This is a genomic window from Shinella sp. BE166 (assembly GCF_051201095.1).
In the GTDB taxonomy this organism is placed as follows: Bacteria; Pseudomonadota; Alphaproteobacteria; order Rhizobiales; family Rhizobiaceae; genus Shinella; species Shinella lacus.
In genome coordinates, this window is sequence record NZ_JBPEHL010000005.1 from 1 (window position 1) to 108,419 (window position 108,419).

Annotated in this window: 117 protein-coding genes, 2 tRNA genes, 1 pseudogene and 1 riboswitch (1 of these 121 running past the window's edge); of the genes and pseudogenes, 57 read left to right on the plus strand and 63 right to left on the minus strand. The window is 63.0% G+C overall.

Translation table 11 applies throughout. The features are described from left to right. Positions 1–92: 92 nt before the first annotated feature. Both J2Y63_RS13935 and J2Y63_RS13940 read right to left on the minus strand, forming a co-directional pair. Positions 93–305, minus strand: a complete 213-nt coding sequence (locus J2Y63_RS13935) for a hypothetical protein (RefSeq protein ID WP_435266574.1) — start codon at positions 303–305, stop codon at positions 93–95. Beyond that, positions 305–1,882, minus strand: coding sequence for a recombinase family protein (locus J2Y63_RS13940; protein ID WP_435266575.1), 1,578 nt, complete (start codon positions 1,880–1,882; stop codon positions 305–307). The genes J2Y63_RS13935 and J2Y63_RS13940 overlap by 1 nt, the downstream gene beginning before the upstream one ends. Positions 1,883–1,948: 66 nt before the next feature. Between J2Y63_RS13940 and J2Y63_RS13945 the strand changes: the two genes are divergently transcribed. Then, entirely contained in the window at positions 1,949–2,296 is a 348-nt protein-coding gene (locus tag J2Y63_RS13945; protein ID WP_435266576.1) for a hypothetical protein, read from the plus strand. Between the two features lie 406 nt (positions 2,297–2,702). Next, positions 2,703–2,966: a hypothetical protein gene (locus tag J2Y63_RS13950; RefSeq protein ID WP_319323828.1), complete on the plus strand. Its 264-nt coding sequence runs from the start codon at positions 2,703–2,705 to the stop codon at positions 2,964–2,966. Positions 2,967–2,971: 5 nt separating this feature from the next. On the opposite strand, the gene J2Y63_RS13955 is transcribed toward J2Y63_RS13950, so the two are convergent. Beyond that, positions 2,972–3,874 (minus strand): LysR family transcriptional regulator, encoded by a 903-nt coding sequence (locus tag J2Y63_RS13955; RefSeq protein WP_435266577.1) that lies wholly within the window; start codon positions 3,872–3,874, stop codon positions 2,972–2,974. 154 nt (positions 3,875–4,028) lie between these two features. Here J2Y63_RS13955 and J2Y63_RS13960 point away from each other — a divergent pair, with 154 nt between their 5' ends. Both J2Y63_RS13960 and J2Y63_RS13965 read left to right on the plus strand, forming a co-directional pair. Next, on the plus strand, positions 4,029–4,259 hold the full coding sequence (locus tag J2Y63_RS13960) for a hypothetical protein (protein ID WP_435266578.1): 231 nt from the start codon (positions 4,029–4,031) through the stop codon (positions 4,257–4,259). A gap of 78 nt (positions 4,260–4,337) precedes the next feature. Then, complete coding sequence (locus tag J2Y63_RS13965; protein WP_435266579.1) at positions 4,338–5,504, plus strand: pyridoxal phosphate-dependent aminotransferase; 1,167 nt, start codon at positions 4,338–4,340, stop codon at positions 5,502–5,504. 3 nt (positions 5,505–5,507) lie between these two features. Here the strand turns inward: J2Y63_RS13965 and J2Y63_RS13970 are convergent, their stop codons facing one another. After that, complete coding sequence (locus J2Y63_RS13970) at positions 5,508–6,038, minus strand: AAA family ATPase (protein ID WP_435266580.1); 531 nt, start codon at positions 6,036–6,038, stop codon at positions 5,508–5,510. Positions 6,039–6,133: 95 nt separating this feature from the next. Here J2Y63_RS13970 and galE point away from each other — a divergent pair, with 95 nt between their 5' ends. Beyond that, positions 6,134–7,126 carry a UDP-glucose 4-epimerase GalE gene (galE, locus tag J2Y63_RS13975; protein ID WP_435266581.1) on the plus strand — a complete coding sequence of 331 codons (993 nt, stop codon included), beginning with the start codon at positions 6,134–6,136 and terminating at the stop codon, positions 7,124–7,126. A gap of 3 nt (positions 7,127–7,129) precedes the next feature. Here galE and J2Y63_RS13980 read toward each other — a convergent pair whose 3' ends face one another. The 10 genes from J2Y63_RS13980 to J2Y63_RS14025 form a co-directional block, all read right to left on the minus strand. Continuing rightward, positions 7,130–7,429 carry a chorismate mutase family protein gene (locus J2Y63_RS13980; RefSeq protein ID WP_435266582.1) on the minus strand — a complete coding sequence of 100 codons (300 nt, stop codon included), beginning with the start codon at positions 7,427–7,429 and terminating at the stop codon, positions 7,130–7,132. 324 nt (positions 7,430–7,753) lie between these two features. Continuing rightward, positions 7,754–8,758, minus strand: coding sequence for a cytochrome d ubiquinol oxidase subunit II (gene cydB, locus J2Y63_RS13985; protein WP_319323835.1), 1,005 nt, complete (start codon positions 8,756–8,758; stop codon positions 7,754–7,756). Further along, positions 8,748–10,160 carry a cytochrome ubiquinol oxidase subunit I gene (locus tag J2Y63_RS13990; protein WP_435266583.1) on the minus strand — a complete coding sequence of 471 codons (1,413 nt, stop codon included), beginning with the start codon at positions 10,158–10,160 and terminating at the stop codon, positions 8,748–8,750. Before J2Y63_RS13990 ends, cydB begins: the two co-directional genes overlap by 11 nt. A 224-nt stretch (positions 10,161–10,384) precedes the next feature. Further along, positions 10,385–10,648 (minus strand): hypothetical protein, encoded by a 264-nt coding sequence (locus J2Y63_RS13995; RefSeq protein ID WP_435266584.1) that lies wholly within the window; start codon positions 10,646–10,648, stop codon positions 10,385–10,387. A gap of 51 nt (positions 10,649–10,699) precedes the next feature. Next, positions 10,700–10,957, minus strand: a complete 258-nt coding sequence (locus J2Y63_RS14000; RefSeq protein ID WP_435266585.1) for a hypothetical protein — start codon at positions 10,955–10,957, stop codon at positions 10,700–10,702. A 583-nt stretch (positions 10,958–11,540) separates the two neighbouring features. After that, positions 11,541–12,710, minus strand: a complete 1,170-nt coding sequence (locus J2Y63_RS14005) for a M20 aminoacylase family protein (RefSeq protein ID WP_435266586.1) — start codon at positions 12,708–12,710, stop codon at positions 11,541–11,543. A gap of 1 nt (position 12,711) precedes the next feature. After that, positions 12,712–13,530: an ABC transporter permease subunit gene (locus J2Y63_RS14010; RefSeq protein ID WP_435266587.1), complete on the minus strand. Its 819-nt coding sequence runs from the start codon at positions 13,528–13,530 to the stop codon at positions 12,712–12,714. Then, positions 13,530–14,258, minus strand: coding sequence for an ABC transporter permease (locus tag J2Y63_RS14015; protein ID WP_435266588.1), 729 nt, complete (start codon positions 14,256–14,258; stop codon positions 13,530–13,532). The genes J2Y63_RS14010 and J2Y63_RS14015 overlap by 1 nt, the downstream gene beginning before the upstream one ends. 70 nt (positions 14,259–14,328) lie before the next feature. Then, complete coding sequence (locus J2Y63_RS14020) at positions 14,329–15,108, minus strand: transporter substrate-binding domain-containing protein (protein WP_435266589.1); 780 nt, start codon at positions 15,106–15,108, stop codon at positions 14,329–14,331. Positions 15,109–15,137: 29 nt separating this feature from the next. Continuing rightward, a complete protein-coding gene (locus J2Y63_RS14025) occupies positions 15,138–15,911 on the minus strand; it encodes an ABC transporter ATP-binding protein (protein WP_256117914.1) in 774 nt (257 codons plus the stop codon). Positions 15,912–15,946: 35 nt separating this feature from the next. Here J2Y63_RS14025 and J2Y63_RS14030 point away from each other — a divergent pair, with 35 nt between their 5' ends. From J2Y63_RS14030 to J2Y63_RS14055, 6 genes are all read left to right on the plus strand, one after another. Then, on the plus strand, positions 15,947–16,129 hold the full coding sequence (locus J2Y63_RS14030; RefSeq protein ID WP_256117915.1) for a hypothetical protein: 183 nt from the start codon (positions 15,947–15,949) through the stop codon (positions 16,127–16,129). Continuing rightward, positions 16,126–17,004: a dimethylarginine dimethylaminohydrolase family protein gene (locus tag J2Y63_RS14035; protein WP_435266590.1), complete on the plus strand. Its 879-nt coding sequence runs from the start codon at positions 16,126–16,128 to the stop codon at positions 17,002–17,004. Before J2Y63_RS14030 ends, J2Y63_RS14035 begins: the two co-directional genes overlap by 4 nt. Before the next feature lie 10 nt (positions 17,005–17,014). Beyond that, the gene (locus tag J2Y63_RS14040) at positions 17,015–17,653 is read left to right on the plus strand and encodes a TetR family transcriptional regulator C-terminal domain-containing protein (RefSeq protein ID WP_435266591.1); all 639 of its coding nucleotides are present in this window, start codon (positions 17,015–17,017) and stop codon (positions 17,651–17,653) included. Positions 17,654–17,683: 30 nt separating this feature from the next. Next, positions 17,684–18,874, plus strand: a complete 1,191-nt coding sequence (locus J2Y63_RS14045; RefSeq protein ID WP_435266592.1) for a pyridoxal phosphate-dependent aminotransferase — start codon at positions 17,684–17,686, stop codon at positions 18,872–18,874. Then, positions 18,871–20,478 carry a 5-guanidino-2-oxopentanoate decarboxylase gene (locus J2Y63_RS14050; protein WP_435266593.1) on the plus strand — a complete coding sequence of 536 codons (1,608 nt, stop codon included), beginning with the start codon at positions 18,871–18,873 and terminating at the stop codon, positions 20,476–20,478. The genes J2Y63_RS14045 and J2Y63_RS14050 overlap by 4 nt, the downstream gene beginning before the upstream one ends. A 211-nt stretch (positions 20,479–20,689) precedes the next feature. After that, positions 20,690–21,577, plus strand: coding sequence for a hypothetical protein (locus tag J2Y63_RS14055; protein ID WP_435266594.1), 888 nt, complete (start codon positions 20,690–20,692; stop codon positions 21,575–21,577). Between the two features lie 48 nt (positions 21,578–21,625). Here J2Y63_RS14055 and mscL read toward each other — a convergent pair whose 3' ends face one another. After that, the gene (gene mscL / locus J2Y63_RS14060; protein WP_435266595.1) at positions 21,626–22,066 is read right to left on the minus strand and encodes a large conductance mechanosensitive channel protein MscL; all 441 of its coding nucleotides are present in this window, start codon (positions 22,064–22,066) and stop codon (positions 21,626–21,628) included. Between the two features lie 186 nt (positions 22,067–22,252). Here mscL and J2Y63_RS14065 point away from each other — a divergent pair, with 186 nt between their 5' ends. Further along, complete coding sequence (locus tag J2Y63_RS14065; protein WP_435266596.1) at positions 22,253–25,753, plus strand: hybrid sensor histidine kinase/response regulator; 3,501 nt, start codon at positions 22,253–22,255, stop codon at positions 25,751–25,753. Between the two features lie 2 nt (positions 25,754–25,755). Here the strand turns inward: J2Y63_RS14065 and J2Y63_RS14070 are convergent, their stop codons facing one another. Continuing rightward, on the minus strand, positions 25,756–26,409 hold the full coding sequence (locus J2Y63_RS14070; RefSeq protein ID WP_256117925.1) for a response regulator: 654 nt from the start codon (positions 26,407–26,409) through the stop codon (positions 25,756–25,758). 81 nt (positions 26,410–26,490) lie between these two features. Then, positions 26,491–26,919 (minus strand): hypothetical protein, encoded by a 429-nt coding sequence (locus tag J2Y63_RS14075; protein WP_435266597.1) that lies wholly within the window; start codon positions 26,917–26,919, stop codon positions 26,491–26,493. Between the two features lie 108 nt (positions 26,920–27,027). Here J2Y63_RS14075 and J2Y63_RS14080 point away from each other — a divergent pair, with 108 nt between their 5' ends. The 3 genes from J2Y63_RS14080 (at position 27,028) to J2Y63_RS14090 (ending at position 28,901) form a co-directional block, all read left to right on the plus strand. Further along, positions 27,028–27,375: a DUF952 domain-containing protein gene (locus tag J2Y63_RS14080; protein ID WP_435266598.1), complete on the plus strand. Its 348-nt coding sequence runs from the start codon at positions 27,028–27,030 to the stop codon at positions 27,373–27,375. Next, entirely contained in the window at positions 27,375–28,460 is a 1,086-nt protein-coding gene (locus tag J2Y63_RS14085) for a quinone-dependent dihydroorotate dehydrogenase (protein ID WP_435266599.1), read from the plus strand. The genes J2Y63_RS14080 and J2Y63_RS14085 overlap by 1 nt, the downstream gene beginning before the upstream one ends. A 138-nt stretch (positions 28,461–28,598) precedes the next feature. Beyond that, positions 28,599–28,901 carry a DUF2934 domain-containing protein gene (locus tag J2Y63_RS14090; RefSeq protein WP_435266600.1) on the plus strand — a complete coding sequence of 101 codons (303 nt, stop codon included), beginning with the start codon at positions 28,599–28,601 and terminating at the stop codon, positions 28,899–28,901. 134 nt (positions 28,902–29,035) lie between these two features. Here the strand turns inward: J2Y63_RS14090 and J2Y63_RS14095 are convergent, their stop codons facing one another. Genes J2Y63_RS14095 through J2Y63_RS14105 form a run of 3 tightly spaced genes read right to left on the minus strand, consistent with a single transcriptional unit; the run spans position 29,036 to position 31,166 of the window. Further along, the gene (locus J2Y63_RS14095) at positions 29,036–30,382 is read right to left on the minus strand and encodes an MATE family efflux transporter (RefSeq protein ID WP_435266601.1); all 1,347 of its coding nucleotides are present in this window, start codon (positions 30,380–30,382) and stop codon (positions 29,036–29,038) included. Between the two features lie 26 nt (positions 30,383–30,408). After that, positions 30,409–30,897 (minus strand): CAP domain-containing protein, encoded by a 489-nt coding sequence (locus J2Y63_RS14100; protein WP_435266602.1) that lies wholly within the window; start codon positions 30,895–30,897, stop codon positions 30,409–30,411. A 2-nt stretch (positions 30,898–30,899) separates the two neighbouring features. Further along, entirely contained in the window at positions 30,900–31,166 is a 267-nt protein-coding gene (locus tag J2Y63_RS14105; RefSeq protein WP_256117942.1) for a DUF6460 domain-containing protein, read from the minus strand. 146 nt (positions 31,167–31,312) lie between these two features. On the opposite strand from J2Y63_RS14105, the gene J2Y63_RS14110 reads away from it, so the two are divergent. The 4 genes from J2Y63_RS14110 to pdeM all read left to right on the plus strand — a co-directional run bounded on the left by J2Y63_RS14110 (position 31,313) and on the right by pdeM (position 36,283). Then, positions 31,313–32,254 carry a methyltransferase domain-containing protein gene (locus J2Y63_RS14110; RefSeq protein ID WP_435266603.1) on the plus strand — a complete coding sequence of 314 codons (942 nt, stop codon included), beginning with the start codon at positions 31,313–31,315 and terminating at the stop codon, positions 32,252–32,254. Positions 32,255–32,309: 55 nt separating this feature from the next. Then, positions 32,310–32,945, plus strand: coding sequence for a YitT family protein (locus J2Y63_RS14115; RefSeq protein WP_435266604.1), 636 nt, complete (start codon positions 32,310–32,312; stop codon positions 32,943–32,945). A 75-nt stretch (positions 32,946–33,020) separates the two neighbouring features. Next, complete coding sequence (locus J2Y63_RS14120) at positions 33,021–35,543, plus strand: ligase-associated DNA damage response DEXH box helicase (protein ID WP_435266936.1); 2,523 nt, start codon at positions 33,021–33,023, stop codon at positions 35,541–35,543. Between the two features lie 14 nt (positions 35,544–35,557). Next, positions 35,558–36,283, plus strand: a complete 726-nt coding sequence (gene pdeM / locus J2Y63_RS14125) for a ligase-associated DNA damage response endonuclease PdeM (RefSeq protein ID WP_435266605.1) — start codon at positions 35,558–35,560, stop codon at positions 36,281–36,283. Here pdeM and J2Y63_RS14130 read toward each other — a convergent pair. Together J2Y63_RS14130 and J2Y63_RS14135 are read right to left on the minus strand one after the other, a co-directional pair. Beyond that, positions 36,280–37,491, minus strand: a complete 1,212-nt coding sequence (locus J2Y63_RS14130) for a PQQ-dependent sugar dehydrogenase (protein WP_435266606.1) — start codon at positions 37,489–37,491, stop codon at positions 36,280–36,282. The two genes, pdeM and J2Y63_RS14130, sit on opposite strands and share 4 nt — an antisense overlap. Before the next feature lie 127 nt (positions 37,492–37,618). After that, positions 37,619–38,173 carry a dihydrofolate reductase family protein gene (locus J2Y63_RS14135; RefSeq protein ID WP_435266607.1) on the minus strand — a complete coding sequence of 185 codons (555 nt, stop codon included), beginning with the start codon at positions 38,171–38,173 and terminating at the stop codon, positions 37,619–37,621. Positions 38,174–38,287: 114 nt separating this feature from the next. On the opposite strand from J2Y63_RS14135, the gene J2Y63_RS14140 reads away from it, so the two are divergent. After that, positions 38,288–38,794: a winged helix-turn-helix transcriptional regulator gene (locus J2Y63_RS14140; RefSeq protein WP_435266608.1), complete on the plus strand. Its 507-nt coding sequence runs from the start codon at positions 38,288–38,290 to the stop codon at positions 38,792–38,794. Here J2Y63_RS14140 and J2Y63_RS14145 read toward each other — a convergent pair whose 3' ends face one another. The 3 genes from J2Y63_RS14145 to J2Y63_RS14155 form a co-directional block, all read right to left on the minus strand. Further along, positions 38,795–39,589: a TIGR02186 family protein gene (locus J2Y63_RS14145; RefSeq protein WP_435266609.1), complete on the minus strand. Its 795-nt coding sequence runs from the start codon at positions 39,587–39,589 to the stop codon at positions 38,795–38,797. Next, a complete protein-coding gene (locus J2Y63_RS14150) occupies positions 39,586–40,512 on the minus strand; it encodes a sulfite exporter TauE/SafE family protein (RefSeq protein WP_256117953.1) in 927 nt (308 codons plus the stop codon). The genes J2Y63_RS14145 and J2Y63_RS14150 overlap by 4 nt, the downstream gene beginning before the upstream one ends. A 421-nt stretch (positions 40,513–40,933) precedes the next feature. After that, complete coding sequence (locus tag J2Y63_RS14155; protein WP_435266610.1) at positions 40,934–44,875, minus strand: peptidoglycan-binding protein; 3,942 nt, start codon at positions 44,873–44,875, stop codon at positions 40,934–40,936. Positions 44,876–45,357: 482 nt separating this feature from the next. Here J2Y63_RS14155 and J2Y63_RS14160 point away from each other — a divergent pair, with 482 nt between their 5' ends. The 3 genes from J2Y63_RS14160 (at position 45,358) to J2Y63_RS14170 (ending at position 50,788) form a co-directional block, all read left to right on the plus strand. Beyond that, entirely contained in the window at positions 45,358–47,154 is a 1,797-nt protein-coding gene (locus tag J2Y63_RS14160) for an acyl-CoA dehydrogenase C-terminal domain-containing protein (RefSeq protein WP_435266611.1), read from the plus strand. Positions 47,155–47,220: 66 nt separating this feature from the next. Further along, positions 47,221–48,429, plus strand: a complete 1,209-nt coding sequence (locus tag J2Y63_RS14165) for an acetyl-CoA C-acetyltransferase (RefSeq protein WP_435266612.1) — start codon at positions 47,221–47,223, stop codon at positions 48,427–48,429. Positions 48,430–48,577: 148 nt separating this feature from the next. Further along, on the plus strand, positions 48,578–50,788 hold the full coding sequence (locus J2Y63_RS14170; protein ID WP_435266937.1) for an FAD-dependent oxidoreductase: 2,211 nt from the start codon (positions 48,578–48,580) through the stop codon (positions 50,786–50,788). A gap of 56 nt (positions 50,789–50,844) precedes the next feature. On the opposite strand, the gene J2Y63_RS14175 is transcribed toward J2Y63_RS14170, so the two are convergent. Next, positions 50,845–51,273 (minus strand): VOC family protein, encoded by a 429-nt coding sequence (locus J2Y63_RS14175; RefSeq protein ID WP_435266613.1) that lies wholly within the window; start codon positions 51,271–51,273, stop codon positions 50,845–50,847. Positions 51,274–51,439: 166 nt separating this feature from the next. Here J2Y63_RS14175 and J2Y63_RS14180 point away from each other — a divergent pair, with 166 nt between their 5' ends. Further along, positions 51,440–51,616 (plus strand): hypothetical protein, encoded by a 177-nt coding sequence (locus J2Y63_RS14180; protein ID WP_256117961.1) that lies wholly within the window; start codon positions 51,440–51,442, stop codon positions 51,614–51,616. Between the two features lie 66 nt (positions 51,617–51,682). On the opposite strand, the gene J2Y63_RS14185 is transcribed toward J2Y63_RS14180, so the two are convergent. The 4 genes from J2Y63_RS14185 to J2Y63_RS14200 form a co-directional block, all read right to left on the minus strand. After that, on the minus strand, positions 51,683–52,738 hold the full coding sequence (locus J2Y63_RS14185) for a sensor histidine kinase (protein WP_435266614.1): 1,056 nt from the start codon (positions 52,736–52,738) through the stop codon (positions 51,683–51,685). Beyond that, the gene (locus J2Y63_RS14190; RefSeq protein WP_435266615.1) at positions 52,739–53,185 is read right to left on the minus strand and encodes a response regulator; all 447 of its coding nucleotides are present in this window, start codon (positions 53,183–53,185) and stop codon (positions 52,739–52,741) included. It abuts the gene before it with no gap. Then, positions 53,182–54,678 (minus strand): sensor histidine kinase, encoded by a 1,497-nt coding sequence (locus tag J2Y63_RS14195; protein WP_435266616.1) that lies wholly within the window; start codon positions 54,676–54,678, stop codon positions 53,182–53,184. The genes J2Y63_RS14190 and J2Y63_RS14195 overlap by 4 nt, the downstream gene beginning before the upstream one ends. Positions 54,679–54,795: 117 nt before the next feature. Beyond that, positions 54,796–55,677: a DMT family transporter gene (locus J2Y63_RS14200; RefSeq protein WP_435266617.1), complete on the minus strand. Its 882-nt coding sequence runs from the start codon at positions 55,675–55,677 to the stop codon at positions 54,796–54,798. Between the two features lie 198 nt (positions 55,678–55,875). Here J2Y63_RS14200 and J2Y63_RS14205 point away from each other — a divergent pair, with 198 nt between their 5' ends. Further along, positions 55,876–56,781 carry a DMT family transporter gene (locus J2Y63_RS14205; protein ID WP_435266618.1) on the plus strand — a complete coding sequence of 302 codons (906 nt, stop codon included), beginning with the start codon at positions 55,876–55,878 and terminating at the stop codon, positions 56,779–56,781. A 94-nt stretch (positions 56,782–56,875) separates the two neighbouring features. Beyond that, complete coding sequence (locus J2Y63_RS14210) at positions 56,876–57,538, plus strand: S24 family peptidase (RefSeq protein WP_256117968.1); 663 nt, start codon at positions 56,876–56,878, stop codon at positions 57,536–57,538. Between the two features lie 70 nt (positions 57,539–57,608). Here J2Y63_RS14210 and J2Y63_RS14215 read toward each other — a convergent pair whose 3' ends face one another. Beyond that, positions 57,609–58,490 (minus strand): transporter substrate-binding domain-containing protein, encoded by an 882-nt coding sequence (locus J2Y63_RS14215; protein WP_435266619.1) that lies wholly within the window; start codon positions 58,488–58,490, stop codon positions 57,609–57,611. A 56-nt stretch (positions 58,491–58,546) separates the two neighbouring features. Between J2Y63_RS14215 and J2Y63_RS14220 the strand changes: the two genes are divergently transcribed. Continuing rightward, complete coding sequence (locus J2Y63_RS14220; RefSeq protein ID WP_435266620.1) at positions 58,547–60,478, plus strand: glycosyltransferase family 2 protein; 1,932 nt, start codon at positions 58,547–58,549, stop codon at positions 60,476–60,478. Between the two features lie 12 nt (positions 60,479–60,490). Here J2Y63_RS14220 and J2Y63_RS14225 read toward each other — a convergent pair whose 3' ends face one another. The 5 genes from J2Y63_RS14225 to J2Y63_RS14245 form a co-directional block, all read right to left on the minus strand. Then, complete coding sequence (locus J2Y63_RS14225) at positions 60,491–62,506, minus strand: beta-galactosidase (RefSeq protein ID WP_435266621.1); 2,016 nt, start codon at positions 62,504–62,506, stop codon at positions 60,491–60,493. Between the two features lie 66 nt (positions 62,507–62,572). Further along, complete coding sequence (locus tag J2Y63_RS14230) at positions 62,573–63,220, minus strand: SDR family oxidoreductase (protein ID WP_369431671.1); 648 nt, start codon at positions 63,218–63,220, stop codon at positions 62,573–62,575. 10 nt (positions 63,221–63,230) lie between these two features. Further along, positions 63,231–64,886 (minus strand): amino acid ABC transporter permease, encoded by a 1,656-nt coding sequence (locus J2Y63_RS14235; RefSeq protein WP_256117972.1) that lies wholly within the window; start codon positions 64,884–64,886, stop codon positions 63,231–63,233. Between the two features lie 66 nt (positions 64,887–64,952). Continuing rightward, positions 64,953–65,699 carry a transporter substrate-binding domain-containing protein gene (locus tag J2Y63_RS14240; RefSeq protein WP_435266622.1) on the minus strand — a complete coding sequence of 249 codons (747 nt, stop codon included), beginning with the start codon at positions 65,697–65,699 and terminating at the stop codon, positions 64,953–64,955. Between the two features lie 238 nt (positions 65,700–65,937). Then, positions 65,938–66,011: transfer RNA gene (locus J2Y63_RS14245), tRNA-Gly, on the minus strand. A gap of 123 nt (positions 66,012–66,134) precedes the next feature. Between J2Y63_RS14245 and J2Y63_RS14250 the strand changes: the two genes are divergently transcribed. After that, a complete protein-coding gene (locus J2Y63_RS14250) occupies positions 66,135–67,604 on the plus strand; it encodes an MJ1477/TM1410 family putative glycoside hydrolase (RefSeq protein WP_435266623.1) in 1,470 nt (489 codons plus the stop codon). A 5-nt stretch (positions 67,605–67,609) separates the two neighbouring features. Here the strand turns inward: J2Y63_RS14250 and J2Y63_RS14255 are convergent, their stop codons facing one another. Beyond that, complete coding sequence (locus J2Y63_RS14255; RefSeq protein WP_435266624.1) at positions 67,610–68,641, minus strand: LacI family DNA-binding transcriptional regulator; 1,032 nt, start codon at positions 68,639–68,641, stop codon at positions 67,610–67,612. 104 nt (positions 68,642–68,745) lie between these two features. Beyond that, positions 68,746–69,855, minus strand: coding sequence for a 2'-deoxycytidine 5'-triphosphate deaminase (locus tag J2Y63_RS14260; protein ID WP_435266938.1), 1,110 nt, complete (start codon positions 69,853–69,855; stop codon positions 68,746–68,748). A gap of 78 nt (positions 69,856–69,933) precedes the next feature. Next, positions 69,934–70,012: riboswitch (SAM riboswitch) on the plus strand. A 43-nt stretch (positions 70,013–70,055) separates the two neighbouring features. On the opposite strand from J2Y63_RS14260, the gene J2Y63_RS14265 reads away from it, so the two are divergent. After that, positions 70,056–71,240: an O-succinylhomoserine sulfhydrylase gene (locus tag J2Y63_RS14265; RefSeq protein WP_435266625.1), complete on the plus strand. Its 1,185-nt coding sequence runs from the start codon at positions 70,056–70,058 to the stop codon at positions 71,238–71,240. Positions 71,241–71,366: 126 nt separating this feature from the next. After that, positions 71,367–71,759, plus strand: a complete 393-nt coding sequence (gene apaG / locus J2Y63_RS14270) for a Co2+/Mg2+ efflux protein ApaG (protein WP_256117977.1) — start codon at positions 71,367–71,369, stop codon at positions 71,757–71,759. 15 nt (positions 71,760–71,774) lie between these two features. On the opposite strand, the gene J2Y63_RS14275 is transcribed toward apaG, so the two are convergent. The 3 genes from J2Y63_RS14275 to J2Y63_RS14285 form a co-directional block, all read right to left on the minus strand. Continuing rightward, positions 71,775–72,767: an Hsp33 family molecular chaperone gene (locus tag J2Y63_RS14275; protein WP_435266626.1), complete on the minus strand. Its 993-nt coding sequence runs from the start codon at positions 72,765–72,767 to the stop codon at positions 71,775–71,777. A 196-nt stretch (positions 72,768–72,963) separates the two neighbouring features. Further along, positions 72,964–73,875, minus strand: a complete 912-nt coding sequence (argF, locus tag J2Y63_RS14280; RefSeq protein WP_435266627.1) for an ornithine carbamoyltransferase — start codon at positions 73,873–73,875, stop codon at positions 72,964–72,966. 77 nt (positions 73,876–73,952) lie between these two features. Next, positions 73,953–75,143, minus strand: coding sequence for an aspartate aminotransferase family protein (locus J2Y63_RS14285; RefSeq protein ID WP_435266628.1), 1,191 nt, complete (start codon positions 75,141–75,143; stop codon positions 73,953–73,955). 424 nt (positions 75,144–75,567) lie between these two features. On the opposite strand from J2Y63_RS14285, the gene J2Y63_RS14290 reads away from it, so the two are divergent. Next, positions 75,568–76,107 (plus strand): GcrA family cell cycle regulator, encoded by a 540-nt coding sequence (locus J2Y63_RS14290; protein WP_435266629.1) that lies wholly within the window; start codon positions 75,568–75,570, stop codon positions 76,105–76,107. 134 nt (positions 76,108–76,241) lie between these two features. Here J2Y63_RS14290 and phoB read toward each other — a convergent pair whose 3' ends face one another. From phoB to phoR, 7 genes are all read right to left on the minus strand, one after another. Then, positions 76,242–76,925 (minus strand): phosphate regulon transcriptional regulator PhoB, encoded by a 684-nt coding sequence (gene phoB / locus J2Y63_RS14295; protein ID WP_256117983.1) that lies wholly within the window; start codon positions 76,923–76,925, stop codon positions 76,242–76,244. A gap of 14 nt (positions 76,926–76,939) precedes the next feature. Further along, on the minus strand, positions 76,940–77,668 hold the full coding sequence (gene phoU / locus J2Y63_RS14300; protein ID WP_256117985.1) for a phosphate signaling complex protein PhoU: 729 nt from the start codon (positions 77,666–77,668) through the stop codon (positions 76,940–76,942). A gap of 51 nt (positions 77,669–77,719) precedes the next feature. Then, positions 77,720–78,535 (minus strand): phosphate ABC transporter ATP-binding protein PstB, encoded by an 816-nt coding sequence (gene pstB, locus J2Y63_RS14305; protein WP_256117986.1) that lies wholly within the window; start codon positions 78,533–78,535, stop codon positions 77,720–77,722. Positions 78,536–78,548: 13 nt separating this feature from the next. Then, positions 78,549–79,877 (minus strand): phosphate ABC transporter permease PstA, encoded by a 1,329-nt coding sequence (gene pstA / locus J2Y63_RS14310; protein WP_435266630.1) that lies wholly within the window; start codon positions 79,875–79,877, stop codon positions 78,549–78,551. Continuing rightward, the gene (pstC, locus tag J2Y63_RS14315; RefSeq protein ID WP_435266631.1) at positions 79,874–81,358 is read right to left on the minus strand and encodes a phosphate ABC transporter permease subunit PstC; all 1,485 of its coding nucleotides are present in this window, start codon (positions 81,356–81,358) and stop codon (positions 79,874–79,876) included. The genes pstA and pstC overlap by 4 nt, the downstream gene beginning before the upstream one ends. A gap of 143 nt (positions 81,359–81,501) precedes the next feature. Next, positions 81,502–82,536 (minus strand): substrate-binding domain-containing protein, encoded by a 1,035-nt coding sequence (locus J2Y63_RS14320; protein WP_435266632.1) that lies wholly within the window; start codon positions 82,534–82,536, stop codon positions 81,502–81,504. A gap of 189 nt (positions 82,537–82,725) precedes the next feature. Continuing rightward, entirely contained in the window at positions 82,726–84,021 is a 1,296-nt protein-coding gene (gene phoR / locus J2Y63_RS14325) for a phosphate regulon sensor histidine kinase PhoR (RefSeq protein ID WP_435266633.1), read from the minus strand. 145 nt (positions 84,022–84,166) lie between these two features. On the opposite strand from phoR, the gene ppk2 reads away from it, so the two are divergent. After that, positions 84,167–85,048: a polyphosphate kinase 2 gene (ppk2, locus tag J2Y63_RS14330; protein ID WP_256117991.1), complete on the plus strand. Its 882-nt coding sequence runs from the start codon at positions 84,167–84,169 to the stop codon at positions 85,046–85,048. 3 nt (positions 85,049–85,051) lie between these two features. On the opposite strand, the gene J2Y63_RS14335 is transcribed toward ppk2, so the two are convergent. After that, positions 85,052–86,197 (minus strand): biotin transporter BioY, encoded by a 1,146-nt coding sequence (locus tag J2Y63_RS14335; protein WP_435266634.1) that lies wholly within the window; start codon positions 86,195–86,197, stop codon positions 85,052–85,054. A 339-nt stretch (positions 86,198–86,536) separates the two neighbouring features. On the opposite strand from J2Y63_RS14335, the gene J2Y63_RS14340 reads away from it, so the two are divergent. Continuing rightward, positions 86,537–87,499, plus strand: a complete 963-nt coding sequence (locus tag J2Y63_RS14340) for an NAD(P)H-dependent flavin oxidoreductase (RefSeq protein WP_435266635.1) — start codon at positions 86,537–86,539, stop codon at positions 87,497–87,499. Between the two features lie 125 nt (positions 87,500–87,624). After that, positions 87,625–87,700 (plus strand) — tRNA-Thr (locus J2Y63_RS14345). 163 nt (positions 87,701–87,863) lie between these two features. Here the strand turns inward: J2Y63_RS14345 and J2Y63_RS14350 are convergent. Then, the gene (locus J2Y63_RS14350; protein WP_435266636.1) at positions 87,864–88,094 is read right to left on the minus strand and encodes a hypothetical protein; all 231 of its coding nucleotides are present in this window, start codon (positions 88,092–88,094) and stop codon (positions 87,864–87,866) included. A 98-nt stretch (positions 88,095–88,192) separates the two neighbouring features. Continuing rightward, complete coding sequence (locus J2Y63_RS14355) at positions 88,193–88,363, minus strand: hypothetical protein (protein ID WP_435266637.1); 171 nt, start codon at positions 88,361–88,363, stop codon at positions 88,193–88,195. Here J2Y63_RS14355 and ligD point away from each other — a divergent pair. Further along, on the plus strand, positions 88,362–89,426 hold the full coding sequence (ligD, locus tag J2Y63_RS14360) for a non-homologous end-joining DNA ligase (RefSeq protein WP_435266638.1): 1,065 nt from the start codon (positions 88,362–88,364) through the stop codon (positions 89,424–89,426). The two genes, J2Y63_RS14355 and ligD, sit on opposite strands and share 2 nt — an antisense overlap. Before the next feature lie 383 nt (positions 89,427–89,809). Beyond that, complete coding sequence (locus tag J2Y63_RS14365; protein WP_435266639.1) at positions 89,810–89,950, plus strand: hypothetical protein; 141 nt, start codon at positions 89,810–89,812, stop codon at positions 89,948–89,950. A gap of 469 nt (positions 89,951–90,419) precedes the next feature. Here J2Y63_RS14365 and J2Y63_RS14370 read toward each other — a convergent pair whose 3' ends face one another. Beyond that, a complete protein-coding gene (locus J2Y63_RS14370) occupies positions 90,420–90,845 on the minus strand; it encodes a hypothetical protein (RefSeq protein WP_435266640.1) in 426 nt (141 codons plus the stop codon). Between the two features lie 484 nt (positions 90,846–91,329). On the opposite strand from J2Y63_RS14370, the gene J2Y63_RS14375 reads away from it, so the two are divergent. The 8 genes from J2Y63_RS14375 (at position 91,330) to J2Y63_RS14410 (ending at position 95,498) form a co-directional block, all read left to right on the plus strand. After that, positions 91,330–92,058 (plus strand): ImuA family protein, encoded by a 729-nt coding sequence (locus tag J2Y63_RS14375; RefSeq protein ID WP_435266641.1) that lies wholly within the window; start codon positions 91,330–91,332, stop codon positions 92,056–92,058. Next, positions 92,055–92,297, plus strand: a complete 243-nt coding sequence (locus J2Y63_RS14380) for a hypothetical protein (protein WP_435266642.1) — start codon at positions 92,055–92,057, stop codon at positions 92,295–92,297. Before J2Y63_RS14375 ends, J2Y63_RS14380 begins: the two co-directional genes overlap by 4 nt. Before the next feature lie 70 nt (positions 92,298–92,367). Next, on the plus strand, positions 92,368–92,733 hold the full coding sequence (locus tag J2Y63_RS14385; RefSeq protein WP_435266643.1) for a hypothetical protein: 366 nt from the start codon (positions 92,368–92,370) through the stop codon (positions 92,731–92,733). A gap of 10 nt (positions 92,734–92,743) precedes the next feature. Then, complete coding sequence (locus J2Y63_RS14390) at positions 92,744–93,415, plus strand: SOS response-associated peptidase (protein ID WP_435266644.1); 672 nt, start codon at positions 92,744–92,746, stop codon at positions 93,413–93,415. A gap of 42 nt (positions 93,416–93,457) precedes the next feature. Continuing rightward, positions 93,458–93,817, plus strand: coding sequence for a dATP/dGTP pyrophosphohydrolase domain-containing protein (locus J2Y63_RS14395; RefSeq protein WP_435266645.1), 360 nt, complete (start codon positions 93,458–93,460; stop codon positions 93,815–93,817). A gap of 94 nt (positions 93,818–93,911) precedes the next feature. Continuing rightward, positions 93,912–94,223 carry a hypothetical protein gene (locus J2Y63_RS14400; protein WP_435266646.1) on the plus strand — a complete coding sequence of 104 codons (312 nt, stop codon included), beginning with the start codon at positions 93,912–93,914 and terminating at the stop codon, positions 94,221–94,223. A gap of 255 nt (positions 94,224–94,478) precedes the next feature. Further along, on the plus strand, positions 94,479–95,195 hold the full coding sequence (locus tag J2Y63_RS14405; protein ID WP_435266647.1) for a Crp/Fnr family transcriptional regulator: 717 nt from the start codon (positions 94,479–94,481) through the stop codon (positions 95,193–95,195). A 57-nt stretch (positions 95,196–95,252) separates the two neighbouring features. Next, entirely contained in the window at positions 95,253–95,498 is a 246-nt protein-coding gene (locus J2Y63_RS14410) for a DUF6894 family protein (protein ID WP_435266648.1), read from the plus strand. 3 nt (positions 95,499–95,501) lie between these two features. Here J2Y63_RS14410 and J2Y63_RS14415 read toward each other — a convergent pair whose 3' ends face one another. Beyond that, positions 95,502–96,215, minus strand: coding sequence for a Crp/Fnr family transcriptional regulator (locus tag J2Y63_RS14415; protein WP_435266649.1), 714 nt, complete (start codon positions 96,213–96,215; stop codon positions 95,502–95,504). A gap of 173 nt (positions 96,216–96,388) precedes the next feature. Here J2Y63_RS14415 and J2Y63_RS14420 point away from each other — a divergent pair, with 173 nt between their 5' ends. Both J2Y63_RS14420 and J2Y63_RS14425 read left to right on the plus strand, forming a co-directional pair. Continuing rightward, complete coding sequence (locus tag J2Y63_RS14420) at positions 96,389–96,718, plus strand: hypothetical protein (protein WP_435266650.1); 330 nt, start codon at positions 96,389–96,391, stop codon at positions 96,716–96,718. A gap of 90 nt (positions 96,719–96,808) precedes the next feature. Then, positions 96,809–97,048: a hypothetical protein gene (locus tag J2Y63_RS14425; RefSeq protein ID WP_435266651.1), complete on the plus strand. Its 240-nt coding sequence runs from the start codon at positions 96,809–96,811 to the stop codon at positions 97,046–97,048. A 236-nt stretch (positions 97,049–97,284) separates the two neighbouring features. On the opposite strand, the gene J2Y63_RS14430 is transcribed toward J2Y63_RS14425, so the two are convergent. Beyond that, entirely contained in the window at positions 97,285–97,503 is a 219-nt protein-coding gene (locus tag J2Y63_RS14430) for a hypothetical protein (protein ID WP_435266652.1), read from the minus strand. Positions 97,504–98,077: 574 nt separating this feature from the next. On the opposite strand from J2Y63_RS14430, the gene J2Y63_RS14435 reads away from it, so the two are divergent. The 3 genes from J2Y63_RS14435 to J2Y63_RS14445 all read left to right on the plus strand — a co-directional run bounded on the left by J2Y63_RS14435 (position 98,078) and on the right by J2Y63_RS14445 (position 99,845). Beyond that, the gene (locus J2Y63_RS14435; protein ID WP_435266653.1) at positions 98,078–98,839 is read left to right on the plus strand and encodes a M10 family metallopeptidase C-terminal domain-containing protein; all 762 of its coding nucleotides are present in this window, start codon (positions 98,078–98,080) and stop codon (positions 98,837–98,839) included. Between the two features lie 67 nt (positions 98,840–98,906). Further along, positions 98,907–99,356 (plus strand): hypothetical protein, encoded by a 450-nt coding sequence (locus tag J2Y63_RS14440; protein WP_435266654.1) that lies wholly within the window; start codon positions 98,907–98,909, stop codon positions 99,354–99,356. 9 nt (positions 99,357–99,365) lie between these two features. Continuing rightward, positions 99,366–99,845: a hypothetical protein gene (locus J2Y63_RS14445; RefSeq protein WP_435266655.1), complete on the plus strand. Its 480-nt coding sequence runs from the start codon at positions 99,366–99,368 to the stop codon at positions 99,843–99,845. Between the two features lie 42 nt (positions 99,846–99,887). Here J2Y63_RS14445 and J2Y63_RS14450 read toward each other — a convergent pair whose 3' ends face one another. Both J2Y63_RS14450 and J2Y63_RS14455 read right to left on the minus strand, forming a co-directional pair. Continuing rightward, positions 99,888–100,184 (minus strand): thermonuclease family protein, encoded by a 297-nt coding sequence (locus J2Y63_RS14450; protein ID WP_435266656.1) that lies wholly within the window; start codon positions 100,182–100,184, stop codon positions 99,888–99,890. After that, entirely contained in the window at positions 100,181–100,429 is a 249-nt protein-coding gene (locus J2Y63_RS14455; RefSeq protein ID WP_435266657.1) for a hypothetical protein, read from the minus strand. Before J2Y63_RS14455 ends, J2Y63_RS14450 begins: the two co-directional genes overlap by 4 nt. A 476-nt stretch (positions 100,430–100,905) precedes the next feature. Here J2Y63_RS14455 and J2Y63_RS14460 point away from each other — a divergent pair, with 476 nt between their 5' ends. From J2Y63_RS14460 to J2Y63_RS14475, 4 genes are all read left to right on the plus strand, one after another. Continuing rightward, positions 100,906–101,490 (plus strand): hypothetical protein, encoded by a 585-nt coding sequence (locus J2Y63_RS14460; protein WP_435266658.1) that lies wholly within the window; start codon positions 100,906–100,908, stop codon positions 101,488–101,490. Between the two features lie 83 nt (positions 101,491–101,573). Beyond that, positions 101,574–101,831: a DUF6074 family protein gene (locus tag J2Y63_RS14465; protein WP_435266659.1), complete on the plus strand. Its 258-nt coding sequence runs from the start codon at positions 101,574–101,576 to the stop codon at positions 101,829–101,831. Between the two features lie 196 nt (positions 101,832–102,027). Continuing rightward, entirely contained in the window at positions 102,028–102,273 is a 246-nt protein-coding gene (locus J2Y63_RS14470; RefSeq protein WP_435266660.1) for a hypothetical protein, read from the plus strand. A gap of 131 nt (positions 102,274–102,404) precedes the next feature. Next, entirely contained in the window at positions 102,405–102,590 is a 186-nt protein-coding gene (locus tag J2Y63_RS14475) for a hypothetical protein (protein ID WP_435266661.1), read from the plus strand. Between the two features lie 165 nt (positions 102,591–102,755). Here the strand turns inward: J2Y63_RS14475 and J2Y63_RS14480 are convergent, their stop codons facing one another. Next, positions 102,756–102,992 carry a DUF4189 domain-containing protein gene (locus J2Y63_RS14480; RefSeq protein ID WP_435266662.1) on the minus strand — a complete coding sequence of 79 codons (237 nt, stop codon included), beginning with the start codon at positions 102,990–102,992 and terminating at the stop codon, positions 102,756–102,758. Positions 102,993–103,380: 388 nt separating this feature from the next. Between J2Y63_RS14480 and J2Y63_RS14485 the strand changes: the two genes are divergently transcribed. Then, a complete protein-coding gene (locus J2Y63_RS14485; RefSeq protein ID WP_435266663.1) occupies positions 103,381–103,623 on the plus strand; it encodes a hypothetical protein in 243 nt (80 codons plus the stop codon). Positions 103,624–103,702: 79 nt separating this feature from the next. Here the strand turns inward: J2Y63_RS14485 and J2Y63_RS14490 are convergent, their stop codons facing one another. Continuing rightward, entirely contained in the window at positions 103,703–104,005 is a 303-nt protein-coding gene (locus J2Y63_RS14490; RefSeq protein WP_435266664.1) for a DUF982 domain-containing protein, read from the minus strand. Positions 104,006–104,540: 535 nt separating this feature from the next. Beyond that, positions 104,541–104,807, minus strand: a complete 267-nt coding sequence (locus J2Y63_RS14495) for a hypothetical protein (RefSeq protein ID WP_435266665.1) — start codon at positions 104,805–104,807, stop codon at positions 104,541–104,543. Positions 104,808–104,919: 112 nt separating this feature from the next. Here J2Y63_RS14495 and J2Y63_RS14500 point away from each other — a divergent pair, with 112 nt between their 5' ends. The 3 genes from J2Y63_RS14500 (at position 104,920) to J2Y63_RS14510 (ending at position 106,234) form a co-directional block, all read left to right on the plus strand. Then, positions 104,920–105,243: a hypothetical protein gene (locus tag J2Y63_RS14500; RefSeq protein WP_435266666.1), complete on the plus strand. Its 324-nt coding sequence runs from the start codon at positions 104,920–104,922 to the stop codon at positions 105,241–105,243. A gap of 98 nt (positions 105,244–105,341) precedes the next feature. Further along, the gene (locus J2Y63_RS14505; RefSeq protein ID WP_435266667.1) at positions 105,342–105,890 is read left to right on the plus strand and encodes a hypothetical protein; all 549 of its coding nucleotides are present in this window, start codon (positions 105,342–105,344) and stop codon (positions 105,888–105,890) included. A 98-nt stretch (positions 105,891–105,988) separates the two neighbouring features. Continuing rightward, positions 105,989–106,234, plus strand: coding sequence for a hypothetical protein (locus J2Y63_RS14510; RefSeq protein ID WP_435266668.1), 246 nt, complete (start codon positions 105,989–105,991; stop codon positions 106,232–106,234). 21 nt (positions 106,235–106,255) lie between these two features. Here J2Y63_RS14510 and J2Y63_RS14515 read toward each other — a convergent pair whose 3' ends face one another. The 4 genes and pseudogenes from J2Y63_RS14515 to J2Y63_RS14530 form a co-directional block, all read right to left on the minus strand. Next, a complete protein-coding gene (locus J2Y63_RS14515; RefSeq protein ID WP_435266669.1) occupies positions 106,256–106,648 on the minus strand; it encodes a hypothetical protein in 393 nt (130 codons plus the stop codon). Positions 106,649–106,667: 19 nt separating this feature from the next. Continuing rightward, positions 106,668–107,606 (minus strand): hypothetical protein, encoded by a 939-nt coding sequence (locus J2Y63_RS14520; protein WP_435266670.1) that lies wholly within the window; start codon positions 107,604–107,606, stop codon positions 106,668–106,670. Positions 107,607–107,728: 122 nt separating this feature from the next. Next, a pseudogene (locus J2Y63_RS14525) lies at positions 107,729–107,890 on the minus strand (YfjI family protein); the annotation flags it as partial. A gap of 89 nt (positions 107,891–107,979) precedes the next feature. Beyond that, positions 107,980–108,419, minus strand: the 3' portion of a protein-coding gene (locus tag J2Y63_RS14530; RefSeq protein WP_435266671.1) for a DUF7146 domain-containing protein. Its footprint extends 439 nt past the window's final position; only the last 440 of its 879 coding nucleotides appear in the window; its start codon lies off the right edge, out of view — the gene reads right to left on this strand; it ends in the stop codon at positions 107,980–107,982.

A 108,419-nucleotide genomic window follows, 5' to 3' on the forward strand; every position in this document is an offset into this window, starting at 1 on the left:
ACGCTTAAAATCTTCGCTGAAATTCGATTTGCTCATGATGCTCTTCCTGCCTCAAAATTAGGAAAGAAGGCGTCTACAAATCTAGGGGCTATTCAGGCCTCTACACGACCCTGGCCACAAACAAGATCATAGAATGGTCCGTCAGCTTCCATTCGTCGGGTGACGGTAATTGGGCGTTTCAGTCCAATCTGCCCGATGTTTGCGACAATCTCCTTGAAAAGTTTCTTGTTACGATCCCGAGGATTTACGATGACGATCTTATCCAGCGGGATCATTTCAACTTTTTGAGCAGGAACCGCAGGCATTACGCTACCTCCTTCAACAATCGACGAGCCGCCATGGCGTAGAATTGTGAGAGCGTGTCAAAGCGGTACGCGTCGAGGGAAAGCCCGTTGAGCTCGAATAGCCTGACCACTGCGTTTTGCATGTCGAGCAGTGGCAAAAGATAATAGTCATAAACCTGCTGGTTCGATGGGGCCATTCTTACAACAACCGTCAGGTCAGGCTTCAAGGGAGTATCGAGCCGAACTTTCCAACGGAGAGTGCCCGATGCTGTCTCAATACACCTGACAATAACTATTGCGGCAGTGAACTCATCATTAACCGATAGGAGATCGCTGGCCGGATCTTGATGGGCCGACCCGCCAGCCGCCGTCAAGCCCGCTAGTATCTCCGTTACCAAGTCAGGGTACATTCGCCGCAACGCGCGGTTCACCTCCAGGTATCGATAGTCGCGATCAGGTACGAACCCGACGAGAGCGTAGGCCCGCAGAAGGCCTCCAAATCTTGTTCCGAAAGAGCTGCTTGATGGGCACGCTTCAGTCTCGTCGATTATCATCGCGGTCAGGTAGCCGTTGCGCTCGAAGATTTCCGCCAGCTTTTTAAGCATCTCGTCGTCGGTGAAGCGGTCGGAACGGGCATCAATGATCGCCCGTGCAACATCGAAAAGGTCTTGAGAAACGATCGGGGTGAAAGCTCCTTCAGCACGTACCCATTCCTCTTGCGGATTTTTGACATGAACCTGCTTGAGCTTGAAGGACGTCCGACCCCAAACGTTATTCCCGACGTATTTTTCGTTTATTAGGATTTGATGCACGGTGCCCCGGCTCCAAGGCCGGTCCAAATCCGTTCGCAAGCCGTCCCGGTTCAGGATTTCGGCAATTTCAGCTTCGACGGTTGCTTGCCTTACGAACAGATCGTAAATCCGCTGAACGACCAAAATCTCTTCGGTCGGACCCGGTACCAGAATAACTCGGTCGGTCGCGATGCTTTTTTGCTCGCCGCGTTGCAACTCACCTTTTGACATGCCGGTCTGATCCACAAGCATCCGGCGGAGACCGTAGCCGGGGGCGCCTCCCTGCCGATAACCCAGTCGAATAAGGTTAGCCTGCCCAGCCCGAACCTTAACTGACAGTTCCCGACTGTATTCGCCGGCCATCGCGCGCTTCACGGTCTTGATAATCGACGACCCAATGCTACCGTCATTTTCGAACTGCTCGGCGCAATAATGCACTTTGATACCGTGCCGTTTGCAACGTAGCTCGATCTCCGCGGCTTCGTCAGGGTCTTGAAACCGCCCCCACCGACTTACGTCGTAAACAAGGATCGCCTTGAACTTTACGCTTCGGCTTTCGACGTCCGAGATAAGTGTTTGTAAGGCATCTCGGCCGATTAATCGAAGACCGCTTTTTCCTTCGTCTGCATACTGCTGTATGATCTCGAAGTTGTTGCGTTCCGCATATTTCATGATGATGTCGAGCTGATTGTCAGTCGAGTACTTTTGGTGCTCAGTGGACATACGGACGTAAGCCGCTGCTGGAGTGAGCTCTCCCGGTTCAGTGCCTTGTCCGGCGGTCTTTTTCTGGATCCAGTCGATTACCACGCACACCACCATCGGCCAGGACACAACTAGCGGCAAAGCAGAACTATATCAGTTGCGGGAGGAACAATGGTTCCGAAGAGAGGCACAAATGTTCTGCCGGTGGAGTATGGCGCGGCCATTGCCGTTGCCTTGCGCGAAGAGCTCGGCGGCAGCACTAGGGCGATCAAGACGATTGCCAGATGGACGGGAGCGAGTGATAGAGCTGCGAAGTACTGGCTAGCGGGCGAGCGGTGCCCCAACGGTCGGCAATTGATAATCCTTGCTCGTCATTCTGACGCAGTTCTGAAGACGTTCTTGGCACTTGCTGAGCGAGACCTGTTTACGATTTCAGTTGAACTAACTGCGGCGGAAAATGCTCTCACGCGCGCTGCGAAAATCATTGCTGAATTAAAACGGCCCCCGGCTCAAAACTAGCGCATTTCTAGCGCACAAAGAGCTTGACGCCAGTCGATACAAAGGGATATCGACTGCTTCAGCCAATTGAAAATCCGCGTGTCGGTGGTTCAAATCCGCCTCCGGGCACCACTCTAAGCCATTAAAATCATTGAAATTTTAAAAAATTTGAGTCTGTTTGCGCTGACAGACGTTGTTTTACTACGCGTCCTCTGCGCCCTCCACGCACAAGGGTGGACGAAATGCTTTGCGTCTGCCACAACCAGTTTGGACGCGACTGCCGATAGTTTTAGATCGGGGTCGGGCGACCGATTGACGTCACGTTGCTGCCGCGAGATCACGCTGGCCGTCCTGTTCTGTCGCATTCCCTGATAAGGGCACCAAGGGTGCCCTGATCGGGAGACGCGCTTTTCGAGGATCTTCTGCCGTGGCCAAACAACCGAAACTGGAACATTCCGAACTCTCCGGGGAATATACCGAGGAGGACATTACCGTGCTCGTCGATATCTACAGGCCGGCCGGCACCCAGAACGACTGGAAGCTGGAGGTCGTCACGCAGAACGAGGACCTGTTTGAATGGGACGAACCATTCGCCACGGACCGTGAGGCCTTCGATGAATTCCTGGCCACCGTGGCGCGGGATGGCATTCGTTCGTTCTTGGAAGAAGATGACGTGCCGACGACGCACTAGGCGTTCTACTCCGCCGCTCGCGAAACGACCCGCGCGGCGGGGAACCTCGGCTGATTTCCGGAAAACAGCGCTTCGTTGCGCTTCAGCAGCGCGGCCAGGCGGTCGAGGGTGGTGCGGACTTCGGGGCGTTGGCGGTCGTCGTCGTTGACGGCGAGCCAGATGGGGTGGGTTAGGTCTTCGATGAGCTCGCCTTCCCGCATCAGGGCGGGCATGCTGTCTCCGAGATAGGCGGGCAGCACGCCGCGGCCGGCGCCGCCGGCGATCAGCTTCGGCAGGAGTTCGGGGGCGTTGGTCCAGGTGTGGATCTGGCCTTCGCGATGGCGGAACACCCATTTTTCGACTTCTGACAGGGCGACTTCGGTGCCGATGGAAATCCAGGGCAGGTCGTCGCTGGTGTTGGCCGCGACCGCGCGGTAGGCGCAATAGGCGACATCGACCGTGCGCCGCACCGCGAAATTGCCGCTCTTCGGCGCGGCGGCGAAAAGCGCCACAGTGCCGCGACGGAAGGTCAGGTCGTCCTCCGGCAGCCAGCGTTTGCAGCAGAGACGGAAAGCGTCACCCGCATGGCGGAGCGCTGCTGTGTTTTCCGCGACGAAGCCGGAAAGCCAGATATCGCCGGCGATGGAGACGATCGGCAGGGTGAAGGCATCGCCGTGCCATTGGGTGATGTCTGCGACGGTCTTGCGCAGCGTCTGCACGTGTTCCATCAGGATCTGGCCGTCCGGCGCAAGCCGGTAGCCCTGCTGGCTGCGGATGAACAGGGTGCGGCCCATGGTGCGTTCCAGCGCCAGCATGCGGCGGCCGATCGTCGGCGGGCTGATGCCTGTCAGCATGGAAGCGCCGGCGAGGCCGCCCTCCGCGGCCACATGATAGAAGAGCTTCAGATCGTCCCAGTCGACTTCGTTCACGTTCGTCTCCACGCCATGGGTCGGACTATAGCGAAAAGTCCGCCCACCTGCATCGAACGCGGCTGAAACGGCCGTTTCATGCTTGCGTCTACGATCCCCCGGCGCACCCGCCTATCTCTCCTGCAACACGAAACAACGTTTTAAGGAGCAGATCATGAGCCCGGAATGGATGATGGCATTCGATACCGCCGCGAGGCGGAACGCTGAACGCAGGAAGACGCTTGCCGATCCGCTGGAGCGGCCGGAATGGCAGGGGCTCGATGCCCTGTCGCGCCTCTTTTCGCGCTTGCTTTCGCGGCGCGTGGCGGAACGGCGACACCAGCCGATGCGGCCTCTCAAATATGCAAGCGCTTCCATCAATGAATTCAATGGGAGCGTCAGATAAACTGGCGTGAACCGGCGCACGAAACCGGCTAGAGCTTGTCCGCCCCTGCGCGGGCGAGATCTTGCCGGAGTGATTTGCATGACCCTTATCGAAAGCCTCAGCCCGCGATCGCTCCAGGCGCCGGAAAGCGGGATCGTCGAGGTGGTGAATTATGCGCGCGGGCGCGAGGGGCTGATCCCGCTGTGGGTCGGCGAGGGGGATTTGCCGACGCCGGAGTTCATTTCCCGCGCCGCCTCCGATGCGCTTCTGCGCGGCGAGACTTTCTATACGTGGCAGCGGGGCATTCCGGAATTGCGCTCGGCGCTTTCGCGCTACTATGCCCGTCGCTTCGGAGCGGCGCTGCCGGCGGAGCATTTTTACGTCGTCGGCTCCGGCATGCAGGCGATCAAGCTTGCCATCGAGGCGCTCGTTTCGCCGGGCGACGATGTCGTCTACCTGACGCCGGCCTGGCCGAATTTCGCGGCGGCGGCAGAGCTTTCCGGCGCCAATCCCATCGCGGTGACGCTCGATTTTGCCGGCGGGCGCTGGCAGGTGGATCTCGACCGGGTGGAAGCGGCGATCACGCCGAAGACGCGTGTGCTCTTCGTCAACACGCCCTCCAACCCGACCGGCTGGACGGCGACGCGGGAGGACCTTGCCAATCTGCTGGCGATCGCAAGGCGGCATGACCTCTGGATCATGGCCGACGAGATCTATGCGCTTTATCACTATGCGGGAGGGCGGGCGCCGTCCTTCCTCGACGTGATGGCAGAGGGGGACCGGGTCGTCTTCGTCAATTCCTTCTCGAAGAACTGGTCGATGACGGGCTGGCGCGTCGGGTGGATCGTCGCGCCGCCGGAAATCGGCCAGGTGCTGGAAAACCTCATTCAATATTCCACCTCCGGCGTGCCGCAGTTCCTGCAGCAGGGTGCGATCGTGGCGCTCGACGAGGGCGACGCCTTCGTGCAGGGGAATATCGACAAGGCGGCGAAGAACCGCGACGTCTTCTGCGATGCGCTGATCGCCACCAACCGGGTGGAAACGCTGAAGCCGGATGGGGCTCTCTATGCGTTCCTGAAGATCGATGGCGTCACGGATTCGCGGCTCACGGCACTCGACATCGTCGATCGCACCAATGTGGGCCTGGCACCGGGAACGGCCTTCGGCCCGGGCGGCGGGCTCTTCATGCGCGCCTGCTTCCTGCGCGATCCGAAGGACGTTGCGGAAGCCGCCGATCGCCTCGCCCGCTATATCGCGGCGCGCTGACCGTCAGGACAGGCGGCGGAGCACGAAATCGGCGCGTTCGGCGACCGTCACTTTCGGCAGGATGATCGCCTCGTAACCGAGCGACGGGTAGACGCTTTTCAGGCGCTCGTATTCGGCGACTGCGGCGTCGAAGCCGTGCCGGCGTTCCGGGTCGCCGGCATAGATTTCCGGCCATGGCGGGGTGAGGAAAACCAATCGGTTGTAGCGATGTTCAGCTGCGAGCGAGGCCAGAGCGGGTTCGCCGCTATGCGCCTCAAGTGCCGATGCGGCATCGATCAGGCCGCGGTCGAAGAAGACGAGGCCGGGATGGTCCTGCATTGTCCCTCTATCAGCGAGCGCCATGTCGATCGCGCGGCGGGCGAAGGCCGCGAGGTCCTGCCAGGGCAAGGCGCTGCCGCCGGTTGCAAGTTCCTGCTGCACGATGCGGCGGCCGGGCTCCTCGACGACGGCATGGCCGCGCTGGCGGAGCGCTTCGAGCAGGGTGGATTTTCCGCCGCCGGAGCAGCCGGAGAGCACGATGAAACGGTCGGACATTTCGTCTATCCTTTGAAGCGAGGGGCGTGCGCGGGGTTGCGTCCGGCCGGTGTGCGGGGTGATATGCCTGCCATTCGGACGATTCGGAGGTTGGCATGGCGGTTCTGGTTACGGGTGGCGCGGGTTATATCGGCAGCCACATGGTCTGGGCGCTGGTCGATGCCGGGGAAGAGGTCGTCGTGCTCGACCGGCTTTCCACCGGCTTCCGCTGGGCCGTGGCGCCGGAAGCGCGGTTCTACGAGGGCGACATCGCCGATCCCGCTGTGCTTTCGACGATCTTTGCGGAAAACAGCATCGATGCGATCATCCATTTCGCGGGGTCGATCATCGTGCCGGAATCGGTCGCCGATCCCCTCTCCTATTACGAGAACAACACGGTCAAGTCACGGGCGCTGATCGCGGCCGCCGTCGCGGCGAAAGTGCCACATTTCGTGTTCTCCTCCACCGCCGCCGTCTACGGCACGCCGGATGGCACCGAGCCGGTGCTGGAAAGCGCAGCCCTTCGGCCGGAATCGCCCTATGGCTCCTCCAAGCTGATGACCGAGATCATGCTGCGCGATACCGCCGCCGCGCACGACTTCACCTATACGGCACTGCGCTATTTCAACGTCGCGGGCGCCGATCCGCGCGGGCGCACCGGCCAGTCGACGGCGGGCGCCACACATCTCATCAAGGTCGCGAGCGAAGCCGCACTCGGCAAGCGCAACGGCATGGACGTCTACGGCACGGATTATCCCACGCCGGACGGCACCTGCGTGCGCGACTATATTCATGTCACCGACCTTGCCAATGCGCATCTCAAGGCCTTGCAGCGCATGCGGGCCGGTGGCGGCTCGATCGTCGCGAATTGCGGCTATGGCCGCGGCTTCTCGGTGCTGGAGGTGCTGGAGCAGGTGAAGGCGGTGTCCGGAGTGGAATTCCCGGTGCGTTTTGCCGCCCGCCGGCCGGGCGATGCGGTGCTCATCGTCGCCAATCCGTCGGTCGCCATGCAGGAACTCGACTGGAAGCCCGAGCATGACAACCTCGCCTTCATCGTGCGTACGGCGCTCGATTGGGAAGATCATCTCGGCAAGCGCAATCAGCTCTGAGGTTTATCCCTCGCCGAGCAGCTTCTTTTCGTGCTCGATGGCGTGCTGGATAAGCTGAGCCCAGATGCCTTCGTAGAAATCGCCGTCGAGGCCGTGCTCCGTCGCGTTGCGGTGGGCGTTGTCGCGCACTTCCTTCACGCGTTCCGGCACGTCGGCGGGGATGCCGAGGCCGACCTTGATCTCGGCAGCGCGGTTGATGAAGCTCCAGCGTTCGGCGAAGAGCGCCATCAGCGCTTGGTCGACCCGGTCGATGTTTTCCCGGATGTCCGTCATCGTCGTGCAGTCTGCCGCGGTCTTCGCCATGCCGGTCTCCTTCATGGGGAACCGGATAGCAGAGGAATGTTTGGGGGGAAAGGTATCTCTCTGTCGCGAGACACTAGGCCACATGCAGGCCCGGGGGTTAAGCGAAAGGAGGGTGCGGTCCTGTCTTCCACTTGCGGGCCTGCATGCTGGCCGAGGCGGAACCTAGGCATATAAGCTGGCGCGAAGCTGGCTATTTTAACGTTACGTTAGGTTACGTGCCGATGGCGAGCTTGATGGCGAAACCGAGGATCGTCACCGCCAGCACGCCACCCGCCCAGAGCCCCACGAACCACAGAAGTTTTCGCGCGGTGGAATTCTCCGTCATCAGTGATAGCCCTCCTCCGGATCGACCTTGCCGCGGAAAACCCAGTAGGCATAGGCCGTGTAGCCGAGGATCATGGGCACCAGCACGACCGCGCCGACCAGCAGGAAGGCAAGGCTTTCATGCGGCGCGGCTGCCTCCCAGATCGTCAGCGAGGTCGGCACGATATAGGGATAGAAGCTGATGCCGATGCCGGCGAAACCCAGCACGAAGAGGCCGAGCGCGGCGAGGAACGGCCGGGAATCATGCTCCGTGCGCAGGCCGTGGATCAGCAGCGCGAAGCAGCCGAGCACGAGCAGCGGCACCAGCAGGCTGAAGATGACGGTCGGCCAGCCGAACCAGCGTTCGAAGTAGAGCGGTTCGAGGAAGGGCGTCCACAGGCTAACGATGCCCATGGCCAGAAGCATGCCGATGCCGGCCCTCAGCGCATAACGCCGCGCGCGTTCGGCAAGCGGGCCGCTCGTCTTCATCACCAGCCAGGTGGCGCCGAGCAGGGCATAGCCGATCAAGAGTGCCAAGCCGGTCGCGATGGAGAACGGCGTCAGCCAGTCCCACCAGCCGCCGGTATAGGCGCGGTTGGCGACCGGAATGCCCTGCACCAGGGCGCCTAGCGCCACGCCTTGCGAGAAGGCGGCGACCATCGAGCCGCCGGCAAAGGCGATGTCCCAGAGGAATTCGCCGCGCTTTGTGCGCCAGCGATATTCGAAGGCGACGCCGCGGAAGATGAGGCCGAGCAGCATCAGCACGAGCGGCATGTAGAGCGCCGGCAGGATCGTCGCATAGGCGAGCGGGAAGACCGCCATCAACCCGCCGCCGCCAAGCACCAGCCAGGTCTCGTTGCCGTCCCAGACGGGGGCGACGGAGTTCATCATCACGTCGCGGTCGTGTTTCTCCTTGAAGAAGGGAAAGAGGATGCCGACACCGAGATCGAAGCCGTCGAGGATGACATAGGCGAGCACCGCAAAGGCGATGATGGCCGCCCAGATGAAGGGAAGGTCAAGCGCCATGGTGGTGGCTCCCGGTTTTGGTGGCGATGGCGGGCGTGATGCCGGCGGTGCGGAGCGGACCGTCCTGCAAATCCGGCATGGGATCGCGCGGCAGGCGGCCCATCAGGCGCAGGATGTAGAAGGTGCCGGCGCCGAAGACGAGGAAGTAGACCACGATGAAGGCGATGAGCGAGGTGGCGACGGCGGGCGCATCGATGGGTGCCACGGAATTCGCCGTCAGCAGGTGGCCGTAGACCGTATAGGGCTGGCGGCCGACCTCCGTCGTCACCCAGCCGGCAAGCACGGCGACGAAGCCCGCGGGCCCCATCAGGACGGCGGCGCGGTGCAGCCAGCGGTTCTCGCCGAGCGTGCCCCGCCACCGACACCACAGCGACCAGAGCCCGATGCTCAACATCGCGAAACCGATGCCGACCATGATGCGGAACGCCCAGAAGACGATGCCGACCGGCGGATGCAACTCCTTCGGCACGGAATCGAGGCCGGCGAGCGGAGCGTTCAGCTCATGTTTCAGGATGAGGCTCGAAAGCTTCGGGATCTCGATTGCGTAATCGACGCGCTGCTCGGCCGAATTCGGGATGCCGAACAGGATGAGCGGCGCGCCGTCCGGATGGCTCTGGTAGTGCCCCTCCATCGCCATCACCTTGACGGGCTGGTGCTCCAGCGTGTTGAGGCCGTGCATGTCGCCGGCGAAAATCTGGATGGGCGCGACGATCGCCGCCATCCACATGGCCATGGAGAACATCTTTTTCGCGCGCTTCGGCGCGTCGCCGCGCAAGAGGTGGTAGGCGCCGACGCCGCCGACCACGAAGGCGGTCGTGAGATAGGCGGCAAGCACCATGTGCACCAGCCGATAGGGGAAGGACGGGTTGAAGATCACCGCCCACCAGTCGACCGGCACGAACTGGCCGACATCGTTCACCGCAAAGCCGGCTGGCGTCTGCATCCAGGAATTGGCGGCGAGGATCCAGGTGGCGGAGATCAGCGTGCCGACGGCGACCATGAGTGTGGCGAAGAAGTGCAGCTTCGGGCCGACGCGGTTGAGGCCGAACAGCATGACGCCGAGGAAGCCCGCCTCCAGGAAGAAGGCCGTCAGCACCTCGTAGCCCATCAGCGGCCCGATGACCGGCCCGGCCTTGTCGGAGAAGACGCTCCAGTTCGTGCCGAACTGGTAGGACATGACGATGCCCGAGACGACGCCCATGCCGAAGGCGAGCGCAAAGATCGTCTTCCAGAAATTGAACAGGGCGAAATAGACCTCGTCCTTCGTCCAGAGCCACAGGCCTTCCAGCACGGCGAGGTAGCTCGCAAGGCCGATCGAGAAGGCCGGGAAGACGATGTGGAACGACACCGTGAAGGCGAACTGGAACCGGGCGAGCAGCGTTGCGTCCAGCGATTCGAACATGGACCGCGTCCTTTCATGAGGCTGCCGCAGGTGACTGCACGTTGCGGCTGCATGAAAGAATGCGGCGCAAAACAGGCAAAGGTCAATTCGGCGGCGCGGCCCACGTTGCCGCACCGCGACAATCGCCCGCGTGCGGCATTTCGGCCGCCGCCGGGCTTAAACGCGAGAAGCTCCCGGTTCGCACCGGGAGCTTCGAGAGTGGAATGACGAAAGGGCTTTGCCGCTTAGCGATCGGCCAGCGTGGAGCTGTCGAGGCCCGGATAATAGTCGCCATCGGCGGGGCCGACGCGCTTCGCGCGGACGTCCTGCCTGGTATATTCCGAATAGGCGCGCGGGTTGCTCTGGCGCTTTTCCTCGATCATCCGGTCCTGCTTCGCGCTGGGCCAGATGCCGTCGTAGTAGCTGCCGCCGGCCAGTGCGGCGGAACCGCCGAAGAGCGTGGCGGCCACCAGCGTGGTGGTAAAGGCTAGGTTGAGGGTCTTGGTCATTGTCATGGTCCTGGTTCAGTCCTGGGAGGAGTATTGGGTAGAAATGCCGGGTCAGCGGTCGTTGCGGTCGACGCCGCGGTAATAGTCGCCGTTGGCCGGGCCGATGTTTTCCGTGCTCCGGGTGCTGGTCACCGCATGGCCGTTGCGAATGCTCTGCGTGGTGAAGCGGTCGATCTTCTGGCTTTGGGTCGGCTCGCGGGAAACACCCGAATAGTAGTCGCCGTCACCGCCGGCGAACGCTGCGGTGCCGCCAAAGACGGAGGCGGCGACAAGGGCGGCGACAAAGGTCGTGTTAAGGGTCTTGGTCATTGTGGTGGTCCTTCTCTATGCGCTTTTGATATGTCTCTGTTTCAAAACTGGCGGGTGAATTTCACCGCGGCCGCGTGACATCGCGCGCTGGTGGCGGGGTCGGTGCGGAGCGCTTTTCTGGGGCGTCCAGGGCGGTCTTTCGGTCGGCGCGCTTCGACATCGTCGTTTCCCATCAGTCCTTCCGGGAGCGTTATGTCGCTCTCGTGAAATAAAGATGGTCCCTCAAATTGAAGGATGGAAGGGTCTTAAATTGGAAACAGGCGTCAACGTTTATTGAACGATGAAAACCGGGCTCGCGGAGCACAACCGAAGGCGCATGAAAACAAACAAACCGTCCGGATGGACGGTTTTTTTGTAAAACTGGCACGTCAGCAATGTTCTGATTTCAAACGGGAAATCTTAACGCTCCTCGCACGATCGAAGGTCGTGCGAGGAAAAGGTGCAGCGAGACGCTGCGCCGTTAACGATTGTGGCGGTAAAAATCCGTCGTGCCGATTTCAAGGGCTTCACGAATGTGTGACGCCCCAAAAATCGGCAGAAAGACCCGCTTTGGCGAGCCTTAATTGTGTTCGAATTGTGGCGATCAGCCGGCCCGAAGGTAGTGTTCGGCAAGCTCCGTCCAGAATGCGGCGCCGATGGGCAGCAGGTCGTCGTTGAAATTGTAACCCGGATGGTGGAGCGACTTGTCGTTCTCGCCGCCCTTGCCGCCGAGGAAGAAATAGGTGCCCGGCCGTTCCTTCAGCATATAGGCGAAATCCTCGCTGCCCATGAAGGGCCGCTCCAGGTCGACGACCTTGTCGGCGCCGGCAAAGCGGGTGGCGAGTTGGCGCACCAGGTCCGTCTCGGCCGTGTGGTTGACCGTCGCGTCGTAGAAGCGCTGGTAATCCACCGTCGCCGTCATGCCGTAGCTTTCGGCCTGGCGCTCGGCGATGAGGCGGATGCGGCGCTCCAGCTCGTCGCGCACCGCGGGATCGAACGAGCGGATGCCGACGACGATTTCGGCCCGGCTCGGGATGATGTTGCTGGCAGAGCCCGAATGGAAGGAGCCGACCGTCACCACCGTCGGATCGAGCGGGTGGATGTTGCGCGAGACGATGGTCTGGAGCGCCATGACGATGGAGGCGCCGCCGACGATCGGGTCAAGCGTCTCCTGCGGCTCCGCGCCGTGGCCGCCCACGCCGTTCACCGTGATGCGCGCCTCGTCGACTGCCGCCATGATCGGGCCGTCGCGCAGCGCAAACTGGCCGAAGGGCAGGCCCGGCTCGTTATGCAGCGCGAAGACGGCGTCGCAGGGGAATTTGTCGAACAGCCCCTCCTCCACCATGATCTTGGCGCCACCGAAATTCTCTTCGGCCGGCTGGAAGATCAGGTGCACGGTGCCGTCGAAATTGCGCCGCTCGGCAATCGCCTTCGCAGCCCCCAGCAGCATGGTCGTGTGCCCGTCATGGCCGCAGGCATGCATTTTTCCCGGCGTCTTGCTGGCATAGGGAAGGCCGGTCTCCTCGAAGATCGGCAGGGCATCGATATCGGCGCGGATGCCAATCGACTTGCGGCTGGTGCCGTTCGTCAGCGTCGCGACCAGGCCAGTCTTGGCGAGGCCGCGCGTGACCTTGTAGCCGTAGCTTTCCAGATGGCGCGCGATGACATCGGAGGTGCGCACCTCCTCCAGGCCCAGTTCCGGGTGCTCGTGCAGGTCGCGGCGGATCGCCACCATTTCGGGCATGGAATTTTGCAGCGTCGTATGGATCGTCATTTCAGGCACCACGCGTGGGAATTTTGCTCTCGAAGTAGCGGAAGGTGACCACCAGGATGGCGGTCAGGCAGAGATAGATGAGCGCCAGCAGCAGGAGCGGCTCATAGGTAATGTAGGTCTCCTGCCGCACCTTGGAGATGACGGCATAGAGGTCGATGACGGTGATGGTCGCCACAAGCGGTGTCGCCTTCAGCTGCAGCACGGTCTCGCCGTTCAGCGTCGGCAGGGCGCGGTGCACGGCACGCGGCAGCCAGATGCGGCGGAAGACGGTGAAGGGGCTCATGCCATAGGCGCGCGCGGCCTCCAGCTCGCCCGGCGGTACGCCGGCAAAGGCGCCGCGCATCACCTCACCCTCATAGGCGGCAAAGGAGAGCGTCAGCGCCGCCACGCCATAGGGCCAGGCCTCGCGCAGATAGGGCCAGAGGAAGGAATTGCGGATTTCCGGGAACTGCGGGAAGAGCGAACCGAGGCCGTAATAGAGCAGCCAGAGCTGCAACAGCAGCGGCGTGCCGCGGATGACCGTGCAGAAGATCCGCGCCAGCACCTTGAGCGGCCACGGCCCCGTCACCTGCACCAGGCCGATGGGCACGGCGAGGATGAAGCCGAGGATCGCCGTCGAGAACAGCATCAGCAGCGTCACGCCGGCGCCATAGGCAAGGCGGCCCGAATATTTCGGCACCCAGTCCCAGCGCATGAACCAGACGATGCAGAAGACGAGGATCGCGGCGATCGCCATCAGCACGATGCGATGCGGCTTGAACATGCTCGCCTTCGTCGGCAATTCGGTCAGCGCGAGGGCGGCAATTGTCGGATCGCTCATCAGGCGGTCCTCGCCATGCCGCGCCGATAATGGCGCTCGATGAAGCCGATCAGCACATTGGAGACCAGCGTGATCATCAGGTAGAGCACGCCGGCCGCGCAGAAGAACAGCAGGTAGGCCTTGGTGCTGCCCGCCGCCTGGCGGGTGACCAGCGTCAGCTCGCTGAAGCCGACGACGGCGAGGAGCGCCGTATCCTTGGTGGCGATCAGCCAGAGATTGGAAAGGCCGGGAATGGCATGCGGCAGCATGGCCGGCAGGGTGATGCGGCGCATGACCTGGAACGGCGACATGCCATAGGCGCGCGCCGCCTCCATCTGCCCCGCCGGCACCGCCTTGATCGCGCCGCGCAGAACCTCGGTGGAATAGGCGCCCTGCACGACGCCGATGACGAAGATGCCGGCCGCAAGGCCGCTGATATCGACGGGGCCGAAGCCGACGAGCGCGGACAACTGGTTCAGCACATCCGTGCCGGCATAGTAGAGAATGAGGATCAGCACGAGCTCCGGCACCGCGCGCACCAGCGTGGTGTAGACCTCCAAGAGGTCCTTAGTGACCGGGCCGCCATAGAGCTTGCCCATGGCGCCGCCGGTGCCGAGGATCAGGCCGAGCGCATAACCGCCGACGGCAATCTGGAGGGACTGCCAGAGCCCCGCCAGCATCACCCCGCCCCAGCCGGGCGGTTCAAGCGCAAGCAGGCTCCAGTTGATCAGCGATCCGGCATCGGCCATGGGGTCTCGTGTCCATTCGAGGAGAAAGGCCGGCGGCAAGTGCCGCCGGCATCAGGGACAGGGCAGACTATCAGCCGCCGTAGACGTCGAAGTCGAAATACTTCTTCGAGAATTCGTCATAAGTGCCGTTGGCGCGGATCGCCTTGATGGCGGCGTTGATCTTGTCCTTCAGCTCCGTTTCGCCCTTGCGCAGGCCGACGCCGACGCCCAGCCCGAGGATTTCCGGATCGTCCTTCACGGTGCCCTTCATGTCGCAGCAGGCGCCCTGCTCGGTCTTCAGGAAGTCGGTAAGCGCGATGGAATCGGCCTGCACCGCATCGATGCGACCGGCGGCGAGGTCGTTGTTGGCCTCATCCTGCGTCTGGTATTCCTTGACCGTGGCACCCGCCTCGCCGAAATACTTGTTGGCATAGACCTGGTGGATGGTCGCGACCTGTACGCCGAGCGTCTTGCCGGAGAGGCCTTCCGGCGTCGCGTCGAACTTCACGTCCTTGGCGCCGATGATGCCCGGAGGCGAGTTATAATATTTGTCGGAGAAGTCGATCGTCTGGAGGCGCTCTGCCGTGATCGACATGGAGCCGATGATCATGTCGATCTTGTTGGTGGTCAGCGCCGGGATGATGCCATCCCAGGCGACCGGCGTGATGACGCAGTCGAGCTTCGCTTCGGCGCAGATCGCCTTCATGAAGTCCACTTCCCAGCCCTGCCAGTTGCCGGAGGCATCCGGCGAGGTGAAGGGCGGATAGGGCTCGGCGGCAAAACCGACGCGGACCTGCTGGGCGGCCGCGCCCGAAATGGCTGCAAGGCCGATCGCGGCAGCAAGGGCGATTGTCTTCAAGGCACTCTTCATGATTTTCCCTCTGTTGGTTTTTTTGGTTCTCAGTGGATGGAGCTGATGAATTTCTTCAGCCGCTCCGATTTCGGCGATCCGAACAGTTCGTCCGGCGGGCCTTGTTCCTCGATGACCCCGTTTGCCAGGAAGACGACGTGGCTCGCGACGTTGCGCGCGAACTTCATCTCGTGGGTGACGAGGATCATCGTGCGCTTCTCCTTGGCGAGGTCGCCGATGACGGAGAGCACCTCGCCCACCAGTTCGGGATCGAGCGCGGATGTCGGTTCGTCGAAGAGCATGACATGGGGCTGGATGGCGAGTGCGCGCGCGATGGCGGCACGCTGCTGCTGGCCGCCGGAGAGGAAGGCGGGATAGGCGTCGCGCTTCTCATAGAGACCGACGCGGCGCAGCAGCGCCTCGGCGCGGCTGATCGCCTCGTCCTTCTTGACGCCCAGCACATGCACGGGCGCCTCGATGACGTTTTCGAGGATGGTCATGTGCTGCCAGAGATTGAAGCTCTGGAACACCATGCCGAGGCGGGAGCGCAGGCGCTGCACCTGCTTGCGGTCCGATGGCGTCATGCCACCATGGCCGTCTTTCTTCATGGCGATCGTCTCGCCATGGATCGTCACCGATCCGGCGCTCGGCAGCTCCAGCATGTTGATACAGCGAAGGAAGGTGGACTTGCCGGAACCCGAACCGCCGATGATGGCGATGACGTCGCCCTCATGCGCGGTGAGTGATACGCCCTTGAGAACTTCAAGCGGCCCGAAGCGCTTGTGCAGGTCCCTGACCGCGATAGCCTCGGCGCGTTCCGTCATCGTGGAGAGGTCTCCAGCGCACGGAAAATCGATGCATGGATCATGCCAAACTTCCCCTGTTTTTCAGCGTTCCCGCGGGCATCTTCGGCCCGTCGTGGCGTCTTGTGGAAAGCATCGTGGCACTTGTTAAGAAATTATTCAAGCGTATAATAGGTCAAACGCTGACTTTTCTGGCAGCGCCCACCCATGATCAAATTTCCAGCAGGAGCATTGAATGACCGCCTACGGTTCGCAGGAAATGTCGGCCCCCCTGATGCGCGTTCTGATGCGCCGCCCCGGCGAGAGCCTGAAGGGGGCTGACGCCGCCAAGTGGCATTACGGCCCGACCTTCGACGGCGCGCGCGCCGTGCACCAGTACAAGGCCTTCGCCGAGCTGGTCGAAAAATCCGGCACCGAGATCATCTGGCTGGAAGACGAGGGCGATGGTCTTGCCGACGCCATGTTCACCCATGACCCGTCGCTGATGTCCGACCATGGCGCGATCCTGCTGCGAATGGGCAAGCCGTTGCGTGTCGCCGAAACGGCGCTGCACGAAAAAGCCTATGCCGAGCGGCAGATTCCGATCCTCGGCCGCATCCAGGGCGAAGGCACCGTCGAGGGCGGCGATTGCATCTGGCTTGACGCCAAGACGCTGGTCATCGGCCGCGGCGTGCGCACCAACCAGGAAGGCATCGACCAGATTTCCGCCATCCTCGCGCCGCACGGCATCACCGTGCTCGCCTATGACCTGCCGCTCTGGCATGGCGAGGAGGCCTGCCTGCACCTGATGAGCGTGATGAGCCCGCTTGCCGAAGACCTGGCGCTCGTCTTCGCGCCGCTGCTGCCGGCAGCCTTCTACCAACTCCTCAAGAAGCGCGGCATCCGCCTTATCGAGGCGCCGGCCGACGAGTTCCACGCCAGCAACGGCCTGTCGCTCAACGTGCTGCCAACCAAGCCCTACGAGGTCATCATGGTGGAAGGGTTCCCGGCCACCAAGGCGGCGATGGAAGCGGCCGGCTGCACCGTCGAGACCTTCGAGGCGGATGCGCTGTGCATCGCCTGCGAGGGCGGCCCGACCTGCCTGACGCGGCCGGTGCTGCGCCGCGCGGCCTAACGGAGGAAAAATGGCCCGCCGGACCTTCCATCGCGCCCCAGAAGCCGAACGCCGCCACGACCTGATCGAGGCGACGCTCGACTGCATTGCCGAATACGGCCTGGAGGGTGCGACGGTCCGGCAGATCGCCATCAAGGCGGGGGTGACGGCAGGCCTCATCCGGCACTATTTCCAGTCGAAGGAGCATATCCTTCAGGAGGCCTATCGCATCGTCATCGGCCGGCTCACCGAAAAGGCCGAGCGGGTGACGGGCGATCCGGAAACGCGGCTGCGCGACTTCATCGTCATCAACCTGACGGAGCCGGTCGCCAACAGCCGCAGCCTCTCGCTTTGGGCCTCGTTCATCAGCCGGGTCAGCGTCGATCCCGAACTCGCCGCCATCCACCGCGAAGGCTATCTGAGCTTTCGCAACGCGCTGGAAAGCCTGCTTGCCGATTTCCTGACGGAGCGCGGCCAGGATGCCTCGCCGGAGCGCTGCCGAACGCTGGCCATCGCCATCAACGGCCTGCTCGACGGACTGTGGCTGGAAGGCTGCCTTGCCGGCGAACTTTTCGGCGAGAGCGAGCTGGTCGAAATCGCGCTCAACTCGATCGAGACGCTGCTGGGACTACGCCTGAGGCCGGTCGACGCGACGAGCGCCGGCAACTAAACGACATCAATCGAAATGCGGAGAACGGCCATGCGCTATGCATCCATCACAGACCGGCTTCAGAATCTCGGCTCGGAAAAATGGGCCATCCATGCCGAAGCGCGGCGCATGAAGGCCGAGGGCAAACCGATCATCGAGCTCACCATCGGCGAACCGGACGTGCCGCCGGACCCGGTGCTGCTGGCCGAGGCCGTGCGGGCCATGCATGCCGGCCGCTACCGGTACTCCAACGGCCGCGGCGAGCCCTCAATCGTCGATGCCCTGGTGCGCAAGTACCGCAAGCGCCGCAGCGACGTCACCGCCGCCAACGTGCTCTGCTTCCCCGGCACCCAGACCGCCCTCTTCGCCGTCATGCTCGGCCTTGTGGAGGCGGGCGATGCCGTGCTCGTCGGCGACCCGCTCTATGCGACCTATGAGGGCGTCATCCGCTCGACGGGGGCCGAGCGCATCGCCGTGCCGTTGCGCCCGGAAAACGGTTTCCACATGAAGGCGGCCGATCTCGAAGCGGCGATCACGCCGGAATGCCGCGTGCTGCTGCTCAACACGCCGCACAACCCGACCGGCGCGGTGCTGAGCGCGCAGGAAATCGCCGAAATCGGCGCGGTCTGCCGCAAGCATGACCTGTGGATCGTCTGTGACGAAGTCTACGAACAACTGGTGTTCGGCGCGACCTTCGCCTCGCCCTTCGACAATGCGGACCTTGCCGAGCGCACCATCGTCGTCTCCTCCATCTCCAAGTCGCACGCTGCGCCGGGCTTTCGCAGCGGCTGGGCGATCGGGCCGGCGGATTTCTGCACGCGGCTGCTCTCGGTGTCCGAAACCATGCTGTTCGGCGGCCAGCCCTTCATCGCCGACATGACGGCCTATGCGCTCGACAACCCGATCGCCACCGCCGCCACGATGCGCGAGACCTACAAGGCGCGCGCCGCCCGCTTCGTCGCCGCCCTTTCGCGTGCGCCCGGCCTTGTGCCGCTGCCGCCGGAGGCCGGCATGTTCATCGTCGTCGACGTCGCCGAAACCGGCATGAGCGGCGAGGACTTCGCCTGGGCGCTGTTGCGCGAGGAGCTGGTCGCCGTGATGCCGGGTTCGTCCTTCGGCGACGAGGCGGAGGACTATATCCGCCTCAGTTTGACCGTACCCGATGCCCATATCGACGAGGCCTGCCGGCGCATCACCGCGCTTGCCGCCCGATCCGCAAGCCCCAAGGAGCGCCGCGCATGACCACCAAAACCGTAGGCGAAGTTCTCGTCGACCTCCTGGAGGCCAATGGCGTCGACGTCGTGTTCGGCATTCCGGGCGTGCACACGGTCGAGCTCTATCGCGGCCTCGCCGCCTCGAAGATCCGCCACATCACGCCGCGTCACGAACAGGGCGCCGGCTTCATGGCGGATGGGTATGCGCGTGTTTCCGGCAAGCCCGGCGTGGCGCTCGTGATCACCGGTCCGGGCCTCACCAACACGATCACGGCGATGGCGCAGGCGCGGCAGGATTCCGTGCCGATGCTGGTCATCTCCGGCGTCAACCGGCGCGATTCGCTCGGCCATGGCCGCGGCCTCCTGCATGAACTGCCGGACCAGCAGGGCATGATGAAGACGCTGGCGCTCTATTCGCACACGCTGCTCAACCCCGCCGACCTGCCGCTCGTCGTCGAGCGTGCCTTTGCCGTCCTGCTCTCCGGCCGTCCCGGCCCGGTGCATATCGAAATCCCGACCGACGTGATGGCCAAGCCCATCGAGACCGGCAGTTTCCCACGCGCCGTCGCGACCCGTCCGCGTGCCGATGCGGAAACCCTGCAGCGCGCGGCGATCCTCTGCACCAATGCGACGCGCCCCGTCATCCTCGCCGGCGGCGGCGCGGTGACGGCGGAAGACGAAATCCGTGAGCTTGCGGAGCGCATCGGCGCCCCGGTCGTCACCACGGTCAATGCCCGCGGCATGCTCGCCGGCAATGCGCTCTGCGTGCCGGCAAGCCCGAGCCTCAAGGCCGTGCGCCGGCTGCTTGCCGATGCCGACCTCGTCGTCGCCTTCGGCACGGAGTTCGGGCCGACCGACTACGACATCAATGTCGACGGCGGTTTTCCGCGGCTGAAAACGCTGATCCGAATCGATATCGATGCCGCACAGCTCGCCCGCACGCCGCAATCCGGCCTGTCGATCTTTTCCAGCGCCAAGACGGCGGCGGCCGGCATGCTCGGCTTCCTCGAAGGCCACAAGCCGATCGACAATGGCGCTGCCCGCGCCGAAACCGCGCGCAAGAACGCCTGGAAAGAACTGACGCCGAAGATGCAGGTGGAAGTCGGCGTCATCGACGCGGTCTACCGTGCGCTGCCGAAGGCGATCATCGTCGGGGATTCCACCCAGGCCGTCTATGCCGGCAACTACTATTGCGATGCACCGCGCGCGCGCAGCTGGTTCAATGCGGCGACCGGTTATGGCGCGCTCGGTTACGCCCCGCCGGCGGCGATCGGCGCCGCCCTTGCCGAACCCGATGCGCCGATCGTCTGCCTCGTCGGCGATGGCGGCCTGCAATTCTCGCTGTCGGAAATCGGCTCGGCGGCGGATGCGGAGGCGCGCGTGATCTTCCTCGTCTGGAACAATGACGGTTACCAGGAGATCGAGAACTACATGGTGGGTGCCGGCATCACGCCGGAAGGGGTCAAACCCTCTGCACCGGATTTCATCGCCATCGGCACCGCCTACGGCGTGCCCTCCGAACGGCTCGCGGACGTGCGCGACCTGCCGGCGGCGCTGGAGCGGGCGGGCGGGCGCAACGGCCCGAGCCTCATCGAAATCCACCAGACGAAGACGGCCGGCGCGACGGCCTGATTCGCAGGCATGGCACGCCGGGCGACAAAAAGGCTCTGGCCGGGGCGGATGATCCCGCTCCGGCAAAGCCTGAAATCTCGGGGGTTTCGGCCGGGCGGAAGCCTCGTTCGGCCGCCTTACTTTGCAAAACCGTCGTTTATTTGTCATGGATGACCGCGCTGTTTGCCGCCCACCCGCGTCGACGGCTATGGGCAACGGGCTCGGGCAAAGGTTGACGGACCAGCAGAAACTTCCACGACCGGTCTATCAAAGGGTGCCGCCCGGTGCGCGGCCGCCCGCGCCGTCCTTTGTCCAGAAGGTGCTCGACTGGGTGCCGATGCGCGATTTTCTGGCGGCCCACGCGGGCTTTACCGGACGGTTCAACCGCGCGGTCAAGCGGCTCGATCGCGAGGGCGGCCCGGCGATCCCGGCGGCACAAAGCCACTTCCATTTCGGCGAACAGCTCGTCATCCCCGTCGCCGCAAGGAGCCTCACGACGCGGCTTCGCGACAATATTTCCGATCGCAGTCGGCTGCGCTGGATCGGCACGCATTTTCTCGACGGCAGCGACTGGAGCCGGATCGTCGAACCGCTTGAAAACTCCTCCTCGCACGCCGAGATCCTGGAGCTCATCAATACGCGGCAGGATTTTCGCGAGGGCAAGCGCTATCGCGGCTATGCAAAACGCATCCATGACGGCGGCGTCGTCAAGCGCAACCGCATCGTGATCGACACGATCGACAAGCTCGACAACTATTTCGAATATTACCTGGCGCTGATCGCCGACATCGAGACGAACGGCATCGTGCCGCATTCCGATCTCGGCCTGCTCGGCCAGACCGGCCGGCGCCACCGCTGGACGCGCACGCTCTGGCAGGACCTCGCCGAACGCGACATCGGGGTGGCGATCGATGCGGAAGGCCGTCTCGTCCGCCACACCAACGGCAAGCACCGCATGGCAGCGGCGCTGGCGCTCGGCATCGAGCGCATCCCGGTCGAAATCCGCCTCGTGCATGCCGGCTGGCTCCGGCAGCAGGCCGACCGGCTCGGGCTTTCCCCGGCCGATGCCCTGCTCGCGACGCTCGAACAGGCCCGCGCGACGGGCTGGCCCGCAATGTAAAAAGGCCCGGCGAACCGGGCCTTCCATTCGCATTATAGGGGCGAAACCTCAGAGGGCCGGACGGCTCTTCAGGAGGTCGCGGATTTCGGTGAGAAGCAGCACGTCTTCCGGCGGGGGCGCGGGTTCGGCGGCACCGGCGGCCTTTTCCTTCTCCAGCGATGCGCGCATGCGGTTTACGCCCTTGATCATCAGGAAGATGATCCAGGCGAGGATCAGGAAGTTGATGAGGACGGTGATAAAGCTGCCATAGGCGAAGACGGCGCCCTGCTCGCGGGCGGCAGCGAGCGACGTTGCCGTCACATTGCCGGAGAGCGCGATGAAGTAGTTGGAAAAGTCGAAACCACCCCCGGTCAAAGCACCGACGATGGGCATGACGAGGTCGTTGACGATGGATTCGACGATCTTGTTGAAGGCTGCACCAATGATGACACCCACGGCGAGGTCCATAACATTGCCGCGGGCGATGAACGCCTTGAACTCATTGAGCATGCGGGTCTCCTTTTGCTGCGACGCAAGGGCAACCTAGTGTAGTTTTTCACGGGAGGAAACTGGGGCCTATCAATATCTAGGGGTTTACACACCGTCCATGTCCACCCCCAACCTTAGACGCAATTTCCTTCCCGGCATCTTTGGCCTATTCTGCGCGAAGAAGGCCGAAGGACTGCGGGAGGAAGCATGCCGGGCTCGCTGATATTCGCCTTGGCGCTCGCCTATCTGCTGCTGCTCTTCGCGGTCGCAAGTTACGGCGACCGCAAGGCCAAGCGCTCCGGCCGTACATCCAAGGGCCGGCCGCTGGTCTATGCGCTGAGCCTGGCGATCTACTGCACGTCCTGGACCTATTTCGGCGGCGTCGGCCTCGCGACCACGCACGGCCTGGAATTCGCCGGCATCTATATCGGCCCGATCCTGATGTTCACGCTCGGCATGCCGCTGGTGCGCCGCATCGTGACGCTGGCGAAATCCGAGCGCCTCACCTCGATCGCCGATTTCGTCGCCGCCCGCTACGGCAAGAATCCGGGTGTTGCCGCCGTCGTCGCGCTGATCTCGCTGATCGGCTACATTCCCTATATCGCGCTCCAGCTGAAGGCGGTGTCGAGCTCCGTCTCGGCCATGGTCGATACGACAGGCTTCGGCATCGCGTCCTCAGGCGGCCTCGTCGACCTGCCGCTGGTCGTGACGCTCTTCCTCGCCTGCTTCGCCATCGTCTTCGGCACGCGCCACACCGACGCGACCGAGCACCAGGACGGCCTGATCCTCGCCATCTCGATGGAATCGCTGGTGAAGCTCGTCGCCATCGCCTCGATCGGCATCTACGTCATCTATTTCATGTTCGACGGGCCGGGCGACCTCTGGCAACAGGCATCGCAAAACGAGCGCGTCATGCAGTCGCTGAGCTACGAGACGCCGGTCGCCCGCTGGATCCTGCTGATCGTGCTGTCGGCCTTCGCCATCGTCATGCTGCCGCGCCAGTTCCACGTCACCGTGGTGGAGAACCGCACGGCGGGCGAATTGCGCATGGCGGGCATCCTCTTCCCGCTCTATCTCGTTGCCATCAATCTCTTCGTGCTGCCGGTGGCGATCGGCGGCGTTTTGACCTTCAACGGCACGGGCGACGGCGACCTCTATGTGCTGACGCTGCCCATCGCGCTCGACCAGCCGGTGCTGACGCTGGTCGCCTTCATCGGCGGCTTTTCCGCCGCCACCGCCATGGTCATCGTCGCCTCGGTGGCGCTTTCCATCATGGTGTCGAACGACATCGTCATCCCGGTGGTGCTGCGCCGCAACCTCATCGGCGGCGTCGAGCAACAGGACGACCTGTCGCGCATGCTGCTGCGCATCCGGCGGCTCGCGATCTTCTTCGTGCTGCTGCTTGGCTATGCCTATTACCGGGCGGCGACCGCCAATGCCGGCCTCGCCTCGATGGGCCTGCTCGCCTTTGCCGCCATATCGCAGGTGGCGCCGACGCTCCTCGGCGGCCTGTTCTGGCGCAATGCCAATGCGCGTGGCGCCATGGCCGGCATGATCTCCGGCCTCGTCGTCTGGGCCTATCTGCTGTTCCTGCCGAGCATCGGCGTGGCGGACAATGCCTATGTCGCCGAAACGGTGCTCGGTTTCCTCTTCCCGGGCTCCACCATCTTCACCGGCGACAATGCCGATCCACTGGTCAACGCGACGCTGGTCGCGATGATGGTCAATATCGGTGCTTATGTGGTCGGCTCGCTGACGCGCAACCCGACCTCGCTGGAGCGGCTCCAGGCCGCCACCTTCATCCCCTCCAAGCCCCGCCTCGAACGCGCCTTCCGCGGCCGCCGCACCAAGGTGACGGTGAAGGACCTCAAGACGACGATCGCCAAATATCTCGGCGAGGAGCGCATGCAGCGCTCGTTCCACACCTATGAACGCCAGGTCGGCCGGTGGCTGGAGGACAATGCGCCGGCGGACGCCGCGATCGTGCACTTCTCCGAACAGTTGCTCGGCAGCGCCATCGGCTCGTCGTCCGCGCGCCTCGTGCTGTCCCTCGTGCTCCAGCGCATCGACGACACGCCGACGGATACGGACTGGCTGCTCGACCAGGCGAGCGAGGCGCTGCAATATAACCAGGACATGCTGCAGACAGCACTCGGCCAGATGGACCAGGGCATCGCCGTCTTCGACAGCGCCGGCAACCTCACGGTCTGGAACCGCCGCTTCCGCCAGTTGCTCGACCTGCCGGAATATGTCGGCCAGGTCGGCTTTCCGCTGGCCGATATCGTCGACATCCTCGTGGAGCGCGGCGATATCGCGGAGGCCGACCGCGAGGCAGCGGTGACGCGCACCATGATCTATGACGAGCCCTTCGCGCTGGTGCTTTCGGGCGGCGAGCGCATCATCGAAGTGCGCACCAACGCCATGCCGGAAAAGGGCTTCGTCTCCACCTATACCGACATCACCGACCGGGTGGCGGCCGACCGCGCGTTGAAACAGGTCAACGAGACGCTGGAACAGCGCGTCGTCCAGCGCACCGCCGAACTGACCCGCGTCAACACCGAGCTTGCCGAAGCCCGCGCCGCCGCGGAAGAGGCGAATATCAGCAAGACGCGCTTCTTCGCCGCCGCCGGTCACGACATCCTCCAGCCGCTCAATGCCGCGCGCCTCTATTCCTCCTCCCTCGTCGAGCGGCTCGGCGAGACGGAAAACCGGGAAATGATCCACAACATCGATTCCTCGCTGGAATCGGTGGAGGCCATTCTGGGCGCGGTGCTCGACATTTCGCGCCTCGATACCGGCGCGATGAAGCCGCGCGTGCAGACGGTTCCCCTCAAGGATTTGCTCAAGCGCATCGAGACCGATTTTGCGCCGATGGCGCGGGCGAAGAACCTGAAATTCACCGTGCTGCCCTCGTCGCTCGCCATCCGCACGGACCCGAACCTGCTGCGCCGCGTCGTGCAGAACCTCGTTTCGAACGCCATCAAATACACCAATTCCGGCAAGGTGCTGGTCGGCGTGCGGCGCAAGGGCGGGCAGGCCTTTATCCAGGTGCTCGATTCCGGCATCGGCATTCCCGCCTCGAAATTCCGCACGGTCTTCAAGGAGTTCGCCCGCCTCGACGAGGGTGCGCGCACCGCGCCGGGCCTGGGCCTCGGTCTATCCATCGTCGATCGCATCTCGCGCGTGCTCTCCCACCCCGTCGAGCTGCAATCGACGCCGGGGCGCGGCACCAGCTTCAAGGTGCGCGTACCGGTCGATGCCGCCGCAAGCCGCCCTGTCGCCGACAAGCCGGCGATCGTGCCGGCGAGCGACGAGCCGCTCCGGGGCCTACGCGTGCTGTGCATCGACAACGAGCCGAAGATCCTCGACGGCATGCGGCTCCTGCTCTCCGGTTGGGGCTGCGCGGTGACGCTGGCCGAATCGGTGGCGGCGGTCGAGGCGCTGGTGGCGGCCGGGCCGCCCGCCGTGGATGCCGTCATTGCCGACTATCACCTCGACGATGGCACGGGGATTGCCGCGATCGCCACGCTACGGCGCGCGGCGGCACGCGAAGTGCCGGCACTGCTCGTCACGGCAGACCGCACGCCGGATGTGCGCGCCGAAGCGGAACGCGACAATATCCTCGTGCAGAACAAACCCGTGCGCCCCGCCTCGATGCGGGCCTGGCTGACGCAGTTTTCCGCGCTGGAACGGGCCGCCGCAGAGTAAGGTTAGGCAGCCGCCTGCGCGCTGCCGATCTTGCCGAGCTGGATGACGGCCTGGGTGCGGCTGTCGACGTTGAGCTTCAACAGGATCGCCGAGACATGCGCCTTGATGGTCGCCTCGGAGACGCCGAGCTCGTAGGCAATCTGCTTGTTGAGCAGGCCTTCGGCGAGCATCGCGAGCACGCGCGACTGCTGGGGCGTGAGCGTGCGCAGGCGCGCGATGAGATCGGCCACCTCGCTGTCCTGCTCCGGCCCGCGCACATAGCCGCCCGGCGTGTAGATATTGCCGTCGAGCACCGAGCCGATGCCCTCGCGGATATCCTCGATGGAGGCGGATTTGGAGATGAAGCCGGAGGCGCCGAGATCGAGCGCGCGGCGGATCGTCGCCGGATCGTCGCTTGCCGAGACCACCACGACCGGCAGGCTCTGGAATTCGGCGCGAAGCGAGATCAGGCCGGAAAGGCCGCTGACGCCGGGCATGGCGAGGTCGAGCAGCAGCAGGTCGGCGTTCGGATTGGCCGTGGCCGCCTGTCGCGCCGCCTCGAAATCGCCCGCCTCGACGATATCCGGATTGCCCGCCATTCCGGTGAGCGCCTGTTTCAAGGCGCCGCGGAACAGCGGATGGTCATCCGCGATGATGATCGTGAGTGCCGATGCCATGCGCTCCCTCCCCAGAGTACAAAGACCAGTATGGACCTCGCGACGGATGCGGCACGGTCTTCGCCGGCTAAGGATGCTCCGTCAGGTCTTTTCGGGGATCACGTCCGTCCCGGGGGCGGTTTCCTCCTCGCCGTCCTCCAGGTTTTTCACGATGCCCATGAACCTTTGCATCATCTTTTCCATGATGCTCATGGTCCGGTCAATCTCTTCATCCGTGGGTAGTGACGGTTTTACGGCCGTTTGCCCGGTTGCGCCGCCTTTTTCCAACGCTTCGACGCGCTTGGTCAGGAGGTCCAGTTCCTTCTCGAAGGCGGCGCGCTCGTCAGCCGCCATGCGGCAGACGATCTGGCCGTCCTGCTCCCGGCACAGCGAAACCTCGCCCGACACCGTATCGAGGCGCACGAAGCCGCTGTCGGTCTTGTCCATGCGATAGCGGCCTTCGCCCTCGGCCTGGGCGGAGCCCGCCAGGAGGACAGCGACGAAGACGAGGGGCAGAGAGCGAATTCGCATGCAAAATCCTCCAAGGACCGGTTCCCGGGCGTGTCGCCGGTGGACATTCGCCGTTCTTTGCGGCAAGCGCTACCGTTGAGAACGGCAGGCAAGGGAGAAACGGGCGAGATGGCCAAAACAATCTACAAGATCGTTCCGGCAAGTCTGTGGCAAAAAGCAAAGGCAGCCGGGATTTTCGAGGGCGCCGCGATCGACCTTACCGACGGCTTCATCCATTTCTCCACCAGCGCCCAGGCGATCGAGACCGCCGCCCGCCATTTCGCCGGCCAGAGCGATCTCCTGCTGGTCGCCGTCGATGGCGACGCCCTCGGCGAAAAGCTGGTCTACGAGACCTCGCGCGGCGGCGATCTCTTCCCCCATCTCTACGCCGCCCTGCCGCTTGACGCCGTGCTTTGGGAAAAGCCCCTGCCGCTCGGTCCCGATGGCGCCCACCAGTTTCCGGAGATGAATGCGTGATGTCGCTGCTTTCGACGCTCGGCCGCAAGGGCCTCTTCCTGTTCGATCCCGAAACCGCGCATGGCATGTCGATCGCCGCGCTGAAGACCGGCATCGTGCCGGCCTGCCCGGCGAAGACCGATCCGCGTCTCGCGCAGACCATCGCCGGCCTCACCTTCCCCAACCCGCTCGGCATGGCCGCCGGCTACGACAAGAACGCCGACGTGCCGGAAGCGCTGCTGCGCCTCGGCTTCGGCTTCACGGAAATCGGCACGGTGACGCCGCGCGCGCAGGAGGGCAACCCGAAGCCGCGCATCTTCCGCCTTGTCGAGGACGACGCCGTCATCAACCGCCTCGGTTTCAACAATGCCGGCCATGCCGCCGCGCTTGAGCGCCTGAAGGCCTGCCGGCGCGATGCGCTGATCGGCGTCAATATCGGCGCCAACAAGGACAGCGCCGACCGGGTCGCGGACTATGTCGCGGGCATCCGCACCTTCTACGACGTCGCGCGTTATTTCACCGCCAACATCTCCTCGCCCAACACGCCGGGCCTGCGCGATCTCCAGGCGAAGGATAGCCTTCACGCCCTGCTTTCCGCCGTGCTTTCCGCCCGTGCGGAGGAAGCGGCGCGCAGCGGGCGCCAAGTGCCGGTCTTCCTGAAGATCGCGCCGGATTTGACGGAAGAGGGCCTCGACGACATCGCCGAGGTGGCGCTCGCCCATCCGCTTGACGGCCTCATCGTCTCCAACACGACGCTGTCGCGCGCAGGTCTGCGCGATACGCGCCAGGCCGGTGAGGCGGGCGGGCTTTCCGGCAAGCCGCTCTTCGAGAAATCGACCACCGTGCTCGCCAAGATGCGCCGGCGCGTCGGCGAGACGCTGCCGCTCATCGGCGTCGGCGGTGTCTCATCCGCCGAGACGGCGGCGGAGAAGATCCGCGCCGGCGCGAACCTCGTCCAGCTCTATTCCTGCATGGTCTATGCCGGTCCGGGGCTGGCCGGCGAGATCGTCGGCGGGCTCTCGCGCATTTGTGATCGCGAGCAGATCGCCTCGATTTCCGCGCTTCGTGGAACCCGTGTCACCCATTGGGCCGACCGGCCCCTCTGAGCGCCACAACGGAACCAAACTCGTCCGACAGGGTTTCTCTCCTGCGGGTGGAGTGCGCGGCAGAAGCCGATAACGATCGACGGTAGCCTGCACCGATCCCGCCCAATAACGGCCAAAAAGGCAGGAAGGGACAAGACCATGGACGATCACAACGAAAGGATCCGGCAAAGGGCCCACGAAATTTGGGAAGAAGAAGGTCGCCCGGAAGGCCGCGAATATTCGCACTGGCTGCGCGCCCGGGCGGACGTGAACGAGGCGGAGACCTCAGGGGCGGAGCGGGCCAGCAAGGCCGATATCGCGCAGAGCACGCTTCCTCCCGGCACCGTGCCGGAAAATCCCACGGCGGAAAATCCCGAACGCATCGTGCGGCTGACGCCGGTGCCTGCGAAAAAGCCGCTTGATGTCCGGGACATCGACACCCAGCTCGACCAGCCATTCTGACGATCGAGCGCCCGGGCCGGGGTTGCGCTCCGGCCCGACGAGCCGGAGCATTTCCAGCCGAAGCGGCATCGCTTCGGCGTCGGATAATGCGGCAAAACAAAAACCGGCAGCATTTCCGGTCAACCGGGAATGCTTCAGGCGAATTGTCGGCTGGCCAGCACCGGCAGCCGCAAGGCCAGGAAAATCCCGCGAAATGCCAGAAACAGATTGAGCGACAGCCAGAGGCCGTGATTGCCGAGGAGCGGCACGAAGACGGCGAGCGCCAGCAGATAACCGGCAAAGGCCGCCAGCATCATGTTGCGCATGGCCGATGACCAGGTGGCGCCGATGAATACCCCGTCCATCTGGAAGGCGAGCGCGCCGGTGATCGCCGTCAGCGCCGCCCAGGGCAGGTAGGCTGCCGCCTCCGTCCGCACGCTTTCCGTCGTGGTGAGCAGGCCGATCACATCCGCCCCGAAGACGAGGAACAGCGCCGTGGTGAAGGCGCCGAGGCCGAAGGACCAGAGCATGGTCAGCTTCACCGCGCGATCGAAGGCTGGCCGGAAATTCGCGCCGAACGCGCGACCCACAAGCTGTTCGGCCGCATTGGCGATGCCGTCGAGATAATAGCCGGCGACGAGGAAGATGTTCATCAGCACCGCATTGGCGGCGAGCACGAGCGGGCCGAAGGACGAGCCGATGCGCGTCATGATGGCGAAGGCACCGATCAGCACGAAGGTGCGGATCATGATATCGCGGTTCAACGAGAACAGCGCCTTCCGCCGCGCGCGGGCGAAAATTTCCGCACGCGTCGGACGGTTCGCCCGGTCGAAGCGCGAGACGACGATGAGGAGGCCGGCCAGCATGCCGATGGTTTCGCCGGCGAAGGTTGCCCAGGCGATGCCGGCAATGCCCCAGCCGAGCCCGAGGCCCAGCGTGATCGACAGCACGATGTTGATGCCGTTGATGATCGCCTGCAGCAGCAGCGCCGTCGTGCCCTGCCCGCGGCCGAGCACGAAGCCGAGCAGCGCGTAATTGGCAAGTGCCATGGGTGCGGAGAGCACGCGGATCGTGAAATAGGTCGTGGTCACCGCGGCAACGCCCGTACCGGGCGCCATCAGGAAAAGGCCGGCGGAGAGCAGCAGCGGCGACAGCAGCGCGATCGCCAGCCCGCAACAGAGCGCGATCGTCAGCGAGCGCCAGTAGACCGCCTGCTCCTCGCGCCGGTCGCCGCGGCCGAAGGCTTGTGCGACCAGCCCCGTCGTGGAGGCGCGCAGAAAATTAAAGCTGCCGAGGAGGAGATCGAAAATCACCGCGCCGACGGCCATTCCGGCCAGCGCATCCGCTGAGCCCAACCGGCCGGCCACGGCCGTGCCGGTAAGCCCGATCAGCGGCGTCGTCAGGAAGCCGAGCGTCATGGGAATGGCGATCGCCAGCACGAGCCGGTGCGTCACCTCGAAGGGACCGGCCTCGCCGTTTTCGCCTGCTGCCGTCGCATTCATGGTCCCGCCCCGCTCTCGGCTTCAGTTCAGCTCGACAGCACCATGGCCCAATAGGGCCGGTTGCCGGTTGCGGGATTGGAGACGACCGCGACGCCGAGGCCGCGATAGCCGGCGCCCAACATGTTTTCGAGATGTTTCGGCGAGCGATACCAGGCGTCGAACGCATCTGCGGCGCTGTCCTGCCCGGCGGCGATGTTTTCAGCCGCCGGCAGGGCGACTTCCATGCCCTTCATCCGCTTCAGGAAATTCGCGCCGAAGCCGATATTGTGCTCCATCTTGCCGGCGGCCGCCATGCGGCTTGCCTGGTCCATCGCGGCACGGCTCGCCGCCTTGTCGATGGCGAGCGCCGGCAGGCCGCGCTCGGCTCGAAGCTTGTTGATCAGGGCGAGCGAGGGCGGCGTCTGGTCGCTGCCGGTGCCGGCGGATGGCGTCAGCACGCTGGTGGTGGAACAGCCCGCGGCAAGTGCTGCGACGGCCGCCACGGAGGCGGCAAGAAGGGTGCGTCGGGAAACCATGGTCAGCGGCGATAGCTCAGCATGCGGATGAGGATGAAGACCGGCACGACGATGACGGCGCCGAGCAGCAGGTAATCACCGATGCGGCCGAGCGCCTTGAAGCCGGTGTTCCACAGGTCGACCACGAAATCGCGGGCGGCAAAGAGGATGTCGTCCGGGTAGAGCCCGAAGACCGACATCAGGAAGCCCACGGCCACCGACAGGATCAGGAGCTTGATAAACACGCGCAGCGGTGTGTCGCCGAGAAACCCGTTCACGCCATTGGACATGGGCTGATTCTCCAAAATTCGTTCGCTTCCAGATAAGCTGTCAACGGTCCCGCGGCAAGCAAGCGGCCTGCCTTCGAGAATTCGCTTGCCTTTTGCCGCGGCCCTGCCATGTAGCTCCGCCAGTTTCCCCGTTTCCACAGGCCCAGATGACGAGCCCGCATTTCTCCTCCGGCGATCTCATCGCCGACCGTCGCGCCGACTATGCCCGCATGTTCGCGGAATCGGGCGAGTTCGCGGAGGCGCAGGAACTCATGGAACAGGCGCTCGAGCAGGTGCCGATGTGGGCCGCCGGCTGGTTCCGGCTCGCCGAATATGCGGAAAAATCGGGCCGGAAGGAGGCGGCGACGGCCGCGCTGGAAAAAGTCCTGGCCCTCGACCCCACCGACATTTTCGGCGCCGGCCTGAAACTCGCCGTGCTCGGCGCCGCGACCGCGCCTGCAGCACCCCCGAGCCCCTATGTCGCGCGCCTCTTCGACGACTATGCCGACCGCTTCGACACGGCGCTGGTCGAGCGGCTGGAATACACGGTGCCGCGCACGCTCGCCCGGCTCGTGCGTCAGTATGAGGGCGATGAGGCGCAGTTCGGCCTCGTCTGCGATATCGGCTGCGGCACCGGCCTGTTCGGCGTGGAAATCCGCGGCCATGCCGGCCGGCTGGAAGGCTTCGACCTTTCCGCCGGCATGCTGGCCAAGGCAGCGGAGAAGGCCGTCTACGACCATCTGGCACAGGCCGACCTGTCGCGGCCGGCGGGCGACAGCGGCCTCTTTGCCGATGCGCCGGAAGCCCGCGCCGACCTCGTCAGCGCCGCGGATGTGCTGATGTATCTCGGCGATCTCGCTGAGGTGTTTGCGAGCGCCGCGCAACTTGCAAAGCCCGGCGGCCTTTTCGCCTTTTCCGTGGAGGATGGCGGCGAGGGAGACGCGCCGCTGCTGCGCCCGTCGCTGCGCTATGCCCATCCGGAAGCCTTCATCCGGCGGCGGATGGCGGAGAACGGTTTCGACCTTCTCGCCCTCGAAAAGAGCGTGATCCGGCAGGATGCCGGCCAGCCGGTGCATGGCCTGCTCTTCCTGGCGCGCCGGCAGGCATAGGCTTGCGCCGGCAGCGCTGCGCTATACAACAGCAAAAGACCATCGGAGATCAGGCATGGACGTGGACAAACGGCGTTTCGGCTTCTGGAACCCCACCCCTACCCGCCATACGCCGCTGGAAGATGCGCAGGGCCTGTTTGCGAGCAGCATGATCGCGGCGCTTGGCCTCGCGCTGATGAGCAGCGCCGGGCTGGTGGCCAGCGGCACCGCCGGCGTCGCCTTCATCCTGCACTACCTCACCGGCTACAGTTTCGGCCTGTTCTATACTGTCGTGAACATCCCCTTCTACGTGCTGGCGCTCAAACGCCTCGGCTGGGCCTTCACGATCAAGACCATCATCGCCGTCTCGCTCACCTCTTTGATCACCGAGCTGCAACCGCATTTCGTGCGCATCGAGAGCATCGATCCGATGTGGACGGCGGTGCTGGCCGGCATCCTGCTCGGCTTCGGCTTGCTCGGCCTCTACCGCCACCGCGCCAGCCTCGGCGGCGTCGGCGTGCTGGCGGTCTACCTGCAGGAACGTTTCGGCATCCGCGCCGGCCTCGTGCAGCTCGCCTTCGATCTTTTCGTGCTGGTCGCCGCCTTCCTGGTCGCCCCGCCCTTCATCGTGCTCTGCTCGGTCGTCGGCGCCGTGGTGCTCAACCTGTTCCTCACCGTCAACCACCGCGCCGACCGCTATATTGCCATGTGATCCTATTTTTCGCGGGGCGCGGCTTCACATTCGATGGGCCGTCACTAGCTTAAACGCGTGAACAGCTTCGATTCTATCTCTGGCGAAACCGCCACCGGCCTTGCCGTCCTGCCAAAACCCTTCGCCGACTGGTTCGCGGCCAAGGGCTGGCAACCGCGCGCGCACCAGATGGAACTGCTCGCCCGCGCCACGGCCGGCGAAAGCCTGCTTCTCATCGCGCCGACCGGTGCCGGCAAGACGCTCGCGGGTTTTCTTCCCGCGCTGACCGATCTCACGCGCCGTGGAAAAATCCCACCCGGCTCCGCCTTCACCGGCATCCACACGCTCTACATTTCGCCACTGAAAGCGCTCGCCGTCGATATCGAGCGCAACCTGATGAAGCCGGTCTCCGAGATGGGCCTGCCGATCCTGATCGAGACGCGCACCGGCGACACGCCGCAGGCCAAGCGCCAGCGCCAGCGGCTGAACCCGCCCGATATCCTGCTGACGACGCCCGAGCAGGTGGCGCTGCTGATCGCCAACGGCGAGGCGGAACGCTTCTTCAAGGACCTGAAATATGTGATCTTCGACGAGTTGCATTCGCTCGTCACTTCCAAGCGCGGCCACCTGCTGTCGCTCGGCCTCGCGCGGCTGCGCCGTCTTGCACCCGGGCTTCGCACCATTGGGCTTTCGGCCACCGTGGCCGAGCCGATGGACCTGCGCCGCTGGCTGGTCGAGCAGGCGCCGGACGCGGAAATGCATGCCGGGCTCGTCACGGCTCCGGGTGGGGCGAAGCCGATCATCACCATCCTGAAGAGCGAGGAGCGGGTGCCGTGGTCCGGCCATTCGGCGAAATATGCCATGCCGGAGGTCTATGAGGCCATCAAGGCGCACCAGACGTCGCTGCTTTTCGTCAATACGCGCAGCCAGGCAGAAATCCTCTTCCAGGCGCTTTGGAACATCAACGAGGATACGCTGCCGATCGCGCTGCATCACGGCTCGCTCGATGTCGGCCAGCGCCGCCGGGTGGAGGCGGCCATGGCGGAGAACCGGCTACGCGCCGTCGTCGCCACCTCGACGCTCGATCTCGGCATCGACTGGGGCGACGTCGATCTCGTCATCCATGTCGGTGCGCCGAAGGGCGCCTCACGGCTGGCCCAGCGCATCGGCCGCGCCAACCACCGCATGGACGAGCCGAGCCGCGCGATCCTGGTGCCCGCCAACCGCTTCGAGGTGATGGAGTGCCAGGCGGCGCTCGACGCCAATTATCTCGGCGCGCAGGATACGCCGCCGGTCGGGCAAGGCGCGCTCGACGTGCTCGCCCAGCACGTGCTCGGCATGGCCTGCGCCGCGCCCTTCGACGAGGACGCGCTGTTTGCCGAAGTCACCTCCGCCTCGCCCTATAACAAGCTCTCACGGGAAAAATTCGGCCGCATCGTGCAGTTCGTCGCGACCGGCGGTTATGCGCTGAAGACCTATGAGCGCTACGCCCGCATCCGCAAGACGGCGGACGGGCTCTGGCGTGTGTCCAACCCTGGGATCGCCCAGCAATATCGCCTGAACCTCGGCACGATCGTCGAAATGCCGATGCTGAACGTGCGCATGGTCAAACGCGGCGCAAAGGGCGTGGTCGGCCGCGGCGGCGCGTCGCTCGGCAAGGTGGAAGAGTATTTCCTGGAAATGCTGGCGCCCGGGGATACGTTCCTGTTCTCCGGCAAGGTGCTGCGCTTCGAAGGCATCCGCGAGAACGAATGTCTCGTCTCCCAGGCCTTCTCGCTCGATGCGAAGGTGCCCGCCTATGCGGGCGGCAAGTTCCCGCTCTCCACCTATCTCGCCGATCAGGTGCGCGGCATGCTGGACGATCCGCAGCGCTGGGGCGCGCTTCCCGACCAGGTGCGCGACTGGCTGGCGCTGCAACGGGATGTATCCACCCTGCCGAAACGCGACGAGCTTTTGATCGAGACCTTTCCGCGCGGCAGCCGGCACTACATGGTCGCCTATCCTTTCGAGGGACGGCTGGCGCACCAGACGCTCGGCATGCTTTTGACCCGCCGGCTGGAGCGCGCCGGCCGGCGACCGCTCGGCTTCGTCGCCACCGACTATTCGCTTGCCATCTGGGCGCTCGATGATCTCGGCTATACGTTTGCCGTCGAACGGCCGTCGCTTTCAAGCCTGTTCGACGAGGACATGCTGGGTGACGACCTGGAGGCCTGGCTCGATGAAAGCTTCATGCTGAAGCGCACCTTCCGCAATTGCGCCGTGATTGCCGGTCTTATCGAGCAGCGCCATCCGGGCAAGGAAAAGACCGGGCGGCAGGTCACCGTTTCCGCCGACCTGATCTATGACGTGCTGCGCAGCCACGAGCCGGACCACATCCTGCTGGAAGCCACGCGCAACGATGCGGCGGCGGGGCTTTTGGATATTCAGCGATTGGGCGATATGCTGGTGCGAATCAAGGGCCACATCACCCACCGCCGGCTCGACCGCATTTCGCCGCTCGCCGTGCCGATCATGCTCGAAATCGGCAAGGAACTGGTGGCGGGCGAGGCGCAGGATTCACTGCTGGCGGAAGCGGCGGAGGACCTGATCGCCGAGGCGATGGGCGAGACACAGATCTAGGGATTGAAGACCGCATGCAGAGGCTCGCTCTGGCATCGATGGAGATACAGGATTTCGGTGCCATCTCGGCCCGCACCGTCGTTGCCGGCGTGGAAGCCGTGTGCGATCCGCTCGGCGCGCTCTACCTGCCGGAAACCCGCCTGCTCGTCGTCTCCGACCTGCATCTCGAAAAGGGTGCCGCCTTCGCGCGCCGCGGCATGCTGCTGCCGCCCTACGATACGCTGGCGACGCTGAAGGTGCTGGAAGCCGTGATCACCCGGCACGATCCGGCGATCGTCGTCAGCCTTGGCGACAATTTTCACGATCGCGTCGGCTCCTCCCACCTGCCGGAGATGTTCCGCACGAAGATAACGGAGCTCGCGCGCGGGCGCGACTGGATCTGGATCAACGGCAACCATGATCCGGACGGCACCGTGGACCTGCCTGGCCAGTCGGCCGACGAACTGCATTATGCCGGCCTCGCCTTCCGCCACGAACCGTCGCTGCTTTCGCCGGCCGGCGAGATCGCCGGGCACCTGCACCCCGCCGCCACCGTCGTCCGCCGCGACAAGGCGGTGCGCCGCCCGTGTTTCGCGACTGACGGCAAACGGATGCTGATGCCCGCCTTCGGCATCATGACGGGCGGCCTCGATCTGCGCCACAAGGCGATGACCGGTCTCTTCGACCGGCCAAGCCTCGTCGCCCACATGCTCGGCCGCGACCGCATCTATTCGGTACGCTTTGCCAACCTGATCGGCTAGCTCGCCTTCACCAGCCGGATGATCGTAGATTCGCCGCCGCGCTGCTCGGTGATCGCGAAGACCGTGCCGTCGGGTCCGACCTTGACGTCGCGGATGCGGGCGTCGAGGGCCACGCGCTCCTCGTTGCGCACCCTGTCGCCATCCATGTGCAGCACGACGAGACCCTGGCTGACGAGGCCGCCTATGAGGAAGGCGCCCTTCCATTCCGGAATGGCATCGCCATCGTAGAAGGCCATGCCGGAGGGGCCGATCACCGGATCCCAGTAATAGACCGGCTGCTCGGTGCCTTGCAGCGTGGTGATGCCCTCGCCGACCGGGCCGCCGCTATATTCGATGCCGTAGGTCACCCTGGGCCAGCCGTAGTTCTTGCCCGCTTCCGGGCGGTTCAGCTCGTCGCCCCCCTTCGGCCCGTGCTCGACGGTCCAGAGACGGCCTTGGCCATCCAGCGCGGCGGATTGCAGGTTGCGGTGGCCGTAGCTCCAGATTTCCGGCAGTGCGCCGTCCGTGCCGACGAAAGGATTGTCGGAGAGCGCCTTGCCTTCCGCATCGATGCGGAAAACCTTGCCGAAACCCTTGTCGAGATCCTGCGCGCCGACGCGGGTCTCGCGGTCCGAGCGTTCGCCGACCGTCACATAAAGCTGGCCTTCCGGCCCGAAGGCGAGCCGCGAGCCAAAATGCTTGTCGCCGTCATAGGTCGGCATCTGCTGGAAGATGAGCTTCACGTCCTTGAGCGCGAGCTTGCCGTCCTCCTCGGTCAGCTCAGCCGAGGCGACCGACGTGCCGTTGCCGCCGTCGCGCGGTTCGGAGAAGGAGAAATAGATGCGGTTGGAGCTTTCGAAATCCGGCGCCAGCGCCACGTCGAGCAGGCCGCCCTGCCCTTCCGACATCACCGCCGGCACGCCCTCGATCGGCGGGCTCGCCTCGCCATTCTCCTGCGAGACGACGTGCATGGCGCCTTCCTTCGTCGTCACCAGGATGCGGCCGTCCGGCAGAAATTCCATCGCCCAGAGTTGCGGCAGGCCTTCCGCCACGACATCGACGCTGATCTGCGGCACCGCGGCGGGGAGGGCCGCGCGGGTCTGGTTCTCGAAGGCCGGCTTCTGGTCCGGCGCGTTGGCCTCCTCGGTCTCCGCCGTCTGGGCGAAGGCCGGGGCGGAAAGGAGGGTTACGGCGAGCATGGTTCCGGCAAGAAGAGAGGTCGTGCGCATGGCTGTTTCCCTTGGGTTCGATCGCAACGAGACGGCGGATCGCGCATCCGCAATCCGCCCTTAATCTCCGAAGGGGTCGGCACCATGATTTGTTTCAACACATGTCTTCAAGAAATGGTTATCGGCTTCAGGCTGCGGTCGGCGCATAGCGCGTCAGGATCGCGCCGTTGGAAAGTGGCTTGGCCTCGATCAGGTTGAAGTCGCGCCGCCCGCCCTGCTTGAAGAAGGGCGTGCCCTTGCCGAGCTGCACCGGCACGATCGCCAGCATAACCTCGTCGACGAGCCCGGCCGCAAGGAGCGCGTTCACCAGGTCTGCGCTGCCGAAGACGTAGATGGTCTTGTCGAGCGCCTGCTTGCGCCGGGCGACCTCGCCGACGATGTCGGCCGTCACCTCGGTGTTGTTCCAGTCGGAGGCCGTGATGGTGCGCGAGGCAACGAGCTTCGGCAGCGCGTTCATATAGTTTTTCACCTCGGCCTCGCCCTCCGCCGTCGTCCAGTAGGCCTTCATGCCCTCATAGGTCACGCGGCCGAAGACGAGCAGGCCGGCGCTCTCGCCGAATTCGCTGCTGAGCTTTTCCAGTTCCGGCCCCCAGGCCCTGTTGTGGAAGTCGAGGTCCCATTTCTTCTCGCCCTCGAAGAAGCCGTCGAGCGTCACGAGATTCCAGACGATTACCTTTGCCATCTTTCCGTCCTCCCTTGCGGCATGAGCCGCGTGAAACTTAACCAGTTGCGATTTGCAACTGGTTGATGGATAGCGAAACTGATTGTACTATGCAAGCAGTTTTTGGAGAATCGCATGAAAGATGCCCGCCGCTCGGGTTGCCCGATCAACCTGACGCTTGAAATCCTGGGCGACCGCTGGAGCCTGATCGTGCTGCGCGACATGATGTTCGGCAACCGCCGCCACTTTCGCGAATTGCTGACGAAATCCGACGAAGGCATCGCCTCCAACATCCTGGCGGACCGGCTGCGCCGGCTCGTCGAGGAGGGCCTGATCAGCAAGGCGGACGATCCGAGCCACAAGCAGAAATCGCTCTACAGCCTCACCGAGATGGGCATCGCGCTGGTGCCGGTCTTCGCCATGATGGGCGCCTGGGGCCGGCGCTTCCTGCCGGTGACGGAAGAATTGTCGATCCGCGCGGAACTGCTGGAAGACGGTGGTCCCGCGCTATGGGACGATTTCATGGAAGAATTGCGCGCCATCCATCTCGGCGCACCGCGCCCGGCCCGCTCGGTTTTCGGCGAGCTTCAGGCCGCCTATGAGGCGACCGTGGCACGGCGGCTGGCCACAGCCGCCTGCTGATCAATCCTTGCGGAAGACGACGCTTGCCAGCCAGCCCGTGATGAGAGCGAGGAAAACGGAGAAGGCACCGTAGGCGAGCGAATTGTTATAGGCGGCATTCGAGATCATCTGCTCGATGCCGGTCTTCATCACGCGCAGCGGCAGCGCCTTCTCGGCGATGAAGACGCCGTCGCGGAAAAGGTGGGCGCGCACGACATGGGTGCCGTTCGGCACGCTTGCCGGCAGCTTCACCGTCGCCTTGAACAGGCTCGCGCTGATGAACTGCACGCCGCCCGGATCACGCTGGTAGAAGCCGCCGCTCTCCTTGAGCCTGCGGAAGGCCTCGCGGAATTCGGTGATGTTGCTGCCGTCGCCGAGGAAGCCGACCGGCGAAAGGCGGATATGCTGGATCCCGACGCCCACGCCGTTCAGCATCGCGGGCTCGGCGATCGTCTCGACGTCCCGCGTGCTCGACAGCGAATAGGATTCCGGCACCAGCTCGAAGGTCATCGAGCGGCGGTTGACCCAGATGCCGAAGATGCGCTCCTTGATGCGCACCGTGTTGTTGTCCTTCGGCCCTTCCAGCGCCACGACGATATCGTATTTGCGCTGGGTAAGCAGCGCCGGGTCGTAGCCTTCGATGGCGCCGAAGATCGTGAGGTCGGCGCCGCGGAAATCCGAGGAGATCGCGATCTCGTCGGTCGAAATGCCGATTTCCAGCTTTTCCGGAAATTCCACCGGCGGGTCTTCCAGCACCTGGGCTGCGGCCGGAAAGGTAAGGCCGAGGGCGAAGAGAAGGACGAGGAGCGCTCTCATCGATAGACCCCCTCGCTGACGACGGAATAGATATCGGCGGGCGTGGCGACCAGATCGACCGCAAGGCGGGCGCCAACGGCGAGAACCAGCAGCGCCAGCAGGGCGCGCAGCTGTTCGCCGCGCAGCTTCTGGCCGACGCGCACGCCATATTGCGCGCCGATCACGCCCGCCACCATCAGGATGAACGCCAGTACGATATCGACGGAATAGTTCGTCGTCGCCTGCACGATGGTCGTGTAGGCCGTGACGAAGATGATCTGGAACAGCGAGGTGCCGACGACGACGTTTGTCGGGATGCGCAGCAGGTAGATCATGGCCGGCACCATGATGAAGCCGCCGCCGACACCCATGATGGAGGTGAGGATGCCGATGCCGAAGCCGAGGCCTATGACCGGAATGACGCTCAGATAGATCTTCGACTTCTTGAAGCGCATCTTCAGCGGCAGGCGATGCACCCAGCTATGCTGACCGGGCCGGCGCAGCGAGACGGGCTGGTTGTTCGCCGCGCGGCGCAGCGCCCGGATGCTTTCGAGCAGCATCAGCGTGCCGACGGTGCCGAGAAGAACCACGTAGAGCAGCGAGATGACGAGATCGAGCTGGCCGATGCTGCGCAGGATCGAGAAGACCCATATGCCCGCGGTGGCGCCCGCAAGACCGCCGACCAGCAGCACCGAGCCGAGCTTCACATCCAGCGTGCCGCGCCTAAAATGCGAGAGCGCACCTGAAATCGAGGAGGCGACGACCTGGTTGGCGCCGGTCGCGACGGCGACGATCGGGGGGATGTTGTAGAAGATGAGGAGCGGCGTGATCAGAAAGCCGCCGCCGACGCCGAACATGCCGGACAGGAAGCCGACGGCCGCACCCATGCCGAGAATGATGAAGATGTTCACCGAGAGCTCTGCGATGGGCAGATAGACAGTCACAACGATACCCCGATCGGCAATATTTTTCCCGCACGCGCGGATTTATCCAGCAGTCGCTTCACCTGTTCTGCCCGCCGCCGAGTTTCCTCGTCCGGCCAAGCTGCGGATGCACGGAAACGCCGCGCCGCGGGAAGGGAGGCCCCCTCCATCGGCCGGTCGCACCTTGCATCACACAAGGATCGGTCACGTTGCCGTCCTCCATGATAAGACGTCTCAGCGACGCGTATCATCTTGGAGCGACACGTAATTTTTCTACTGCATAATTCCTGAAATCAGGGCCGATTTAAGGATGAGACGTGCAGCGCATACAAAATGCCACAGCGACCTTTGCGTATCATTAACGACACGCGGTGCTGTGGTGGGTGTCATGCCCGCAGGTTAGGTTAAAGCCGGAGAACGAGGTTCTCCGGCGATCGGCCGATCAGCTCGGCTGCTTGTTGCGCTTCAGCAACTCCGTCACCAGCGCGTCGTCGATCTCGCCGGTTTCCTTCTGGCCGACGGACTTCTGGAAGGCCTTGATGGCGGCGACGGTCTTCTTGCCCATCTCGCCATCCGGCGCGCCGGCCTTGAAGCCGTTGTTGTTGAGGATCGCCTGGATGTTGCGGATCGCCTTCTTCATGTCGACGCTGGCGGTCTTGGTCGGCTTGCCGACCCATTCATCCGGCAGGTCGGCCGAGTTGGTCTTCTCGTCCAGCGGCTGCGGCTTCCACAGTTCCATCTTGGCCTTGGCACTCGAAAGCTGCTCGGGACGCATGGCGTTCGCCACCTCGTCGCGCTTCTGCGCCGCATCGTTGTCGCCGTCGCGGGCGGCGATGGCGAACCACTTGTAGGATTCTTCCAGGTCCTGCTTCACGCCGTTGCCGCGCGCATAGAGGATCGCCAGGTTGAACTGGCTGTCGCGAACGCCGAGCTCGGATGCCTTCTGGAACCACTTTGCCGCACCGTCGAAGTCCGGCTGCGCCGTGCCCATGCCGGTGGCGAGCAGGACGGCGAGGTTGTGCATGGCGCTCGCATTGCCCTTGTTGGCAGCGATTTCGTAGAGTTCGCGGGCACGCGCGAGGTCACGCTCGACGCCCTGGCCCTTTTCATAGAGGTTGGCGAGGCGGTATTCGGCCGGCGCGAAACCGCGGGCGGCGGCAAGCTCGTACCATCGGGCGGCTTCCGCCAGATCCGTCGCGACGCCGCGGCCTTCCGTGTAGCGAGCACCGATCTCGAACAGCGCCAGCGCGTCGCCTTCGGTCGCAGCCTTGGAAAGCGAGGCCGGGGTGATGGCTTCCGGAACGACGATCGCCGCCGTCTGGGTCTGGTCCAGCGGCGCTGTCTCAGTTGCAGCGCTCGTGTCCTTTTCTTCCGCAAGCGGCTCGGCTTCCGGTGTCGTGACCGGCTCGAAGCCTGCGGTGGCTGCGTCGTCGGTCGTGGCCGGAGCGGTCAGGGCGTCGGAGCCCGTCGCGGAGGTCTCCGTCGAAGGCGATTCGATGACCAGGTCGTTGTCCGTGCCGGCAAGGCCGCGCTCCTCGGCATCCTCGACGGGGGCGGGATCGGTCACGGCGGCGTCGCCCGTGGGCTCCGTCACGGCACTGTCGCCGGTGGGCTCCGTTACGGTCTCTTCACCGGCAACCGGTGCGGCGGCGGTGTTCGCCGTCACGGCCTCGCCCGTGCCCGTCACCGTGTCGACCGGTGCGGCTTCATTCGTGTTGATCGCCGTCTGCTCGACGACGACCGGGGCCTCGTCGCCGGTCACCAGCGTGCTGACCAGCGGATAGGACATGATCACCAGCAGAATGGCGCCGACGGCAAGCAGGATCGGCCGGCGATGGCGCGACAGCGCGGAGGCAGGCGCATCGGCCTTGGCAACCTTGTCCGATTTCTTGGCCGGAGCGACGCGGGAGATCGTGTCGGCTTCCTCGGCTGCGACCTTCGCGGCGCGGCGGGCGGCGGCGATCTGCGCGGCCACCCGGTCGCCCTCGCCGGCCGTTGCCGTGCGATTGCCCGAGGCCTGGCCGGCGCGCACGCGCTCCAGAATGCGGCGGACGTCCGGCACGCCGGAGCCGGGCTCCAGGAGCTGGTTCGCCTCTTCCGGTGCGAGTTCATCAGTGGGGTCGATCGAGGGCGTCGGGTCGATCTGGCGACGCTCGACGACGGGTGCAACCTCCTTGCGGCCCGGCTTGAAGCGGCGCTTCAGCCCGGCCAGCAGGCCGACCTTCTTCTGGGCTTCCGCCGGCTGCTCGACAGCAAGGGCCACGGTCTCTTCCGCGATCGCCTCGACAGGCTCCGGCCGCTCGGGAACCGGAATGGTCTCGACCTCGATCTCGGCGAAGCGGGATTCTTCCTCGCGCGGCTCCGCGACTTCGGCCCTGCGGGTCTCGCCGGCGCCGAAGCCGTCATCGTCAAAAGGGTAGTCGTTACCATACTGGCTGGAGGCGCGCTCGTTGCCGCGGTCCATGTCCATGGCCATGGCAGGCATTTCGGCGCGCGGCATCGGGCTCTCGCGGCGGCCGAAATTTTCGCGCGGGGCGTCGAGCTGTTCCAGGCGGCCGGCGATCTGCACCAGCGTGTCGTGCAGGGCGTCGAAGGTGCGCGCCGTGCGCTCCTCGCTGGAGCGGGTCAGCTCTTCGAGCACGCGCAGGTCGTCGGCAAGGGCGGCGATCGCTTCCATATCGGTCGACGCGGCCGCAGCCGGGCCGGCATGGCGATAGGCTTCCATCACGGCTTCCGCCGCCTGGCGGGCCGCCTCGACGATATATTCGTCGTTGGTCGCCATGTAGTCCTCGATCGTCGCGAGGCGGTTCTCGACCTCGACGGGCACGACGGCGGTCGATGGCGTGCTGATCAGCGTGGAGAGATGGGCGATCTGGGCTTCCAGGCCGCGCAGCGCCTCATGGTCGCCGACGGGCGCCGTGCGGGTCGCATCCAGCCGGTCGGCGATTGCCGAAAGACGGCCCTCGATATGGTTGAAGCGGTCTTCCTGGAACGGGCTGCCGACGGGCGCGTCGAGGCCGTCGATGCGGCGGGCGAGTGCGTCCAGGCGCTCGGCCAGCTCGCCGGTGACGCTGCCCTGGTCGAGCGCGTCGATCTTGCGGGAAATGTCGGAGAGGTAATAGGCGAGCTCTTCGTTGTCCTGGGTCTGGGCGGGTGCGGCCTGCTGGCTCTGCTCCAGCATCAGCGAAAGCTGCTCGATGCGCTCTTCCAGGCGAAGGGCTGCGCGCTCGTTCGACATTTCCTCGATGCGGCTCGCCAGCGCTTCGATGCGCAGGCCGAGCCCCTGCTCCGGCGCCACCGGGGCCGGGCGGCGAGCGATCATGTCGAGCTGGCCGGCGAGATCGGCGATGCGGCCTTCGAGGCGCTGCATCATCGGATTGTCGGTGACGGATGCCTGCTGCATGCGGCCGGCGGCGGCAATCGCCCGGCTGATCTCGTCGAGGCGCGTATCCAGTCCCTCGAACTGCGAGGTGACGGCGGAGACGAAACGGCCGTCGTCCGGCTGGGACTGGCGGGCCAGCATGTCGATCGCGCGGGCGATCGTCTCCAGCTTGCCTTCCAGCGCATGGATGGCCGGCGTGGCGCTGAGGCCGCCGATCTGGGTCTTCAGCTCGTCAAGCCGGTAGGCAAGCGCCACCAGCTCGTCGTCCCGCGTCTGGTCGAAAATGGTCAGCTTCTGCTCGACGCCGCTCCAGCGGTCTTCCATGCGGCGCACGGAATCCTCGCGGGCGAGGCCGTCGAGCACGGAGCGCAGCTCGTCGAACTCGACGCGCAACCCGTCGGTCTGGCCCGACTGGCGGCCGAGCTGGTTGATGCCGGTGGAAAGGCGCAGCAGCTCTTCGCGCACGTCGTCATTGCCATTGCGGCCTTCGGCCACCTGGCGGATGCCGCGGATTTCCGAGCGCAGCGACTGCATCTCGCGCTCCAGCCCGTCGGCAATGTCCTTCTTCAGGTCCTGGCGCAGCGAAACGAGCGCCTTGGCGATGTCCTCGACAGAGCCTTCCGCGCGCGCCGGTGCGGCGGCAGCGGCATAACCGGCGCTGGAGGTGCCATAGGCGGTGTGCGCCTGCTGGGCGGCGGCATAATGATCGCTGGAAACGGGGCGGCGCTCCATGCGGGGGACGACACGCTCGCGCGTGCCTTCGATGGCGCGCTGGCGCTGCATGATCTCGGAGACCGGATCGTCGCGCAGGGGAATGTTGCGCGCCGGCTCGTAGCGGGCGGTTTCGCCGCGCGGCGCGAGCCGCTCGTCCGTCCGCCCACGCGCCTCGCGGCCGTTCGCCATCAGGCCCTCGATACGGGCTTCCAGCCCCTCGATGGTGCGATTGAGCGCATCGAGCGAGGATCTTTCGCCGTGACGTTGCGGGTTTCGCGATCCGTTCATCTTTCGCCTCGCTTTGGCGGCCATCCAGCCTGCCGGGAGATACCCTAGAAGGCACTGCCGCCCCGGCTGCGCCCTTTTATTTCCACTCCGGAACGGGCCTTCGCCCGCCGCCGTCAGCCGTCGGAAACAGTATCGTCCCTGTCTATCCCCGGCCTGCCGCCCGGAATGCACAGAGGGAAACGAATTGATTCCCGATCCCACGCCCTCAAGCGCCACAATTCACGAAACGTGGTAAACAAGGGGTTAATCACCGCGGAAATTTTTTAACGATTTGCTCATAGAATGGCGTTCGGGAGGAAAGGCGACCGGTTGCGGCACAGCAGCGGGCGTCGTGGGCGCAGCGCCTCCCCTCCTCTCCCATCCCTCTCCGGCGAAAAATTCCACGCCCTTGCGTTTTGACGTTTACGCAAACGTCAAAGTTTTATAGTATCCCTTGCCAAGGACCGGACTCATGTCCGTGGGATAGGTGAGGAACGCGAAAGATGCCGATCTACAAGGCCCCCGTGAATGACACGCTTTTCATCCTGAACGACGTTCTGGCGCTGGAGCGGTACAACAACCTGCCCGGCTTTGCCGACGCGACGGGGGATATGGTGGAGGCGATTGCCGGCGAGGCCGCGAAGGTGGCGGAAGAGGTGCTGTTCCCGGTCAACCTTTCCGGCGACCAGGAAGGCTGCACGCGCAACGACGACGCGACCGTGAAAACGCCGAAGGGTTTCAAGCAGGCCTACGACCTCTACCGCCAGGGCGGCTGGATCGGCCTTGCGGTGCCGGAAGAATTCGGCGGCCAGGGCCTGCCCTATCTGCTGCACACCGCCGTCGGCGAATATATGTCGTCGGCCAACATGGCGCTGACCATGTATCCGGGCCTGACGCAGGGCGCGATCGCCGCGATCCTCGTGCACGGCTCCGACGAGCAGAAGGCCGCCTACCTGCCGAAGATGGTGGAAGGCACCTGGACCGGCACGATGAACCTGACGGAGCCCCATTGCGGCACCGACCTCGGCCTGCTCCGCGCCAAGGCCGTGCCGCAGAGCGACGGGTCCTACCGGATTTCCGGCCAGAAGATCTTCATCTCCGCCGGTGACCACGACATGTCGGAGAACATCGTGCACCTGGTGCTCGCCCGTATCGAGGGCGCGCCGGAGGGCACCAAGGGCATTTCGCTCTTCATCGTGCCGAAATTCATCCTCAAGGATGACGGCACGCCGGGCACGAAGAACGGCGTCTCCTGCGGCGCGATCGAACACAAGATGGGCATCCACGGCAACGCCACCTGCGTCATGAACTATGACGAGGCGACAGGCTGGCTCATCGGCGCGGAGAACAAGGGCCTCAACGCCATGTTCGTGATGATGAACGAGGCCCGCCTCGGCGTCGGCCTGCAGGGCCTGTCGATCGCCGAAATCGCCTACCAGAACGCCGCCAACTATGCCCGCGAGCGCCTGCAGGGCCGCTCGCTCTCCGGCGTGAAGAACCCGAACGGCAAGGCCGATCCGCTGATCGTGCACCCCGACATCCGCCGCACGCTGATGACCATCAAGGCCTGGACGGAGGGCGGCCGCGCCTTCACGCTGTGGACGGCGCTGAAATCCGACATCGCCCACCGCTCTGCCGACGAGAAGGAACGCCAGGCCGCCGACGACATCCTCGGCCTGATGACGCCGATCCTCAAGGGCGTGCTCACCGACAAGGGCTTCGACCACGCCGTCATGGCCCAGCAGGTTTTCGGCGGCCACGGCTATATCGAAGAGCACGGCATGAGCCAGTATGTGCGCGATGCGCGCATCGCCATGATCTACGAGGGCGCCAACGGCATCCAGGCGCTCGACCTCGTCGGCCGCAAGCTCGGCATGAATGGCGGGCGCGCCGTCATTGCGCTCTTCAAGGAAATCGGCGATTTCTGCGAGGAGAACCGCCATGACGAGAAGCTCGCCTTCTTCACCAAGCATCTCAAGAAGGGCTTGAACGACCTCCAGGCCGGAACCATGTGGTTCATGCAGAACGCCATGGCCAAGCCCGACAATGCCGGTGCCGGCTCGACCGACTACATGCACCTCTTCGGCCTCGTCACCGTCGGCTATATGTGGGCGAAGATCGCCAAGGCTGCCGAGGACGGCCTTGCGGCAGGTGCCGGCGAGCGCGAGGACTTCTTGAAGAACAAGCTGATCACCGCAAAGTTCTTCATGGAACGCCTGATGCCGGAAACCGCGCTGCGCAAGACCCGCATCGAGGCCGGCGCCGACACGACGATGGAATTGGCGGCCGAAGCGTTCTAGCCTCGAAGAATCAGGCGACCCATTGCGAGTTTGACGGCGCCCGGCGCCGCTAGGGAGAAGAGACCAATGACCGACGTCTTCATCTACGATCATGTGCGCACGCCGCGCGGGCGGGGCAAGAAGGACGGCTCGCTGCACGAAGTGCCGTCCGTCCGCCTTGCGGCCAAGGTGCTGGAAGCGGTGCGCGACCGCAACGGGCTCGATACCGCCAAGGTCGACGACATCGTCATGGGCTGCGTCGATCCGGTGATGGATGCGGGCTCCGTCATCCCGAAGGCCGCCGCTTTCGAGGCCGGCTACTCGACCAAGGCGCCGGGCATGCAGATCTCGCGCTTCTGCGCCTCCGGTCTCGATGCCGTGAATTTCGGCGCGGCGAAGATCGCGCAGGGTGCGGATGATATCGTCATTGCGGGTGGCGTCGAGAGCATGTCGCGCGTCGGGCTCGGCATGTCGGGCGGCTCGTGGTTCATGGACCCGTCCGTCAACTTCCCGGCCTATTTCATGCCGCAGGGTGTGTCGGCCGACCTCATCGCCACCAAGTACGGCTTCTCCCGCGACGACGTGGACGCCTATGCCGTCGAGAGCCAGAAGCGCGCCGCGCATGCCTGGCAGAACGGCTATTTCAAGAATTCCGTCGTGCCGGTGAAGGACATCAACGGCCTGACGATCCTTGCCCATGACGAGCACATGCGCCCCGGCACCGACATGCAGGCGCTTGCCTCGCTCAACCCTTCCTTCCAGATGCCCGGCGAGATGGGCGGCTTCGAAGCCGTCGCCATCCAGGCCCATCCGGAAATCGAGGGCATCAATTATGTGCACCATGCCGGCAACTCCTCCGGCATCGTCGACGGTGCTGCCGCCGTGCTGCTCGGCTCCAAGGAGGGTGGCAACATCCTCGGGAAGAAAGCCCGCGGCCGCATCAAGGCCTTCGCCAATATCGGTTCCGACCCGGCGCTGATGCTGACCGGCCCGGTCGATGTCACGGAAAAGCTGCTCGCCCGCAGCGGCATGCAGCTTGCCGACATCGACCTCTTCGAACTCAACGAAGCCTTCGCCGCCGTGGTGCTGCGCTACATGCAGGCCTTCGATATCCCGCACGACAAGATCAACGTCAACGGCGGCGCCATCGCCATGGGCCACCCGCTCGGCGCCACCGGCGCGATGATCCTCGGCACCGTGCTCGACGAGCTGGAACGCCGCGACCTCAACACCGCCCTCGTCACGCTCTGCATCGGCGCCGGCATGGGCACCGCGACGATCATCGAACGCGTCTGAGAGAGGTAAGCCACGCTCTCTCCGGTCGTCATCCTCGGGCTTGACCCGAGGATCCATCACCCGGAGCTGGATGGTCGGGTCAAGCCCGACCATGACGGAGGAGAGGACAGCGTGTGAAGCCAGATAGATTTCAGGGAAGAGGAATCCCATCATGAGCTACAAGAACTTCACCATCGAGACCGACGCCGACGGCATTGCTCTGGTTACCTGGGACATGCCCGACAAGTCGATGAACGTATTCACCATCGAGGTGATGGACGAGCTGGACAAGATCATCGACCAGGTCGTGGCCGACAGCGCCGTCAAGGGCGTGGTCATCACGTCGGGAAAATCCTCCTTCTCCGGCGGCGCCGATCTTTCCATGATCAAGGCGAGCTTCGATCTCTTGAAGGACGCGCAAGCGAAGGACCCGGCGACGGCCGTCGAAAAACTGTTTGAAGCCACCGGCCGCATGACCTGGCTGTTCCGCAAGCTCGAAACCTGCGGCAAGCCGTGGGTCTCCGCCATCAACGGCACCTGCATGGGCGGCGCCTTCGAGATGTCGCTCGCCTGCCATGGGCGCGTGGCCTCGAACGCCAAGTCGGTCAAGATCGCGCTGCCGGAAGTCAAGGTCGGTATCTTCCCGGGCGCCGGCGGCACCCAGCGCGTACCGCGGCTTGCCAATGCGCAGGACGCCCTCCAGATGATGACGACCGGCTCTTCACTGACGGCTGCGCGTGCCAAGGCGATGAACCTCCTGCATCAGGTTGTCGAGCCCGACCAGTTGATCCCGGCCGCCAGGCAGATGATCAAGGACGGCCTCAAGCCGGTGCAGCCGTGGGACGAGAAGGGTTTCAAGGCGCCCGGCGGCGGCATCTGGACGCCGGCTTCGGCGCAGCTCTGGCCGGCAGCACCCGCGATCCTGCGCCGCGAGACCGCGGGCAATTATCCGGGCGCGCTCGCCATCCTGAAGTGCGTCTATGAGGGCCTGCAAGTGCCCTTCGAGACGGGGCTGAAGATCGAGCAGCGCTACTTCACCCATATCCTCCAGACGACCGAAGCCTTTTCGATGATCCGGTCGCTGTTCATCTCCATGCAGGAACTCGGCAAGGGTGCGCGCCGCCCGGCAGGCGTGCCGAAGGCGGAGTTCAAGAAGGTCGCCGTTATCGGCGCAGGCTTCATGGGTGCGTCGATCGCCTACGTGACGGCGGCAGCCGGTATTCCGGTCGTGCTCGTCGACCGCGACCAGGAAGCGGCCGACAAGGGCAAGACCGTCTCCGAAGGCCTCATCACCGGCGCCGTCGGCAAGGGGCGCATGTCGAAGGAAGACGGCGAGAAGCTGCTTTCCCTCATCACGCCGACGCCGGATTATGCCAGCCTCGCCGATGCCGACCTCGTCATCGAGGCCGTTTTCGAGGACCGCACCGTCAAGAAGGAAGTCACCGAGAAGATCGAGGCCGTGTTGAAGGAGGACGCGATCCTCGCCTCCAACACCTCGACGCTACCGATCACCGGGCTTGCCAAGAACTCGAAGCGCCCCGAGCAGTTCATCGGCATCCACTTCTTCTCGCCGGTCGACAAGATGATGCTGGTGGAAGTCATCCTCGGCAAGGAGACGGGCGACAAGGCGCTTGCTACCGCGCTCGACTATGTCGCGGCCATCAAGAAGACGCCGATCGTCGTCAACGACACGCGCGGCTTCTATGTCAACCGCTGCGTCTTCCGCTACATGGCGGAAGCGTATGACATGCTGATCGAAGGCGTGCCGGCGGCGATGATCGAGAATGCGGCCAAGATGGCCGGCATGCCGGTCGGCCCGCTGTCGCTGAACGACGAAGTGGCCGTCGATCTCTCCTACAAGGTCTTCAAGGCCGCCATCGCCGATCTTGGCGAGAAGGCCGTCGATCCGCGCCACCTGGACCTGGTGACGAAGCTGGTGGAGGGCGAAGGCCGCCTCGGCCGCAAGGCCGGCAAGGGCTTTTACGACTACCCGCCAAAGCCCGCCAAGAAGAAGCTGTGGCCGGGCCTGAAGGACCTCTATCCGCAGCAGAAGGCGGACGATGTCGACGTGAAGGTGCTGAAGGAGCGCCTGCTCGTCACCATCGCGCTGGAAGCGGCGCGCACCATGGAAGAGGGCATCGTCACCGATCCGCGCGAGGCCGATGTCGGCTCCATCCTCGGCTTCGGCTTCGCCCCCTATACCGGCGGCACGCTGTCCTACATCGACGGCATGGGCGTCAAAACCTTCGTCGCGCTCTGCGAAAAGCTCGCCGCCAGCTACGGCAGCCACTTCCAGCCGACACCGCTGCTGAAGGACATGGCCGCCAAGGGCGAGACTTTCTACAGCCGCTTCGCACCGCAGGAGAAGAAGGCGGCCTGAGCCGCCTTCCCTTCTTCATGACGCGGGACTGACCGATCGAAGCAGAAGCGCGGCCCCTAGAAGGTGATCTTGATCGAAGGGGCGCTGCGTTGCGCCTCGCCGTGGTATACGGCCTCGATATTGTTGCCGTCGGGATCGATGAGGAAGGCGGCGTAATAGCCGGGGTGATAGGGCCGCAGGCCGGGCGCACCATTGTCCTTGCCGCCGGCGTCGAGGCCGGCCTGGTGGAAGGCCTCGACCATGGCGTTGTCGGTCGCCTGGAAGGCGACGTGGTGACGACCGGTCAGCTTGCCCGCTGCCGCCTCGCTGTCGATGCTCGAGACGACGAACTCGTCGACCCAGAAAAAATCCTCCCCGACGCCGCCGATCGGAATTTTCAGCGCATCGAAGATGGCTTCGTAAAACCGGCGGCTTGCCGAAAGGTCGCGCACCACGAGCTGGATATGGTCGATGAGGCGACCGCGATAGAGTTCCTGCGTTTCCATGCCTGAAGCTCCCTTGACGAAGAAAGCCTTTTAGCTAGGTCGCAGGCGAAAACCGTCAACGGCGAGACCGTGTTCCATCCGGAACAGCGGGCGGCGGGTCGATGTGGGAAAGTCTGATCACTGGATGAGAGAGGCTCATCCCTCACAGAGATCAGGAGAGACCCCCATGCGCAAGATCATCGTTTCCGCCACCGTCGCCCTCGTCGCAGCCGTTTCCTTCGCCGCCCCGTCGCAGGCCGGTTACTACAGCTACGGCTACAAGCCGCATTGCTTCGTCAAGAAGATCCACTCCTACGACTACTACGGCAACCTGATCGTCAAGAAGATCAAGATCTGCAAGTAAGCGCCCCCCGCTGACCTCCCCGAAGGCCTGGATGTTCCCCTGCATCCGGGTCTTTTGCCGTGTGGATCACGCCGGGCGCGGGGCCTCGGCCATCTGCACCAGCAGCTCCGCGCGCGTGCCGACCGGGCGGGTGGCGTAGGCGAGCTTGGCGCCGAGGCTGGAGGCCATGGCGCCGATGATCTTGGAGCCGAGACCGGTGCCGCGCACCGGGCCTTCGCCGCGCCAGCCGATGCCGTCATCCTCGACGAAGAGCAGCGCGTTTTCCGGATCGAGGCGGGTAAAGCCGACGCGCACCTCGCCCCCCGCCTCGCCATAGGCATATTTGAAGGCGTTGGTGACGAGTTCCGTGACGATGACGCCGAGCGAGACGGCGCGGTCGGTCGGAACGTGCAGCGGCTCCAGCATGCGGTTGAGGCGGACATTGCGGCCATGGCCCTGCATGGACGTGTCGAGCTCCGACAACAGCGTCGAAAGGTAGGCGCCCATATCGACATGGCGCACGTCTTCCGACGTATAAAGTCGACGGTGGATGCCGGCGATGGCGGTGATGCGGGCCTGCGTCTCGGAAAGCGCTTGCCTGACGGCCTCGTCGGAGGCGCTCGACATCTGTAGCCGGATAAGGGCCGCAGCGAGCGCCAGCGAATTGCCGACGCGGTGATTGACCTCGGCGAGCAGCACTTCGGCGCGCTCCTTGGCGAGCCGGATCTCCAGCTCCGCCTTGAGTTTCGCCCGCTTCAGCTCGGCATTTTCCAGCGCCTGGCCCAGTGCATTGGCGAGCAGCGGGATGAAATCGTCACCGACCGACTTGATGACATAGTCCGCAGCACCCGCCTTCAGCGCCTCGACGGCGACCTGGGCGTCGTTCGACCCCGTCACATAGACGACCGGCACCGCACCCGGCGCATCCGCAAGCTCCTTCAGGAAGGACAGCCCCGTGCCCGCCTTCAGGAAGTGATCGAGCACGACGGCATCGATGTCGCCTTCGGCCAGCAGCTCGCGGCCGCGCTCCAGGTCCTCCGCATGCAGCACCGTATAGCCGAGACGACCAAGCGCCCGCTCGGCAAGCCGCGCGAGGATCGGGTCGTCGTCGATATAGAGGATGCGGACAGGACCTTCCTTCATTTACTGCGTCTCGGGGATCTGGATGACGGAGAAGAACAGGCCGAGCTGGCGGATCGCGTGCGCGAAGCTCTCATACTCGACCGGCTTGGTAATGTAGACATTGGCGCCGAGATCGTAGCAGCGCTGGATTTCCCGCTCGTCGTCCGTCGTCGTGAGGATGACGACCGGCAGGCGCTTGGTGTGGGTGTTGGTCTTGATCTTCTGGAGGATGTCGATGCCCGACATGTCCGGCAGGTTGAGATCGAGCAGGATCAGCAGGAACCGGCCGGCGCTGGCGAGGCCGGAGCGATCCTTGCCGAGCACGAAATCGAGCGCTTCCGTGCCGTTCGTGAAGGGCACGACCTCGTTGTGCACGCCGGCGCGGCGAATGTTCTTCTCGATGAGGCGCGCATGGCCCTCGTCGTCCTCGATCATGACGATGGTGACTTCCTTGCCCATTCCGTTCATCCCTGCATACTCCTGACTACTTTACTGAGGTCGGGCGGCAGACGCAGCACGAAGGTGGTCCCCTGCCCGAGTTCCGATCGGATGACGATATCGCCGCCAAGATTACGCATCAGTGAACGCACATGCGCAAGGCCGATGCCTTCGCCGGGTTTATCCTGGGTGCCGGAGCGGCGGAACAGCTCGAAGACCCGCTCGTGGTCTTCCGGCGCGATGCCGCGGCCGTTGTCGGTGAATTCGATGACGAAGCCGGCACGGCCGCCATTGCGCGCGCTGACGGAAACGCGCAGCGGCCGGCCGGGCGACTGGTATTTGATGGCATTGTCGAACAGGTTGCCGAACACCTGCTCCAGCGACAGCCGGTCTGAAATGACGGTCGGCAGATTGCCGTCGATGGTGACCTCGCCGTCGGATTCGCTGACCTGGTGGTTGACCGCGGCAGCGCCCCCTTCGACAAGGGCCTTCAGGTCCACCCGCTCGATCCGCAGTTCCCGCCGGCCGTCGCGCGAGATCTTCAGGATGGCGTTGATCAACCCGTCCATCTTCTTGGTGGAGGAGCGGATGAAGCCGATCGCTTCCGGCAGGTCCTCGGAGGCCGCGCGGCGGGCTTCGAGGATGTCGGCCTCGCTCGGCGTCTTGCCATCGGCGAGCACATAGTTCTGGATGGAGGACAGCGAGGCCTGAAGCTCGCTGGTGAAACCCATGATGTTGACGAGCGGCGCGCGCAGGTCGTGCGTGACGATATAGGCGAAGCGTTGGACTTCCTGGTTGGCGCGGATCAGTTCTTCCGTACGCTCGTCGACACGCCTTTCCAGCGTGGCGTTCAGCGTCTCCACTTCACGCCGAGCAACGACGATGTCGCGGGTATATTGCGCAACGACCGTGGCCGCGCCCCCCATGACGCCGATGATGGCGATGGCACCGATGATCGTCGTCCACCGCAGCGCACCGGCCGACCACAGCATATCGACCACGCCCTCCTGAAGGCGGCGGTCGGCATCGTCCATGATATTGCCGAGCTGGTCGCGGAGCTGGTCCATCAGGATGCGGCCGCGATCCGTCTTGACCTGGGCTACGGCATCCGCCGACCGACCTTCCTGGATGGCCGTCACCGTATCGGCAAGCTCGCCGAGCTTGTCGGCGATGAGGCGATCGATTGTGGGAATGCGTGCAGCATATTCGGGGAAACGCGCAGCCTTTTCCGCCAACGACTTCTGCCGCTCGGAAACGGCTTTCAGCGCATCGTCATAGGGTGCGCGAAAACCCGCTTCCCCCGTGATGACGAAGCCGCGCTGGCCGGTTTCGGCGTCCTTGAGGGTGGACAGAAGGTCGGCGGCGGCGCTGCGCGTCGCGCGGATCTCGATCAGTTCGGCAAAATAGGCCTGCACCTTGCTGCCGAGCAAAAGCGACGTGCCCACGATGCCGAGCAAAGCAATCATGCCTGCGATGAGCAGGATAATCGTCGAGCGCACGAATGCGGCGTTCGATATCGGCATTCCACCCCCCGGTTAGAGCCGTCCACAGGACGGCGACAATATCGTTATAGGGCCTGCATGCAACTGACTGGCGCCAAGTACAAGGGGAATCTTTTGGTTGTTTCGCGACTTAACAGCTCAAACACGTTCCCGGAAACGTCCGGCGAAGCGTTCGCTGGCAATGATGATCATGCCGGCCGAAATGATCAGCACGGCGCCGGCGAAAACGTTCGAGCCGGGCACGTCGCTCCAGATGAGATAACCGAGCACAAAGGCCCAGACGAGCGAGGAATATTCGAAGGGGGCGAGCACCGAGACGGGCGCCCGGCGCATGCCCTCGAACATCGCGAACTGGCCGATGCCGGCTACCACGCCGGTTCCCGCCATCAGCGCAATATCGGTCGCCGAGACCGACTGCCAGACGAAGGGCATGGCGAGGGCCGTGTAGAACACGAAGAAGCCGCTCGATATGGTCATCTGCACCGGCGTGCGCTCGTGCAGCGCTGTTTTGCGCAGCAGGACCGTCGCGATCGCCCAGAAGATGGCGGCCTGCAAGGCGAGATACACGGGCAGCGACAGCTCGAGCCCCTTGACCGCCACGCCGCAGGCAATGACCACGCCGACAAAGCCGGTCGCCACCGCAAGCCAGCGATAGCCCGGCACCTTCTCGCCGAGGATCGGCACCGAGAGGATCGTCATGACGATCGGCGAGGCATAGTAGAGCGTCGTCAGCTCGGCGAGCCCGAGGTCGCGCGCGGCGGTGTAGTTGGAAAGCCAGGCGGCAAGGAGCAGCAGGTTGCGCAAAAAGAGTGGCTTCAGCACCGGCGAATAGCGCGCGCTGCGCAGAAGCGGGCGACCGCCCCAGGCAAGACAGAGCGAGAAGATCGTGACGCTGCGCACGAAAAGGATCTGCCAAACCGGCAGCGCCGCGACGAGCCATTTGACCGACGCATCCTGCACAGAAAACAGGAAATAGGCGAAGGACGTCAGCAAAATGCCGGAAGTGACGGTCTTGTGCACGGGATGGACCTCGAAAACGCGACGAAGCCGCGCAATCCTTGATAGCGCGCAGTTCGTTGCAGCGAAAGTGGCTGAAAATCACGGGTTGAAGGAAATTTTTCCCACCCTGCCACGCACCTCCCGCGACCCGCCGCGAAAAGTCCGCCGGGCGCCAAATTTCAGCGTGCAAGCGGGGCGTGACGGGTATATGCGCGGGACATGGACTCCAAACGACTCGGCTATGTCTTCACCCTGCTCGCCATCCTGATTTTCAGCCTGCAGGACTCCATCTCGAAACATCTCGGCAGCGTCTATCCGCCGGTCTTCGTCGCCATGATACGCTTCTGGGCGTTCGCGGCCTTCGCCATCGTGCTCGGCGCGCGCAGCCCGGGCGGGCTACGGGCGGCAGCGGCGACGAAACGGCCGGTTTTGCAGATCATGCGCGGCGCCATCCTCGCGTTCCAGATCGTCGTCACCATCACCGCCTTTACGACCGTCGGCCTCGCCCGCTCGCAGGCAATCCTGGCTTCCGGGCCGATCTTCGTGGCACTGCTCTCGATGCCGCTGCTCGGCGAGCGCGTCGGCTGGCGGCGCTGGACGGCGATCGGCGTCGGCCTTTGCGGCGTGCTGATCATCGTCAATCCGGGCGGCGTCGCCTTCGACCTCACCGTGCTGCTGCCGCTCCTCTCGGCGCTGATGTTCGCGATCTATGTCATAGCGACCCGCCTTGCCAGCCGCGACGACAGCGCCTCGACCAGCTTCTTTTATATCGGCGTCGCCGGTGCCGTGGCGATCTCGCTGATCGGCCCGTTCTACTGGACCAATCTCGCTCCCGTCGACTGGGTCTGGATGGGCATCGTCTGCATCACCGGCATGTCGAGCCACTATTTCCTGATCCGCGCCTACGACCTGCTTGATGCGGCGGCCGTGCAGCCGCTCACCTATCTCCAGGTCGTGCTGGCGGCGATCGTCGGCGTCACCGTCTTCGGAGAGACGCTGAACCTCAACATGGTCGTCGGCTCGGCCATCGTGGTGGGTGCGGGCATCTTCACCATCTGGCGCGAAAGCGTGGTGGCGCGGCGGCGGGCGGCCGAAAAATCGTCCGGAAATGAAACAGGAAAATAATCCTTTTTTCTTTACTCGGAAAACGTCCTTCGCTATGCTTCCGGGTAATCGGACCGGCGCGTGCCGGTCCGCCGCCTTGGCAGGGTTTCTCAGCATGTTCTCCCACGACCGGATCTGGGCGGCAATCGACGCCCTCGCCGAGCGCAACCGGCTCTCCCCGTCCGGCCTTGCCCGCCGCGCCGGGCTCGATCCCACGTCCTTCAACAAATCGAAGCGACAGGGTGTGGACGGCCGCCAGCGCTGGCCCTCGACGGAATCGATCGCCAAGGTGCTCGACGCGACCGGCGCCTCGATCGACGAGTTCTTCACGATCTCAGACGTCACGCGCGATATCGCGCTACCGCAGGGCGCTTTTCCGCCACAGACGGGCACCATCCCGCTGCTCGGCTTCGCGCAGGCGGGCGCCGGCGGCTTTTTCGACGATGGCGGCTTTCCCGCCGGCCAGGGCTGGGACGTGGTCGAATTCCCCGCCGGGCCGGAACGCAAGGCCGGCGTCTATGCGCTGGAGGTGCAGGGCGACAGCATGATGCCGCTCTACCGCGACGGTGACGTGCTGATCGTCGAGCCCGGCGCGCAGGTGCGCCGCGGCGACCGGGTCGTGGTGAAGACCCGCGAAGGCGAGGTCATGGCCAAGGTGCTGCACCGCCAGAGCCCGCGCACGATCGAGCTCGTCTCGCTCAATCCCGAGCACCCGAACCGCAATTTCGACATGGACGAGGTCGACTGGATCGCCCGCATCATCTGGGCGAGCCAATAGGACGCCGGTCCTTAAAGTGTCTCCGCAATTCCCAACGCAAAACCGCTATACACTTTTGCTGGGATTGCTCTTAACCGCCGTAGAGATTGACCGGGAAATAACGCAGGTAGATCTCCTGCAGACGGCCGTTGCGCGACAGCGCCAGGAGCGCATGGTCGATGGCGCCGGCGATCGCCGTGTCCTCCTTGCGGAACATGATCGTCAGGCCTTCGCCGAGGAACTGCTCCGACACGTAAGGCCCGTCGAACAGGCGGCAGCAGCCGGCGGATTCCGTGCCGTTCGTCCAGAATGCGAGCTGCATGCCGTCGCCGAAAACGGCGTCGACCTTGCCGTCCTTGAGACTTGCGAGCAGGGCCGTGCGATCGGGAAAGACTTCCGCTTTCAGGCGCGGGAAAAACGCCTTCAGCATCGCCTCGTGTGCGCTGGCCGCAACGACCCCCACACGCTTGCCATCGAGGGCCGCCGCGGTCTCACCCGCGGGCGGCGCCTTCTTCGTCACAGCGAAGCGGGCCGGCAAGCGCATGAAGGGGCGGGAGAAGAGGAACCGCTTGCGCAGATCGGCGGTCACGGCCACGCCCGCGGCGACAGCCTCGCCATTGCCGTCGACCAGCGCCTTTTCCAGCTCCGGGAAGGTCACCGCCTGGATCTGGCACTTCTCCGTCAGCGCCAATTCCCGGCAGATCTCGCGCACGAGATCGACATGAAATCCGGCGAGCTTGCCGGTCTGGTCGATGAAATTGAACGGCGGAAAATCGACCGTGGTCAGGAACCGCAGGCGCACGATACCCGAGAGATCCGGCCGCGCGATGCGCTCGCGCGTGTCGAACAGGATAGGCAGATCGACCGCCGAGCGCTCCTGCGCCGCAGCGGCCCGCGGCATCATCACCGCCATCACCAGGCAAAGCGCAAAAAACCCATAGATTTTGAGAGGTGAAATTTCGCTATGTCTCATTACAATCAACTTAGGGTTAAAAAAGGGTAGCACCGATAAACGGGAGCGATAGCTGCATGCGACTGGCAGAATATCCTGACGATATCGCTTTCGCCACCGCAATCGGCATCCTGCCGAGGCCATGCGGCCCACCCTGCGAGGAACACATCCCACCGCGCCTGATGACGGAAGCCCGGTTCTTCCGTCGGCTCGGCCTGTCGAAGACGCTGATCTCGACCATGCTGGTGCGCGCCAGCCAGCACGGAACGACGCTGGAATCGGAACTGCTGGCGAGCGGTGCAGTGTCGGAAGAGATCTATTACGAGGCGCTTGCCGAAATCCTGCATCTTCCCTTTCTCACCCGTATCGACCCGACCCAGCTCGAAGACCTTCCCGGCGTGGATACGCAGCTCGTCGAGCCCACCGTTGTGCGGCTTCGCCATCCCACCCGCGCGCCAACGACGGCGATCGTTCCGAGCGCCGAGCGGCTGGGCTATCTCACCGAGCGGCTTGCCCATGCGCCGGCCCTGCGCACGATGATGGCCGCGACCACGCCCTCGGCCTTGAGGGCCGCCCTCTGGCAGGCTGGCTGCAACCGGCGGGTGCGCGACACGGTGGACCAGCTTTTTGCTACGATGCCGGAGGCAAGCGCCCGCATCACGCTCTGGGGGCGGCAAGGGTTTTACACCGGCATCGTGTTGGCGCTCCTGCTCTCGCTCGCCACAGCTGCGCCCAAGCTCGCCCTGATCCTCCTGCACATCGTGACGACCCTGCTTTTCTTCGCCACCTTCCTGGTCCGTCTCGTGGCGCTTGTCGCCAAAAAGCGGGAGGCAGGACGAGCTCTGGCCCGTCCCCCTGCCCGACCGCGCCCGGTCTATTCCGTCTTCGTCGCGCTCTACCGGGAGGCGGCGGTCGTGCCGCAGCTCATCGAGACCCTGAACAAGATCGAATGGCCGGCCGCCTGTCTTGACATCAAGCTGATCTGCGAGGCCGACGACCAGGAGACGCTCGACGCGCTGGCGGCCATACCGCTCGGCCGGCAATATGAGGTGGTCGCGGTGCCGCCCGGCCGGCCGCGCACCAAGCCCAAGGCGCTCTCCTATGCGCTGGGTGCCGCGCGCGGCGAATATCTGGTGATCTACGACGCGGAGGATCGGATCGATCCCCTCCAGCTTGAAGAAGCCTGGCGCACCTTCGAGAGCGGTCCTCGGGAGATAGTCTGTCTGCAAGCGCCGCTCGTCATCACCAATGTGCGGGAGAGTTGGCTGAGCGCCCTCTTCGCGCTCGAATATGCCGGGCTCTTCCGGGTGCTGCTGCCGCGGCTTGCGGCCGCCCGCCTGCCCATGCCGCTCGGCGGCACCTCCAACCATTTTCGCACGCGCGTGCTTCAGCAAGTGGGCGGGTGGGATCCCTACAATGTCACCGAGGATGCCGACCTGGGGCTGCGGCTCTACCGGCTCGGCTATCGCTGCGGCACGATCACCCGGCCGACCTATGAAGAGGCGCCGAGCGGGCGGGACGCCTGGCTTGGCCAGCGCACGCGCTGGTTCAAGGGCTGGCTGCAAACCTGGCTGGTGCTGATGCGGCGCCCTTCGCGGCTGGTGCAGGAGATGGGCCTCTGGCCGAGCTTCGTCTTTCAGGTGCTGATCGGCGGGCTCATCCTCTCCTCACTCGCCCATCCACTCATCATCGCCTATATCGGCGTGATCACGTGGTCGCTGTTCTTCAAGTCCGCCTATACGGTCGGGCCATTCGAGCTCACCATGTTCACCATCGACATGGTCAACATCTTCGGCAGCTACGCAGTCTTCGTCGCCCTCGGGCGGGGTGGAATGACACCCGGCGAGCAGGCCTCCGTAGGCTGGCGCTGGGCGCTGACGCCGGTGTACTGGCTGTTCCTGTCATTTGCCGCCTGGCGCGCGGTCAAGGAACTCTGCAACGACCCGTTCTTCTGGAACAAGACGACTCACCGCCCGGCGCAGACGGTGACCGAGGCGGAAGCCGGATAAACGGTTCGGCCGTCACCCTTCCATCCAGATTGCCACATCCACCGGCGCAAGCTCCCTTGTGCCGACAAAGAAGGTCGCGTCCGTAAAGGCCGGCACGCTGGCCGCGCTGCTGCCGTAGTTGAAGGCGAAATGCAGCTTGCCGCGGCGGGCGAGCCTGAGGTCGCCGAGGTCGGGCAAGTTTTTCACGTCGGCCCAACCGAGCGTATCGCCCATCAGCTTCGACAGGAATTCGCCACGCGGCAACGTCCCGACATACCGCGCGCGCTCATTGCCGATAACCGCCGGCGAGCCCGGGCGATGTTCGCCCTCGAAGGTCGCCAGCACCGGCTCGGTCGTGCGGATGCGTTCGCGCCAGCCGGTCACCGGATGGCTGGTATTGCCATAAAGCACCTGCTCGCTGTGGAAGTCCGGCAGGGATTCCACGCGCGTTACGCGGAAATCCAGCAATGCGGCCAGCGGGCCGGGCGGAAGATCCGCGGGGATGTGCATGTCGCGCGTCTTGCTGCCGCTGCGCGGGCCGAGCAGCGCCTTGGCGCCGGAGGCCTTTAGCCGGGCAATGAAATTGGCATCGGGAATGAGGAGATCGGGCGCCAGCACCAGCTTGTAGTCGGAGAGATCGGAATGCTGACCGATGAAATCGACATCCACACCGAGGCGGGCGACGGCAGAATACCAGTCGAGCGCGATGGAAGAGGCAGCGTAACCGCGTCCCTGCGGCAGGGCTCGAGTGGCAAAGCGGGACTCATAGTCGAGCATGATGGCGACCGAGGCCTTTTCCCGCACCTCTCCCTTCGGCAGCCGCGCCATTTCCTCGGCAACCTGCGCCACCTCCAGATAACCTTGGTCCACCTCGCTGTTCGGCAGCAGCAGCCCGGCATGGAACTGCTCTTGTGCGAAGGGCGCCTGGCGCCAGCGGAAATAGGAGACCATGTCGACGCCGTGCGCATAGGCGAGCCAGGTCCACAGCCGCACCATGCCATCAGCCGGCGACTGGTTGTAGGACGCCCAGTTGACTGGGCCCGGCTGCTGCTCCATCACCCAGACCCGACCGCTGCCAACCGCACGGTAGAGATCGTGATTGAAGGCTGTCTGGTCCGGATCGCCGACGCGCAGATAACGGGCCTTTTCCTCGGCGCTGAGCCGCCCATTGATGAGCCCGCCCATCGGATAGACATCCCAGGAGGCGATATCGATATCCTCGCCAACCTTGTAGTGATCGAAGTCGGTATTCTGCGACATGAAATTATGCGTGACTGGGCGTCCGGGCGAGTGCTTCCGGATGAGATCGGCCTGTGCCTTGTTGAAGCTCTTCACCTGGTCGGAGGAGAAGCGGAAATAATCGACCAGATGGGTTGGGCTCGGCTCCTCAACGAGATTGTTGGGCAGGTCCACCTCATCGAAGGCGTTGTACCGCATGCTCCAGAACGCGGCGCCCCAGGCGCGGTTCATCTCCTCGATCGTGCCGTAGCGGGCAGCAAGCCATTCGCGGAAGGCCCGCAGCGCCTCGTCCGAATAGCTATGGATCGTGTCGTGGTCGCCGTATTCGTTGTCCGTCTGCCAGGCGTGCACGAAGGGGTTTTCGCCGTAACGGCGGACCATCGCCTCGGTGATGCGGGCGGCCTCCACACGGTAGCGCCGGCTGGAGAAACAATAGTGCCGGCGCGCGCCGAACTTGCGCACCACGCCGCGTTCATCAACGGGCAGGATATCCGGGTAACGATCGACCAGCCATTTCGGCGGGGCCGCCGTCGGCGTGCCGAGAATGACCTTGAGCCCCGCGCAGCCCAACACCTCGATCGCCTCGTCCATCCATTCCCATTGGAAGGCGCCGGATTGCGGCTCGATATGCGACCACGCGAACTCGCCGATGCGCACCCAGGCAAGGCCCAGTTCCACCATGCGGCGCGCGTCCTCGTCCCATTTCTCGCGCGGCCACTGCTCCGGATAATAGCAGACGCCAAGCTCGAGCATGCTGGCGTCCTGCCGGCTGGTGTCGAAGCGGTTCTGTTTGGGGAGCGGCTTATGCACGGGTCTGTCCTTCATTCTTCACGGCGCCGGAGAACCGGGCGCCGCTTTCGTCACGATTCAATCTGGTCACCAAAGCACCGGTCCGCCGTCATAGGCCCGGAAACTGCCGGTATCGGCCATCGTCGTTCCGTCGATCAGCACCTTCAGGCCCGCCGCACTTTCGGCAACGTCGATCGCGGCCTCCGACCCGCCCATATCCGTGCGCACCCAGCCGGGATGCAGCGCGATGACGGCGATGCCGTCGCTGCGGAAATCCTGCGCGAGCTTGACCGTCGCCATGTTCAGCGCCGCCTTCGAGCAGCGGTAGGCGTAGTCGCCGTCCTCGTCGTCGATCGTGCCCTCGGCCAGCGAGCCGGCGCGGCTACTGATATTGACCAGCACCGGCCGCGGCGTCGCGCGCAGATTGGAGCGAAGCGCGCGGGCGACCAGCAGCGGCGCCAGCGCATTGATCCGCATCGCCTCCAGGAAATCGCCCGTTTCCAGCGTGTCGAGGCCGCCGGTATCGCCGCGGACCGCGGCATTGTTGATGACGACGTCGATCGGCTCGCCCTTCAGCGTCTCGCCGAGCGCCGCGATCGAGGCGGCGTCCGCGACATCGAGCGGCAAGGCGTCGGTCGTCCCCTGCCGCGTGCAGGCGATCACGCGAAAGCCCACCGCCGCATAGAGATCGGCAAGCGCCCGGCCGAGACCGCGGGAGGCACCGGTGACGAGCACCGTGCCGGCGTCACCGGTGCTTGACGTCATATTTCTTCTCGATGAGGCTGATGAGGCTGGCGGCCGCGAGCGTCAGCAGGATGTAGAGGATCGCCGCCGAATTATAGGGCGCGAAGGGCAGGAAGCTCGCCGACTGGAACTCGCGCATGCGCTGCGTGATGTCGCGGATCGACAGAATGGAGAGCAGCGACGTGTCCTTCAGGATGGCGATCAGCTCGTTGCCGAGCGGCGGAATGACGATGCGGAAGGCCTGCGGCAGGATGATCAGCCGCGCCGTCTGCCAGCGGTTGAGCCCGATGCTGGCCGCCGCCTCCACCTGGCCGGCCGGAATGGCATTGATGCCCGAGCGAAAAATCTCGGCGAGATAGGCGGAATACGCGATCGCCATGGCGACGATGCCGCGCACGAGGTTCGGCGGGTCGAAGACACCCGCCGTCGCATCTTTCAGCGCGCCGGACAGCGGCAGGCCGACATAGAGCACGATGACCAGCATGGGGATGCCGCGGATCGTGTCGACGATGAATTCCGAGCCGATCGACAGCGGATGGCGGCGATGCAGGACGCCGCCAAGCGTCAGGAGGCCGGTCACGATGGCCAGCACGGCAAACGTGATGCCGGCCGCACGATCGCGGTCGTTCAGCGCCTCGACCTCCCAGAGGCGCGGCCAATCGGCCGGCACCGCGGCGGCGGGCAGCAGCGCGCCGCTGACGTCTTCCTTTTTGCCGACGGCCTCGATCGCCTGCGCCGGGCTGACGAAGGTGCGCACCGGCGTCTCCGTCGTCGGCCCGCCTTCGTACTGGCCGAAGCGCACCGCGCCGATCAGGCCGGACGGCGTGTTGGTGACAATGCCGATCTTGCCCTCCAGCGTGCCGGCAAGCACGTAGCCGTCGCGCGGCTGCAGCAGGAACCAGGCGGAAAGCGCCGCCAGCGCGAGCGTCATCGCAGCGAAGAAGACGAGGCTTTGCCGCGTATACCGCAGCTTCAACAAGCCGACCCAGACGAGGCCCAGAATGGCCGCGAGGATATAGGCGGCGATCGCCGCGCGGATGGTCGTCGCGAGCCCGGAGGCGAAAGCGAGATGGGCGAAAAGGAAGACGAAGACGAGCCCGGCGCCGTTGACGAGGCCGACGATCCAGGCCCCCGCCCGGCGCGCAAGACTCTCGGACGGGACCGGCGCGCGGCTGCCGGCGAAGGTGAGGCCAAAGCCGGCGAGGAGCAGCACCGCATAAGCCGGCCAGAGCCAGGCTTCCACACCGCGCAGCCAGAGGTCCGCGGCTTCGGTTAGCTGGCGCGGTGTCGCGCCCTTGACGACGAGATCGGACTTGAAGGAATCGACGCCGTTCGCGACGACCGAAACGATGAAGGGATGGACGAGATCGCCCGCGAGGATGGCCGCCGTCGCGAGCAGGCTCACGAGGCCAGCGGCAATGGTCAGGCGCGGCCGCGCCACCTTTCCCCGCGATAGGACGAGCACGGCAAAGCCAGCGGAAAAGGCGATCGCCAGCACCAGGAAACCCGGCACGAAGGCGCCCGAGCCGAGCTCGACACCCAGAATGGCGCGCAACGACCGCTGGTAATCCGGCGACGAGGCGAACAGGTAGACGATGAAGGGGAGCGCGGCGAGGATTACCAGATTGCTGGGCCTCACGCTTCTGACGAACGACATTCCCGCCTCCGGCGTCACGATCGGGGAAAAACCGGGAGTGCGCGCCGCGCGCTCCCGGCGACAGCCTTACTTGAGGCCCCAGTATTTGGCGACGATCTGGTCGAGCGTGCCATCGTCCTTAATTGCCGTCAGGCCCTCGTTGAAGGCCGCGACATTCTCGTCGCCCTTGCGGAAGACGAGGCCGAGCGGATCGGATTCGAGATCCTTGATGGAGGCGACGAGTTCGCCGGCGAATTCGCGCTCATAGGCAGCAGCGTTGGCGCCATTAATCACCACGCCGTCGACGTCCTTGTTCTTGAGCGCGACGATGGCGGCGCTGAAGCTGTCATAGGCGACGACGTTTTCCTTGCCGACGACACCTTCCGCCACCTGCGCATCCGTCGTGTTGGCCTGGGCGGAGAGTTTCTTGCCCTCGGCCTTGAACATGTCGAGCGTCATGCCCTGATCTTCGGCGCGCGTCAGCACGGCCTGGCTGTTGATGATGTAGGGCTCGGAGAAGTCCATCGCCTTCTTGCGCTCATCCGTGATCGAGACGCCGGACGCGACGAGGTCGAAACTGCCCTGGTCGAGGGCCGCGAAAATGCCGTCCCAGCCGGTCGTCACGAATTCGGCCTGGCAGTTGATCTTGGCGCAGATGGCGTTGACCACGTCGACATCGAAGCCCACGATCTGGCCGGAGGCCGGGTCGATGCTTTCCATCGGCGGCGACGTGGTATCGGAGCCAACCTTCAGCAGCTTGCCACCGAGATCGGCCGCCTGCGCGCTGCCTACCGCAAAGACGGCGAGCGCGATTGTCACAACGAATTTCCTCATCTCTTCCTCCTCAACCGTCGGCGACCGCCACTCCCGGCAAGCGCTCGACAACTTTTTTGCGCACGGCAGATCGTGCGGCTTTCTCATCCTGGCAGAAACGGTAACAAGGAATATAAACGTTTTCAATAGCAAATATAAACGTTTTTATTTTGCGTAATGTGCACCTTGCCAGCATGCGTCACGCGCGGTTGTGCAGCCGGTGAAGGAGGAAAAATATGGGGAAGCGGTGTCGGGCGGCTGGAGCGGGTAGCGGGAATCGAACCCGCGCGTTCAGCTTGGGAAGCTGACAGGCTACCATTACATCATACCCGCAAGGCAGCGCGACGGCGCAGTCATTCAACAGTTCGCCCGGCGTGTCAAGCGCGCGACATGCCCGGTGGCCTATACTAGATTGGCGTCCGGATTTCATCGATTCGTTCGGAGCCAAAACAACCTATGATCCAGTTCACCACCTCCACCGGGACGGTCTCGGTCAAAAATTGGGGCTACGAACTGCAAGGCCTGAATGGCAATGCGCTTGATCCAGCCCTTCTTGCCTCGGCGACTCATGACCTGCTGGTGATCGACGCTTCGCGGGACGGAACCGATGCCGGTCGGTTTTCGCAAGACGAGATCACGCGCATGAAGGATGGCATGGGCGGCCGCACCGTCGTCGTCTCCTATACCTCGATCGGCGAAGCCTCGGACTTCCGCGACTATTGGGACAAGGACTGGACGACCACCGGCACGGCGACGGGACGATTGACCGGCGAAGCGCCGGACTGGCTGGGACCGGTCAATCCCGACTGGCCGGAGAGCCGGAAGGTCCGCTACTGGGATTCCGACTGGCAGAAGAACATCTTCAACGACCAGAAGACCGGCGAAGTGGATGCCATCGTCAAGGCAGGTTTTGACGCGGCCTATCTCGATATTGTCGACGGCTATTATTTCTGGGGCGCGGAGGTTTCCGCCAAGGACAAGCAGGTGGGCGACCCGGCAAACGTGAAACAGGCAGCGCAGCGCATGGTCGATTTCATCGTGGACCTGACCGCACATGCGCGCGAAAGCAATCCGGATTTCTTCGTGATCCCGCAGAACGGCGCATGGATCCTCGACGATCTCGGCTCCGACACCGCGCGCAAAAAAGCCTATCTCGATGCCATCGGCGGCATTGCGGTGGAAGACCTCTACTTTCGCGGCGATGCGGACGAGAACAATCCGCTGCGCTCGGACGAGGAAACCATCGCCACCCTGAAGCGGGATTTTCTGGACAAGGGCATACCGGTCTTCGTCGTCGACTACATCAACGGCAGCAAGCGGGTCGCCGACTTCAACAAGATGGTGCTGGAAGACGGTTTCATCCCCTTCGCCTCGCCGGACCGGGATCTCGACCGGCTGGTCGGCACCCATGACGGCGATCCGGCCTATATAAAACCTTCGGCGAAGGCGGATGTGTTGCGCGGCTCGAAGCTCGCGGACACCATCCATGCGCTGGCCGGCAATGACAGAATCGACGGCCGGGCCGGCAGCGACTGGCTCTATGGTGGCGCGGGCAAGGATACACTGACGGGCGGCGCCGGTGCGGACACGCTGAAGGGTGGCGCAGGGGCCGATACCTTCGTCTTCAAGTCCATCAAGGATTCGACGGTCGCTGCCGCCGGGCGCGACACGATCGGCGATTTTTCGGTAAAGGACGGCGACAGGATCGACCTGAAGGCTATCGACGCGAGCACGAAGTCCGCCGGCGACCAGGCCTTCGCCTTCATCGGCACCCAGGCCTTCCACAAAAAGGCGGGCGAGTTGCGTTATGAGACCAAGGCTGGCGATACATATGTGTTTGGCGACGTGAACGGCGATGGCAAGGCTGATTTTTCCATCCAATTCGACGCTGCCATCACGTTCACGAAGAGCGATTTCATTCTTTAGCCGGCTTAAATTTTCACCAACCGGTCGTCCGACCGCTCGATCAGCTTCGGCATGATGAGCGTCTGCAGCGCTTCCGGCGGCTCGCCTTCCATGCGGCGCAGGATATAGCTGCCGAGCATCTCGCTCGGCTCGTGGATCGGCAGGAAATAGGTGGTGATCGGCGGGGCGAAATACTGGCTGACGTTCAGGTCGTCCGTCGCGTTGATGACCGCGTCGCGCCCATGCATCAGCCCGCGGGCATGGAAACCGGAAAAGGCACCGAGCGCCGAGGCCTCGTTGGCGCAGATATAGGCGGTTGGCGGGTCGGAAAGCTCGGACATGGTCAGCACGTTTTGCCGGCCGAAGGCGGGCGTCAGGGGACCGTGCGCGACCAGTGCCGGATCGAAGGCGAGGCCCGCCGTTTCGAGTGCCCGGCAATAGGCCTCGAGCCGGGTGATCGCATAGGTCAGCTCCGCCATCGGGTTGACCAGCGCGATGCGGCGGTGGCCGCGTTCGGCAAGCCGCGCCACGGAATGGCGGATCATCTGCTCGTTGTCGGCATCGACATGGGCATGCGGCGCATTGTGGATCGTCGTGCCGTAGGTGACGAAGGGAAAATCCGCCGCCTGCATGATGCGCACGCGCGGGTCGTCGGCCCGCGTGCCGGAGACGATGATGCCGTCCGCCTTCTTCAGCGAGACGATCTGCCGGATGGTAGCCAGGCTCTCCTCGAAATTGCGCACGGCGTAAAGCGAGACGCGATAGGGGCTTTCCTCCAGCGCCCAGGAGATGCCGCTCAAGAGCTGGGCGTATTCGACGCCTTCCCATTCGTTCTGCTTGGGACCGGGCGCCGTCATGATGGCGGCGACCTGGTAGGTTTTTCCGGTGCGAAGCTGCACGCCATGCATATTGAGCTGGTAGCCGACGCGCTCGGCGGCGGCGACGACGATGGCGCGGGTTTCCGGCCGCACCTGCGGGCTGTCGTTCAGCGCCTTCGATACGGTGGCGATCGAAAGGCCCGTTTCCTGCGCGATGGTCTTGATCGTCGGTCGCTGCATCGCGTCTCGGCTCGGGCGTCCAGCCTTCATTAAACGTCTGCATGACAACAAAAACGTTTAACTTCATTTGTAAAGCGGAAAATTCCGAGGCGGAAGGCCGCCCGTCACCCCGCGCGAAAATGCTTGGAGAGTTTCAGGCCCTGCGCCTGGTAGTTGGAGCCGAGGCCGGTGCCGTAGAGGCCTTCGGGGGCGTCGAGCATGTGCTCGTAGATGAGGCGGCCGACGATCTGGCCGTGTTCCAGGATGAAAGGCACTTCATGGCTGCGCACCTCCAGTACCGCGCGGCTGCCGGAGCCGCCGGCCGGCGCATGGCCGAAGCCGGGGTCGAAGAAGCCGGCATAGTGCACGCGGAATTCGCCGACGAGCGGGTCGAACGGCGTCATCTCCGCGGCGTAGAGCGGTGGGACGTGCACGGCTTCCCGCGAGACGAGGATGTAGAACTCGTCCGGATCGAGGATCAGCTCGTTGCGGCCACGGCTGAACAGCGGCTCCCAGAAATCGAAGATATCGTGCTGGTTCTTGCGGTCGACATCGACGACGGAGGTGTGGTGCTTGCCGCGATAGCCGATGAGGCCCTCCGGGCCGGTGCCCTTGAGGTCGATCGACAGCGCGATGCCGCCGCCGGAGACGTTCGGCGTGTCGCTCGCCACCAGCGTGTCGCTGCCATGCAGCGCGACAAGCTCGCTTTCGCCGAGCAGGGCATTGCCCTTGCGAAAGCGGATCTGCGACAGACGTGAGCCACGGCGCACGACGATCGGGAAGGTGCGCGGCGAGATTTCGAGATAGAGCGGGCCGGAATAACCGGCCGGGATCTTGTCGAATTCCTGGGCGCGATCGGTGATGACGCGCGTGAAGATATCGAGGCGGCCGGTGGAGCTTTTCGGGTTGGCGGAGGCGGCGAGTTCGGCCGGCAGATCGAGGCTTTCCATCAGCGGCACGATATAGACGCAGCCGGTTTCCAGCACCGCGCCGACCGAGAGATCGATGACGTGCAGTTGCAGCCGGTCGAGCTTGTCGGCGACGAGATGCGACGGCCCCGGCAGGAAGCTGGCGCGCACACGGAAAGCCCGCGTGCCAAGGCGCAGATCGAGGCTCGCCGGCTGGATCTGGTCGTCGTCGAGCGGGGCCTCGCTCTTCAGCCGGCCGCCGCCGAACAAGCCACGAATGGCGTTGTCCGCCAGAATACCTGTGCTGCGCACCGCAGAGCCACCCATCATCATAAAGTCCCGTCAGAAGGCCGCACAAAACCAAATGCCGGCAATTGACGCAAGCGCGGGCGCGCAGTATTAGCAAAGTTATCCCGTGGTGATTTGGCCGGCCGGCTTGCAGCCACGTAAAACAAGTAGCTAAAAAGGCCGGGTTCAAAACCGGCCTGCTTTTGCGGCCGGTTTTTTTGTTTGAAGGCAACGATCACATGAGCAAGTCCTGGCGCCCGGCCACCCAACTCGTTCACGGCGGAACCACCCGCTCCCAGCACGGCGAAACCGCAGAGGCAATCTTCCTCACGCAGGGTTTCGTCTATGACACGTCCGCGGCCGCCGAGGCCCGCTTCAAGGGCGAGACGGACGGCTTCATCTACGCCCGCTACGGCAGCCCCACCAACGACATGTTCGAAAAGCGCATGTGCCTGCTGGAAGGCGCCGAGGATGCCCGCGCCACCGCCTCCGGCATGGCCGCCGTTTCCGCCGCGATCCTCTGCCAGTTGAAGGCCGGGGACCATATCGTCGCTGCCCGTGCGCTGTTCGGTTCCTGCCGCTGGGTGGTCGAGACGCTCGCGCCGAAATACGGCATCGAATGCACGCTGATCGACGGCCGCGACCTCGCCAACTGGGAAAAGGCGATCCAGAAGAACACCAAGGTGTTCTTCCTCGAAAGCCCGACCAACCCGACGCTGGAAGTGATCGACATCGCCGGCGTGGCTAAGCTCGCCAACCAGGTCGGCGCCAAGGTCGTCGTCGACAACGTGTTTGCGACGCCGCTCTTCCAGAAGCCGCTGGAACTCGGCGCGCATGTCGTCGTCTATTCCGCCACCAAGCATATCGACGGCCAGGGCCGCTGCCTCGGCGGCGTGGTGCTGTCGGACAAGGCGTGGATCGACGAGAACCTGCACGACTATTTCCGCCATACCGGCCCGGCCATGTCGCCGTTCAATGCCTGGACGCTGCTGAAGGGCATCGAGACGCTGCCGCTCCGCGTCAAGCAGCAGACGGAGAATGCCAGCCGCATCGCCGATTTCCTGGCCGACAGCAACAAGGTCGCCCAGGTCATCTATCCGGGCCGCAAGGACCATCCGCAGGCCGACATCATTGCCAAGCAGATGACGGGCGGCTCGACGCTGGTCTGCTTCGAGCTGAAGGGCGGCAAGGAAGCGGCCTTCGCTTTGCAGGATGCGCTGGAGGTGATCAAGATCTCCAACAATCTTGGCGATGCGAAGAGCCTGATCACCCATCCGGCGACGACCACGCACAAGAACCTGACGGACGAGGCACGCGCCGAACTCGGCATTTCCGCCGGCACGGTGCGCCTGTCGGCCGGCATCGAGGACAGCGAAGACCTGATCGAGGATTTTTCGCGCGCCCTTGCGAAGATCAACGCCTGATCCTCGACATCGCGAAACGGACAAATGCGGAAGCACCGGCCGAAGCGGCCGGTGCTTTCTTTGCTTATCCTTGACGAAACCATATTCCTGTAGAATAGCAGGAGCTAATCAGTTCAAGGCTTGCCCATGTATCGTGCGCTTACCCGCGACATCGAAGTGACCGTAGAGCCGTACTACCTGGCCGATCAGTCCGATCCTGACGACAGCCGCTATGTCTGGGGTTACCGGGTGGTCATCGCGAACCATTCCGATGTCGTCGTCCGGCTGATGACGCGCTACTGGCACATCACCGACCAGAACGGCCAGGTGGACGAGGTCAACGGTCCGGGCGTCATCGGCGAGCAGCCGGTGCTGCGCCCCGGCGATACCTACGAATATTCCTCCGGCTGCCCGCTCGAAACGCCGTCCGGCATCATGTTCGGCCGCTACCGCATGGAAGCGGAAAACGGCGAAGCCTTCGACGTCGCCATCCCCGCCTTCTCGCTGGATACGCCAGGACAGCCGCGCGTCCTCAACTAAGGACGCGCACCCCTTTTACTGCGGCAAAACTTCCGCCGCCTCGAAGCGGTAGGTGGTCGAGCAGAATTCGCAGGTGAGCTCAATCTCACCCTTGTCGTCCGTCGTATGGGCGATCTCCTCGGCGCTCAGCGCTGCGAGCACGCCCTTCAGCTTCTCGCGCGAGCAGGAGCAGCGGTCCAAGACCTGCTGCGGCTGGTACACACGCACGCCGCGCTCGTGGAAGAGCCGGAACAGCAGCCGTTCGGTGCCGACATTGGGGTCCGTCAGCTCATCGGCGTCGATCGTCTCGACCATCGCCTTGGCTTCCGCCCAGTTGTCGTCGTCGGCGATCTTGTGGCCGGCCTCGTCGCCGTCGCCGCCCGGAAGATCGGGCTGGCGCATGCGCTCCGGCGCCTGCGGCAGGAACTGCGCGACCATGCCGCCGGCCCGCCAGCGATGACGCACCTTGCCGTCCGCATCGCGATCGAACAGTTCGGCGACACCGAGGCGCACCTTGGTCGGGATCTGTTCCGACTGGCGGAAATAGACGCCGGCGATCTCTTCCAGCGTATGGCCGTCGAGCGGCACAATGCCCTGGTAGCGCTGGGTATGCGCGCCCTGGTCGATGGTGAAGGCGAGGATGCCCTTGCCGAGCAGTTCGTGCGGCTCGGTCCTGCCTTCCGCAATCGCGGCGTCGAGCGCTTCCTGGTCGAAGCGGGCATAGGCGCGCACATTCTCCGGCGCGGAGAAATCGGCGACCAGCAGGTCGACGGGGCCGTCGCCCTTGGTCTGGACGATCAGCTTGCCCTCGAACTTCAGCGAGGTGCCGAGCAGCACGGTCAGCGCAATCGCCTCGGCAAGCAGCCGCGCGACGGGGGCCGGATAGTTGTGACGGCCCAGAATGCCGTCGAGCATGGGGCCGAGCTGGACCGCGCGGCCGCGCACGTCGAGGCCCTCCACCTGGAACGGCACGACATGATCGTCGCCGGCATAACCGGGCTCTCCGAGTTTCAGGGCATTCTCAGCCATCATCATCCTGCTCCTTGCACGCCGGGAAGCCGCCGGGCCAGAGGCCCCGCTTCGGTCAGACCGGCGTTCTACCGTGATTTCGCGCTCCTGCCGCCCGATAATTCCATAGAGAGCGGGCATGCGCCAGAGAGAGCGCCTTACAGCGCTCCGTAATGGCCCCTAGATCGTGCCGCGCACGGCGTTTTTCAAGATGGCGTCAGACGGCGCCGAGGCACCAGGCAAGGATCGATTTCTGCGCATGCAGGCGGTTTTCCGCCTCGTCGAAGACTACCGACTGCGGGCCGTCGATCACCTCGTCGGTGACCTCCTCGCCGCGATGCGCCGGCAGGCAGTGCATGAAGAGCGCATTCTCGTTCGCCCGCGCCATAAGCTGCTTGTTCACCTGGTAGGGCTGGAAGATGTTGTGGCCGCGCGCGCGGTGTTCCTGGTTCATCGAGACCCAAGTATCCGTGACGATGAGGTCGACGCCCTCGACGATGGCGTCCGGATCATGGCCGAGCAGGATGTTGCCGCCATTGTCTCGCGCCCAGTTCAGGATCTTGTCGTCCGGCTCGGAGCCCATCGGCACGGCCATCTTCATCGTGTAGCCGAAGCGGGCCGAACCCTCGACGAAGGAATGCAGCACGTTGTTGCCGTCGCCCGTCCAGGCGAAGGTCTTGCCCTTCGTCGAGCCGCGATGCTCCTCGAAGGTCATGATGTCGGCCATGATCTGGCAGGGATGCGTCAGGTCCGTCAGCGCATTGATGACCGGCACGGTGGCGTGTTCGGCAAGTTCCAGCAGCCGGGCATGGTCGGTAGTGCGGATCATGATGGCATCGACGTAGCGCGAGAGCACCTTGGCGGTGTCGCCGATCGTCTCGGCGCGGCCGAGCTGCATTTCCGTGCCGGACAGGAACAGCGTCTCGCCGCCGAGCTGGCGCATGCCGACGTCGAAGGAGACGCGGGTTCGGGTGGAGGGCTTCTCGAAGATCATGGCGAGTATCTTGCCGGCCAGCGGCTTTGCCTCCGTGCCGGCCTTGCTGGCGGCCTTGCGCGTGTGCGCATCATCCATGATGACGCGGAGATCGCTTTCCGAAACGGCGGAAAGGTCGAGAAAATGCTTGGCCATGAAGTGTCCTGTCTGTCCGGTCCTTTGATGCTGCAGCGACCTTTGCGCGTCACGAGTGACGCGCGGCGCGGCAGTGCTCAGGCCGCCTTGGCGGCGCTGAGCTTTTCGGCAGCCCGCTCGATGCGCGCAAGCCCCTCGCGCGCCTCCTCGGCGGTCACCGTCAGCGGCGGCAGCAGCCGCAGCACGTTGTCGCCCGCCGGCACGGCGAGCAGCTTTTCTGCACGCACGGCCTTGAGCAGTTCGGCGGTCGGAATGCTTGCCTTAATGCCGAGCATCAGGCCCTCGCCGCGGATATCCTCGATGATCTCGGGGAAGCGGTCCTTCAGCGCCGCCAACCCTTGGCGGAAGACGAGCGCCACGTCGCGCACATGGTCGAGGAAGCCCTCTTCCAGCACGACGTCGAGCACCGCATTGCCGACCGCCATGGCGAGCGGGTTGCCGCCATAGGTGGAGCCATGTGTGCCGGCGACCATGCCGGCAGCCGCTTCGTTCGTGGCAAGGCAGGCGCCGAGCGGGAAACCGCCGCCGATGCCCTTGGCGACCGCCATGATATCCGGCGTGACGCCCGACCATTCATGGGCGAACAGGCGCCCGGTGCGGCCGACGCCGGACTGTACCTCGTCGAGAACCAGCAGCAGGCCGTATTCGTCGCAGAGCTGGCGCAGCTCCTGCATGAATTCCTTCGGCACGGGGCGGATGCCGCCCTCGCCCTGCACCGGCTCGATCAGGATCGCGGCCGTCTCCTCGGTGATCGCATCCTTGACAGCGGTGATGTCGCCGAAGGGGACCTGGAGGAAGCCGGGAGCCTTGGGGCCGAAGCCTTCGAGGTACTTTTCCTGGCCGCCGGCGGCGATCGTCGCGAGCGTGCGGCCGTGGAAGGCGCCTTCGAAGGTGATGATGTGGAACTTGCCGGGATGGCCCTTGGCGAAATGATAGCGGCGCGCCGTCTTGATCGCGCATTCCAGTGCTTCAGCGCCGGAATTGGTGAAGAACACCTTGTCGGCAAAAGTCGCCTCCGTCAGCCGGCGGCCGAGGCTTTCCTGGCCCGGAACCTCATAGAGGTTCGACAGGTGCCAGACCTTGTCGGCCTGGTCCTTCAGCGCGGCGACGAGATGCGGATGCGCATGGCCCAGCGAATTGACGGCGACGCCGGCGGCGAAGTCGAGATATCGCTCGCCATCCTCGGCGATCAGCCAGACGCCCTCCCCGCGCGTGAACCGGAGCGGTGCACGCATATAGGTTTCATAGAGCGGCGCGGCATCGGCCATGGCGCGGATCCTCCGAAAAAGAGATGCGGAAAAACGTGAACGCGGCTTGATTTTTCTAGGCTCCAGAAAAATCAAAAGCCGCCTTTCGGCGGCATGCGGCACTATCGGCATTTCAGGCCGGGATGTCAACAAATCGCACCCCGAAATAGTGCTGAACCTCCCGCAAGGTAAGGATTCACGCCACGCGCGGAAGGTGTCGCTATCGAGTCACACCCGGCCAGCAAGTTGGGGAAAACTCGGAAATCGATTCGCCCGGATTCCTGCGACTCTTGTCACAGAGTCCCCCAAACTCTAGGTTAAAGACCAATTACTAGACTGCATGCGGCGGAACTAGTCACCAAAAGAGTTAGGGCGTTCAAATTCCGGACCCGTCCGGAACGCGATGAGGGATTCCCGCATTGCGAGCGTCGAGCGGAGACGAGAGATGAACTGGACAGACGAGCGGGTCGAGAAACTCAAGAAGCTCTGGAGCGAGGGCCTGAGCGCGAGCCAGATCGCGGCACAGCTCGGCGGCGTCAGCCGCAACGCGGTCATCGGCAAGGTGCACCGGCTGAACCTGCCGGGCCGCGCCAAGGCCGGCGGCACGCAGAGCGCGTCGCGCCCCAAGCGCCCGGTGCCGGCAGCCCCGCGCCCCGCGACGACCTTCCAGGCCCGCGCCGTGACCGCCCGCTCCGTCGTGCGCCCGGCCGGCAACACCATTACCAAGGAAGAGGTCGAGACGGACTTCGAGACGCAGCGCGAGCAGCTTCCGGTTCCGTCCAACGGCAACAACGTGGTCGTGCCCATGTCGCGCCGCCTCGAGCTGACCCAGCTCACCGAGCGCACCTGCAAATGGCCGATCGGCGACCCGCTGAACGACGACTTCCACTTCTGCGGCAACGAGTCCCCGGACAACTCGCCCTACTGCACCTACCACCAGCGCCTCGCCTACCAGCCCTCGGCCGAGCGCCGCCGGATGCGGTGATCTTTTCCACGACAGCACATGCGATGCGGACCCGAAAGGGTCCGTTTTCGTTTGTGGTGCAGGGCCGGACCACACTCCGAAACGCAAACAGGCCCCGAAGGGCCCATTTTCGTCCTTGGGAGGAAAGGGGTCGCTCAGGCTTCCAGCGAATAGCCTGCGCCGCGGACCGTGCGGATGACGTCCTGCATGTTGGCGAAGTTGAGCGCCTTGCGCAGGCGGCCGACATGCACGTCGACCGTGCGTTCGTCGACATAGATGTCGTGGCCCCAGACGCCATCGAGAAGCTGCGAGCGCGAGAAGACGCGGCCGGGCGAGGTCATTAGGAATTCCAGCAGGCGGAATTCCGTCGGGCCGAGGCGGACTTCGCGGGTGCGGCGATGCACGCGGTGCGTCTCGCGGTCGAGCTCGATATCGCCGCAGCGCAGCACCGTCGAGACGACTTCCGGCCGGGCGCGGCGCAGCATGGCGCGCACGCGGGCGACGAGCTCGGGCGTCGAGAACGGCTTGACGACATAGTCGTCGGCGCCGGTGGCGAGCCCGCGCACGCGCTCGCTCTCTTCGCCGCGTGCCGTCAGCATGATGATCGGCAGGCGTTCGGTCTCCGGCCGCTGGCGCAGCCGCCGGCACAGTTCGATGCCCGAAACGCCCGGCAGCATCCAGTCGAGGATGAGGAGGTCCGGCATGCGCTCCTGCAAGCGCACTTCGGCCTCGTCACCGGAGAGGATCGTATCGACCTCGAAGCCTTCGGCTTCGAGGTTGTAGCGCAGGAGGACGCTTAGCGCCTCCTCGTCTTCTACGACGGCGATTCTGGGCACCATGGAGGCAAAACTCCTTACTCGGAGGCTTCAGTGACGTCGGCAGTGACCACTGACGTCGAGGTGTCGTCCTTCGGGCGTTCGCCTTCGGGCTGCGAGCCGGTCGCCATGTAGTAGATGGTTTCCGCGATGTTGGTCGCATGGTCGCCGATGCGCTCGATGTTCTTGGCGCAGAACAGGAGATGGGTGCAGGGCGTGATGTTACGCGGATCTTCCATCATGTAGGTGAGGAGCTCGCGGAACAGCGAGGTGTAGATCGCGTCGATCTCGTCATCGCGCTCGCGGATCGCCTTGGCCTTTTCCACCGAGCGGGTGGCGTAGACGTCGAGCACTTCCTTGAGCTGTATCAGCGTCAGTTCGGCGAGGTGCTCCAGGCCGCGGGTGAGCTTGCGGGGCATGCCCGAGCTCTGCACAGCGATGACGCGCTTGGCAGTGTTCTTGCCGAGGTCGCCGACGCGCTCCAGTTCGGCCGCGATGCGGATCGCGCCCATGATTTCGCGCAGGTCCGCCGCCACCGGCTGGCGCTTGGCGATCGTGACGATCGCCTTGTCGTTGATCTGGCGCTCGGCGGTGTCGAGGATGACATCTTCCGAGATCACCTTCTGCGCCAGCGCACCATCGGTGGTGACGAGCGCGCGGACGGAATCCGCCACCATCTGCTCGGCCGTGCCGCCCATTTCGGAGATGCGGCGGGAGAGGTACTTCAGTTCTTCGTCATAAATCGAGACAATATGGGTCGATGACATGGTTGTGTCCTTAATGCGCTCGGATTTTCAGGGGGTTCGGCGACGATGGCGTCAGCCGAAGCGGCCCATGATGTAGTCCTGCGTGCGCTGGTCATCCGGGTTGGTGAACATCTTGTCGGTGTCGTTCTCCTCGACGAGGTTGCCGAGGTGGAACATGGCGGTGCGCTGCGAAACGCGGGCCGCCTGCTGCATCGAGTGCGTCACGATGACGATCGTGAAGTTGGCGCGCAGCTCGTGGATCAGTTCCTCGACCTTTGCGGTCGCGATCGGGTCGAGCGCCGAGCAGGGTTCGTCCATCAGGATGACTTCCGGGCTGACGGCGACGGCGCGTGCGATGCACAGGCGCTGCTGCTGGCCGCCGGAGAGGCCGGTGCCGCCTTCGAGCAGGCGGTCCTTCACCTCGTTCCACAGGCCGGCCTTCTGCAGGCTGGACTCGACGATGGCGTCCATGTCGGCCTTCGCCTTGGCGAGGCCGTGGATGCGCGGGCCGTAGGCGACGTTTTCGTAGATCGACTTCGGGAACGGGTTCGGCTTCTGGAAGACCATGCCGACGCGGGCGCGCAGTTCCACGACGTCGATATTCGGATCGTAGATATCGTCCGTGTCAAGCGTGATGCGGCCGGTGACGCGGCAGCCTTCGATCGTGTCGTTCATGCGGTTCAGCGTGCGCAGGAACGTCGACTTGCCGCAGCCCGACGGGCCGATGAGCGCCGTCACGGTGTTCTGGCGAACGTTGAGGTTCACGTCATAGAGGGCGCGCTTGTCGCCGTAGTAGACCGAAACGTCCTTGCCGATCATCTTGTAGGAAATGTCGTTCATTTTCTTGTCCAGCGCTTTCTCGACTGCTGCTTCTGACATCATGTTCATCTGTTTGGTCCTTCTACCAACGCCGCTCGAAGCGGCGGCGCAACAGGATGGCGCCAACATTCATGAGGATGAGGAAGACGAGGAGGAGGATGATAGCACCCGATGTACGCTCCACGAAGGCGCGCTCCGCCTCATTTGCCCACATGTAGATCTGCACCGGCAGCGCCGTTGCGGGTTCGAGCGGCGTCGACGGGATGTCGGCGACGAAGGCGACCATGCCGATGAGCAGCAGCGGCGCGGTTTCGCCGAGCGCGTGGGCGAGACCGATGATGGTGCCGGTCAGGATGCCGGGCATGGCGAGCGGCAGGACGTGGTGGAACACGGTCTGCATCTTCGAGGCGCCGAGGCCAAGCGCTGCCGAGCGGATGGACGGCGGCACGGCCTTCAGCGCCGAACGGGTCGCGATGATGATCGTCGGCAGCGTCATGAGGGTCAGCACCAGGCCACCGACGAGGGAGGCCGAGCGCGGGAAGCCCGCAAAGTTGACGAAGACGGCGAGACCGAGCAGACCGTAGACGATCGACGGCACGGCGGCGAGGTTGTTGATGTTGACTTCGATGAGATCGGTGAAGCGGTTCTTCGGCGCGAACTCTTCGAGATAGATCGAGGCCGCGACGCCGATGGGCAGCGCAAGCACCAGCACGATCAGCATCATGTAGAGCGAGCCGACGGCAGCGACGGCCACGCCGGCGGCCTCCGGACGGCTCGATGCGCCGTTCAGGAAGATGCCGGTGTTGAAGTGCTTGGAAAGCGCGCCGCTTTCGGCAAGCTGGTTCATCCAGCCGATCTGCTTGTCGGAGATCTTGCGGTTGTTCTCGGCGACGGCAAGATCGATCTGGCCCTTGAAGGCGGAATCGAGGTCGCCGTGCGCAAGGAAGGTTACGGTCTGCGTGGTCCCGATGATCGACGGATCGGCGGTGACGAGATCGCGCAGCTGGGTGCGGACGCTGTCCGAGATCATGCCGTTGACAGCCCGAAGGCCGGCACGGTCGTCTTCGCCGACGCCAAGCACCTTGGCGAGCGCATTGCGGGCGACGACCGGATAGTTGGCCGACACCAGCTTCTGCGGATTGGTGGCCCGCTCGTTATCCTTGTCGATGATCTGCTCGGAGAACTCGACCGGAATGGTGATCATCGACTGCTGGAATGCGGTGTAGCCCTTGGAGACGACCGAAAACAGCAGCAGGAACAGAAAGATCAGACCGAAGGCAATCGCAGCCATGCCGTAGAGGCGGAAGCGGCGTTCGGCGGCATAGCGGCCACGCAGGCCGATATCGCGGCGTTCGGGCTTGGAGGCAGCACCTAGGGCGGCCGTAGTAGGGCTCGTGGAGACCTGGCTCATTCGTACTGCTCCCGGTATTTGCGCACGATGTAAAGGGCGTAGATGTTGAGGCAAAGCGTGATGAAGAACAGCGTGATGCCCAGCGCGAATGCCACCAGCGTCTGAGGCGAGGTGAATTCAAGGTCGCCCGTCAACTGGCTGACGATCTTGACGGTCACGGTCGTCATCGGCTCGAAGGGGTTGAGCTGGATGCGGGCGGCAACGCCGGCGGCCAGGACCACGATCATCGTTTCACCGACGGCGCGCGAGGCGGTCATCAGCAGGGCGCCGACGATGCCCGGCAGCGCGGCCGGCAGGATGACGCGCTTGATCGTTTCCGAGCGGGTGGCGCCCAGGCCAAGCGAGCCGTCGCGCATGGCCCGCGGAACGGCGGTGATGATGTCGTCCGACAGCGAGGAGACGTAGGGGATCAACATGATGCCCATGACGAAACCGGCCGTCAGAACGCTCTGCGCCTGGATGAAGTTGGAATAATCGCCGGTGACGAGGCCGTTGAGCTGCTCGGAAAGGTCGCGCAGGAACGGACCGACGGTCACGAGGGCGAAGAAGCCGTAAACGATGGTCGGGATACCGGCCAGCACTTCGAGCAGCGGTTTTGCAACCGAGCGGACGTGACGCGACGCATATTCCGACATGTAGATCGCGGCGAAGAGGCCGACCGGCACGGCCACCAGCATGGCGACGAGGCCGATATAGAGCGTGCCGGCAAGCAGCGGGATCAGGCCGAACTGGCCGGAGGAGTCCGTCGAGCCGGCGGCGGCGAAACGCGGGTCCCAGACCGTGCCGAAGAAGAACTCCCAGGCAGGCACCCTGTTGAAGAAGTGGATGGCTTCCGTTGCCATGGAGGCGACGATGCCGACCGTCGTCAGGATAGCGATCGACGAGGCGGCGATGAGGCCGACCAGCATGACGCCTTCGACGCGGTTGCGGGCGCGGAACCGCGGCGCAATGGCGCGGTAGGAGAAAAACGCGCCGACGGCCGCGGCCAGGACGACGAGGATCGACAGGAAGGTGCTGCTCGCCCGCGACATGCGGCTGAGATCATCGGCGGACTTCAGCATGTAGGGCGCCGGGTCGGCGGCAAGCGGCACGCCCTTGGTGGCGAGCAGGCTGCGGGCGGTGGTGCCGTCCTTGAACAGCGCCTCGCGTTCTTCCGCCGAGAGCATCGCCATACCGCGGGCAATGGCGCCGATCATGTTGTAGCCGAGGTTCTGCTCGGCCTGCGACGTCGCCTTCACCTCTTCAGGGAAGCCCGCGCGAACGGTCGAACTGATGTAAATCGGGCTGGCAATAATCCAGACCAGCAGCACGACGATTGCCGGAAGCATGGCCCATATCGCAACGAAAGAGCCGTAATATCCTGGCCGCGAATGCAGGTTTGAAAGCCTGCCGCCGGCAAGCGCATTGGCGCGCCAGCTACCGACCATATAGCCCGCCACGCCGATGACGGCGACGACGAGCAAGAGAAGGGAAATACTCATTTAGGAAATTCTCCCGGCGAGATCATCTGCGCTGTCATTTTGTGTTTCGCAAAGCTGCTGACGGGCTTTGCTGGAAGTGCCCCCGGGCGCGCAAACCGCTCAAAAGGGGCGGCCGGCGCGAAGAACGCGCCGGCCAGAGACAATTACATGATCTTGCCGTCTACGAAGGCCTTACGGATCTCTTCGCGCTCTGCATCGGGAGCAGCGACGAGGCCGTATTCAACCAGCGGGGAGTCCGGGCCGATCATGTCTTCGCTCGTGAAGAACTCGACATATTCCTTGAGGCCCGGGATAACGCCGAGATGCGCCTTCTTGACGTAGAAGAACAGCGGGCGCGAAACCGGGTATTCGCCGGAAGCGATCGATGCGGAGGTCGGAACGATGCCGCTGATGGTGGCGACCTTCAGCTTGTCGGCATTGTTTTCGTAGAAGGAAAGGCCGAACACGCCGATACCGGACTTGTTGGCAGCGATGCGGGCGAGCGTTTCGGTGTAGTCGCCGTCGATGTCGACAGCCAGACCGTCCTTACGAACGGCTACGCACTTGGAAAGCTGTTCCTTGGCGTCGGAAATAGCAGCCTTGATGACGTCCTGGGCGCCCGAGTCCTTGCAGCCGTGAGCGAGGATCTTCTCTTCGAAGACTTCGCGCGTGCCGTGCTTCGAGCCCGGGATGTAGGCGGCGATTTCGGCGTCCGGCAGGTCCTTGTTGATTTCCGACCACTTCTTGTAGGGGTTGGCAACCAGCTTGCCGTCGACGACGACTTCAGCGGCGAGCGCCTGGTAGAGGTCCTTCGGCTCGAGCTTCAGGTCGGCATTGCCGGCGTCGGTTGCGAAGACGATGCCGTCGTAACCGATCTTGACTTCCTGGATTTCCGTGACGCCGGCGGTCTTGCAGGCTTCGACTTCGTCAGCCTTCATCGGACGCGATGCATTGGCGATGTCGATGCTGTCCGGGCCGACGCCCTTGCAGAATTCCTTGAGGCCGCCGCCCGTGCCGCCGGATTCGACGATCGGGGTCTTGAAGTCAGGGAAGGTCTCGCCGAACGTCTCGGCAACGATCTTGGCGTAGGGAAGGACGGTGGAGGAGCCTGCGATCTGGACCTGGTCGCGCGCAACGGCAACGCCTGCGAATGCGGCGGAAGCGACAAGCGCCGCGACTGTGAGCTTAAGAGATTTCATCTGGGTTCTCCCGAAGAGGACATATGTGGGAAGCGCAGGTTTCGCGCTCTCTGCCGTTGACCGGCGGCTCTTCTCTAAACCCCGATCGCCCTCCCTTTTATGTCAGTTTGACGAAACATTTGTGACATGCCAAACACCTGAAATTGCTTCGCTATTTTAAACGATGCGACGAAGGCGTAATTCTTTGTGTCAAAACTTCACGGTAAACACCGTGCCCCTGCCCACCTCGGACTTCACGACGAGGCGTGCGCGGTGGCGGGTTAGGATGTGCTTGACGATGGCAAGCCCCAGGCCTGTGCCTTTCTTGGAACGGCTGGCCTCGACGTTAACCCGATAGAAACGTTCGGTAATCCGCGGCACATGTTCCGGTGGGATGCCGGGACCGTAGTCGGTGACGCTGAGTTCGACCGGTAACTCGCCCCCGCCAGTGAGCGAAACGTCCACCCGCTTGCCCTCCTGACCATATTTGCAGGCATTCTCGATCAGGTTTTCGAAAACCTCGACCAGTTCGTCCCGATCGCCCGGCACGATGACGGGATGTTTCGGCAGATCGAGCACGACCTCGATGCCGAGATCGCTGGCAAGCGGCTGCAGGCTGTCGCGCACGTGGCCGAGCAGCGGCACGAGATCGACGGTCTGGTCCGGCGTGAGGTTGGAGCGCAGTTCGAGGCGGGAGAGCGACAGCAGGTCGTCGACGAGGCGGCTCATGCGTGTGGCCTGCTCGTGCATGATGCCCAGGAAGCGCTCATGCGCCTTTACGTCGTTCTTGGCGGGGCCTTGCAGCGTTTCGATGAAACCGCGCAGCGACGCCAGCGGCGTGCGCAGTTCGTGGCTGGCATTGGCGATGAAGTCGGAGCGCATGCGGTCGATGCGGCGGGCCTGCGAGACGTCGCGGAAGGTCAACAGCCAAAGCGGCTCGCTCGTACGGTCGGCGAGCGGGGCGATGCGCACGACATAGACGGTCTCGGAGGGCAGCCGCTCGGCATGTTCCGTCTCGCGTGGCTGGCCGCTGGCGATCGCGTCGCGCACCATGTCGAGGATGCCGGGCGCGCGGATACGGCCGGCAAGGTCGCTGTTGCGGGGGATCGCGCCGAAAATCGCCTCGGCGGCACGGTTCTGGAGCTTGACGGTCTCGCGCCCGGACAGGAGCACGGCCGGGGCATCGAGCGCACCAAGCACGGCGGCGATGGCGGAGAGGTCCTCTGCCGGGGCAACGGGCGGGGCAGCGGCCGGCACGGGCACGGCGACCGCGGCCATGGCGCGGATGGCGGTATCCGCCATGCGACGCTCGGTGCGCAGCAGCCCTGCAATGACGAGCAGCAGCACGGCAAAGGAAACCCAGCCGAGATGCATGCCGGCAAGCCACATGACGAATCCGACAAAAACGGCCGAGGCGATGAGAACGCGTTCGCCCCACAGTTGTATCGCCAGCCAGCCGAGGACCGTCCGCTGATCCGTCACCGCCACCCATTCCCTTGCAAGCATCGTATCCTCCGCACCTCCATCGATTCTCCATGGATAGCGCGGCTTCATGACATGTTTTTCACGGCGCGCTTGAATTCGCAATCCGGTTGTGGCCACCTCTTGGTGTTGCGGCCCTGGCCGTGGGCAATTTCTGAAGGAGTGCACGATGGCGCAAGAAGCCGAAAGCCGGGCTGTTGAGCTGGATATCGACGACAAGAAGCGAGTGTTCGACATCGACGATCCCAAGCTTCCCGACTGGATCGATAAAAAGGCTTTCAGCTCCGACGACTATCCCTATGACAAGAAATTCGACGGCGACGAGTATGAGGAGACGCTCGAAGCGTTGCAGGTCGAGCTCGTCAAGGTGCAGTTCTGGCAGCAGAAGACCGGCAAGCGCATCATGGCCGTATATGAGGGGCGCGACGCCGCCGGCAAGGGCGGCGCGATCCATGCCACCATGTCCAACATGAATCCGCGCTCCGCCCGCATCGTCGCACTCACCAAGCCGACCGAGACCGAGCGCGGCCAATGGTATTTCCAGCGCTATGTCGCGACCTTCCCGACGGCCGGCGAATTCGTGCTGTTCGACCGCTCCTGGTACAACCGCGCCGGCGTCGAGCCGGTCATGGGTTTCTGCACGCCAGAACAGTATGAGAAGTTCCTGAAGGAAACGCCGCGCTTCGAGAAGATGATCACCTCGGAGGGCATCCATCTCTTCAAGTTCTGGCTGAACATCGGCCGCGAGATGCAATTGAAGCGCTTCCACGACCGCCGGCACGATCCGCTGAAGATCTGGAAGCTCTCGCCGATGGATATCGCCGCGCTCAACAAGTGGGACGATTATACGGACAAGCGCGACCGCATGCTGAAGGCGACGCATACTGACCATGCGCCCTGGACCGTGATCCGCGCCAACGACAAGCGCCGCGCCCGCATCAACCTGATCCGCCACATCCTCAAGACGCTCGACTATGAGGGCAAGGACAAGAAGGCGATCGGCGAAATCGACGACAAGATCGTCGGATCGGGCCCCGGCTTCGTCAAGTAAGGCTCATTCACCCGGCAGGATGCGGACGGCATAGAGATTGACGCTCGCATCTGCGCCGGTGATATCGCTGTTGACCAGGAGATGACCCGGCTCGCTCGGCGAGAGCGAGCCCTCGAATTCCACCTGGAACAGGATATCGGTGCGCTCCGAGATCGTGAAACGATGACGGCCGCAGCCGCCCATCGAGCCGAAATCGCATTCGACCGAAACCTGCACCGGCTTGCCGCTGACCGACTGCACGGTGAGCGCCACCGTCGAGGTCTTGCCGCCCATTTCGCCGAGAACGTCCGGTGCTACCTCGACCAGCACTGCGCCATCGCGATCCGGATTGGTGGAGGTGATGCGCACGGCGGGTCCTTCGTTCGTGCTCACCGCTTCGAAACGGCCTGCGCTCCCCGCAGAAAGCTTTGCCGTATCGGCGGGCGCGAAGACCGCGCGCCAATCGGCAGAGAAGCGGCTCTGCGTGTCCAGCGCCTTCTTGAGCGGGTCTTCGCCCGAAAAATCTTCTCCGGAGACGGTCGCCGGCGGGTTGGAACCGTCGCCATCCTGGAGGGCGTCGAGCAGCCCGCTCGTTTGTACCCACCAGGCAAGCGCGCCAAAGGCTGCGATCAGCGTCGCGACGACCAGCAGGAAGGAAAACAGCCGCCCGCGGCGCCGGCGCGCCTTGGCGACGCGCTCCGGCCGGAAATCCGAGGCCTGGCTCGCTGCCGCCGCGCCGGCTGCCGATGTTGTGGTCTTGCTGCTCTTGGCAAAACCGTCCGCGCGCTCCGGCCGCATGGCGCCGAGATCACTTGCGCCGGCCGGCTGGCGTTCTTCCGCACGCGGCTCGGCGTCGATCGTCGGCTCGGGCCGCACATCGCGTTCGGCGCGCAGCACCGGCTCCGGCCGCGTTTCCACCACGGGCTCGACGCGAACCTCATGGGCTGCGACGGCGTGCAGTTCGGCGCGTTCCTCGGCCTCGATCTGGTGAATGGTCGCTTCCAGCCGGTGGCGCTGGGTGGCGATCGTCTCGGGATCGTTGATCTCCTGCTTGCGCAGGCCCGCTTCCAGCGCATTGCGCGCCGACTGGTAGATGCGCGCCCGAACTTCGGCATTGGCGCGTTCGGAACGCGCCAGCGCGTTTCTGATTGCCGTTTCCAGTCCGCTCACATCCGACCCTTCTACGGGAGCCGCCAAAGGCTGCGGCCATGACACATCTGTGGAAAGAGCTCCACTTTCCGGCTTTCGTTCGTTTTTGCGTAACGTTTGCGGGGAATTTGCGCAAGCCTTCCGACAGAAACTGCTGATGCTTCGCCGGGGATAAGCGCCGCGCGGGAGCCTTCGCGGTGCCCGACTGCGCGGCCCGGAAGAAGAGAACAAGCCCGGCCCGATAGTCCGTCGTCTCCCCGCTCCACAGCCCTCAGCCCGTCACCACCCCTTTTCAGAGCGGATTCTCGCTGTTATGGTTTTGACGTTTTCGTAAACGTCAAAACAGACAGGACTTCCGCCATGGCCTTGCCCGCGATCCTCAAGGACAAGCTGCGCCTGCCCGTCGTCGGCGCGCCGCTCTTCATCGTCTCGCACCCCGCGCTGACCCTTGCACAATGCAAGGCCGGTGTCATCGGCGCCTTCCCGGCGCTGAATGCGCGCCCGGAATCCCAGCTCGACGAATGGCTGGCGGAAATCACCGAGGGCCTCGCCGCGCATGATGCGAAGAATCCCGACCGCCCCGCAGCACCCTTCGCCGTCAACCAGATCGTGCACCGCTCCAACACGCGGCTGGAACACGACCTGATGATGTGCGTGAAATACAAGGTGCCGGTGGTGATCTCCTCGCTCGGCGCCGTGCCGGAGGTGAACGCGGCGATCCATTCCTATGGCGGCATCGTGCTGCACGACGTGATCAACAACCGCCACGCCAATTCGGCAATCCGCAAGGGTGCCGACGGCCTCATCGCCGTTGCCGCCGGCGCCGGCGGCCATGCCGGCCCGCTCTCGCCCTTCGCGCTGATCCAGGAGATCCGCGAATGGTTCGACGGCCCCCTGCTGCTTTCCGGCGCCATCGCCACCGGCGGCGCGATCCTCGCCGCCCAGGCGATGGGCGCCGACATGGCCTATATCGGCTCGCCCTTCATCGCCACGACCGAGGCGCGCGCCAGCGACGCCTACAAGCAGACGATCGTCGACAGCGCCGCCGCCGACATCGTCTATTCCAACTATTTCACCGGCATCCACGGCAACTACCTGAAACCCTCCATCCTCGCCGCCGGCCTCGACCCCGAGCACCTGCCCGATGCCGACCCGTCGAAGATGGATTTCGAGAAGGCCACGACCGGCACAAAAGCGTGGAAGGACATCTGGGGCTGCGGCCAGGGTATCGGCGCAGTCAAGGCTGTCACGCCGGTCGAAGATCTCGTCGCCCGGCTGGAACACGAATACCGGGCAGCAAAGGGCCGCCTCTGCACGCCCTGAACCGGCAATAGCGCTGCATTGCACAAGGAAAAATGCGGAAGTTGAAACTCCCCGCTTGAAATCTCCTCCCATTGCGGTTATCAGCGCACCCATTCCGGTCCCGACACACTTCGGGACCCGGCGAGGCCGCTTTAGCTCAGTTGGTAGAGCACGTCATTCGTAATGACGGGGTCACGTGTTCGAGTCACGTAAGCGGCACCATTCTTTTTCTCGAAATGCTGGTTTCTCAGGCGGTACAGCGGGCGGGCGGGGTTTCGGTCCACCTTTTAGCCCACCTTTGCGAGCGCGGTAGGCCAGCCAATCACGGTTTCGTTACCGAAGTTCGGCGCCTTGATAAATCTTGATTGTTTTCAAGTTGGGCGTGTCATCGGCCCGTGAGCCTGACACGGTTGCCGCCGGCATACTCCATGCGCTTGTCATAGGCGAGGCTATCGAGCGCGCTGACAATCTGCTGCTCGGTGAAGCCGGCCGCCACCAGGGCAGGCCCGACCAGATAGAGGTCGATCGGATTGTCTGGAGTGCAGCCGGCGGCAATCAATTCGGCCATCACGGCTTCCTTGCAATTCTGGTGGGGCGTCTTGGGCTGGTCTGTCATCGCCTACCCTATGCGTCATTGACCGGGAAGCGTGTCGCCTGTCCTTAGCGCGGCAAGGCGCTTAACTGGCGAGTCTTTCGCTTCCCGGTCGGAGAAGGTCATGCCGGTACATCCGCGGTCATGAACTGATAGCGAAGATAGGCAGCCGATGACGCCACGGCAAGAAATGCATGATCGAAAAAACGTAAAAGCCCCCAAGGCGGCACCGCCAAAACCCCCAAAAATGCCGGATACAGGTTCTTAAGCAATGCGTGCTGAACTTGGCCCATGGTCAAACGCCCATCGAAGTCGAAGACGCCGCCCCGCGCTCCCCTCCTAAGCGAGGAGGACGCAACACTCCGCGGGCAGAAGAGAAGGCCGCGAGATCCGGCACAGCCCCAACTTCCATTTGATCCGATGCCGGCGCGCATTGAGCCGTGCCTGGCAAAGCTGGTCTCCAAGCCGCCGGCCGGGCCAAACTGGATCTTCGAAATCAAATGGGACGGATACCGGCTCGCGGTTCACCTTGAGCACGGGACGGTGCGGATTATTACCCGTGGCGGCCATGATTGGACCGATCGGTTCCCAGCCATTGCCGACGCCGCCCGCGCGTTGCCGGTTAGCACTGCCATTCTGGATGGGGAAGCCGTGGTCCTTGACGATGCGGGACGATCCGACTTCAACGGCCTTCAGCAGGCTCTCGGAGGCAGGGGAGGAAAGCGGAGCGCTTCGGACGCCATCCTCTATGCCTTCGACCTGCTCTATTTCGACGGCCACGATATCACCCGCATGGATCAGGACGACAGGCGCCGGCTCTTGGCCGACCTGGTGCCTGAGGATGGGGACGGGGCAATCAGGCTATCTCAGGAGATTGAGGGGCAAGGCGCGGCCATATTCGCCGCTGCTTGCGAGCACGGCCTAGAGGGTGTCATAGCCAAGGACCGCACCAAACCCTATCGGAGCGGCCGGAACGGCGAGTGGTTGAAAATCAAATGCGTGGCGTCTGAGGGTTTCGTCATCGTCGGCTATGAGCGATCGAGTGATGCGCTGGGCGGCATAGGGCGGCTGCTTCTGGCCGCTCGCCAAGGTGACGGTCTCGTTTATGTCGGTGGCGTAGGGACCGGCTTTTCCGGCTCATCAGCAACGGCTCTCCGCAAGCAGATGGACGCTATGGCTACCGATGCTCCTTCAGCCGATGCGGGCAAGAAGCGGAAGAACGTCGTGTGGACCAGACCGGAGTTGGTGGCCGAGATCGAGTTTCGCGCTTGGACGGCAGACGGCAAGCTACGTCACGCCTCCTACAAAGGCCTGCGTGATACGGAAGATGCTTCCGACGTTTACGAGGTCGAATAGCTGCATCCTGTTGCGCGGTCTTCACATTTCGAACTGTCTGGTATCCCGCTATTGCCCCTAGATGCGCCTATCTCAGGCCCTCGCGTAATGACTTCCGAAAAACCTTCGCGGCCAGCGATTATCGACCTATTCTAAAATCAACAACCTATTATTCGCGCTGCATAATCTGAATTTACCTCTCGGCACAATTTCAGGAGATTTCCCGCCGACCTCAAATCCGGCGGAGTATTGCCATAGACGCTAGCGCCACAGTCGTCACACGGCCAAACCAAACTCGGTGAGTGGCGGCACTCCCGGAGACCGGCTCGCAACCAGCGTCATCAGGGCACCAGGGAACAAGTGGTGACATGACAGTGTTGGGGCTATGCATATTGGAGGTACCCATGACGGAGAAGAAGCCAGACAAGACCAGCGATGCAGCGCGCACTGGCAAAGATGCGGATAAAAACCGCGACGACCTGGTGAAGAAGGCGGAACAGGGCGTAAAAGATGCCGTCCAGAAGAATGGGCGTCGTCAAGAATGAAGATCCTAGGTCTTTGCAGACACTAAATGGGGGTATGCGGTCGTGATCGAACCGAAATGGGAAATCAGCGAGGATCGAACGACAGTTCGGATCACCTTCCCAACGGAGCCGCCAGTCGCCTTGGAACTGGATGCGGCAGGCGTAGATCACTTTCTCGAAAGCTTGGGAGCGTTCCGCAATGTGATGGTCCCGGGAATCCCAAAAGGTTTGCAAGCGGGGACTGTAAAATCAGTTTCCGATCCACATTGGCATGTCGAGCAGGACACTTTCACGGGAAAGGCTGGCCTACATATTCGGGATACGAGGTATGGATGGCTGCACTACCTCATCCCTGCACCGGAGGCTCATCACCTAAGCGCTCTGCTTGCCGGGATTGCAGATAAGAGCCCGCTCCCCCCGGCCACCATGAACTAGGGTCCGGACCCCAGGGACTGAGGCGGGACGGCGCAGCGCCGTCGAGTGCGAGTGGTCAGCTTAGCCAGATTGTTCGATCCCAAACTGGAACAGCGCCCGCAACTTCTGTTATAACGAGCCGTACCCGCCGCGCCACGTCGGGCGGCACGCGGCCAAGAATTATGATTGCTTGTGGTTCGAAGACCAGTTCAATCTTGTGCTGAGAGCAAAGCTCGTCATATGCGATAGCGGCTTTGATTGAAGCGCGCAGACCGTAATCTTGCGCGCCAAAGCCCGCTCCGAGAGATGCTTGAAACATCTCGCCCTCCGTGTTTTCGAATATCCTTGAAAACAGACGAGGGGCTGCAAAGGTTCCCTGCGCACCGGCGAAAAACACAAAGATTTCAGCAGTATAAATGAGCAGAAAGAACGAGAAACCCGGCCCATTTCTGAGCCGAGCTTCTCCCCACCCGCGGATGGCGAGCGGCCATCCTCCTGCCATAAAGGAAGAACGTCAATTAAGTTTGACATACAGTCGGTCGGGATGGCGACACTGAGACCTAGCGACCTCGCCTGTCTTGGTCAGTGCACGCTTTTTTGTCTATCCCAACCAAGTACTTAGCGAATGACGGCTGCGAGACGTTGAATCATCGTTGACTCCATCTCCTCTCGGAACATACTAAGAACGAACCGGCGATGCGGACGCCAATCTAACAATCAGGGGACTTGATGCCTGCTGTGGCACGACACAGGAGAATGACGAATTGCGCCCGCTTGAACGAGGAAACAGCCCCACCAATCCGATGATGAAGCACTTGCCTGGCACGACGGAGACGCCCGAGCCACGATAGAGACGCTGCTGGCCGACTGCGGACATTTGCGCCAACAAGTCGAGCTTGCCGACAAAGCGTTGAGCCGCGGCTTCACGAGGGGCTGGCGCCCGGATGCCAATCGGGATGCTCCGCCCGACCAGCAGGGCGCGTAGGGTGCGGCAGAACACGGCCGTTATCGCCGAACTTCAAGAGCAGATCGACAAAATTGCCGGCGGCCATGCTCGAAAGCGCGAACGCCTCCCTTTTGGCATTCCTGAGATCGACGACCGCTTGAACGGGGGCCTGGCCTTCGGATCTACGCATGAAATAGCCGGCGGTGGGACTGACGCGGTGACTGGGGCGGCTGCACCTCTCTTCGCAGCCGGGATAGCTGCCCGCACGACGGGGCCGGTCCTCTGGTGCATGGTCCGAGACGACCTATTCGCCCCGGCGATTGCCCGAGCAGGGCTCTCGATGGATCGGGTGATGTTCGTGCACAGCGACAACGAGGATGGCGTCCTGGACAGCGCGGAGGAGATATTGCGCTTCGGAGGCGTTGCGGTGATGGTTGCCGAGCTCGTGCGCCTGCCGATGGTGGCATCGCGCCGTCTCCAGTTGGCAGCCGAGAAATCGGGCACGATGGGGCTCATCATCCGCCGATGGCGCCGCCAGGCAGAGGCCACGGATTTCGGTCAGCCCACAGCATCGGCCACAAGGTGGCGCATATCCATAATGCCCTCCGAACGCCTCCCGGTGGCCGGCGTTGGCCGCGCCAGGTGGTTCCTCGAACTGATGCGCGCTCGGGCCGGCGAATGCTTCGATATCGAGGTCAGCGCTTGTGATGAGCGTGGCCGAATGGACGTGGCCCGCGATAGCCAGGATCAATGGAGGATGGCGCGATGACGCGGCCGAAGCTCAAGGACTTTCGCGGCGAGACGATCGACATGGACTGCCGGCGGTGCGACCGGCACGGCGTCTATGAACGCAAGGCGCTCGTGAAGAAGTTCGGTGCGCGCATCGAGTTCATGGAAATCCGTCGCCGGCTCGCCATCGGCTGCGACCTCTACGGGACCGAACAATGCGAAGCCGTCTTTCCCTGCCTACTTGCCGCAAACATTCTGATCGATAGGGGGAAGACGTGAGCGATGACACCACGAGAACGACCCCACCCGGCTTGTATGAGCATTACTGCGAGCATCCAGGCTGCAAGGAATGGGGCGGGTTCGGCTTCGCGCCGTCGAAATCAGCGCCGATGCGATGGTGGTGCTGGGAGCACTACCCATACAAAGAGCCAGGCAAACCTACCGCAAACGGCTCCTTGCCGAGCTGACAGGGTCGCCCTATCCTTCCCGCATGGATATCCGCGGACCATCACTTGGAGAGGAAGGCGAAGACCGGTTCGCACGATGCGAACAGGAGCTGGAAGCCGCGTTTCAGGCGCTGGTCTGGAAAGCCGTCGCGGCAGGGTGGGATGAGGGCGAGGCCTGCGTGGCTATAGCTTCCTTGGCGGACCATCACATCTTGGCGATGCATTTCGGAGACCAGACCGGCGTCGCGATACGAAAGCTGAAGGGCTGAGGGGGAAAGTATGTGCGGGCGGTTCACGCAAATGCTGAGTTGGCGCGAGCTGGTCGCGCTCTATCGGCTGAATGACAATATCAAGAGCCGAAACACAGAGGCGAGGTACAACATCGCCCCCACGCAGACCGTGCCGTTTGTCCGCCAGGACGAGAACAGCGAACAGATTGTCGAGGATGGCCGCTGGTGGCTCGTGCCGCACTGGGCGAAGGAAATGCCGAAGGCGGCAATGTTCAACGCTCGAATTGAGACCGTCGATACCTCCCCGGCATTCCGCGATGCCTTCAAGACCCGGCGCTGTCTTATCCCGGCCGACGGCTTCTACGAATGGACCAAGGCGGACGATGGCGGGAAAGACCCGTGGCTCATCCAATTGCCCGGCGGCGCACCCTACGCATTTGCGGGCCTCTGGGCGCACAACAGCAAACTCGACGTCACGAGCTGCACCATTATCACCGCGCCGTCCATCGCGCCTATCAGCCAGATCCATAACCGAATGCCTGTCATTCTAGATCCGGGTGCATTCGACGCGTGGCTAAGCCCTACCACGCCCGTCGAGAACCTAAAGGGCATGCTGCTGGGTCGGAATATCGACGCTGAGGTGCAGATGCATCGCGTAAGCCGCGAGGTCAACAGGTCTACCTTCGAGGGGCGCCCGGAGCCTATCGTCAATTCGCTCTAACCGGACCCTCGGCATGTCGATCTCAATCCATTGAGGCAGCCTATGACGCCCCATGAACCGACCCTAACAACCTACTTTGCACGCCATATCGAGTGGTCCCGCAAAACATTTGGGGCTGAGGCTCGTACCAAGGGTCTAACAAACCATATCCGTAAGGAGCTGTTGGAAATTGAGCGCGAGCCCCGCGACCTGTCCGAATGGGTCGACGTTATCATTCTCGCCATGGACGGATTCTGGTTACACGGCGGCAAGGCGGAAGACCTCATGCCGGCGCTAATGAGTAAGCAAGAGAAAAACATGGCGCGCACATGGGCGGACCCACGCACTTTGAGCGAAGGTGACCCAATCGAGCATGATCGGTCGGGCGATCCGCCAACTACTTCTGAACCTAAACGTCCGTGAGGAACAATTCTGGCCAGAACCAATTTCCCGAGTCCAACTTCTGTTTCAGCACTTGCCCCGCTTCGTTCGGGGCATTTTCTTGCAAGGTAGCCCGTTGAAGGCAATTTCGGACGTCGTCGCAGAACTGGTTCACGCCGCAAACATCGCGGGGAAGCTGACCGACTCCGAGAAACTGATGTTGCTGACCCGCGCCTACATCACGATCCAGGAGGGTGGGGAGGCGCTTGGGGAGGTTGAAGCAACCGCTGACTCTGACGTTGCGGTCGATATTATCACCTCAACTGGGATGGTCGCCCAACTGTCCGATGAGGAGTTCAAAACCCTGCTCCTTGAGGCCGCAGACCAGATCCGGGATATCAAAATCGCGCTCGATCGCAAACGGGCGCGGCTGTCTACCGTAACCTGATCGAAAGAAATGCTTGTTGAACTGCTGGTACAGTTGGAAGCAAGAGCGTTCTTCTGCCCACCTTCAAGCTGCGAACAGGCCGCAGTCTTGAGGTCCGCAAAAGGGGGCACATTGATTTGTGCAGCCGGGCGGCTTCACATTTGATTGTGCACCAACGGCAATCGTACTAGATTTCCGAAATCGTCGGTAGACTTTACCAGTGCGCGGACGGCTAAGGGTTGATATGTGCTCTTGCCAACTTCGGAGGTATGGGAGATGTCAGGCCCCGCGCAGCCAGAGATGAGAAACAAACTACTCTCTATCCTCCCCGCCGCCGACTATGCGCACGTCGTTGCCGGACTGGAGCATGTCGATCTACCGCGCTTTATGGTCCTGGCAGAGGCAGGTCAGCCAATTGATTATGTATATTTCCTCACGTCCGGAATAGGATCGTTGGTGACGACGACACCGGATGGAAACCACGCGGAGGCTGGGATATTCGGATTTGATGGATATCTTCCCACGTCCGCTATGGCCAACGTTGAGTTAAGTTCTCATGACATCCGCGTTCAGATAGCCGGCGATGGCTACCGCATGAGTTACGGGACTTTTCGCCACTGGATGGATGAAAATCGGAACTTTTCGAGGGTGGTCCTCAGATCCATTGAAGCGTTCTCGGTCCAGTTGGCACATACCGCGGTCTCGAATGCGGTCCATGAGGTAAACCAGCGCTTGGCGCGGTGGCTGCTTATGTGTCACGACCGGGTAACGGGCAATGAAATTCCGATAACACACGAGTTCATCTCGCACATGCTGGCCGTTCGAAGGCCAAGCGTTACCGTGGCGCTTCAGTCCTTGGAGGGCGAGCGCTTCATTGAATCAGAACGTGGCTTGATAACAATTCGGAACAGACCCGGCCTTGAACAGTTTGCTCACGATGCATACGGGAAACCGGAACGGGAATATCGTCGCCTCATGAAAGACCTTTTCTAACACGAAGAGTAAGGTGATGAGAGTGGGAATGTTTTATCTCTCAGGAAGCGCAAAGCGATGAGCCGCTATTTTTTCCATCTGCGCCAAGAGGGCAGCACGGTCCTTGATGAGGAGGGTGATGACTTCGCGACCCTCGAGGAGGCACGCGCGAGCGCTGTAACTGCCGTGCGGGAACTGATTGCGGCTAGGATCAAAACTGGAAACAGCGTTTCCGACGAGTACATGGACGTCATGGACGAAGCGGGTGAAGTGCAGCTGAGTCTATCGTTCCACGATGTCATTCGAAGCCAATTGCGCAAATGAAAGCTACAGTTCTCCGATGAGCCGCCTGTATTCGGCCTCTGCCTCGCCGTAGGCGCTTCCGGCAAATTCCTCCAACCTTTTGCGGTCGCGTATCGTAATTCGACCCCTTTCCGCCACGACAAGCTTTTGACCCTCAAGGACATGGACGGCATTCGTGATGCTCGGCCTGCGCACCGCAAGCATGAGTGAAATAAATGAGTGGGTCAGTGGGATTTCGTCGGAGTCGATCCTGTCGTGACACATCAGAAGCCACCTCGCCAGGCGCTGGTCGACCTGAAGGTTGGCGCTGGCAAGAGAGGTGTAGGAAATCTGGGTTGCAAAGGTCTGGATGAATTTTGCCAAGAGGCCTGCAAAAACGGGATTACCATCGAGCTTTTCATGCATCGGCCCGATTGGCATGCGATAGCCGTCGCCTGAGACCTGTATCATGACCTCATGGACACTGATCCGACCGCCAACGCCAGCCGAGGTCGGCGCGAAGCCTTCGCGGCCAAACATTCCAGCCTCGGCGCGATGCCCCTCCAGTGAGGCGGTGACGACCGATCCTATGCCGCTGCAAAGAAAGTACACATGCTCAATAGTATCGTGAGCACTTGCGATGATTGTCCCACGCGGCAGGTCGATCTGCTCCAGAGAGCCGACAATATCGTGGAACTCTTCGCGGGGTAGAAGGGACAGAAGGCGGTTGCGCGAACAGGGATGTTCCGAAGCGTGCATTGATATCTGTAGCGGGCGGGAACACAAGCTCCGGCCGCTAAGCCCTGAGCTAGATTGAACGGTTGCCGGTTCTATAGCACCCCGCTTTTCCGATCGATTTTTGGTACGCTGGCAGACCGTCAACTTCCCGTCCGTGCCAGGCACATGACGCGGCAACGGAACTAATGCCTCGGATGATCGGTACGGTGGCGTACAGAAAACTATCTGCCAAGATATTGCTTTATCATGCATTCACCGGCGACCATTTGCAAGGGCACCGCTGGGGAGAGGTAACGGCCTCTCGCCCCAAAAATGATCGGGGGTGGGACTTGTCTCCTAACTCTATCGAGCTCGTTCCAGAGGGCGACGAATGGACCGTTGTCATCCAGGAAAATGGCGAGGAATACCGACAATCCTTCAAGCTGAAGGGTAGCGCAGAATCCTGGATAGAGGGCCAAAGCATCAGGCTGGGCCTCGATCGAGCCGTGGACCGCACCGCCGGACACGAGGGCGATATACCCTGAACAGCACTGAGGTGCCCGCATCGCCGTGTAACTGGCGCTGCTGGTGCCGCACGCCCTAGACCGCACTTATCAAGACAACAGGGAGGCAGCATGGGAGACCACGACCGAGGGATATTCCAGCCAGAACATCTGGTTGCGCTCAAGGATGCGTTTGACGAGATTACGGCGCAGCCATGGTTCGACGCATCGGAGAAATCGAAAGACGAGTTCGCGAAATATCTCATCTCGACCTTTCCGGGGGACCAGTTCAATCCCCGCAAGCATCGAATGGTGATCGAAACGTCGGCGAGGATGTTCTACTCCCGCGATGATTCACGCGCACACGCCTGACGCAGATGTCCAACAAACGGAGGCAACCATGCAGGACCGATTGAAGCGCGCAGCAAACAAGTCACTGTGGGGAAACCTTGACGAAAGCGCTCGGGTTGCCCGCGAGCACGAAGAAGCCGAGCGCGCCAGACGCGAAGCTAAGACAAGCCACCTGCGACCGTTGAGGCTTGCGAGGGCCGACCAACAGCGTGCGGAGCAGGAGCGGTCCTAGTCTCCTGCCGGGCAGCGGTAACAATTTAATCGGCTTGAGGCGGCACTACACTTTCGCCCGGCAACGCACCATCTCCGACAGGGTTTGCATCCTCTTCAGCGATAAGCGCGAACAAAACGGCAAACGGCAGCTGGTCCGTTGGGCTCCTCGGGCTGAAGTTCAATTCCCCTTGCAAGCCGAAGCGCGCCATTTCGGCAAGGTATGCTGTTGCCCTGATGCTGCTGTTGAAACGTCGTTCTACCATGTCTAAACTCTTTCCCCGCCATTGCACCACTGTCGGGGGCGAAATGGTATCGCCAAGGTTAGGGACCTTCGCCGTGATTGACGTAGAGCTGACGCAATTTATTCGTCGGCTCCTGTTTTCTCCCCTGCTTTAGCAGGACTTTCGACGATCGACGAGAGCCTCTGCCGGCACAAGTTGTCGTCGGCAGAGCGCGCTTCGCACATGGCTCGGCCGAAGATGATTTATGAGGAATTGAACCCAACTGCCGCGCACGGCAGGGCAACGAAGGCAAGTGGACAGCTTGTCCATTCTTTCGCTGACGCCACGGCGGCCGTCACCGGGAACGATGCTCTAACCGTGCGTCGTAACGCTTAGCGGGGCGAGAAGGTCATCCCGGTTGTCATAGAAATGATTACCGGCGCGAAGCTCAACACCAGGACTAATCTGGATAAGCTCAAGCGGCTCCCACCCAACGAACAGGTTATCGCTGACAAGTGGGATCTAGCGGCAGGCAATATCCTGCAAATCTAACAGCCCATGGACTCGACTCTTGCGCGAGCTTTTGGTTCACTCTCCCGAAAAGAGGGAGGGCTGGATGACGAAGCTGATAGTGCACGAGGACTACCGCCTTAATATGCGTAACCTCGATTATACCGGCCTATTCACAGGCGCTGGCTACATCCTGACGGATACAATGTTGAGGTTTTTCTACCCCGACGGCTCCATAGAACTCTTTCGCGGATTTGGCTTCGGCACTGACGGGAGCGGCAACCCGACTAAAGGGTTTGTCCGATCCTATGCCCTGATTGTTGATGGTGACCGAGCGCTTTCGCTTGATGGCCTCGACCTGAAAATGTCTGAAATTATTAGAGCTGCTCTTACCTTCAGCGCGGTCGATGATAGGCGGCTCGTCGAAAAGATGTTCTCCGGCAACGACATTATCAAGGGCGGCGATCTGGACGACGTGATTCGTGGCCACAAAGGGAACGACAAAATTACCGGGGGTGTTGGAGCTGACGCTCTGTATGGCGGCCTTGGCTCGGACATGTTTGTGTTTAGATCAATTGAAGACTCGTCGGTTGAGCCCTTCGGCAGAGATAAAATTTACGACTTCAGCCCATTTCAAAAGGATCGGATCGATTTGCGGTCAATCGACGCGAACTCTGATAAGAGCGGAAACCAAAAATTTCAGTTTATCGGGGACGATCAGTTCAACCAAAAAGCTGGTGAATTGCGTTACCAAAAAAAGGGCAGCGATACCCTCATATATGGTGACCTTGATGGCGACGGGAATGCTGATTTCTCCATTGCCCTCGACACCGCGCTGATTCTGAAATCAGCGGACTTCATCCTTTGATCGGAGCAATAGCGGCCTGGTATCCATCTGGCAGCTTCGCCACTCGCTGGAAATGAGTGGGTACGCCATGACCGAGAAGGCCTTGGTGAAACGAGTCGACCTATTGCGCATGGCGCGCGTCGCAAAAGAGTTGGGCGTCGTCGTTTCTCTCGAGCAAGACGGAGTGACGATCCGCGTTTCCCCCTTCGATGTCGGCAACCCGGAAACGATTGACGCGCAACTACCAGCGCGCCTTGCATCCCCACTACCTCCAGAGCCCATAAAGCCGCCCCTGAATTACCTGGAGACCGCGGTGATGGAAACGCTGATTGGCTGCGGAGTCGGGGTAGGGGTAGCTTTCAGCGCTATCCGGTCCCTCGGCCCGCAGACGAAAGCGAAGCTTGTGAAGCGAGGATACATCACCGTCACCCGCAATCCAGACGTCAAAGGCTCTGATGATGAAATCAGCCTGACGGCCAAGGGGCGGGCGCATTGGAACGCAATGGAAAAATACAACAAGACATACCCCCGGCTTTAGGAGGTAGGCATGATATCGCAGTCGTTTGGGAGATGGTCGGCAGAGGAGCTTCGCGCCGCGGCAGATATTGCCAAGGAAAAGGGCGTCGGCATCCGACTTCAAGCGGACGGCTCAATTTCAATTGGCATTGTTCCGCCACCATTTCAGGCCAGTCAGCCGGACGCTGCTGGAAAGGATAAGGCAACAGAAACCGCGCGGGTCTTTTCTCCTGCCACACTAGCGAAGCGCTGGCACTGTTCAGACCATCACATTCGCAACATGGTAGCGGCTGGGCGACTGGCAGGATTTAATCTGGGCGGAAAGCTTCTGCGTATCACTCGCGAGGAGGTAGACCGCATCGAAAATTCCGCCTCCAACGTTCTCGAAGCCCCAACCGTGCTCGAACCGATGGAGTCGCCGTTCAATTCGCCGCCGCCCAAGAAAGAACGGGCCAAAAGGCTCGATGATCCGGTATTGCGTGCTCGATGGCGGAGGGAGAAGGAGGAATAGGTCAGGTGAGGCGCTTTCGAGTAGGACGCCTTACAGTCTTGTTTATCGATCGACCTGGCGCCAGCTTTTCGGATCACCCCGTTGCAGGGTGACAGCGCCACGGCTGAGAAGGTCGGCAAGCGCCGGAGTGGCTGCATAACCCCGGACGCGTTCCGCCTCACATTTGGCGCGTGCCGTCTCTGGCGTGTCGATATTGGCGATGCGCACGGTCTCGCCGTTCAATTCGATCGTATCACCATCGATCACGCGCATGCTGGAGCCGGCCGACAACGGAATGGCGAGGGAAGCCGCATAGGCCACCCCCGCTGCGATTGCCGTGATGATTGCCTTTCGCATCATGCCTGACACCCCATAAGCCAAAGCGCATCCTCGTCCGCTACGCCACTCTCTCCCGGATCGTCCTCCAGATCATATTCAGGCCGGCCGTTGACGATGAAGGGCCGCGAACAGAAAGAGGGCTCTGCATCGACGCCGTCTTCGAGGTCGCAATCCCCATCGAGCAAATCGAGAAGCGCAATCATCTCCTCGATGCGGGCCTCAAGCTCGGAGCGGCGAAACTGGCAGATGATACGGTGCGCGGTCATGCCGACGGCCCTCCAATTACGCTCACCGTCGCCTTGATGAAGCGGGCTATGTCGCCCATGAGGCCACCTTGTAGGCATTCAGCGTCAAACAGACCTTGGCCCGTGAACAGAAGCGCCTCTGCCTTCATGCGGAGACCTTCACCAGTGCGCGCCGGTACTCTTGAGATTTCAGTACAGGCGGCGCGGCATCGCGTCCCCGCCATTGCTACCCGGTCCTGCACGGCATCAACGCCAGATGCGAGCTTAACCTGTGCCGTCGCCGCTTCGTATTCCCGTGCAAGATCCACCCTACGCGTTAGCTCGGAGATGAACCGTGCCTTTTTTGCTTGCGAATTTGCGAGAGCCTTGGGCGTGCGGCCCTTGGGCGTGTAGGGCCACGAATGTTCAAGCGGTCCAGCGCGCGCTAGAGAGTCTTGGGATCGAATTCCTCAATCACGGGAACCCTGGCGTACGCCTTGTTCAGAGCAGGAGGGTCGATGCCCCCTAAATTCGACCCTCGCGACAAAAGCAGGACGAGCGGCGGCAAGACACACAGCCTTGTCGCAAAGCACACGGCGCCGCCCCGCGACCAAGGCGGATGGATGGCGATAACGCGCGAATTTCTGGAGAGCCCGGCCTATCGCACACTATCCGTAAACGGCCGGAAGGCGCTCGATCGTCTAATCATCGAACATATCGCCCATGGTCGCCTGGAGAATGGAAGGCTGATTGTCACACACGACCAGTTCTACACCTACGGTGTCACCGCCGAGAACACCGCCGATGCCCTCGACGAGCTTGAGTTCAAGCGCCTTATCACGATGGACAAGGGGCGCGCAGGCAATGGCACTCCATATGCGACGACATACACACTGACTTTCGACGGCACCCATGAAGGCGCGGCGGCATCCAATGGCTGGCGAGCTGTCACCATGGAAGATGCGAAACGATGGTCGGAGACCATTCGCAAGCAGAGAGCGGAAGCGCGAGCGGCGGCTTCAACGAAAAAAAGCCCGCTTCGGAATTCCGAAGTAGCCCCGCTACGGAAACCCGTAGTGCCAAAGCTCTCACAGGCGGGCTGAACCATGGGGAATGAGGGTTTATCAACAGCGGCCGCCGCTTCGGGTTTCCGTAGTACTATATATATTCTGGGAGGGAGAGAGGCGTGACGCACCAAGCAACCATCATCCCATTCCCTGTCACGGCCAGGGTGCGCAAGATCCGAGATACTGCCCTGAAACTCCTGGAGCGCCCCACCGTGAAGAGCGCCGAACACTACCGCGGCCAGGTCTTGGACCCAATGAGGGCAAGCTTTCTACGGATCGGCCTGTCTGAAGAGGAAGCCGACGAGCAGACGCGGGTTTTCTGGATGGCGGTGCAGGCTGAGGCGGCGAGATTACAGGGAACCGGCGTGACGGCATGAACCTATCCGCTTCGAGCGCTCCCATTCGGCCATACGGACTCACTGACGGGGATTTGCTCGTCTAGGGCGCCTGACATCAGAAGCCCGATAAATGCTCGTCCTTGGCCACCCTTGAGTCAAACAGGGCGTGACAGCTAGCTGGACGAGGGAACTGGTTGGGATGCCCCTGCATTCTCCTCGAAACCGGAGAGCGAAGATGACCAAGCCCGAAAACGACAAATCTGTAACGTCGACGCCTGTAGTCGAAGACCCGCACCCTGGCAGCATCTCAGACGGCACCCATCCCGAGGCGAAGGAGCACAAGCCTCCCCGCTCAGAAAAGCGCGACGATGCGGGTCCACACGGGTCCGAACGCGCCCTCAAGCCCGACGTTAAGGAAAGTCAGACCGACATTAACAGAGAAGCTCCGCGGCACCCGAACAAGGGGGCTTATGGATCGTGAGGGCCGGATCAGGCGTATTGAGTTAGCGGCCCCGGCAGTTCCGCATGGAACACCACGCTGGATGCCATTGGGGCCGGCAGGAACCACCGAACGAGACCGTCGTTGTCACCCTACCAACAAGAGGACGAACCATGGCAATCGAGGACGCACCGACAGATAAAGGTAAGGCAGGGGCAAGGGGCCTTCACAAAGCGGCCAGGGCTGAGGAGCGCAAGACCGAAGCGAAGAAAGGTTCTGACCTCGCAAAAGGCGCGGATCGCTTCGAGGAACGCTCCAATAGTTCGGACGGCAAGAGTGCAGGCCAAAAGCAGCGCTAAAATAAGCTGCCTGCAAATTCTTTCTTCGCGGTGGAACAATGGCCCCGCATGACCATTTCATGTGTGCTTCGTGCGCCCTAACTCCACGAGCAAATTAACGAGCGCCCCGGTCCCCCTCGGGCGCTCGTTTTTTATGTTCCGTCTTCAAGCCTATGTCCGGGCGGATTATTCGTCTTCATCGCACTCGACGATTTCGCACACCGAGTCGGTCGATGTCCGGTTTGCGCATTCGTTAAGAGCACGCTCGCGGGCAGCACCCTCGTTGTCATAGCTGTAGCTGTACCCATACGTTCCCTCTTCGGAAACCGCAGCACAGCCCCAAGCGAGGGCCGACGTGTTCGAAAGCGCAAAGGCAGTTACGAGGACGAGGGCGCTGAGGCCCGTCCGTGCGGCAAGTGTCATGAAATTTCCCCAAAATGAAATGCGCGGCTGCGCACACGCTAATTAAGCCGAACGTCCTACACACATGCAAGACGGTTGGGTAAAGGGGGGACGGCCAAATTTGGGCGTTGATTTAATTGCGAAACGCTCGCGGTTGACGGGGCTTGGTTGTTGAGCGCTATCTTCAGAGCAGCTGGAGGGGATTAATGCTAATCAAACACGAAAGCGAGCTAGATCAGTACGACATCCGGAGGAGCCCCGTGGGCCAGTGGGAAGTGTATGACCTCTCGACGGGACTCGTCGTTGTCCTCAATGGCAGTCCACTCCGCGGATTGTATGTCGGGGAAGCTCATCAAGCCGCCGGACTGCTAAATGAAGAACAAGCGAGACACGCACGGGGAAAGCCGCAATGAACAAGTATACAGAGGAGGTGGTTGAAGCCGTTTCGGCTATACACACGGCGCGCGCCAACGCACTTATGGTGCTCGTTAAAACTTTCAACGAGAGCGGACATCTCGACCCTGCGCATTATGCTGCAAACATCCGCATGACAATTGACGCCAATAGAAACACCATCGGACCTGATGCCCGGCGATTGTTGCTGGATATTGCCAGTTCGCTGGAAATCGGGGAGGACTTGGGGGCAGCATAACAGCGCGTGCTATCAGCGCCGCTTGAGACGTACGCGAAAAGAGGGGCTCGGTTAACCTCTACCGAACCCCCTGGGCATGTTAGGCCGACACACGTCCCCCGCCCGATCGTGACCTAATCATCCACGGCTGTATGCCCGGCGATTTCATCAGAATGCCCTTCATCCTCCCAAAGGACCGAATTGCGTCTCGCGCAACTTGAATAGGCTTGTGCCCATCCCAGGCCATATAGCAGGTCTTCAAAGTCGCATCGTGGACGATGTCCCGATCCCGCTGCTGCCATTCTTCCAGAAAATCAATCGCATCCTCCAGACACGTTATTTCTCGGACCAGCTCTCTGCTCTCTTTGAGATATACGGGCCTATCAAACACTCTCATGTTCATGGCTACCTCACTGAAAACGTTGGTGTTCAACAAGGATGGCGCCCCATCGAGGCGCCGGCCGAGAATCTAATTTCTCCGTTTTTTTGGTTCAAGACGTACTGCGCGCCCACCTGCAAATTTTTTCTGAATCCTGGATCTGGCTCTGCGTGGAAGTGCCGCGCAATCTGGTAATGTTCAAAAATACAAAAATACGCGTGAAGGGTGGGAACTTCATCCGCTTAGCCTTGTTGAAACAGCGCGATCCATCAGTGCCCCAACATCACTGCTGTCGCCGGAGGAGGCCACCATACGTCCCTGGCCCGGTGGCCTCCTCCTATCAGAAGCTCGAACCCGTCCCGCTTCAGCCATTTGAACGAAGTGTTCAAGCGAGGAAGCCCTATCGACCACGCCGTGTCCGAAACCGTTCCTTTTCGGACGGGTGCCGCAACCACTGTCCGAAAAGTATCCTGCGGCGTTTTGGACGGCCGTTTATTTTTGAACACCATTTATGGACACGTGGGCCGCCACGGCTCCCGTATGGGGCGCCGCGCCAACATCAACCAAAATCAATCGCCCTTGCGCCGTTGAAGTGCACGCTGTCGTTCATTCCGAGACAATAGTCGCCGCCGCCAGTTGGCGCTGTTACCCAAACCCATGTGCGCCGATCGTGCTCGCCATAATAATGGACTTCGGCGCTTGCATCTTTGATGACAAGTTTTTCGCCATCCAACCAGAATGTGATTGTGACACCCGGTCCATACTTTGCCAGGAGGACGGGCTTTTTCACCTTCCCAGGAATGACCTGCGCACTTTCATCAGCCATAGCTTTCTCTCTCTTGTTGATTTCCAGTTCGAACTTGCTCAGCACCCATAATTGAATCACAATCTAGGGGCTGCCTCGGCACACTTTGCACGTTCTCAGAAAAGAGCTGAAGATGAAAGTCGCTCGCTTATTGATTGCTGCCGCGCTCCTGGCAGGACCAGCCGTGGCCGAGGCCGGACAGTATTTCCCTCGCTATGCCGGCCCGGATGGTGGAATTATCGATTTCACCACAAAGGGTTTCCGCATCACGTATTTCGACGATCAAGGCGATTACAGCTACACTTGCGAAATGCTCGGGAGCCTGACGCCCACTGTGCATTGGGCGCGGTGCAAGGGTGGAGAGAAGTTCCTTTACACCCTGGACCCGAAAAACCCCCTCATCATGAAGATCGGTGAGGTGAGTTATACCGAGTGCAGCAAGCTCAACGATTGTTAACCTAATTCAGGTTAAGTGACCAATACGCGCGCGCGCGTGTAAGCTTCCGAAAACCCTCTGCATCGGTGTATAATGGCATCGTCAACGGAGGCGCGGAAATGTCCGAAAGCTCTTTCACGTACCAGTATTTTAAGCTCGACGCTGGCAGCGACGAAATGCGCGTTTTCAACAGTCGGCCAGGATTTAGCGGGAAACTGGCCTTCATCCCGAATGCACCCACGTTCTACCTCACCGCTATCGACACCGAGGGCTATGAGCACCTGGTAGAAATCTTTGACGATAGAGATGCCGCAATCGCCATGGCGGATGGGAGCTGGCAGACCTATGGCGTGAAGGGTCTGCACGATCAGACTATTTCGGGGATGCCTCATGTTTATAAGTCCTATGCCTCCCCGGATGGCTGGGCCTACATTCGCTTAGAGGGCGGCACGGATGCGACGCGGCCATCGAAGGTAAAGTGGGAGGGTATGGACGCGCTGATACCGGACGGGGCGTGCTGGTATGTCATCGCGGTCTCGACGGGCGGCGAAGAGTGGCCAGCTTTCGTCGGATGCAATGAGGCCGACGCACGGCAGTTCGCTAGACAGGCCTTGGAGATATATGGCGTGTCTGACCTCATAGACCTTACTCGCATGGGATCGGCCTGACGCTCAACCTTATATGCCGCTGAGGCGATGCTTTAACCTCCCTCGTGCATTCCTCTCTAGTCATGTCCGTGTCAATGTCCGGTCAATTGGAGGAGACGATGACCATCAAGCCCGTGAAATTCACTGTGAAGAAACCGGTTATAATTGACGGTCATGAGGTCGGCAAAGGGGTGTATGTCGGTCAGAAAATCTCGGAAACAGAGATCGAACGCGCCATGAAGCGCTCCGCATCCTATTTTTTGCACCTCGCGGCGCCCGACGTCGACGAAGATGTAACCGTCGTGCGGCGTTTCGATTTGGACGTGACGGAGTATGTGGCGAAAGGCGCAATAATGGTGAGCTAAGGTATGCGAAAAAGAAGGCGGTTATGGCCGATCGGTGATTCGCCGGCCGCTTTCGGCGATTTGGGCAAGCAGAGCGCTGAGTGGGTCCACGGCTTCGAGCGTCGTCTTTTGCTCAACACGGTGAGTTTCGTGCCAGTCCTCGGCGCCCATGTTCTTCAGGCCGAACATGACTAGGGCCGGATTGCCGCCACCGGCTACAGCCAATTCCCGCCCTCGCTTCTCCCACCAGGCCGCGCACTTCGCCTTGGCTATCTTCACGCTGTGCGCAAAGTCGGCGTTGGCTTCCATCCATTCGTTGATGGTCGATCGAGCCACGCCGATTTCAGCGGCGAATGAGGTGAGGCTTGCCCCTTCGGTCATGTGCTCGATAACGAGGTCGCAATAAGCCGTTTGGAATTTCGTCGGTCTTGCCATGCGGAGTTTCTCCGTTCGATTAGTATAGGCCTACGCTGTCGCGCGCCTTGTCCGCTTGAGAGCGGCTGCCGTCGCCCATGGAATTGCCGCCGAAGAGGCTACCGAAGAAGCCGCCGCCAACTCCACCGCCACCACCAACGCTCTGACCATCTCGGAAGAGGGTTTCGACGCCGTTGCGGTCTATGCGGGAGACGAGGCCGTTTCCAAGGCTTGTGATACGCGAGCCGTCCGTTGCAAAGGCACTGGTGCCCTTTGGACCGCCCCACGCCCCATATGATGCCTGTGCGCCAGATCCGATGTTGTTAAGCGTCCCGACGCCGCTCCATGGGTCGGCGCGACCACCAGTGACGGAATTAAGCAGTCCGCCGAGGAGGCCCCTTTGACCAATCTCTTTACTCAGGAGCCCTTGTTGCTCATTCGGGGTGCCGAAAGCGTCCTTGGCAAGCGTTGCGCCAATAAGGCTGCCAATCGGCCCGCCAACGGCTCCACCTGCAATGCCACCGAGTACCGTTGCGCCGACATTACGGACACGAGCGCCAAATTTTGTCGGCTGACCAGCAGTGCCCGCTTGCTGCTGTTGCGCAGTTGCTTGAGGGTTCGTCTCGATGCCGGCACTGACCGGCCCCTCTACCACACCCATACCTGCCGTTTTAGGTTGGTTGAGGAGGCCCACGTCAACGGTTTTAACCTGATTGGGCTTCATGCCGAGTTTTTCAGCACTCAGTAGCCCTGGATTGGTGAGCATCCCCGTGTACTCATTCGTGGACAGGGGAGCAGATATATCGGTGGTCGGGTTCATCCCCGCAATGGACACCGATTGCGTCATCGTCGGAGATACGCGCTCCGGCGCCAACCACGCCGGCTGGCGTAACGGTATAAGCGAATGTGATGGCAAACCGGTATGATCCGGGTTCGGCAAAGGCCCATGAAACGATGCGAGCCATATGAGCTCGTCCATTTGTCTGGCCGCCGATCCGCGAATACCATCAAGGCCAGCGGCCGAGCGGCTCGCATAAACAGGCCGGATACACGACCGCAAGCACCGTGTCTGCCGTGACGTTCAAATTACTCCTTGCAAACAGGGAGCGGTCCATACACGTCGTTCTGTTTCGGCGCAACCCTGATCCTATTGCCGATCATCGCGGCCAGCCCCGTCAGCGCAGCCACGGCGACGAAATCGGGAACAGACTGCTGCCTATCGGCAACGTCGAAGACATAGCCGCGCAGCGCTTCGGGCAGCATCTCGCCGACGAGCCGTTCGACTGGCGGCAGGCTGGTGAGGATCGGCGTGGGCTTCTCCCACCCGGATTTAAAGGGGACTTCGACCACGCTCACGCTGCGCGTCCTTTCGTACGAATTACATCGTTCCAGTCGCGACCGTCTGGCGCGGGGAGGAGGGAGACCTTCCAGCCGAGAACATCGGCGCGTTCGGCCAGGGCGTTACCGGCGGCGCGGCCGGCGTCGTCGCCATCGGTGGCGATCAGCAGATTGCCGGGCACGTTCGGCAGCGCCAGCCGCTTCATGCCGCTGGTGGACAATCCGGCCCAGATGGTGGGAGAGCCGTTTGCGAGCCCCGAAGCGAGGGACAGCCCCGTTTCGATCCCTTCGCAGACGGCGAGACGGTAGCCGCCATCGGTGAGGCGAACAGCGCCACCGGCAACAGCGCCGAGCATCGCCTTCGAGGGATCTATACTGGCCTTGCCCAGGCCATCGGCGCGAAGATAGGTGCGATGAATGGCGAACCTGTCGGCGCCATCGACGCGCGCCACCA

What these genes read in the sequence shown, in the direction of transcription:
- pdeM (WP_435266605.1), top strand. Translation starts at nt 35,558, where the DNA reads ATGCAGAGGCTCGCTCTGGCATCGATGGAGATACAGGATTTCGGTGCC.
- J2Y63_RS14510 (WP_435266668.1), top strand. Translation starts at nt 105,989, where the DNA reads ATGACCATCAAGCCCGTGAAATTCACTGTGAAGAAACCGGTTATAATT.
- J2Y63_RS14145 (WP_435266609.1), bottom strand. Translation starts at nt 39,589, where the DNA reads ATGAGAGCGCTCCTCGTCCTTCTCTTCGCCCTCGGCCTTACCTTTCCG.
- pstB (WP_256117986.1), bottom strand. Translation starts at nt 78,535, where the DNA reads ATGAACATGATGTCAGAAGCAGCAGTCGAGAAAGCGCTGGACAAGAAA.
- J2Y63_RS14265 (WP_435266625.1), top strand. Translation starts at nt 70,056, where the DNA reads ATGAGCAAGTCCTGGCGCCCGGCCACCCAACTCGTTCACGGCGGAACC.
- J2Y63_RS14495 (WP_435266665.1), bottom strand. Translation starts at nt 104,807, where the DNA reads ATGGCTGATGAAAGTGCGCAGGTCATTCCTGGGAAGGTGAAAAAGCCC.
- J2Y63_RS14500 (WP_435266666.1), top strand. Translation starts at nt 104,920, where the DNA reads ATGAAAGTCGCTCGCTTATTGATTGCTGCCGCGCTCCTGGCAGGACCA.
- J2Y63_RS14490 (WP_435266664.1), bottom strand. Translation starts at nt 104,005, where the DNA reads ATGAACATGAGAGTGTTTGATAGGCCCGTATATCTCAAAGAGAGCAGA.
- J2Y63_RS14250 (WP_435266623.1), top strand. Translation starts at nt 66,135, where the DNA reads ATGATCCAGTTCACCACCTCCACCGGGACGGTCTCGGTCAAAAATTGG.
- J2Y63_RS14260 (WP_435266938.1), bottom strand. Translation starts at nt 69,855, where the DNA reads ATGGGTGGCTCTGCGGTGCGCAGCACAGGTATTCTGGCGGACAACGCC.
- J2Y63_RS13965 (WP_435266579.1), top strand. Translation starts at nt 4,338, where the DNA reads ATGACCCTTATCGAAAGCCTCAGCCCGCGATCGCTCCAGGCGCCGGAA.
- J2Y63_RS14215 (WP_435266619.1), bottom strand. Translation starts at nt 58,490, where the DNA reads ATGAGACATAGCGAAATTTCACCTCTCAAAATCTATGGGTTTTTTGCG.
- phoB (WP_256117983.1), bottom strand. Translation starts at nt 76,925, where the DNA reads ATGGTGCCCAGAATCGCCGTCGTAGAAGACGAGGAGGCGCTAAGCGTC.
- J2Y63_RS14020 (WP_435266589.1), bottom strand. Translation starts at nt 15,108, where the DNA reads ATGAAGAGTGCCTTGAAGACAATCGCCCTTGCTGCCGCGATCGGCCTT.
- J2Y63_RS14045 (WP_435266592.1), top strand. Translation starts at nt 17,684, where the DNA reads ATGCGCTATGCATCCATCACAGACCGGCTTCAGAATCTCGGCTCGGAA.
- J2Y63_RS14180 (WP_256117961.1), top strand. Translation starts at nt 51,440, where the DNA reads ATGCGCAAGATCATCGTTTCCGCCACCGTCGCCCTCGTCGCAGCCGTT.
- J2Y63_RS14065 (WP_435266596.1), top strand. Translation starts at nt 22,253, where the DNA reads ATGCCGGGCTCGCTGATATTCGCCTTGGCGCTCGCCTATCTGCTGCTG.
- J2Y63_RS14205 (WP_435266618.1), top strand. Translation starts at nt 55,876, where the DNA reads ATGGACTCCAAACGACTCGGCTATGTCTTCACCCTGCTCGCCATCCTG.
- J2Y63_RS14470 (WP_435266660.1), top strand. Translation starts at nt 102,028, where the DNA reads ATGACCAAGCCCGAAAACGACAAATCTGTAACGTCGACGCCTGTAGTC.
- J2Y63_RS14095 (WP_435266601.1), bottom strand. Translation starts at nt 30,382, where the DNA reads ATGAATGCGACGGCAGCAGGCGAAAACGGCGAGGCCGGTCCCTTCGAG.
- J2Y63_RS14255 (WP_435266624.1), bottom strand. Translation starts at nt 68,641, where the DNA reads ATGCAGCGACCGACGATCAAGACCATCGCGCAGGAAACGGGCCTTTCG.
- mscL (WP_435266595.1), bottom strand. Translation starts at nt 22,066, where the DNA reads ATGCTCAATGAGTTCAAGGCGTTCATCGCCCGCGGCAATGTTATGGAC.
- apaG (WP_256117977.1), top strand. Translation starts at nt 71,367, where the DNA reads ATGTATCGTGCGCTTACCCGCGACATCGAAGTGACCGTAGAGCCGTAC.
- J2Y63_RS14195 (WP_435266616.1), bottom strand. Translation starts at nt 54,678, where the DNA reads ATGCCGATATCGAACGCCGCATTCGTGCGCTCGACGATTATCCTGCTC.
- J2Y63_RS14460 (WP_435266658.1), top strand. Translation starts at nt 100,906, where the DNA reads ATGCCCCCTAAATTCGACCCTCGCGACAAAAGCAGGACGAGCGGCGGC.
- J2Y63_RS14395 (WP_435266645.1), top strand. Translation starts at nt 93,458, where the DNA reads ATGACGCCCCATGAACCGACCCTAACAACCTACTTTGCACGCCATATC.
- J2Y63_RS14520 (WP_435266670.1), bottom strand. Translation starts at nt 107,606, where the DNA reads ATGGACGAGCTCATATGGCTCGCATCGTTTCATGGGCCTTTGCCGAAC.
- J2Y63_RS14100 (WP_435266602.1), bottom strand. Translation starts at nt 30,897, where the DNA reads ATGGTTTCCCGACGCACCCTTCTTGCCGCCTCCGTGGCGGCCGTCGCA.
- J2Y63_RS14185 (WP_435266614.1), bottom strand. Translation starts at nt 52,738, where the DNA reads ATGAAGGAAGGTCCTGTCCGCATCCTCTATATCGACGACGACCCGATC.
- J2Y63_RS13935 (WP_435266574.1), bottom strand. Translation starts at nt 305, where the DNA reads ATGCCTGCGGTTCCTGCTCAAAAAGTTGAAATGATCCCGCTGGATAAG.
- J2Y63_RS14210 (WP_256117968.1), top strand. Translation starts at nt 56,876, where the DNA reads ATGTTCTCCCACGACCGGATCTGGGCGGCAATCGACGCCCTCGCCGAG.
- J2Y63_RS14290 (WP_435266629.1), top strand. Translation starts at nt 75,568, where the DNA reads ATGAACTGGACAGACGAGCGGGTCGAGAAACTCAAGAAGCTCTGGAGC.
- J2Y63_RS14450 (WP_435266656.1), bottom strand. Translation starts at nt 100,184, where the DNA reads ATGATGCGAAAGGCAATCATCACGGCAATCGCAGCGGGGGTGGCCTAT.
- J2Y63_RS14275 (WP_435266626.1), bottom strand. Translation starts at nt 72,767, where the DNA reads ATGGCTGAGAATGCCCTGAAACTCGGAGAGCCCGGTTATGCCGGCGAC.
- J2Y63_RS14070 (WP_256117925.1), bottom strand. Translation starts at nt 26,409, where the DNA reads ATGGCATCGGCACTCACGATCATCATCGCGGATGACCATCCGCTGTTC.
- J2Y63_RS14380 (WP_435266642.1), top strand. Translation starts at nt 92,055, where the DNA reads ATGACGCGGCCGAAGCTCAAGGACTTTCGCGGCGAGACGATCGACATG.
- J2Y63_RS14390 (WP_435266644.1), top strand. Translation starts at nt 92,744, where the DNA reads ATGTGCGGGCGGTTCACGCAAATGCTGAGTTGGCGCGAGCTGGTCGCG.
- pstA (WP_435266630.1), bottom strand. Translation starts at nt 79,877, where the DNA reads ATGAGCCAGGTCTCCACGAGCCCTACTACGGCCGCCCTAGGTGCTGCC.
- J2Y63_RS14000 (WP_435266585.1), bottom strand. Translation starts at nt 10,957, where the DNA reads ATGACCAAGACCCTTAACACGACCTTTGTCGCCGCCCTTGTCGCCGCC.
- J2Y63_RS14440 (WP_435266654.1), top strand. Translation starts at nt 98,907, where the DNA reads ATGACCGAGAAGGCCTTGGTGAAACGAGTCGACCTATTGCGCATGGCG.
- J2Y63_RS13960 (WP_435266578.1), top strand. Translation starts at nt 4,029, where the DNA reads ATGAGCCCGGAATGGATGATGGCATTCGATACCGCCGCGAGGCGGAAC.
- J2Y63_RS14445 (WP_435266655.1), top strand. Translation starts at nt 99,366, where the DNA reads ATGATATCGCAGTCGTTTGGGAGATGGTCGGCAGAGGAGCTTCGCGCC.
- J2Y63_RS14075 (WP_435266597.1), bottom strand. Translation starts at nt 26,919, where the DNA reads ATGCGAATTCGCTCTCTGCCCCTCGTCTTCGTCGCTGTCCTCCTGGCG.
- J2Y63_RS14370 (WP_435266640.1), bottom strand. Translation starts at nt 90,845, where the DNA reads ATGGCAGGAGGATGGCCGCTCGCCATCCGCGGGTGGGGAGAAGCTCGG.
- J2Y63_RS13990 (WP_435266583.1), bottom strand. Translation starts at nt 10,160, where the DNA reads ATGTTCGAATCGCTGGACGCAACGCTGCTCGCCCGGTTCCAGTTCGCC.
- J2Y63_RS14090 (WP_435266600.1), top strand. Translation starts at nt 28,599, where the DNA reads ATGGACGATCACAACGAAAGGATCCGGCAAAGGGCCCACGAAATTTGG.
- J2Y63_RS14410 (WP_435266648.1), top strand. Translation starts at nt 95,253, where the DNA reads ATGAGCCGCTATTTTTTCCATCTGCGCCAAGAGGGCAGCACGGTCCTT.
- J2Y63_RS14010 (WP_435266587.1), bottom strand. Translation starts at nt 13,530, where the DNA reads ATGAGCGATCCGACAATTGCCGCCCTCGCGCTGACCGAATTGCCGACG.
- J2Y63_RS13995 (WP_435266584.1), bottom strand. Translation starts at nt 10,648, where the DNA reads ATGACCAAGACCCTCAACCTAGCCTTTACCACCACGCTGGTGGCCGCC.
- J2Y63_RS14430 (WP_435266652.1), bottom strand. Translation starts at nt 97,503, where the DNA reads ATGGTAGAACGACGTTTCAACAGCAGCATCAGGGCAACAGCATACCTT.
- J2Y63_RS14405 (WP_435266647.1), top strand. Translation starts at nt 94,479, where the DNA reads ATGTCAGGCCCCGCGCAGCCAGAGATGAGAAACAAACTACTCTCTATC.
- J2Y63_RS14350 (WP_435266636.1), bottom strand. Translation starts at nt 88,094, where the DNA reads ATGACAGACCAGCCCAAGACGCCCCACCAGAATTGCAAGGAAGCCGTG.
- J2Y63_RS14160 (WP_435266611.1), top strand. Translation starts at nt 45,358, where the DNA reads ATGCCGATCTACAAGGCCCCCGTGAATGACACGCTTTTCATCCTGAAC.
- J2Y63_RS14025 (WP_256117914.1), bottom strand. Translation starts at nt 15,911, where the DNA reads ATGACGGAACGCGCCGAGGCTATCGCGGTCAGGGACCTGCACAAGCGC.
- J2Y63_RS14505 (WP_435266667.1), top strand. Translation starts at nt 105,342, where the DNA reads ATGTCCGAAAGCTCTTTCACGTACCAGTATTTTAAGCTCGACGCTGGC.
- J2Y63_RS14140 (WP_435266608.1), top strand. Translation starts at nt 38,288, where the DNA reads ATGAAAGATGCCCGCCGCTCGGGTTGCCCGATCAACCTGACGCTTGAA.
- J2Y63_RS14415 (WP_435266649.1), bottom strand. Translation starts at nt 96,215, where the DNA reads ATGCACGCTTCGGAACATCCCTGTTCGCGCAACCGCCTTCTGTCCCTT.
- J2Y63_RS14050 (WP_435266593.1), top strand. Translation starts at nt 18,871, where the DNA reads ATGACCACCAAAACCGTAGGCGAAGTTCTCGTCGACCTCCTGGAGGCC.
- ligD (WP_435266638.1), top strand. Translation starts at nt 88,362, where the DNA reads ATGGTCAAACGCCCATCGAAGTCGAAGACGCCGCCCCGCGCTCCCCTC.
- J2Y63_RS13980 (WP_435266582.1), bottom strand. Translation starts at nt 7,429, where the DNA reads ATGGCGAAGACCGCGGCAGACTGCACGACGATGACGGACATCCGGGAA.
- J2Y63_RS14130 (WP_435266606.1), bottom strand. Translation starts at nt 37,491, where the DNA reads ATGCGCACGACCTCTCTTCTTGCCGGAACCATGCTCGCCGTAACCCTC.
- J2Y63_RS14155 (WP_435266610.1), bottom strand. Translation starts at nt 44,875, where the DNA reads ATGAACGGATCGCGAAACCCGCAACGTCACGGCGAAAGATCCTCGCTC.
- galE (WP_435266581.1), top strand. Translation starts at nt 6,134, where the DNA reads ATGGCGGTTCTGGTTACGGGTGGCGCGGGTTATATCGGCAGCCACATG.
- J2Y63_RS14030 (WP_256117915.1), top strand. Translation starts at nt 15,947, where the DNA reads ATGGATCATGCCAAACTTCCCCTGTTTTTCAGCGTTCCCGCGGGCATC.
- J2Y63_RS13945 (WP_435266576.1), top strand. Translation starts at nt 1,949, where the DNA reads ATGGTTCCGAAGAGAGGCACAAATGTTCTGCCGGTGGAGTATGGCGCG.
- J2Y63_RS14105 (WP_256117942.1), bottom strand. Translation starts at nt 31,166, where the DNA reads ATGTCCAATGGCGTGAACGGGTTTCTCGGCGACACACCGCTGCGCGTG.
- J2Y63_RS14435 (WP_435266653.1), top strand. Translation starts at nt 98,078, where the DNA reads ATGACGAAGCTGATAGTGCACGAGGACTACCGCCTTAATATGCGTAAC.
- J2Y63_RS14085 (WP_435266599.1), top strand. Translation starts at nt 27,375, where the DNA reads ATGTCGCTGCTTTCGACGCTCGGCCGCAAGGGCCTCTTCCTGTTCGAT.
- J2Y63_RS14135 (WP_435266607.1), bottom strand. Translation starts at nt 38,173, where the DNA reads ATGGCAAAGGTAATCGTCTGGAATCTCGTGACGCTCGACGGCTTCTTC.
- J2Y63_RS14235 (WP_256117972.1), bottom strand. Translation starts at nt 64,886, where the DNA reads ATGTCGTTCGTCAGAAGCGTGAGGCCCAGCAATCTGGTAATCCTCGCC.
- J2Y63_RS14040 (WP_435266591.1), top strand. Translation starts at nt 17,015, where the DNA reads ATGGCCCGCCGGACCTTCCATCGCGCCCCAGAAGCCGAACGCCGCCAC.
- J2Y63_RS14425 (WP_435266651.1), top strand. Translation starts at nt 96,809, where the DNA reads ATGGGAGACCACGACCGAGGGATATTCCAGCCAGAACATCTGGTTGCG.
- J2Y63_RS14420 (WP_435266650.1), top strand. Translation starts at nt 96,389, where the DNA reads ATGATCGGTACGGTGGCGTACAGAAAACTATCTGCCAAGATATTGCTT.
- pstC (WP_435266631.1), bottom strand. Translation starts at nt 81,358, where the DNA reads ATGAGTATTTCCCTTCTCTTGCTCGTCGTCGCCGTCATCGGCGTGGCG.
- J2Y63_RS14340 (WP_435266635.1), top strand. Translation starts at nt 86,537, where the DNA reads ATGGCCTTGCCCGCGATCCTCAAGGACAAGCTGCGCCTGCCCGTCGTC.
- J2Y63_RS14190 (WP_435266615.1), bottom strand. Translation starts at nt 53,185, where the DNA reads ATGAACGGAATGGGCAAGGAAGTCACCATCGTCATGATCGAGGACGAC.
- phoU (WP_256117985.1), bottom strand. Translation starts at nt 77,668, where the DNA reads ATGTCATCGACCCATATTGTCTCGATTTATGACGAAGAACTGAAGTAC.
- J2Y63_RS14015 (WP_435266588.1), bottom strand. Translation starts at nt 14,258, where the DNA reads ATGGCCGATGCCGGATCGCTGATCAACTGGAGCCTGCTTGCGCTTGAA.
- argF (WP_435266627.1), bottom strand. Translation starts at nt 73,875, where the DNA reads ATGGCCAAGCATTTTCTCGACCTTTCCGCCGTTTCGGAAAGCGATCTC.
- J2Y63_RS14080 (WP_435266598.1), top strand. Translation starts at nt 27,028, where the DNA reads ATGGCCAAAACAATCTACAAGATCGTTCCGGCAAGTCTGTGGCAAAAA.
- J2Y63_RS14515 (WP_435266669.1), bottom strand. Translation starts at nt 106,648, where the DNA reads ATGGCAAGACCGACGAAATTCCAAACGGCTTATTGCGACCTCGTTATC.
- cydB (WP_319323835.1), bottom strand. Translation starts at nt 8,758, where the DNA reads ATGGCGCTTGACCTTCCCTTCATCTGGGCGGCCATCATCGCCTTTGCG.
- J2Y63_RS14035 (WP_435266590.1), top strand. Translation starts at nt 16,126, where the DNA reads ATGACCGCCTACGGTTCGCAGGAAATGTCGGCCCCCCTGATGCGCGTT.
- ppk2 (WP_256117991.1), top strand. Translation starts at nt 84,167, where the DNA reads ATGGCGCAAGAAGCCGAAAGCCGGGCTGTTGAGCTGGATATCGACGAC.
- J2Y63_RS14165 (WP_435266612.1), top strand. Translation starts at nt 47,221, where the DNA reads ATGACCGACGTCTTCATCTACGATCATGTGCGCACGCCGCGCGGGCGG.
- J2Y63_RS14005 (WP_435266586.1), bottom strand. Translation starts at nt 12,710, where the DNA reads ATGACGATCCATACGACGCTGCAAAATTCCATGCCCGAAATGGTGGCG.
- phoR (WP_435266633.1), bottom strand. Translation starts at nt 84,021, where the DNA reads ATGCTTGCAAGGGAATGGGTGGCGGTGACGGATCAGCGGACGGTCCTC.
- J2Y63_RS14285 (WP_435266628.1), bottom strand. Translation starts at nt 75,143, where the DNA reads ATGGCCGATGCCGCGCCGCTCTATGAAACCTATATGCGTGCACCGCTC.
- J2Y63_RS14320 (WP_435266632.1), bottom strand. Translation starts at nt 82,536, where the DNA reads ATGAAATCTCTTAAGCTCACAGTCGCGGCGCTTGTCGCTTCCGCCGCA.
- J2Y63_RS14455 (WP_435266657.1), bottom strand. Translation starts at nt 100,429, where the DNA reads ATGACCGCGCACCGTATCATCTGCCAGTTTCGCCGCTCCGAGCTTGAG.
- J2Y63_RS14385 (WP_435266643.1), top strand. Translation starts at nt 92,368, where the DNA reads ATGGGGCGGGTTCGGCTTCGCGCCGTCGAAATCAGCGCCGATGCGATG.
- J2Y63_RS14475 (WP_435266661.1), top strand. Translation starts at nt 102,405, where the DNA reads ATGGCAATCGAGGACGCACCGACAGATAAAGGTAAGGCAGGGGCAAGG.
- J2Y63_RS14110 (WP_435266603.1), top strand. Translation starts at nt 31,313, where the DNA reads ATGACGAGCCCGCATTTCTCCTCCGGCGATCTCATCGCCGACCGTCGC.
- J2Y63_RS14220 (WP_435266620.1), top strand. Translation starts at nt 58,547, where the DNA reads ATGCGACTGGCAGAATATCCTGACGATATCGCTTTCGCCACCGCAATC.
- J2Y63_RS13970 (WP_435266580.1), bottom strand. Translation starts at nt 6,038, where the DNA reads ATGTCCGACCGTTTCATCGTGCTCTCCGGCTGCTCCGGCGGCGGAAAA.
- J2Y63_RS14480 (WP_435266662.1), bottom strand. Translation starts at nt 102,992, where the DNA reads ATGACACTTGCCGCACGGACGGGCCTCAGCGCCCTCGTCCTCGTAACT.
- J2Y63_RS14175 (WP_435266613.1), bottom strand. Translation starts at nt 51,273, where the DNA reads ATGGAAACGCAGGAACTCTATCGCGGTCGCCTCATCGACCATATCCAG.
- J2Y63_RS14485 (WP_435266663.1), top strand. Translation starts at nt 103,381, where the DNA reads ATGAACAAGTATACAGAGGAGGTGGTTGAAGCCGTTTCGGCTATACAC.
- J2Y63_RS14240 (WP_435266622.1), bottom strand. Translation starts at nt 65,699, where the DNA reads ATGAGGAAATTCGTTGTGACAATCGCGCTCGCCGTCTTTGCGGTAGGC.
- J2Y63_RS14115 (WP_435266604.1), top strand. Translation starts at nt 32,310, where the DNA reads ATGGACGTGGACAAACGGCGTTTCGGCTTCTGGAACCCCACCCCTACC.
- J2Y63_RS14355 (WP_435266637.1), bottom strand. Translation starts at nt 88,363, where the DNA reads ATGGGCCAAGTTCAGCACGCATTGCTTAAGAACCTGTATCCGGCATTT.
- J2Y63_RS14365 (WP_435266639.1), top strand. Translation starts at nt 89,810, where the DNA reads ATGACGGAGAAGAAGCCAGACAAGACCAGCGATGCAGCGCGCACTGGC.